Raw genomic sequence first — 109,961 nt, 5'->3', positions numbered from 1 at the left:
CGCTGCGTCCGTCGCCGTACACGTCGGCCGTGTCGAAGAAGGTCACCCCGGACTCGGCCGCCGCCTCCAGCACGCCCTCGGCCTGCCGGTCGTCGACGTCTCCCCAGTCGGCGCCCAGCTGCCAGGTCCCGAGGCCGATGACGGACGCCCGCAGGCCCGCCCTGTCGAATGCACGCTGTTCCATGGCGTCAGTGTGTCATTCAGGATTCAAGTACGCGGAACGGACCCCTCCGAGTACGGCCGGGCGGACCTGGCCTGCACGGTGCGCGCGACCCTCGGCCCGAGCCAGCGCTTGAGCCGGCGCAGCGTCTCCACCTGCCCGGCCGCCCGGTCGATCCGGTAGTACAGCTGCGGCGGCACATGGGGCAGCAGGGGCGAGTGACGCTGCCCCAGCAGGGCGAACATCTGCTGCGGGGGCAGCTGCATGTAGCGGGGCAGGTTCTCGTACCACAGGGCGCTGTAGCGGGCGGCGCTCTGGACGGGGAGCAGGGCCCGCCGGCGCTCGTCCTCGTAGCGGGCGAGGGCGCGCGGGAGAGTGGGCTGCTCGCACAGGGCGGCCGCCAGCGCCATGGCGTCCTCCAGGGCGAGGGTGGTGCCGGCGCCGATGGAGTAGTGGGTGGTGTGGGCGGCGTCGCCGAGCAGGACGAGGTTGCCGCGCTGCCAGGTGCGGTTGGTGAGGGTGCGGAAGTGCAGCCACTGGGCGCCGCCGGTGCCGGACGGGCGGCCGCGCAGGGGGTGCCCGTCGAGGACGTCGGCGAACAGCTTCTCCAGCAGGGCCAGCCCGTCGGCCTCGCTCGCCCGGTGCAGGCCGAGCCCGGTGAAGGTCTCGGGGGAGCACTCGACGACACAGGTGCTGGCCTCGGGTCCGAAGCCGTAGCCGTAGCACCAGATCCAGCCGTGGGCGGTCTCCACGAAGGAGAAGGTGAAGGCGTCGAAGACCTTGCTGGTGCCGAGCCAGACATAGCGGTTGCGGCCCATGCTGATCTGGGTCCCGAAGTGGTCGGCGTACCGCGCGCGCAGGGTGCTGCGCACCCCGTCGCACGCCACCACGAGGTCGGCGTCGGGCAGGGCGTCCGGGGCGATCTCGTGCTCGAAGTCGAGGTGGACGCCGAGCGAGCGGGCCCGGTCGGCCAGGATCTCCAGGAGCCGGTGCCGGCCGATGCCGTGACCCTCGTCGCCGGGCTGGCGGGCCGTCAGGTCCCGTACATGGGCGACGCCCTGGTTCCAGCGGACCGAGCTCGCCTCGATGGCGCGGGCGGTCACGGCGTCCTGTGCGTGGAGCCGGTCGAGCAGACCGCGCCAGTAGGTGACGCCCCAGCCGTAGGTGGTGCCCTCCGGGTTGCGCTCGTGGACGGTGACGTCGTGGGACGGGTCCCGCAGCTTGAGCAGGATCGAGAGATACAGCCCGGCGGGTCCGCCGCCTACGCACGCGACCTTCACAGTCACCCCTATAAATGCATTAATCGGTCATTTCGGACCGCAGGGTAGCAGGCGGTGGGGCGGATTACGCGCTGCCGTGGATCACGCCACTTTTCCGGGGCGGTTCCGCCCACCGATCCCGGCGCGACGGGCGAAGAACCACCACCAAGGCGCCCCGCCGGAGAAGGAATTACCCGTTCCAGGCAGGTCGCGCCCCACACCTGGGCAAGATCATCTCGGTTCAAACCTGCACGACATGTGCGCACTTGTCCGGATCGGGCCCAACCGTTTCTCCCGCTCTCGTCCGGCCCGATAGGCATACGGAGTCACACCACCCGAACGCATCATCGAACGCACCCGGGAGATCCGTATGCCCGAACTCAGCCGGCGTCAGGCGCTCACCACCGTCGCCGCCCTCGCCACCGCGGCCGGTGTCGCCGCCGCCCCCGCCACCGCCGCCCCGGCGGCCACGGGCGGACACCACGATCCGCACTCCCCCGCCCCCTTCGACGAGGTCTACCGCGGCCGCCGGATACAGGGCCGCCCGGCGACGGGCGGCCACGCCCACCACGGCGCCGGCTACGCCGTGCACGTCGACGGCGTCGAGCTGCATCTGATGCGCAACGCCGACGGCACCTGGATCAGCGTCGTCAGCCACTACGACCCGGTGCCCACCCCGCGCGCCGCCGCTCGCGCCGCCGTGGACGAGCTCCAGGGCGCGGCCCTGCTGCCCTTCCCCGCCAACTGAACCGCCGCACCCGCACCTTGGAGCACCAGCCGACATGACCGTCCGCAAGAACCAGGCCGCCCTGACCACCGACGAGAAGCGCCGCTTCGTCGACGCCGTCCTGGAGCTGAAGCGCAGCGGCCGCTACGACGCGTTCGTCACGACCCACAACGCCTTCATCCTCGGCGACACCGACCACGGCGAGCGCACCGGGCACCGCTCACCGTCGTTCCTGCCCTGGCACCGCAGATTCCTGCTCGAGTTCGAACGCGCCCTGCAGGAGGTGGACGCCTCGGTGGCGCTGCCCTACTGGGACTGGACCGCCGACCGCTCGCAGCGCTCCTCGCTGTGGGCACCGGACTTCCTCGGCGGCACCGGGCGCTCTCTGGACGGCCAGGTCATGGACGGGCCGTTCGCCACCCGGGCCGGCAAGTGGCAGATCACGGTCCGTGTGGACGGCCGTACGTTCCTGCGCCGCTCACTGGGGACCGCCGTACGGGAGCTGCCCACCCGGGCCGAGGTGGAGTCGGTGCTGAACATGCCGACGTACGACATGGCCCCGTGGAACAGCGCGTCCGACGGGTTCCGCAACCATCTGGAGGGCTGGCGCGGTGTGAACCTGCACAACAGGGTCCACGTCTGGGTCGGGGGGCACATGGCGACCGGGGCGTCCCCGAACGACCCGGTGTTCTGGCTGCACCACGCCTACGTCGACAAGCTGTGGGCCGAGTGGCAGCGGCGGCACCCCGGTTCCGGCTATCTGCCGGCGGCCGGGACCCCGGACGTGGTCGACCTGGACGAGACGATGAAGCCGTGGAACGACACCCGGCCCGCCGATCTGCTCGACCACACCCCGCACTACACCTTCGACACCGACTGAGCGCCCGGCGCACGGCCGGTCAGGCGTCGGCGGTACGGCACTCCGGGTGGCCCCAGCCCTGGGCGTTCTTCGCGATGGACTCCCCCGCCGCGTAGCCGCGTCCGCAGACGCACCGGCCGGGGAACTTGGCCTTGATGGTGCGCGCGGAGGAGCCGTTGCGCCGGGCGGGCGCGGCCTTGCGGCGCGGTGCCTTGGCGGCCGGCGTGTCCGGGGACGGCGGCGGCTCGGGCGAGCCGAGCGCGCTGCCCGCGGGCTCCTGCACGACGGCGGCCTGGCTGGCGGCGCGGTCGGCGAAGTCGTTGAGCGGGTCGCCGTCGACCTGGTGGGCGGGGACGTAGCGGAACTCCACGTCACGGCCGTCGAGCAGATCGTCGATGCGGACGACGAGGTCCTGGTTGGCGACCGGCTTGCCCGCGGAGGTCTTCCAGCCGTTGCGCTTCCAGCCGGGCAGCCAGGTGGTGACGGCCTTCATGGCGTACTGGGAGTCCATGCGGATCTCCAGCGGTACGTCCCGGTCCGTCGCGCTCAGCAGCCGCTCCAGGGCGGTGAGCTCGGCGACGTTGTTGGTGGCCTTGCCGAGCGGGCCCGCCTCCCAGCGCTCCGGTGCCTCCGCCGGGCCGGCCACGACCCAGGCCCAGGCCGCCGGCCCGGGGTTGCCCTTCGAAGCCCCGTCGCACGCGGCCACCACACGTTCACGCATGCGTCCGATCATGCCATGGGCCGGCGGCGCGCCCGGAATCCGATCGGGGTGGCTCAGGACACCTCGGTCGTCCTCGGCATCTCGCCCTCGGTCGTGGTGACGTCGATCACCGAGAAGTTGGCGCCCTGCGGGTCGGTCAGCGCGGCCATCCTGCCGAACGGCGAGGTCATCGGGCCGAACCGGAGCACGGCGCCCTGCTTGACCGCGCGGGCGACGGCGTCGTCGCAGTTCTCCACGGTGAAGTAGACGTTGATGTAGGAGGGGATCTCCGGCGGGAACTCCTCGGTCATCCGCATCCGGCCGAGGACCATGTCGTCCCCGATCGAGAAGACGCGGAAGTCCATCGCGTCGTCCTCCATCTGCCGGGCGGTGTAGCCGAACACGGCGGACAGGAACGCGTCCGTCTTCTCCGGCTCGCGGGTGAAGACCTCGCCCCAGCAGTACGCCCCCGGTTCCTCCATGGGCGCCTCGAAGCCCACATGGGTGCCGGGCTGCCACAGGCCGAAGACGGCTCCGCTGGGCTCACGGGCGAGGCACATCGTGCCGAAGTCGCCGACCGCCATCGGCTCCATGAGGATCTCCCCGCCGTTCTCCCGGATACGGGCGGCGGTCGCGGCGGCGTCGGAGGCGGCGAAGTACAGACACCACTGCGACTGGCCCTCCTGCCCCGGCATCGGCGGTACGACCGCGGCGGCGGCCTTGTCCTGGGCGTAGGCCTGCGTGTAGTTGCCGTACTCGGACGACGACTCCCCGAACGTCCAGCCGAGGACGTCCCCGTAGAAGTTCTTGGCCCCCTCGAGGTCGCTGAACATCGCGTCGGCCCAGATGGGGGTTCCATCAGGTTTCACGGCCATGGCTGCGGCCCTCTCCCGCTGGGTGGATGGTCCGGTCTCTCACGGTAGTCACGCTGCCGTCCGGCCGCGCGCCGAACGCGAAGTCCGTCACAGACTGGGAAAGGACGGCGACCGAGTCGGCGGACGGGGTCCACGATGGCGGACAGGACGATGCGCGCGTGGTCGGTGACCGAGCCGGGACCGCTCGACGGCGGCCCGCTGCGCCTGACGAGCAGACCGGTGCCGGTGCCGGCCGACGACGAACTGCTGGTCCGGGTCCGGGCGTGCGGGGTGTGCCGTACGGATCTGCATGTCACCGAGGGCGATCTCCCCGTACGGCGGCCCGGCGTCACCCCCGGGCACGAGGTCGTCGGCGAGGTCGCCGGGGCGGGCTCGGCGGTGCGCGGCTTCGAGCCGGGCGAGCGCGTCGGGGTGGCCTGGCTGCGGCGGACCGACGGGACGTGCGCCTACTGCCTGCGGGGCGCGGAGAACCTGTGCCCGGCCTCCTCCTACACCGGCTGGGACGCGGACGGCGGGTACGCCGCGTACACGACCGTGCCGGCGGCGTTCGCCCACCGGCTGCCGGGCGGCCTGGACGACGTGGACCTCGCCCCGCTGCTGTGCGCCGGGATCATCGGCTACCGGGCGCTGCGGCGGTCGGCGCTGCCGCCGGGCGGACGGCTCGGGCTGTACGGCTTCGGGGGCAGCGCCCATCTGTGCGCGCAGCTGGCGCTGGCCGAGGGCGCCACCGTGCACGTCCTCACGCGTGGGGCGGCGGCGCGGCGGCTGGCCCTCGACCTGGGCGCGGCCTCCGCCGGGGACGCGTACGCGATGCCGCCCGAGCCGCTGGACAGCGCGATCCTGTTCGCCCCGGTCGGCGATCTGGTCCCGGTGGCGCTGCGCGCCCTGGACCGGGGCGGCACGCTGGCGATCGCGGGCATCCACCTCACCGACATCCCGCCGCTCGGCTATGAGCGGGACCTCTTCTACGAGCGCCAGGTGCGCAGCGTCACCGCCAACACCCGGGAGGACGCCCGTGAGTTCCTGGCGCTAGCCGCGCAGCACGGGGTCCGGGCGACGACGCACACGTATCCGATGTCCCGGGCGGACGAGGCGCTGCGGGATCTGAAGGAGGGGCGGTTCGACGGGGCGGCGGTGCTCGTGAACGATCCCTGACGGCCCGTCAACTTCCAGCGTGGGGTGGCCGGTCGAGGGCTTCCGTATCGGGCACGGCTGTGCTTGCCTGGGGGCCCATTCGGTGTCCGGGGCGGGAGCCGCCGTATGCGCAGGCCGTGGTGCGTGGGGATCGTGCTCGGTGTCGCGCTGCTCGCCGGCTGCGGCGATCCGGCGTCCCGTCCGGGGCCCGCGCCGCCCGGGACACCGGCCGCGTCCGCCACCACCCACCAGCGGGCGCCCGCCTCACCCCGGGGCGAGGCCCGGCCCGCGCCCGCGAGGCCGCCCACAGTGCTGTACCTCGGCGACTCCCTCGCCATGGAGGCGCAGCGGGTCCTCGGGCAGGAGGTGCGCCGGGAACTGCGGGCGCACTACTCCAGCGCCCCGTACTCCGGCACCACGCTGTGCGACTACCTGGAGGGCACGGGCGCGCGGTCCCTGGTCCCGGCCGCGGACAAGGCGGCGGCGCTGGTGCGGCGGCTGCGGCCGGACTTCGTGGTCCTGCAGTTCTGGGGCAACTCCTGGGGCTACACGCCGTGCATGGGCGGCATCACCCATGACGCCTCGCCACGGAAGTACTACGCGCGCTACGCGGCCGACATGGAGCGGCTCGGCGGCCAGATCGAGGCCGCGCACGACGGGGCCCGGATCGTCTGGGTCCTCCAGGGGCCCGATCCGATCACGCCCGAACGCATCCGGCGCGTCAACGCCCTCTACGAGCGGCGGGCCGCCGCCTCCGGCGACCTCGTGGCCGACGCGGGGGCGGCGGTGAGCGCGGCCGGGGCGCGGCACAGCTGGGTCCGGCACCTGCCGTGCACGTCCTTCGAGCGGGCCCATCCGCCGTACTGCACGGAGCCGGGCCGCGACCGCACGGCGCTGCACCGCGCGGACGACCCTCTGCACTTCTGTCTGGCGCCGACGACCACGAAGCCGAAGCCGTGCCCCGTCCGCTCCCCCGGCATCCTGCGGATCGCCCGGGAGATCACCGCGACCCTCCGCGCGGCCCGGTGAACGGGGGTCACTCTCCGGCGTAGGCCCGCTCCAGGGCGGCGATGTCGAACTTGCCCATCGACATGAACGCCTTGGTGACCCGGGCGGCCTTCTCGGGGTCCGGGTCGGCGATCATGTCCTGCAGCCGGGCCGGGTTGACCTGCCAGGACACCCCGAACCGGTCCTTGAGCCAGCCGCACGGACCGGGCCGGCCGCCGTTCCCGGTGAGCTTGTCCCAGTAGTAGTCGATCTCCTCCTGGGTCTCGCAGGAGATCATGAAGGAGGTCGCCTCGCTGAACGTGAACTCCGGTCCGCCGTTGAGTCCGAGGAACCTCTGCCCGTCGAGGGTGAACTCGACCGTCATCACGCTCCCGGCCGGCTGCATCGCGCCCTCCGGGTAGCGCGTGACACGGCCGACGCTCGAGTTCTCGAAGACGGAGATGTAGAAGTGGGCCGCCTCCTCGGCCTGGCCGTCGAACCAGAGACATGTGGTGAAACCGTCGCCTGCCATGGGTACCTCCCGGGGGTCGTCCGCTGTCACGAGTGTCGACCGGTCGCCGGCCGGAAACTCATCGCTCGGCCCCGCGGATTCCTTCCCGGATTCCTTCCCACAGGTCGGAAGGCACTCAGTTCCCTCACACCTGTGCACTGAGTGCCATATGGGCCGGGTGCGGGTGCTACGTTCGCGTTCATGAGCTCCACGAGCGCCGCGCCGGGCCGCGGCGAGAAGCCCCCGATGCGGGACGCCCTGGTCGCGGCGGCCTTCCGGCTGTTCCTGGAGCGGGGGTACGAACAGACGACCGTCGACGACATCGTGGCGCTGGCCGGCGTCGGCCGGCGGTCGTTCTTCCGGTACTTCCCGTCCAAGGAGGACGTGGTCTTCCCGGACCACGAGCGGTGCCTGGCCGACATGGAGGCGTTCCTCGCCGCGGGCGACGCGACCGATGAGCCGGTGCGCCGGGTGTGCGACGCGGCCCGTCTGGTGCTGGGCATGTACGGGGAGAACCCGACCTTCTCCGTGCAGCGCTACCGGCTCACCAAGCAGGTGCCGGGGCTGCGGGCCTACGAGTTGTCGGTGGTGCGGCGCTACCAGCGGGCGCTGGCCGGGTATCTGCGGGCGCGGTTCGCCGGCCGGCCCGACGGCACGCTGCGGGCGGACGTGATCGCCGCCGCCGTGGTCGCCGCGCACAACAACGCGCTGCGCTCCTGGCTGCGGTCGGACGGGCGGGGCGACGCGGGCGCCGAGGTGGACCGGGCGCTGGCGTATGTGCAGTCGACGTACGCGGAGGTCCCCGAGCCGCCGCGGGCCGCCGCGGCGGAGGCCGACGGCGACGTCGTGGTGGTCGTGTCCCGCCGTGACGCGCCGCTGTGGCGGGTGGTCAAGGAGCTGGAGACCGTACTCGGACACGGCTGACGGGGCCGGCCACGCGGTCCCCGCAATCTTCCCGAAATCCAGGGAACGCAGTGCCTTTACGAGTGGCACTCAGTGCCATACTCTGAGGCCGTGCACGGTGGCACCGCGAGCCGCGCACAGGCGTGCCCGGGTCTCCGCGCACGCGGGATTTCCGGTCGAGCGCAGGGAGTTGAGCAGCGTGTACCACCACTCAGGCAGCGTGGCCGGCCGGATCACCGGCTCCGGGACCGGCGTGCTCGACGCGACGGACGCGGGCACGGACGCCCTCCGCTATCAGCGCTGCACCTGGTGCGGCACCGCGATGTACCACCGGCTGCTGTGCCCGGTGTGCCAGGGCAGCGATCTGCGCACCGAACGCAGCGAGGGCGTCGGCACGGTCCGGCACTCCACCGTGGTGCACCGCAACACCCCCGCCGCGCGCAATGTCTCCCTCGTCGAGATGGCCGAGGGGTTCGTCGTACGCGGCCGGGTCATGGGCCCGCCCATCGGCATCCACAGCGGGGACCGGGTACGGCTGTCCACGGCGAAGGACCCGGTGCGCGGCGAGCCCGTGTTCCAGCTGGTCGACGAGCCCTACCGCGCCTGGACCTGACCGGGCTCCGGCGCCGGACCCGGTGTGATCCGCACCCCGACGGTGCCCTTCACACCCCGGCGCAGCCGGCTGCCGAGCAGGGTGAGGCGGCCCATGATCCCGTACTTGCGGGCGATGAGCCGGCGGTAGCGGGCGCTGGTCGCCTCGTCACAGATCTCGGCGGTCGCCGGGACCTGCTCGCCGGTGGGGCGTCCGCGCAGGTCGCACGGGCCGATCAGGACGTCGGCGCGGGCCCGGATGCGCTTGACCTTCCAGGAGTCGGCGGCCGTCCAGGCGCCGAGTGCGTCCCCGTCCCGTACGACCCAGACCGGCGTGGGCACCCCGGTGCCGTTCTTGCGATAGCTGGTGATGAGCAGGTACTTGCCCGCTCCGAGCCGGTCCAGCGACGAGTCGTCCATGGCCGCAGTCTAAGAGCTCCGAACAAGAGTCGAGCCTGGCTCCACTTTTGTTCGGAGCTCCGAGGAGTGCGGCTCCGGAACGAGATCACCGGCGGGATGAACACGGCGGGGCCCGGGTGCGTATGAGTCGGCGGGTGCTCAACTCCGGGAGGGCCCCGCGGCGTTCGCGCCGCGCTGTACCTGGTTCGGGAGCCATGCATGAGGCACGCACGACGACGTCTCGTCCGGCGGGTGACACGGCTGGCGGCCGTCGGCGGACTCCTCCTCGGGGGGACGATGGTCACACGCGCCGTGGCGAGCGAGTCCGCCGGCCCCTCCGCGGTGCCGCGGACCTTCGCCGAGTCCGCCACGCCGGGCCCCGGCGGTGAGCTGGTCGCCCGTCTGGGCACCTCCCGTACGGCGGGCAGCTGGATCGGCGACGACGGCAGGCCGGTCGTCGCGGTCACCGACCAGGAGGCGGCCGCCGCGGTCAGCGGGGCGGGCATGAAGCCGAAGATGGTCGAGCACAGCATGGACGAGCTGAAGTCGGCGACGGCGACGCTGCGTTCGGCGCCCCGCGTGGCCGGCACCGCCTGGGTCGTGGACTACCGCACCAACCAGGTCGTCGTCCGCGGCGACAGCACCGTCTCCGCCGGCGACTGGTCGCGGATGACGGACATGGCCGAGGACATCGGCGGCTTCGTCCGCATGGAGCGCACCGAGGGCACGTTCACCACCCGGATCAACGGCGCGCAGCCGCTGCTGTCGACGGCCGGGCGCTGCTCGGCCGGGTTCAACGTCACGGACGGGCGGCGCTTCTTCGTCCTGACCGCCGGGCACTGCGGGCCGGACGGCTCGGTGTGGTTCGCGGACAGCTCCGGCACCGACCAGATCGGGCGGACCGAGCGGCAGAACTTCCCCGGCGCCGACTACTCGCTGATCAAGTACTCGGCCGGCGACCCCGGCGCCACACCGGACGTGGTGTCGATCGGCGGCGGCAAGGGCGTGCGCATCACGGGTGCGGCCGATCCGGCCGTAGGCCAACGCGTGTTCCGCAGCGGGAGCACCAGCGGGCTCCGGGAGGGCGAGGTGACGGCGCTGAACGCCACCGTCAACTACCCGGAGGGGACGGTGACCGGGCTCATCGAGACGAACGTGTGCGCCGAACCGGGGGACAGCGGCGGGCCGATGTTCTCCGAGGGGGTGGCGCTCGGGGTGACGTCGGGCGGCAGCGGCGACTGCCGGTCCGGCGGTACGACGTACTTCCAACCGGTGACGAAGGCGCTGGCCGCGCTGGACGTGCAGCTGCTGGTGTCGGACGAGGGCGGGAAGAAGGGCGCGGCGCCCGCGCCGGCACCGTCGCAGGGGGCGGGGGCGCCGGCCGACGCCTCGCCGGGGTCCTCGGTGCCGGTGACCGGTGAGCAGGCCGCGACGCTGCTGGCACGGCTGGCGGACCCGAACAACGTGGGTCCGGGGCTGCTGGTCGTCGCGGGGAGCATGGTCGCCCTGGTGGCGACCCGGTTCATCCGGGCCGAGCAGGACCGCAGGGAGTACCGGCGGTACTACTCGGCGACCTGGGGCTGACGCGGGCCGGGAGGAGAGGCCGCGAGGGCGGCGGGGGCGGGTCGCGCCGAGGAGGGGCGGGGCCCGCCGCGGCCGGCGGTCAGGCCGCCTTGGCCGGCTGGGGGGCCACCGCGGCCCACTCCATGACGAGGCGCTGGTACTCCTCGCGCTGCTCGACGCTCAGTGTCCCGCCCGCCCGGCGCCACAGCGCCCGGATCTCCTCGTTGACCTCGTCAGCCGACCTATCGGAGGCGAATTCAACAGTGGTGGACATGTTGTGAAGCATACGATCCCGCAGGTGAAGGCGCTGTGAGTAAGCGCACCCAAGACAGACATATCGGACCGTGTCGCTGATCACGTCATCATCCGCCCCGGGACGGCGGGTTCAGCGGTCGGCGGTCCCCAACACCTGGACCTGGATGGCGAGTACGGCCGCGCCACGGGCCCAGTCGTGGAAGTCGGACACCTTCGTCTCCAGCGCTACCGGGGCCGCCAGCGGGTGGCGTTGAGCACGCATGGTCCTCGTCACAGTGTCCCCGGCCACATCCATCAGGCCCACGCCCTCGCCCGCGAGCAGGATCTTCTGCGGCAGCACGAAGTTGGCGATCTGCGCGACCAGGGTGCCCAGGGCGCGGGCCGCCTCCTCGATGACCCGGGCGGGCATCGGCTCGCCCTCGGCGGCGGCCCGGAGGATCTCCTCCCAGCCGCAGTCGGTGCCGGTGGCCGCCCGTACCTGGTAGCGGATGTTCGGGATGGTCAGCAGGGAGACCGCGCTGCCGCGCGCCCCATCGGGGGTGAGGGGGCCGTACGGGTCGAGGATCCAGTGCCGGCCGAACCCGCGGTCCTCCTCGGCGTACGGCACCCGCCGGCCGCCCAGCACCAGGCCGTAGCCGATCCCGGCGCCGATGGTCAGGACCACGAACCGGTCGAGGCCGCGTCCCGCGCCGAACCAGGTCTCGGCCTCGACGAGGGCGGCGACGTCGTTCTCCACGACGACCGGCAACCCGGTGCGGTGCGCGACGAGTTCGGCGAGCGGTACGTCGTTCCAGCCGAGGAAGGGCGACTCGCCGACGACGGAGCGGTTCTCGACGAGGCCCCCCACGCCGATGCCGATCCCCGCGATCCGGGGGTGCCGGGCGGCGAGCTCCTCGGTCATCTCCCCCAGCAGCTCCACGACTTCGGCGGGCTCGCGGGTGGTGAGGGGGCGGTCGTGGCGGACGACGATGTCGCTGCGCAGGGTGGTGACGACGCCGTAGACGGTGTCCTCGGTGATCTTGAAGCCGAGGAAGGAGCGGGACTCGGCGACGACGTCCAGCGGCTGGGAGGGGCGGCCCTGACGGGTCTCCAGCACCTCGCCGGCCTCGGGGACCTCGACGAGCAGGCCCGTCTCGATCAGCGGCTTGGTCAGCCGGGTGACGCTGCCCGCGGACAGGTCGAGGCGGCGGGCCAGTTCGGTGCGGGACAGGGGCCCGGCGAGAAGCACCTCGATCGCCACCGCGCGTTCACCGGGGCTCAGCGGACGCCAGCTGTCGACTGCTGCGGTCATGGTCGTCAGACTCCCACATCCGTAATTTCTTTCTTCACAAAACCAACGAGGTCAGTCTATGGCCATCACCCTGACGGAAAGAAGATGTTCACCGACCTCTTGACGGCCTGATTCTTCCGCCACAAAAGTAAGTGCCCGAGGACGAGCCGCAGACGAGGGAGTCTCCCGATGACCATCGCCTCCAGCAGTCCCCCATCGCGTCTGCCCCTGGGCGACGCGAAGGGGGCAGGGACGGACCGGAGAACGGCACGGCGGGCGACGGCCCGCGAGGAACGCGGGGACGGCCGGCTCGCCGCCGTCTTCATCGCCCCGGCACTGCTGGGCTTCCTGGTCTTCCTGCTCTGGCCGACGCTGCGGGGCGTCTACCTGAGCTTCACCCGCTTCAACCTGCTGACGCCGGCGGAGTGGGTGGGCCTGGACAACTACGTGCGGATGGTCCACGACCCCATCTTCTGGGACTCGATGGGGGTGACCGTCGAGTACGTGGTCATCAACATCGGCGTCCAGACGCTCTCCGCGCTCACCATCGCCGTACTGCTGCAGCGGCTGACCCAGTCGGCCGTGCTGCGCGGGATCGTGCTCACCCCGTATCTGATGTCCAACGTCGTCGCGGGCATCGTCTGGCTCTGGATCCTCGACACCCAGCTCGGCATCGGCAACGAGATCGTCGCGGGCCTCGGCTTCGACCGCATCCCGTTCCTCGCCGACGAGACCTGGGCGATCCCCACGATCGCCCTGATCAACGTGTGGCGGCACGTCGGCTACACCGCGCTGCTGCTGTTCGCCGGACTCATGGCCATCCCGAACGACATGTACGAGGCGGCGAAGGTGGACGGCGCGAGCGAGTGGCGGATGTTCTGGCGGATCACGATGCCGCTGCTGCGCCCGGTCCTCGCGGTCGTCCTGATCATGACGGTGATCGGTTCCTTCCAGGTGTTCGACACCGTCGCGGTGACGACCGCGGGCGGACCCGCGAACGCCACCAACGTCCTGCAGTTCTACATCTACGGCGCCGCCTTCGGCCGCTTCCAGTTCGGGTACGCCTCGGCGATGTCCGTGGCCCTGCTGGTCGTGCTGAGCGCCATCACCGTCCTCCAGTACCGGCTCACCCGCGCCGGTCGGAGCGACCTCGGCTGAGGAAGGGAGACACCGACATGGCTGCCGTGGCAGACACCACGACCATCCGGCGCGTACGGCGCCGGATCACTCCCGGACGGGCCGTCGCCTGGGCCGTGATGGCCGCGATCGTGCTCATGACGATGCTGCCGTTCTACTGGATCCTGCGCACCGCGCTGTCCTCGAACGACGCGCTCGCCGCCCACCCCGGCGACATCCTCCCGGTCGGCGCCACGACCGGCGGCTTCGAGCGGGCCCTCGGACTGCAGTCGGCCGAGGAGGCCATCGCCCAGGGCGGCTCGGGCGGCGGACTGAGATTCTGGCGCTATCTGGTCAACTCGGTGGTCGTCTCGACCCTGATCACCGTCTGCCAGATCTTCTTCTCCGCCATGGCCGCCTACGCCTTCGCGCGGCTGCGCTGGCGCGGCCGGGAGGCGGTGTTCGGGCTGTTCCTGGCCGGACTGATGGTGCCGGCGATCTTCACGCTGCTGCCCAACTTCGTGCTCGTCAAGCAGCTCGGCCTGGTGGACAACCTGCTGGGCGTGGCCCTGCCGACGATGTTCATGACGCCGTTCGCGGTGTTCTTCCTGCGCCAGTTCTTCATGAACGTGCCCCGGGAGGTGGAGGAGGCCGCCCTGCTGGACGGGGCGGGGAAGGTGCGGATCTTCTTCCGGCTGATGCTGCCGATGGCGTCCACTCCCCTGCTCACCCTGGGGCTGCTGACGTACATCACCGCCTGGAACGACTACTTCTGGCCGCTGATGGTGTCCTACAGCGACAGCTCGCGCGTGCTGACCGTGGCGCTGGCCATCTTCCGGGCGCAGACGCCGCAGACCGGCTACGACTGGTCCGGCCTGATGGCGGCCACGCTGATCGCCGCCCTTCCGATGCTCGTGCTGTTCGGCTGCTTCGCCCGCCGCATCGTCGGTTCCATCAGCTTCACCGGCATCAAGTAAGGGGACGGGGATGCGAGTTCACATACGGAGGGCCACGGCGCTGACCGGAGCGCTCCTCCTGTCCCTGGCCACCGGCTGCGGCCAGGACGGCGCGGCGGGGTCGGGCGGGAACACCGTGACGTACTGGCTCTGGGACGCCAACCAGCTGCCCGCCTACCAGGCGTGCGCGAAGAGCTTCGAGCAGCAGAACCCGGATCTCAAGGTGAAGATCACCCAGATGGGCTGGGCGGACTACTGGACCAAGCTCACCGCGAGCTTCATCGCCGGCACCGAGCCGGACGTCTTCACCGACCACATCCAGAAGTTCGGCCAGTTCGCCGACCTGAAGGTCCTCGAACCGCTGGACGACCTGGGTCTCGACGACTCCGCCTACCAGCCCGGTCTCGCCGCCAACTGGCGCGGCCAGGACGGGCGTCGCTACGGCGCCCCCAAGGACTGGGACACCGTCGCCCTCTTCTACAACCGGAAGATGGTCAAGGAGGCCGGACTCGGCACCGACCGGCTCAACAGCCTGGACTGGAACCCGGAGGACGGCGGCAGCTTCGAGAAGGCCATCGCCCATCTGACCGTCGACCGCAACGGCGTGCGCGGCGACGAGAAGGGCTTCGACAAGCACCATGTGAAGGTGTACGGCATGGCGACCGGCGGCGCCGGTGACGCCGACGGGCAGACCACCTGGAGCCCGTTCGCCGCCTCCGCCGGCTGGCACTACACGGACAAGGCCCGCTGGGGCACCGAGTACCGGTACGGCGACCGGACGTTCCAGTCGGTGATCGACTGGTACTTCGGACTGGCGGAGAAGGGCTATCTCGCGCCCTTCACCGACTACACCGACGGCGCCAACCCGGCCACCGCCCAGGTCGCCTCGGGCAAGGCGGCGACCGCGTTCGACGGCGCCTGGATGATCTCCAGCTACTACGGCGCCGAGGGCCTCGACGTCGGCACCGCGCCCACCCCGATCGGCCCGACCGGCAAGCGCGCCACCATGATGAACGGCCTCGCCGACTCCATCACGAAGAACGCCCGCAACAAGGAGGGCGCCAGGAAGTGGGTGCGGTACCTGGCCTCGAACGAGTGCCAGAAGACGGTCGGCCGCTACGGCATCGTCTTCCCCGCCACTCCGGACGGCACGGCCGCGGCGGTGGCCGCGTACCGGAAGAAGGGCATCGACGTGTCCGCGTTCACCGAACCGGTCACCGACAAGAAGGACTCCGCGACCTTCTCCTTCCCGATCACCGACTACGCGGCGGACGTGTACGCGCTGATCCGTCCCGCCATGCAGGACGTCTACGCCAACGACGCCCCGGTGACCGGTCTGACCAGGACCAACGACCAGATCAACCTCATCCTCGGCCAGTGAAAGGCACACACTCCATGACGTTCTCCCTCGGCATCGTCGGCGCCGGCCAGTTCTCCGGCCAGTTCGCCACGCTGTTCCAGGCCCACCCCGGTGTCAGCGACGTGTACGTCACCGACCTGCTGCCCGAGCGGGCCGAGCAGCTCGCCGCCGCACAGGGACTGGCCGGGACCTTCCCCTCGTACGAGGCGATGCTGGAGTCGAAGGCCGTCGACGCGGTCGCGATCTTCACCCAGCGCTGGACCCACGGCCCGCTGGTCCTCCAGGGCCTGAACGCCGGCAAGCACGTCTACTCCGCCGTGCCCATGGCGATCACCACGGAGGAGATCGCGGCGATCATCGACGCGGTCAAGGCGACCGGGCTGACGTACATGATGGGCGAGACCAGCCAGTACAACCCGGCGACCGTGCACGCCCGCAACCAGATCGCGGAGGGCGCCTTCGGACGGCTCTTCTACGCCGAGGGCGACTACGTCCACGACATGGACCTCGGCTTCTACGAGGCCTACCAGTACAGCGGCGGCGAGAACTGGAAGGCGACCGCCTCCTATCCCCCGCTGCTGTACCCGACCCACTCGGTCGGCGGGGTCCTCGGCGCCTGGCAGACGCACGCGGTGAGCGTGTCGGCGGTCGGCGTCCTGGACGACCGGGGCGACGGCGTCTTCGACCGGTCGGTCAGCCAGTTCGACAACGACTTCTCGAACGCGACCGCCCTGTTCGAGGTCGCGGGCGGCGGTTCGTTCCGTACGAACGAGTTCCGTCGGGTCGGCTACCCGTCGCACATCAGGGAGTCCCGCTTCCGGTTCTTCGGGACCGAGGCGAGCATGGAGCAGCTGGCCACGGTCGCCCTGTGGCAGGACAAGAAGGGCGTCAAGGACATCAGCGAGCTGCTGGAGCCCAAGCAGACCGTGTCCCCGGACGACCCCTCGCTGCAGCACATCGCGCCGGAGCTGCGGGCCGCGTTCACCTCGGGTTCGGCGCCGGTGCACGACCGCTCCCGGCTGCCCCGGGAGTTCGACCACCTGCACAACGGGCACGAGGGCAGCCACCACTTCCTGGTCGACGACTTCGTGACCGCGGTGAACGCGCGCTCCCTGCCGTCGGTGAACGCGTGGGTGGCCGCCCGCTACACCCTGCCGGGCATCGTCGCGCACGAGTCGGCGCGGCAGGGCGGGGTGCGGCTGGACATCCCGGACTTCGGGGACGCGCCCGAGGCGTGAGCCCCGGGCCTCAGCGGTCCGCGAGCCGGGTGCCTGCCCTGACTCAGGTGCCCGGCTTGCGGCCGTACACGTAGACGTCGTCGCCGTTCTTCAGCAGCGACCAGTACTTCTTCGCGTCGGTCTTCGTCATGTTGACGCAGCCGTGGGAGCCCGGCGGGTTCCACATGCTGACGCCGACCGAGTGGAAGGCCTGGCCGCCGTCGAAGAACTGGGAGTACGGCATCGGCACGTTGTAGATGCTCGACACATGGTCGATGTGCCGCCAGTAGATCTTCTTCAGGCCGGTCCGGGTCTCGTAGCCGTCACGGCCGGTGCGGACCGGGACCGGGCCGTACACGAGCTTCTTGCCGTCCTGGATCCAGCTGAGCTGGAGCGTGAGGTTCACACAGGCGATACGGCCCTTGTTGGTCGGGCACTTGCCGTCCTTGTTCGGGTTCGTCCCGACGGCCTTCTGCTTGTTCATCAGGTTCATCACACCCCAGGTGACCGAACCGGCGTAGCCGGCGTTGGGGGTGATGCCGTGCTTGGTCTGGAAGGCCTGGATGGCCTTGCAGTCGGTGGTGGACTGCTTGCCGTCGACCGGGCGGCCGAGGAACTTCTCCACCTGCTTCTGGTAGGGGCCGGCCGAGGTGGTGCAGCTCGGCGCGGCCTGCGCCGGAGCGGCGCCGAGCGCGAGCGAGAGCGGTGCGACCAGTCCGCCGGTGATGCCGAGTGCGACGGCGCGCCGTCTGCGTGTGTCCCCCATGGCCGGGCCCTTCCCTGACGTGTGTGTTTCGTGGACTACTGCTGCGTAGACACGTCGGGGGCGGGTTCGGTTGTGCCGTCGGCCGGGCTGTGACCGAACGGTGAGGTTACGGTCGGTGCCCGGGCCGTCTCACTCGTCGTCCCAGCCGCCCCGCGCCGCCCGGAACCCGGTGTTCACCGCGGTGAGACCGCCGTCCACGACGAGGGTGGTGCCGGTGATCCAGGCCGCGTCGCGGGACGCCAGGAAGGCGACGGCGGCGGCGATGTCCTCGGGTTCCCCGATCCGGCCCAGCGGGTACAGCGGGCGGATCGCCTCGAGGTCGGCGTCCCGCCCTTCCCAGGCGGAGGTGCGCACTGTGCCGGGCGTCACCAGGTTGACCCGCACCCCGCGGGCGGCGGCGTGCCCGGCGAGGGTGCGGGTGAGCGAGCCCAGGCCGGCCTTGGCGGCGCTGTAGGCGTGGTTGCCGAAGTCCTGGAGGCCGTTGACGGAGCCGATGCTGACGATGGCGCCGCGCCCTGAGACGGCCAGATGCGGCAGGGCGGCGCGGCAGCAGCGGTAGGTGCCGGTGAGGGTGATGTCGAGGTCGCGGTCCCAGGCGTCGTCGGGGTCGTCCTCGAAGAGCGGGGTGTTGGGGGTGCAGGAGGCGGCGCAGTTCACGAGGACGTCGAGCGCGCCGAAGGCGGCCACCGCCTCGGCGACGGCCGCCTCCACGGCCGCGCGGTCGGCCACGTCGCAGGCCAGGGCCCGGGCGGTGTGGCCGAGACCGCGCAGCCGGGCGGCGGTCTCCTCGACCTCCGGCCCGTCGCGGTCGGTCAGCAGGACGCGGGCGCCCTCCTCGGCGAGGCGGCGGGCGACGGCGGCGCCGATGCCGCGCGCGGCGCCGGTGATCAGGACTGCGTGGTCCGTGAAGCGCGTGGTGTCGGTCATGCTCGAAAACGGTAGTGCCGCAACGATCACACGGGCAGATGGCGTACGCGGATGTCCGCGAGCGGCCGCCGGGGCACTCCGATGGGCTCAGCGGTAGCCGGTGGTGTCCGCCGGTTTCCCGGCGTCCTGGACCTCGGGCAGATAGCGCCAGGCGTCGGGGCGGCTGCCGTCGAGGTCGGTGAAGCCGTAGACACGGGCGAGCTGCCCGCTGGACAGGGACTGCCCGTTGAAGCGGGCCACGTCCGGGTCGGCGGCGAGGGCGGCGACGGCCCGGCCGACGTAGCGCGGGGTCTCGGAGATGGCGAAGTGCGGGACGCGGTCGAGGGCGTCGCGCCAGTTGTCCTCGCGGACCTCGAACACGTCCAGCATCATCTCCGAGCGCATCCAGCCGGGGGTGAGGGCGACGGCGGTGGCGCCGCGCCCGCCGAGTTCATGACCGAGGGCGAAGGCCATGCGCAGTACGGCCGTCTTGGCGAGGTCGTAGAAGAAGGAGGTGCGGTAGTTGTCGCGGTTGTACTCGGCGGTGCCGTCGGTCATCTCGACGACGAGGCCGCCGGGCCGGCGCAGCAGCAGGGGCAGCGCGTGATGGCTGGTGATGGCGTGGGTGTCGATGGCGAGGCGGAGGAGCCGCAGGCCGTCGTCGAGGTCGTGCTCCCAGAGGGGGCTGTCCCAGGCGAACAGTTTCTCGCCGCCCCAGATGTCGTTGACGAGGACGTCGAGCCGGCCCTGCTCCCTCTCGATGCGGTCGACGAGGGCGCGGACCTGGGCGGGGTCGAGGTGGTCGGCGGGGACGGCGATGCCGTGGCCGCCGGCTTCGGTGACCAGGTCGGCGGTGTCCTCGATGGTCTCGGGGCGGTCGTACTCGGAGCGCCGGGCGCGGGTGCTGCGTCCGGTGACGTAGACGGTGGCGCCCGCGGCGCCGAGTTCCACGGCGATACCGCGTCCGGCTCCCCGGGTCGCCCCGGCGACCAGTGCGACCTTGCCTTCGAGCGGGTGTGACATGTCCGGCCTCCCATGGCCCCGATGTGCTGTGGGTTCGAGGGTGCCGGGGAAGCCGGACATCTTCTGTCGTGATTCATCGGGCGGTCGGACGGCTCACCCGGTCGAGCGGCTCATCCGGTCGGGCGGCTCACCCGGTCGGGGGCGGTCAGTGGCCCCGGTCGATCCACTCCTGCAGATGCGGTGCCTCGGCGCCGATGGTGGTCGGGTCGCCGTGGCCGGTGAGGACCTTGGTCTCCGGGGGCAGGGTGAGCAGCCGGTCGCGGATCGACTCGATGATCGTCGGGAAGTGGGAGTAGGAGCGGCCGGTGGCGCCGGGGCCGCCCTGGAAGAGGGTGTCGCCGGTGAAGACGGCGCCGAGTCCGGGGTCGTACAGGCAGACGGCGCCCGGTGCGTGGCCCGGGGTGTGCAGGACGGTGAGGTCGGCGCCGGCCACCTCGATGACCTGGCCGTCCTGGAGATGGGCGTCGGGGTCGCGGTCGGGGTGGGTCAGCTTCCACAGCGGAGTGTCGTCGGCGTGCAGCCAGATGGTGGCGCCGGTGCGGTCGGCGAGGGCGGGCGCGGCGTCGATGTGGTCGTTGTGGGCGTGGGTGCAGACGATTCCGGCGAGGCGCCGGTCGCCGACGGCCTCGGCGATGGCGTCGGCGTCGTGCGCGGCGTCGATGACGAGCACCTCGTGGTCGTCGCCGACGAGCCAGACGTTGTTGTCGACGTCCCAGGTGCCGCCGTCGAGGGTGAACTGGCCGGAGGTGACGAGGCGTTCGATGCGGGCGGCCATCAGAACACCACCACCGAGCGCAGCACGTCGCCGTGGTGCATCCGCTCGAAGGCCTTCTCGACGTCGGTGAGCGCGATCGTCTCGGTGACGAAGGCGCCCAGGTCGAGCCGGCCCTGGAGGTGCAGGTCGATCAGCATCGGGAAGTCGCGGGAGGGCAGACAGTCGCCGTACCAGGAGGACTTGAGCGCGCCGCCGCGGCCGAAGACGTCCAGCAGCGGCAGTTCGAGCTTCATCTCGGGGGTGGGCACGCCGACGAGGACGACGGTCCCGGCGAGGTCGCGGGCGTAGAAGGCCTGCTTGTAGGTCTCGGGGTGGCCGACGGCCTCGATGACGACGTCGGCGCCGAAGCCGCCGGTGAGTTCGCGGATCGCCTCGACGGGGTCGGTCTCACGGGAGTTGACGGTGTGGGTGGCGCCCATGTCGCGGGCCTTGGCCAGTTTGCGGTCGTCGATGTCGACGGCGATGATCTTCGACGCCCCGGCGAGCCGCGACCCGGCGATCGCGGCGTCCCCGACGCCTCCGCACCCGATGACGGCGACGCTGTCGCCCCGGCCGACGTTGCCGGTGTTGATGGCGGCGCCGATGCCGGCCATCACGCCGCAGCCCAGCAGCCCGGCGACCTGCGGGCTGACGGCCGGGTCCACCTTGGTGCACTGCCCGGCCGCGACCAGCGTCTTCTCCGCGAAGGCGCCGATACCCAGGGCGGGGGAGAGCTCCTGGCCGGTGGCGGCGAGGGTCATCTTCTGCTGCGCGTTGTGCGTGTCGAAGCAGTACCAGGGGCGTCCGCGCAGACATGCCCGGCAGTGGCCGCACACCGCGCGCCAGTTGAGGATCACGAAGTCGCCGGGCGCGACGTCGGTGACGCCGTCGCCGACCGACTCGACGACGCCGGCGGCCTCGTGGCCGAGCAGGAAGGGGAAGTCGTCGCTGATGCCGCCCTGCTTGTAGTGGAGGTCGGTATGACAGACACCGCAGGCCTGGACCTGGACGACGGCCTCGCCCGGCCCGGGGTCGGGCACGACGATCGTCTCCACCCGCACCGGCTCGTCCTTGCCCGCCGCGATCACGCCGCGTACTTCCTGCGCCATGTGCTCCACCCTTCTCTGGCGGCTGTGCGTCCTGTGCCGACCCTAGTTGTGACTGATCGGTAACGGCACGGAGGCGGGCCCGTTCCCCGGTGTTCCGACTGCTGAAAATACCCCCGGGGGTACCTCTGCTATCGTGGTCATATACCCCCGGGGGTAAACAGCGGAGGATCAGAAGGAGAGGAGTGCCGTCGTGTACTTCGTCGACACCATCGAGACACCGGGACTCGGCAACCGCGGCTATCTGGTGGGCGGCGCGGACGCCGCGGCCGTCGTCGATCCGCCGCGGGACGTCGACCGGGTGATCGCCGCCGCCGCGCGGCGCGGTGTGCGCGTCACACATGTGGTCGAGACACATGTGCACAACGACTATGTGTCCGGGGGCCTGGAGCTGGCCCGCCTCACCGGCGCCCGCTACCTCGTCCCGGCCGCCGCCCATGTGGCGTTCGAGCGGACCCCGGTAGCCGACGGCGACCGCGTCCGCATCGACGCCGGTCTCGCCCTGCGGGCGCTGGCCACCCCCGGCCACACCCCGCACCACACCTCGTACGTCCTGGAGGAGTCCGGTCGCGCGGTCGCCGTGTTCACCGGCGGCTCACTGCTGATCGGCACCGTGGGCCGGCCCGACCTGGTCGAGCCCGCGCTCACCGCCCGGCTGGCGCGCGCCCAGTACGACTCCGCGCACCGGCTCGCCGCCGAACTGCCCGACGAGACGGCGGTCCTGCCCACCCACGGCTTCGGCAGCCTGTGCGCCGCGACCCAGGCGGACGGCGGGACGGACACGACGATCGGGCGTGAACGGAAGATCAACGACGCCCTGCTGAAGGACGTCGAGACCTTCGTCGCCGAGCTGCTCGCGGGCCTGGACGACATCCCCGCGTACTACGCACACATGGCCCCGGCGAACACGCACGGCCCGGTCCCGGTAAACCTGACGCCCCCGCGGCTCGCCGGCGCCGAGGAGATCGCGGCGCGGCTGGCCGCCGGGGAGTGGGTCGTGGACCTGCGCAACCGGGTCGCCTTCGCCGAAGGCCATGTTCCCGGCTCCCTCAACTTCGCCGCCGAGGGGCAGTTCGCGGCCCTGCTGGCCTGGCTGCTGCCGTGGGGCAGGCCCGTCACGCTCCTCGCCGAGACACCGGAGCGGCTCGCCGAGGCGCAGCGCGAGCTGGTCCGGGTCGGCATCGACCGGCCGGTCGCCGCGGCGACCGGCTCCCCGGCCGACTGGACGGCGGGCGATGAGCCGCTGCGCTCCTTCCGCCGGGCCGGCTTCGCCGAGCTGGCCGCCGCGGACGACGCCGTGATCCTCGACGTCCGCCGGGACAGCGAGCGGGCGTCCGGGTACATCAAGGGCTCGGTGCACATCCCGCTGCATCTGCTGCGCGACCGCCTCGCCGGGATACCGGACGGCACCGTGTGGGTGCACTGCGCCGCCGGGGCCCGGGCCGCGATCGCCGCGTCCCTGCTGGACGCCGTGGGGCGCGAGGTCGTCGCGGTCGACGACGCGTTCTCCGCCGCGCGGGAGGCCGGGCTGCCCATGGCCCGCGTCACCCCGGCCGAGGCCCTGGCGCGTACGGACGCCGTCCTGCTCGACGTACGGGAGCCCGAGGCATGGGCCGACGGGCACGCGCCCGGCGCGCTGTCCGTACCGCTCGCCGCCCTGGAGGCGGGCGCGCCCCTGCCGTCCGCCGCCGAGGGCCGTCCCGTCGTCGCGATCTGCCGCTCGGGCCGGCGCTCCCGGGACGCCGCCGCCCTGCTCACGGCACGGGGCGTGGACGTCGTGGACGTGCTCGGCGGTATGCGGGCCTGGGCCGAGGCGGGGCTGCCCGTCGTGGCGGAAGCGGGCGCCGGCCGTGACCGGTAGGCGCCCGCGCGATCCCGTCACGCCCTGTGCGCCGGAACCGCTCCGGTGAGCGCGCTCGTCCTGGGGCTGCTCGCGGGCGGTGTGACCGGGCTCGCGCTCGGGGCGCTGGGTGGCGGCGGCAGCATGCTGGCGGTGCCCGCGCTGATGTATCTGCTCGGTCTGGCCCCGGCGGAGGCCGCCACCGCGAGCCTGGTCGTCGTGGCGGTCACCTCGGCGTCGGCCCTCGCGGCGCACGCCCGCCGGGGCACGGTCCGCTGGCGGGCGGGCGCGCTGTTCGCGGCGGCGGGCCTGGTCCCCGCCGCGCTCGGCGGCGCCCTGTCCGGGCGGCTGCCGTCCCACCTGCTGACCGGTGCTTTCGCGGTGATCGCCGCGCTCGCGGCGCTGCGGATGCTCAAGCCGTCGGCGACCGTACGGCACCCGGAGGTGCCGGTGCGCCGCGCGCGGGTCGTGCGGGCCGGGGCCGGGCTCGGCGCGGTGACGGGGGTGCTCGGGGTCGGCGGCGGTTTCCTCGCCGTACCGGCGCTGGTGGGTGTGGTGGGGCTGCGTATGCGGGCCGCGGTGGGCACCAGTCTGCTGGTCATCACCGTCAACGCGCTGGTCGCGCTGGGCGGCCGGGCCGGCTCGGCGGCGACGGTCGACTGGCCGGCCGTGGGGCCGTTCGCCGCGGCGGCGGTGCTCGGCGCCTGGGACGGCCGACGGCTGGCCGAGAAGGTCTCCGGCGGCACGCTCCAGCGGATCTTCGCGTGCGCCCTGCTGGCGGTGGCCGCCGTCATGCTGGCCGATGCCGTCCTGTGACGGGCCGGCCGATGCGGCGGTCTACGCCAGCGAGAGGAACAGCTTCTCCAGGCGTGCCTTCATCTGCTCCGTCGTCTCGCCGTTCGCGCGGCCCTTCTCCACGTCGGTCAGGCACTGCTGGAGGCCCGTCGCGATGATGGCGAAGCCGGCCCGGTCGAGGGCACGGGAGGCGGCGGCGAGCTGTGTCACGACGTCCTCGCAGTCCCGGCCCTCCTCGATCATCTTGATCACGCCGGAGATCTGTCCCTGTGCCCGGCGCAGCCGGTTCAGCACGGACTTGAGGTCGTCGCCCTCGAACTGAAGCTCCACGCTCACTCCTCCTTATACCCGTAGGGGTATATTACTCCCTTGCCCGAAAGGAACCCCTCCCCCATGAACGCTCCCCTGACCCCCACGGCCCTCGGCGTCGGCGAAGCCCGCGCCCGGCTGTCGGAGCTGACCGTCGTCGACGTCCGCACGCCCGGCGAGTACGCGGCGGGCCATCTGCCCGGCGCCCTGAACGTGCCCCTGGACCGGCTGCCCTCGGCCCTGCCGGCCCTGCGGCGGCTGCCCGCCGGGGAGCTACTGGTGGTGTGCGCCTCGGGCGCCCGCTCGGAGAACGCCTGCCGGCTCCTCGCCGAGCAGGGGGTGACGGCGCTGACGCTGACCGGCGGCACCCAGGGCTGGGCCGCGGACGGGCACGCCTTGCGCCGCCCCGAGTCGGGCGCGCGGGCCGGCTGGGCGATGGAACGTCAGGTCCGCTTCACGGCGGGCACGATCGTCCTGACCGGCATCGCCCTCGGACTGCTGCACCCGGCCTGGCTGTTGCTGTCCGCCGGTGTCGCGGGCGGCCTGGTCTTCTCGGCGCTCACCGACACCTGCGGCATGGCGGCGGTCCTCGCGCGGCTGCCGCACAACCGCCCCCGCGCCGCCGATCTCGACGCCACACTGGCCGAGTTGGACCGGCGCACGGCGGCACCGCGGGACTGAGCCGTGGGCCCGCCGGGCCCGGAAAAACCCCTCGGGCGGGCGTGGCGGCCCGACGTAGCCTGAAGGCTCCGCCCGACGCCGAGGAGCCCCGTGAGCATCGCCGAGACCGAGACCGCGCCGCCCACCTGGCGCCTGCTGCTGGGCTACGTCCGCCCGCACCGCTGGGCCCTGCTCACGGGCGCCGCGCTCTCCCTCCTCACCGGGGCCACCGGGCTGCTGCTTCCGCTGGTGGCACGGGACCTGATCGACGACCTGTCCCACGACCGGGCCATCGCCGGGGCGTTGCTGCTCATGTCCGCCCTGGTAGTGGCCAACGCGGCGGTGGGGGCACTGGGTTCGTACGTGCTGCGCCGCACCGCCGAGTCCGTCGTGCTCGGCGCGCGGCGGGCCCTGTCGTCGTATCTGCTGCGGCTGCGCATCACCGCCGTCGACCGCACCGAGCCCGGCGATCTGATGGCGCGCATCACCTCGGACACCACCCTGCTGCGCGAGGTGACGACGGACTCCCTGGTGGGTCTGGGCACCGGCGGGCTCACGCTGGTGGCGACGCTGGTCCTGATGGGCGTGGTGGACCCCGTGCTGCTCGGGGTCACGCTCGCCGTGATCCTCGTCGCCGGCACGGTCCTCGGGGTCATCGTGCCGCGCATCAACCGGGCCAGCCGGCAGGCGCAGGACGCGGTCGGCGTGATGGGGGCCTCGCTGGAGCGCATCCTGGGCGCGCTGCGCACGGTCAAGGCGTCCGGTGCCGAGGACCGCGAGGAGCGGACGCTGCACACGGCCGCCGAGGAGTCCTGGCGGCAGAGTGTGCGGGCCGCCAAGTGGTCGGCCGCGGCGGGCAACACGGCCGGGCTCGCCCTGCAGCTCGCGTTCATCACCGTGCTCGCGATCGGCGGCGCCCGAGTGGCGACCGGCGCGATCGACGTGGGCACCCTGGTGGCGTTCCTGCTGTACGTCTTCTATCTGATGTCGCCGATCCAGCAGGTCGTCGGCGCTATCACGCAGTACCAGACGGGTTCGGCGGCGCTCGCGCGGATCCAGGAGGCGCTGAGCCTGCCCGCCGAACCGGCCGCCGCCCCCGCCCCGTTGCCCTCCCCCGGCGCCCGTCCGGCCGCGCTGGCCTTCGACGACGTGCGCTTCCGGTACGGCGACGACGCGCCCTACGTCCACCATGGGGTGACGTTCGCCGTGCCCGCGCAAGGCATGACCGCGTTCGTCGGCCCCTCCGGCGCGGGCAAGACGACGGTGTTCTCCCTCATCGAGCGGTTCTACGACCCGGAGTCCGGGACGATCACGCTCGACGGCCGGGACCTGGCGGACTGGGAGCTGCCGGTGCTGCGCTCCGCGATCGGCTACGTCGAGCAGGACGCGCCGGTCCTGTCCGGCTCCCTGCGGGACAATCTGCTGCTGGGCAACCCCGACGCGGACGACGCCGACCTGGCCCGGGTGCTGAAGACGACCCGGCTGGACGGACTGGTGGCGCGGCTGCCGGGCGGTCTGGAGACGCTGGTCGGGCATCGCGGCACCAGGCTGTCGGGCGGTGAGCGGCAGCGGGTGGCCATCGCCCGCGCCCTGCTGCGCCGCCCCCGGCTGCTGCTCCTGGACGAGGCGACCTCGCAGCTGGACGCGGTCAACGAGGCCGCGCTGCGCGACACCGTCGCGGACGTCGCCCGGACGACGACGGTCCTGGTGGTGGCGCACCGTCTGTCGACGGTGACGATGGCGGACCGGATCGTGGTGATGGACGCGGGCCGGGTCCGGGCGGTCGGCACGCACCGTGACCTGGTGACGGCCGACCCGCTGTACGCGGAGCTGGCGGCGACGCAGTTCCTGGCGACGGCGGGCTGACCACACGCGAAGGGCCGCCCCCGGCTGGGGGGCGGCCCTTCGTATCGAACCTGGCCTACAGCGTGGGCAGCATCCTGGTGACCGGGGTGTCGACCGGGCGGAACTCCTGGGGCCGATTGGCCCGGCTCAGGTCCTTGAGCTGGTCGAGCCGGGTCAGCTGCTCGGACGGGCGGGGCATCCGGCCCTGACGGTCCGCGGGGACACCGCTCGCCGCGAGGGAGTCGAGCGTGGTCACCGCGTTCGGCAGGCCGGCGTCCGGGGCGGGCATCGGGGCCGCGTCCGCCAGGGGCGCGGCGAGACCGGTGAGACCGGCGGCCAGGCCGACGGCGGCTGCGATACGTCGTGTCGACTTCATGCCCGGCGCAACGCGGGCGGGCCTCGGCCGGACACGGCCCGCCCGCGCCGCTCACCCGTCAGGCGGAGCGCGCGCGGCCGGGGTTGCCCCGTCCCGCCGGGCGGAGGACGCTCGAAGCAGAGGCCCTGGCGGCCGCGGCCCCCTTCGTCGTGCCGCGGGTCTCGTAGGAGGTCACCATGGGCACCAGCACCACCCCCTCGTTCGACACGGACACCCTGCGCCGGGCCGTGGAGGGGAACACCCCGGACACCCTTCTGTCGCTCTACACCGACGACGCCGAGATCCGGGTGGTCAACCGCAACGCGCAGCCCAGCAGCCCGAAGGTGCTGCGCGGCCGCGACGAGATCGCCGACATGCTCACCGACGTCTACAGCCGGGACATGACGCACAAGCTGGAGGGCTGCGTCGTGCAGGGCGACAACGCCGCCTACAGCGAGTCCTGCGAGTACGCGGACGGCGTACACGTGATGTCCGAGTCCATGATCACGCTGCGGGACGGGAAGATCTCACGGCAGATCATCATCGAGGCGTGGGACGAGTAACCGCTCCGCTTCACCGGGGGGCCCGGGACGCCCGTCCCGGGCCCCGCCCGGTCAGCCGGCCCGCAGGCCCGTGACGAGGTCGCGCGGCAGACCGTACGTGTCGTGCAGGCGGCGGTAGTCGTCGTCGCTCAGCTTGCCGGAGAACTCCGGCCGGTCCAGCACACGGCGGCCCCGCCGCACCAGGTCGCGGAACCGGCGCTCCTCCTCGTCCAGCACCCCGCGTACCTCGTCCGGCCCGGTGGGCAGCCGGAAGTGGTCCAGGGTGTGCCGCAGCGGCTCCTGCGGCAGATCGGAGAGGGTGCGTGAGGGGTCGTCGCGCCACAAGGTGGTGAGGGCCCGGCGGACGAGGCGGCGCAGGACGTAGCCGTGTGAGCCGGCCGACGGCCGGACGCCGTCGCCGATGACGACGGTGGCGGACCGCAGATGGTCGATGACGAGCCGGGTCCCCCGCTCGTCCAGGCTCCACAGCGGCGGCAGGTGCCGGGCCCACGGTTCGAACAGGTCGGTCCCGTACACCGAGTCGCGGCCCTGGAGGAGCATCACCAGCCGCTCCAGCCCCATGCCGGTGTCGACGTTGGGCTGCCGCAGCGGCTGGAGCGTGCCGTCCTCGGCGCGGTGGTGGCGCATCCCGACGTGGTTCCAGACCTCGACCCAGCGGGGGTCGGTGGTGGGGGTGCCCTGGGGCGGGGTGCCGGGACCGCCGGTCCACACGAAGATCTCGGAGTCGGGGCCGCACAGCCCGGCCGGTCCGTGGGACCACCAGTTGTCGTCCCGGACCGTCTCGACGGGCAGCCCCAACTCCCGCCAAGTGGCGAGCGATTCATCGTCGGGGCCGATCTCGTCGTTGCCGCCGAAGACGGTGACGTGCATCCGCTCCGGGGGGATGCCGAAGCCTTCGCGCAGCAGCTCGCAGCCCCAGCGCAGGCTCTGCGGGAGGCCGTAGTCGCCGAGTGACCACGAGCCCAGCATCTGGAACACGGTGAGGTGGGTGCGGTCGCCGACCTCGTCGAGGTCGGTGGTGCGCAAGCAGCGCTGGACGCCGCTGAGGCGCCGCCCGAGCGGGTGCGGGCGGCCCTCCAGATGCGGGATGAGGGGGTGCATGCCCGAGGTGGTGAACAGGACGGGGTCGCCGGGCGGCGGCAGGAGGCTGCCGCCGTCGATCCGGTGGTGGCCGCGCTCCTGGAAGAAGTCGGTGAAGGTGCGCATGAGCTGGTCGGTGTCCATCACGGAGGGTCCTTCGGTCGTGGAGACCGGAAAGAGCCGCGAGGCGCGGTGCGACCGGGAAAGGGCGGCACACACCGGCGGCCGTTTCCGGCCGCCGGGGAGAGTGGGATCAGGCGCGGGCAGCCGGGGAGCCGGTCGCTCGCGCGGCTGCGGTGTGTCGGTGCCCGTTGCCCTTCATGGGCCCGACGTTAACAGTGTGCGATCCGCTGGTCACCGTATTTTCGGAGGGCGGGCGAACCGGGCGATTCCGGTCCGCGGGCGTGCGTGAGCCGGACGGGGCCGGATACCCGGGGTGCATGACGCGACGACTCACATCCAGGCACACGGAGCCCGAGGAACGGTCCGCTGAGCGGCCGGACCCGGGCGAGGGCGGGCGGGGACAGGGGCCGGAGACCGGGGCGGAGACCACGCAGGAGCGGTTCGGCCCGGATCCCCAGGTGGAGGGGCGCGCCCCGGACTCGCCCACCGACATGCCCAAGAGGTCGTGGTTCGCGGCGCTCAAGGGCACCCTGCGGGAGTTCAAGGACGACGAGCTGACCGACCGCGCGGCGGCGCTGACCTACTACGGCGTGCTGTCGCTGTTCCCGGCCCTGCTGGTGCTGGTGTCCCTGCTCGGGCTGGTCGGCAAGTCGGCCACCGACAAGGTGATGGAGAACATCGAGAAGATGGCCCCCGGCTCGGCCCGGGACATCCTCACCGGCGCCGTCGAGCAGCTGCAGGGCAACGGCGGCCTCGGTTCGATCATGGCCGTGGTCGGCATCCTGCTGGCCGTGTGGTCGGCGTCCGGCTATGTCGCCGCCTTCATCCGCACGGCGAACGCCGTCTACGACATGCCGGAGGGCCGCCCGATCTGGAAGGTGCTGCCGGTCCGGCTCGGGGTGACGGTGGCGCTGATGGTGCTGGCCGTGATCAGCGCGCTGATCGTCGTCTTCACCGGGTCGCTGGCCAAGGAGGTCGGCAGCACGCTGGGCATCGGGGACACCGCGCTGACGGTCTGGGCCATCGCCAAGTGGCCGGTCCTGGCGATCCTGGTCACCACCATGATCGCCCTGCTCTACTGGGCGTCCCCCAACGCCAAGGTGCGCGGCTTCCGGTGGGTCACGCCGGGCAGCGCCCTGGCCCTGGTGATCTGGCTGATCGCCTCGGGCGGCTTCGCCGTGTACGTCGCCAACTTCGCGTCGTACAACAAGACGTACGGCACCATGGCCGGCGTGATCGTCTTCCTGGTGTGGCTGTGGATCGGGAACCTGGCGATCCTGCTCGGCCTGGAGTTCGACGCCGAGGCGGTGCGGCAGCGCGCGATCGCCGGCGGGCATCCCCCGGAGGAGGAGCCGTACGCGACGCCGCGCGACACCACCGCGTGGGACGAGCAGGACAAACGCCGGCTGGGCAGCCCCTGATCGCCCCTCGGTCAGCGCATCCAGGCGCTGTACGCCATGACGTCCCCGGGCCTGACCCCGTACCGCGGGTCGGCCCGGGTGAACGTCGTCTCCAGGCCGAGGACGGCGCCGGTGCGCGGGTCCATGATCAGCAGATGGGCGAGACCGCGCTCCTCGTAGCTGTAGGCGAGCCCCTGCCTTCCCAGCCGGTCGGTCACCCGGCCCGCAGGGCGCAGGCCGTCGGTGCCGGCGAGCAGTTCGGCCAGGGCGGCGGACTCCCGGGCGCCCAGCGTCCAGTTGTCGAGCATCAGCTCCACGGCGTCGAGGAGGGTGCCGGTGTCGAGTCCGTCGGGTTCCGATGCCGCCTCCTGGAGCCAGGCCCGCAGCCGGGTCGCGTCACGCGGCGGCGGGGACTGGGGCGGGGCGTCGCTCCAGCTGCGCGGATAGGAGCGGCGGCTGAGGACATGCCCGTCCTCGACGAGCCGGGGTCCGTCCTCGCCGTCGCGCAGGACGGGGCGGCCCGGGTGGGTCGGGTCGGTCGCCACCACGAGCTCGGTGTGGCTGCCGTCGGGCTTCCAGCGCACGATCCGCTCCTCGGGGAGGGTGATCGGCGGCTTGTCCTCGCTCATGGCGAGGCTCCACGACTGCACATGGGTGCCCTTGCGCAGGGCGTCCCCTCCGACGGCCGCGTCCGCGCGGGCCCGCCGCGCCAGCTCGTCCAGGGACACCGGGGTGGCGTCGGCCCGTACGACGAGGGGGCGGGGGGCGGCCACGGCGGGCGAGGTCGCGGTGCCGCCGACGACCAGGCTGAGGGTGACGGCCGCGGCGACGGCGGCCAGGACCGCCCAGGCCGGCCGGGAGCGGACGACGGGGCGCAGACCCGGCCACCGGAGCCGGCGGCGGGCGGGCGGCTCGCGCCGCAGATCGGCGAGGAGGCGTTCGGCCCGCTGGCCCAGGGGTCCGTCGCCGAGGCGCGGATGATCGGCCGGTACCGGGTCGGCGGCGCGCAGGAGGTCGAGTTCGTCAGCCATGGTGCTGCTCCTTCGTGGCTGTCGTACCGGTCGTGAGGGCGGGGCGGAGCCGGTCGATCTCGGCCTTCAGCCGGTGCCGGGCCCGGTGCAGCCGCATCGACGCGGCGCGCCGGCCGCAGCCGAGGACCACGGCGATCTCCTCGACGCCCAGCTCCTCCCAGGCCGCGAGGCGCAGCACCTCCTGATCGGCCGGGGACAGCCGGGCCAGCGCGTCGTGCACCCAGGCGCCGGGCGGCTCGGCGTCGGGGCCGGCCGCGATGTGCCGGCCGTGCGCCGCGTCGTCGTTGCCGAGGCGGTCGACCAGCCGGCGCCGGCGCCCGTAGCCGCGTACCGCGTTGGCGAGGCAGTTGCGTGCCACGCCGTACAGCCAGGGCAGCGGGGCGTCCGGGAGGTCGTCCCGGCGCCGCCAGGCGACGGTGAACACCTCCGCCACCACTTCCTCCACCTCGCTCGTCCGGCCGTCCAGTCGCCGCGCGACATAGCGGCTGACCGCCCAGTAGTGCTCGCGATAGGCAGCGGCGAAGATCTCGTCGTTGCTCATGCTCCGTTCGTGTCCGGCACCCGCCGGATCGTCACACCCTCCCCCGGTGATTCTCGTCGCCCCGGCCGGGTGTGACGCTCGGGCCCCCCGCGGACACAGGCGGGGTGTGAAAAGGATCAGAGACATCAGGGGCGTCCGGGCCGTGCGGTGGCTGACGACGACCGACCACAAGACGATCGGCACGCTGTACCTGGTCACGTCGTTCGTGTTCTTCGTGATCGGTGGCGTGATGGCGCTGGTCATGCGCGCCGAGCTGGCCCGGCCCGGTCTGCAGATCATGTCGAACGAGCAGTTCAACCAGGCGTTCACGATGCACGGCACGATCATGCTGCTGATGTTCGCGACGCCGCTGTTCGCGGGCTTCGCGAACTGGATCATGCCGCTGCAGATCGGCGCGCCCGACGTGGCGTTCCCGCGGCTGAACATGTTCGCCTACTGGCTGTACCTGTTCGGCTCGCTCATCGCGGTGGGCGGGTTCCTCACGCCGGACGGCGCGGCCGACTTCGGTTGGTTCGCCTACAGCCCGCTGTCGGACGCGGTCCGCTCGCCGGGCATCGGCGCCGACATGTGGATCATGGGTCTGGCCTTCTCCGGCTTCGGCACGATCCTCGGCTCGGTCAACTTCATCACCACGATCATCTGCATGCGCGCGCCGGGCATGACCATGTTCCGCATGCCGATCTTCGTGTGGAACGTGCTGCTGACCGCGGTCCTGGTCCTGCTCGCCTTCCCCGTGCTGGCGGCGGCGCTGTTCGCGCTGGAGGCGGACCGCAAGTTCGGCGCCCATGTCTTCGACTCGGCCAACGGCGGAGCGTTGCTGTGGCAGCACCTCTTCTGGTTCTTCGGACACCCGGAGGTGTACATCATCGCGCTGCCGTTCTTCGGCATCATCAGTGAGGTCATCCCGGTCTTCTCCCGCAAGCCGATGTTCGGCTACATGGGCCTGATCGCGGCGACCATCGCCATCGCGGGTCTGTCCGTGACCGTGTGGGCGCACCACATGTACGTCACCGGCGGAGTGCTCCTGCCGTTCTTCTCCTTCATGACGTTCCTCATCGCCGTCCCCACCGGCGTGAAGTTCTTCAACTGGATCGGAACGATGTGGAACGGCTCGTTGTCCTTCGAGACGCCCATGCTGTGGTCCTTCGGGTTCCTGCTGACGTTCGTGTTCGGAGGTCTGACGGGCGTCATGCTGGCCTCTCCCCCGCTGGACTTCCCGACCTCGGACACCTACTTCGTGGTGGCCCACTTCCACTACGTCATCTTCGGCACGGTGGTCTTCGCGATGTTCGCCGGATTCCACTTCTGGTGGCCGAAGTTCACCGGCAAGCTGCTCGACGAACGCCTCGGGAAGATCACCTTCTGGACGCTGTTCATCGGCTTCCACGGCACCTTCCTGGTCCAGCACTGGCTGGGGGTGAACGGGATGCAGCGGCGCATCCCGGACTATCTGGCGGTGGAGGGCCTGACGGCGCTCAACACCCTGTCGACCGTCTTCTCGTTCGTGCTGGGCCTGTCGTTCCTGCCGTTCTTCTACAACGTCTGGAAGACGGCCAAGTACGGCAAGCCGGTCGGCGTCGACGACCCCTGGGGGTACGGCCGTTCGCTGGAGTGGGCGACGTCCTGCCCGCCGCCGCGGCACAACTTCGTCGTCCTGCCCCGGATCCGTTCGGAGTCCCCGGCGTTCGACCTGCACCATCCGGCGCCCGTGCCCGAGCGGGAGGTGGCCGCGCTGTGAGCGTCACGGACCGGTTCCTGAACGACATCGAGGGGCATCTGCTGCTCGCCGCGACACGCGCGGAGGGTCGTACGGCCGCCGAGCGGTTCTGCGAGCCGCTGCACTGGCTGACGCTCGCCCAACGCGAGGAGGTGGAGCGCCGGTTCGAGGAGGAGTATCTGACGCTGGCCCGCGCCTCCTGGCAGCGCACGGCGGACCGGGCCGGCGAGCTGCGCGAGGAGTACCGGACGGCGTACCGCGGGCTGCGGCGCCGGCTGGTCATGGCGTGGCTGGCGGCCTGCGCCCTCGGGGCCGGTGCCCTGGCCGTGTGTCTCGCTCCGGGCACGTTCCCCCGCTAGGCCTTCCCTCCGGGGCCGGCCCTGGTCATGATCCGGTGCATGACCGACGACGGGGCGCCCGTGTACGAGGCGCGCTACGGATGGGACCGCAGGACGGTGGGGATCCTGGCGATCTGCGCCGCGTTCACCGCCGCGCTCCTCCTCCCGGACATGCCGTTGTTCGCCCGGGTGCTGGGCCTGCCGCTGTTCGGCGGGGGCGGGCTGTTCATGGCCTTCGTGGCGCTGAGCCGCAAGGTCGCCTTCCGGGTGGACGAGACCGGTGTGCTCCTCGGCGGGAGTCCCGCCCGGTACCGGGCGACGACGGCCCATGTGCCCTGGAGCGATGTCACGGGGTTCGTGTTCTGGCGCCAGACCGTGGGCGGCGGCACCACCCTGCCCTACGTCGGCGTCACACGGAGAGAGGGTTCTCCGGCGCTGCCGGGCGACGGCCCCACGGCCCGTGCCGTTCTGGGCGCGCTCGTCCCGGTGCCGCCCGAGGTGGCGATGTCGTCCCGCGCGGTGAACGGGTGGCGCCTGGACCGGGACCGGCTCGCCGCGGCCGTCGCCCACTTCGCGCCGGGCGTGCCGGTGTACGACCAGTCCTGAGGACGGAGGTACGTCCGGCTCACGGTCCCACGGGCCGGGGGCCGGCCGGCTGGAGGATGCCGAGCAGGAGGCGGACCAGTTCGTCGACGACCTCGTCGAGGGTCGCCTCCACCCAGCCCGCGCTCCAGTCGTGCAGGAGTCCGTTGACGCTGCCGATGAACGCCGTCACGGCGAGGCGGTAGTCGCGGGGCGCCGCCTCGCCCCGGGCCACGGCGGACGCCACCTCGGCGCACACCAGGTCCACCCAGCGGGCGCGGCGGGCCAGGCGCTGCTCCTCCAGTCGGGGGCTGACGCCGATGATCTCGACGAAGGTGATGCGGATGCGGCGGGGGTCGGCGGTGACGTTGGCCGCGTAGGCGCGGAAGATCGCGGTGGCGCGCTCGGCGAGCGGCAGCGGCCCGGCGTCGGCCACCGCGGCCAGGACGGCCTCCTCCGCCCAGCCGTTGACCTGGAGGTGCAGCGCGGCCAGCACGTCCTCCAACGTGCGGAACTCCTCGTAGAACTGACGGGTCGACAGACCCGCGGCCATGCTGAGCGCGGCGACGGTCGTGCCCCGGTAGCCGGGGCTGTCGCCGAACAGCTGGAGTGCCGCGTCGAGGAAACGGCGCCGGCGCTCGGCCTGACGTTCCGCGGCCGACCTGCCGCCGTAGCGGCCGGTGGGCGCCCTGAGCCTGCCCGCCACGCTGTCCTCCCGCCGCCGCGCCGATCCCGGGCCAATTTTGTCGTGTACGCAGTCTTGTGGAGAAGGGCGCCCCCTCCTTACTTTTCAGTAAGTTGATTCTGAAAGCAAAGGTGTTCAGATTCACGACAGTTCCGGCACGCCCCACTCATGACGCCCCACCTCAGAGGAAGAGAGCAGTCATGCCTGCCATCAGATCCAGGCACCTGTGCTCCGTGGCCGCCGCCCTCGCCCTGACGGTCGCCGCTCCCGCGACCGCCGCCTCCGCCGCCGAACCGTCCGCCGCCGCCCTGCGGGAGGTGCTGTTCGTCGGCAACAACTGGGACGGCACCGCCGAAGTCATCGAGTCCTCCGGTGACTTCGCGAAGATCGGCCGGATCAACGTCATCCCCGACAAGGACGCGCGGATGGCGGAGATCAACGCCAATCCCATCAAGTGGATCTACTTCATGGCGATCCGCAACAGCGTCGGCGAGGGCCACGACCAGTTCGTGGACGACATGTACTCCACCCCGGACGGGAGGTCCGTCGTCGTCTCCCGTCCCAGCTTCGCCGACGTGGTCTCCCTCGACCTCGCCACCGGGGCCGTCAACTGGCGCTTCCCCGTCTCCGGTTACCGGGCCGACCACATGGCCGTCTCCCCCGACGGCAAACGGGTCGCCGTCTCCGCGTCCACGTCGAACACCGTGCACGTACTGGACATCGAGACGGGCCGGGAGCTCGGCAAGTTCGCCACCGGCGACAAGCCGCACGAGAACATCTTCACCAGGGACGGCAAGTACATCTACAACATGGCGATCGGCGACGTGAACACGCAGACCGACGCGCCCTGGCTGGACTGGACGAAGGGCGACCGGCGCATCACCGTCGTCGACGCCACCACGTACAAGCAGGTCAAGGTCCTCGACATGCGGCCCAAACTGGACGACCTGGGCCTGCGGGACCACTCCGACGCGGTGCGGCCCGCCGTGTTCTCGCCGGACGAGTCGAAGCTGTACTTCCAGGTGTCGTTCTTCAACGGCTTCTTCGAGTACGACCTCGCCACGGACCGGATCACCCGGACGAAGACCCTGCCGAAGAACCCGGCGACCAGCGACGACCGCACCACGTTCGTCAACGACTCCCGCCACCACGGCATCTCGATGAGCCCGGACGGCACCAAGCTGTGCGTGGCGGGCACGATGGACGACTACGCCACCGTCGTCGACCGCACCACGCTCACGGAAGGCCCGCTCGTCACCGCGTCGAAGCCCTACTGGGCCACGGTCAGCGGCGACGGGAAGTCCTGCGTGGTCTCCGAGAGCGGCACCGACCAGGTCACCGCCATCGACTTCGCCACCGGACGCAAGCAGGTCTCCGTGCCCGTCGGCGACCACCCCCAGCGGGTCCGGCTGGGCCACGTCCAGTCCGACTGGACCAGCCCCTCGGGCCGCTGACCGGCCCGGAACCCTCGGCACGCGCCCCCCGGGTAGGGGCTCACACCCCTACCCGGCGGGTCAGGTTCAGCAGGTACTCCTTGCGGTTCAGGGGGTTGAGGTCGGTGCGCGGGCGGCGGGGCACCGCGCCGGGCGGGGCGGGGGCGTAGTGGTCGAAGGCGGTCTCCAGCTCGGCCTCGCCACGGGTCAGGCCGGGCAGCCGCTGCTCCAGCGCGTGCACATGGGCCGCCGGGACCGTGCCCTCCAGCTCGCAGACCGTGCCGCGGGTCGTGGTGGTCGCCGGGACCGCGCGCAGCCCGGCGAGGGCGGGCAGCAGCGCCGCCAGGGTGTCGGCCGGGGTCTCCAGCCGGAACCGGTGCACGGGCTCGTGCACCCGGGTGCCCGCGCGGCGCAGCGCCTCCATGAGCACGAGCGGGGTCAGCCCCCGGAAGTCGTACCCGGTGCTGGACATGCTCTTGTCGAAGCCCTGGTGGGCGTGGCTCTGCCGGGGCGAGTAGCCGGAGTGCGTCATCGTGACCACGCAGTCGGGGACCCGCCAGCCGTACAGGCCCTGCCCGAGGGTCTCGCGCACGGTGTCCTCGACGGCCTTGAAGAAGGCGTACGGCATGGAGCCCAGCTCGACCTCCAGGCCGAAGCGCACACCGCTGCCGGGCGGGGCGGGTGCGACGCGCAGGCCGACGGTGGCCAGGAACGGGTTGCCGTCCTTCTGGTTGAACGCGGCCGCCTCGCCCTCGCCCAGCGGCCGTTCGACGCACAGCGGGGTCGTCTCGCGGAACGTGACGCGCAGTCCGGACTCCTCGGCGAGCGTGGCCTCGATGACCTCCTTCTGCACCTCGCCGTACAGGGACACATGGGTCTCCTGCCGCATCTCGTCGTGGCGCAGCCCGATGAGCGGGTCCTGTTCGGCCAGTCGGGTGAGCGCGCGGTGCAGGGCCCGGCGGTCGGTGCCGTCGGCCGGGTCGACGACCGTCTCCAGGGTGGGCGGCGCGAACAGGTGCCCGTGCGTCGTGGGGGGTGCCCCGAGGGCGTCGCCGATGCGGACGTCGGCCAGTCCCCAGAGGCGGGCGATCCTGCCCGCCCGCACCTCGTCGGCCCGGGTGTCGGTGCCCCCGTCGAAGACGCTGACGGCGGTGACACGGGCCTCGGCGCGGGAGCCGTCCTCACCGGCGGGCGGGCCGAACGGGACGCGGTCGCGGACTCGGAGGGTGCCGGAGAACAGGCGCGCGTAGGCGATCTTCTCGCCCGCCGGTCCCCGTTCGACCTTGAAGACGGTGCCGGAGAGCGGCCCGCCGGGGTCGCCGTCCGCCGGGGGCAGGAGGTCCCTGATGCCGGTGATCAGCGCGTCCACGCCGGCGCCGGTGTGGGCGGAGCCGCAGTACACAGGGTGGGCGAGGGCCCGCCGGGTGCCGTCGGCGAGGGCCGCGCGGACGTCGTCCGGGGACACACGGCCCTCGACGTACGCGGTGAGCAGGGAGTCGTCCAGGTCGGCCAGCACGTCCAGCGCGTCCGGGCCGGGTGGAGCGGGGACGAAGCGGGCGGCGCGGGTGCCGAGGCCGTGGGCGGTGCCCATCGGGACGACGGCAGGGGTCAGCCGTTCGCGTACGGCCCTTAGCACCCGGTCGGGGCAGGCGCCGCGCCGGTCGATCTTGTTGACGAACACCAGGGTGGGGATGCGCAGCCGGCGCAGGGTGCGCATCAGCACCCGGGTCTGCGGCTGGACGCCCTCGACGGCGGAGACGACCAGGACCGCGCCGTCGAGCACGCCGAGGACCCGCTCCACCTCGGCGATGAAGTCCGGGTGGCCGGGGGTGTCGATGAGGTTGACGGTCGCGTCGCCGAGAGCGAAGGAGACGACGGCGGACTTGATGGTGATACCGCGCCGGCGCTCCAGCGCGAGGGTGTCGGTCCGGGTGTTCCCGGCGTCGACGCTGCCGAGTTCGTCGATCACTCCCGCGGAGTGCAGGAGGCGCTCGGTCAGGCTGGTCTTACCGGCGTCGACATGGGCGAGGATCCCGAGGTTCAGTACGTGCACGAAGCGTCATGTCCTTATGCGAGGGAGTGGTTCCTGCCTGGGGGGACATGGACGCTCGGCGCATGATCGCTCCTGGTTCCTCTCCGTCGGTCGTTCGTGCCGGATCAGTGCAGCAGAACGGCGCTCGGGGCGGCAACGGATTTTGCGACCGGCGCGCGGCGGCACCCGGTGCGATCGTGGTGGTGCCGAGAACTGCCGAAAGGTGCCCTGCGGGGCGGCGGTGAGAGGAGCGGGCGATGCGGGAGATCCTCCCGGTGACCGCGGGCTGGTACACGGCCGGGCTGCCGTTCGGGCTGGCCACGGTGGTCGCCACCAGCCGCAGCGCCCCGCGCGACCCGGGCGCGGCGATGGCCGTGGGGCCCGGGGACGAGGTCGTGGGCAGCGTGTCCGGCGGCTGTGTGGAGGGGGCGGTCTTCGAGCTGGCCCAGGAGGTCGTGGCGAGCGGCGAGGCCCGCCTGGAGACGTTCGGGTACAGCGACGCGGACGCCTTCGCGGTGGGGCTGACCTGCGGCGGTGAGATCACGCTGCTGGTGCGCCCGGTGACGGCCGCGAGCGATCCGGTGTTCGGCGAGGTGGCGGGGTCGGTGGCGGCGGGCCGCCCGGTGACCGTGGCGACGGTGGCCGACGGGCCCGCGCCGCGCGGAGCCTCGCTCGCGGTGTGGCCGGACCGGGTCGCGGGGACGCTGGGGGCGTCCGGGCTCGACGCGGCGGTCACCGCCGACGCGCGCGGCGAACTCGCCCTGGGGGCCACGGGGACGCGGCACTACGGGCCGCACGGCGAGCGGCGCGAGGACGCGGTCGCCGTCTTCCTGCACTCGTTCGCGCCGCCGCCGCGCATGCTGGTCTTCGGCGCGATCGACTACGCGGCGGCGGTGGCGCGGATCGGGGCCTTCCTCGGCTACCGGGTCACGGTGTGCGACGCCCGCCCGGTCTTCGCGACCCCGGAGCGGTTCCCGGCGGAGGCGGAGGTGGTCGTCGACTGGCCGCACCGCTACCTCGGCCGTACGGACACCGACGGGCGCACGGTGATCTGCGTCCTCACCCACGACCCGAAGTTCGACGTGCCCCTGCTGGAGGTGGCGCTGCGCCGGCCGGCCGCGTACATCGGGGCGATGGGCAGCCGCCGTACGCACGACGACCGGATGCGGCGGCTGGCCGAAGCGGGGCTCGGCGAGGCCGAGTTGGGGCGGCTGCGCTCACCGGTCGGGCTCGACCTGGGCGCCCGTACGCCCGAGGAGGTCGCCGTGTCCGTGGCCGCCGAGATCGTGGCGCTGCGCTGGGGCGGCAGCGGGAGGCCGCTGACCGCGACGGACGGGGCCGTCCATCCACGGCGGGACGGCTCGCCCGGCGCGTGACACGGGAGGTCAGCGGCGCGGCAGCCGGTGCAGCTCCACGTCGGTGAGGGCGCCCGCGTCGACGGTCGCCGTCATGTACGTGCAGTACGGCTGACGGCGCCGGTCGGTGGGGGAACCGGGGTTGAGCAGCCGCAGCCCCGTGGCGGCCGTCGTGTCCCAGGGGATGTGGCTGTGCCCGAAGACGAGGACGTCGAGGTCGGGGAAGCGGGCCGCGCACCGCGCCTCGCGGCCCTGGGCGGCGCCCGTCTCGTGGACGACGCCGAAGCGCAGCCCGCCGAGTTCGGCCCGCGCGATCTCGGGGAGACGGGCGCGCAGCCCGGGCCCGTCGTTGTTGCCGTACACGGCGACGAGCCGTGCGCTGCGGCTCTCCAGCAGGTCCAGCGTGGCCGTGTCCACCCAGTCCCCGGCGTGGAACACCACGTCGGCGCGCGGGAGTTCGGCGAGCAGCGGCTCGGGCAGGGCCTTGGCGCGCTTGGGCAGATGGGTGTCGGACATCAGGAGCAGACGCACGCCGCCAGGCTAACCGGCGCCCAGGGCCGCGCGCGGGGACTCCCCGTGCCACCCGGGTGTCGTCCCGTACCGGACGAATACGGTGCACAGGGCTGGCTTCCGGCCACGAAGGCCGTAATCTGACGCAAACGCCCGGCGACGGGAGGGGGCTCGGAGGCCGATGCCGGTCAAGGTGAGCGTGGTCGTCCCCGTGTACAACCCCGGGGCGCACATCGAGGAGTGCGTGGCGTCCCTGCTGCGGCAGTCCATGCCACCGGACGCGTACGAGGTGATCTTCGTCGACGACGGCTCCACCGACGGCACCGGGGAGCGGCTGGACGAACTGGCCGCCGCGGACCCCCGGGTGAGGGTGTTCCACCAGGAGAACTCCGGCTGGTCGGGCAGACCGCGCAACGTCGGGATCGCCGCCGCGCGCGGCACGTACGTGATGTTCGTCGACAACGACGACCATCTGGGCGACGAGGCCCTGGAGCGGATGTACGCCTACGGTACGGCCCAGGACGCCGATGTGGTCGTCGGCAAGATGGCCGGGCGGGGCCGGGGGGTGCCGGTGGAGCTGTTCCGCCGCAACCACCCGCGGGCGACCGTGGCGAACGCCCCGCTGATCGACAGTCTCACCCCGCACAAGATGTTCCGCCGGGCGTTCCTCGACGCGACCGGCCTGCGCTTCCCGGAGGGCCGACGCCGTCTGGAGGACCACGTCTTCGTCACCGAGGCGTATCTGCGGGCGGGCAACGTCGCGGTGCTCGGCGACTACGTCTGCTACTACCACGTCCGGCGCGACGACTCCTCCAACGCCGGTTTCCAGCGCATCGATCCGGTCGGCTACTTCAAGAACCTCCGTGAGGCCCTGGACGTCGTCGAGCGGTACACCGAGCCCGGTCCGCTGCGGGACCGGCTGTTCCGGCGGTGGCTGCGGGTGGAGATGGTCGAGCGGATGCGCGGGCGCCGGCTGCTGGATCTGCCGCCCGACCACCGGCGGGAGCTGTTCACACAGATGCACGAGGTCGTCGTGGAGCGCTTCGGGCCGGGCGTCGCGGCCGGGCTGCAGCCCACGCAGCAGGTCGTCGCCGCGCTGATCGCCGTCGACCGCTACGACGCCGTGGAGGAGTTCGCCGGCTGGGAGGCCGGCATCGCCCTGACGGCGCTCCCCGGCCGGGTGGAGTGGGAGGACGGCGTGCTGAAGGTCGGGTTCACCGCCGAGTACACCGTCGCGGGGGCGCCGATGACCTTCTCCCCCGGCTCGTCCGCCCCTCCGCTCGACGGGCCGCCGGAGGATCTGGCGGCGGCCGTGGAGTGGGTCGGCGCGGACACCGTGGCCCGGTTCGGGCAGGCCGGCGCCGATCTGCTGCTGCGCGAACGCGCGGGCGGCGCCCAGTACTTCCAGCCGGTGGAGGTCACCCGGGAGCGGGTGCCGGTGGACGACGGGGACCGGTTCCGGCTGGTGCTGCGCGCGCGGGCCACGGTCGATCCGGCCGGGCTCGCCGGTGCCGGGCTGTGGGACGCGGTGGTACGGGTCAAGCTGGGCGGCTGGACGAAGGAGTGCCGGCTGGGCCCCGCGCCCGGCACGGACCGGCCCGCCCCGTTCGCCGCGCTGTCGGGCGGCCGTACGGTCCTGCCGTACTGGACGTCCCCGCACGCGTGTCTCGCCCTGGACGTCGACCGGGCCACCCGGCGCGTCGCGCTCGGCACGCTCACCCCGGACGACGCCGACGTCACGGACGGCCGTTTGCGCGTCCGGCTCCCGCTGCACGTGCCCGGCGACGGCGCCGAGGCGCCCCTGCGCCTGGAAGCGGCCGGCATCCGTCACGACGTACCGGCCGTCCTGAGCCCGCACGGCCCGGGCGCCGTCCTCGTCGCGGACCTGCCGCTCGACGGGCGGCTGCGCGGCGGGAGGTGGCGCCTCGCGCTCGGCGTGCCGGGGCCGCGCTTCCTGCCGTTGCCCGTCGCCCTCCGGGTGCGGGCCGGCGGTGCCCGTGTGGTCCGGGCGCCCGGCCGGGGCCCGCTGCGGCGGCGACTGCGGGCGACGGCGCTGGGCCGGACGGCGGCCCGGCTGCGTGCCCGGGCCCGGGCACGGAGGGGATGACGGATGCGGCCCCTCGGGATCGACGGCGCGTGGGTGCTCGAACCCCAGCTGTTCGAGGACGACCGGGGCACGTTCCACGAGTGGTACCGGGGTGGGGAGTTCCGCGAGGCCACCGGTCACGATCTGACTCTGGCGCAGGCGAACTGCTCGGTCTCCCGGCGGGGCGTGCTGCGCGGCCTGCACTACGCGGACGTACCGCCCGGACAGGCCAAGTACGTGACGTGTGTGCGCGGCGCCGTCCTCGACGTGGTGGCCGACATCCGCGTCGGCTCCCCCACGTTCGGGCAGTGGGAGGCGGTGCGTCTGGACGACGACGGCCGGCGCGCGGTGTTCCTCGCCGAGGGACTCGGGCACGCCTTCATGGCGCTCACCGACGACGCCACCGTGGTCTACCTGTGCTCCACCGGGTACGACCCGCGCCGCGAGCACACCGTCGACGCCCTCGACCCCGCGCTCGGCATCACCTGGCCGGACGGCCTCACGCCGGTCCTCTCGCCCAAGGACGCGCGGGCCCCCTCGCTGGCCGAGGCCCAGGAGGCGGGGCTCCTGCCGTCGTACGAAGCGTGCCGGGCGCGGTACGCGCGGATGCGGGGTGGGGAGCCGGGCTGAGGGCGTCTCAGGACACCGAAGGGCTACCGAGGGGCGACCGCCCGTTCCACCGCCGCGCGCAGCGGCTCCCAGCCCCGGGTGCGCGGCAGGCCCAGGCGCCGGGCGCGGATCAGCGGGTCCCAGAAGCCAGCGTCCAGCAGGGTCCGCGGCGGCACCGCGCCGGTGCGGTCGAGGACGGCCTCGGGGACCTTCTGCGGGTCGGGGACGTCGTAGTCGGCGACGATCTCGTCGTACTTGTCGCGCAGCACCGTGCTGCGGGGGTCGGCGCCGAGGACGACGAGCTGGCCGGTGGGCCGGGTGTCGACGGGGACGGCGAGCAGGTCGGGGCGGTACCGGGCCAGGATGTCGGCGAGTTTGAAGACGTCGCCGGTCCAGGCGTCCGTGTGCCGGTCGCGGGCCGCCTCGTCGGTGGTGCGCGGCAGCATGTCGTCGAAGACGATCACGCTCGTCCATTCGGCGTACCGCTCGACGTTCATGAAGTCCCGCAGCGCGTACTCGAAGAGGTGCATGCCGTCGATGAACGCCAGGTCGATCACGGGGCGGCGCCAATATCCGAGCGGGTGGCGGCCGCGGCGCAGATTGCGCAGCGGGTGGCGGCCGCCCTTGAGGTGGATCAGGGGGTCGGGGCGGGCGAAGAAGTCGTCGCTGGTGGCCCGGACGAGGTGGACGTCGCAGCGGAGTTCGGTGACGACCTTGAAGGCCGGGTCGACGGCGACGCTGGGCACGCGGGACAGGCGCAGGCTGCGGCCGTCGTTGACGCCGATCTCCAGGTAGGTGCGGTTGCCGCTGACCTTGTGCAGTTCCTTCAGGAACTCATGGCGTTTCACGAAGGGTCTCCTCGCGGATCTCGGGCAGGGCTTCGTGCAGGGCGGCGCGCCAGTCGCGCTGCGGCGGCAGGCCGAGCCGCCGCAGCCGGCCGTGCGCGAGGACGCTGTACGCGGGGCGGGGCGCGGGCCGGGGAAAGGCGGCACCGCCGACCGGGCGCACCCGTGCGGGGTCGGCGCCGAGGCCGGCGAACACCTCGCGGGCCAGCTCGTACCAGGTGGATTCACCGGCGTTGGTGGCGTGCAGGACGCCGGTGACGTCGTGGCCCACCCGCGGGCCCAGCCGGACGAGGGTCCGGGCGAGGTCGGCGCTCCAGGTGGGCTGACCGCGCTGGTCGTCGACGACGTCGACGGTGCCACGGTCCGCCTCCAGCCGGATCATGGTGCGGACGAAGCTGGGGCCGTGGACGCCGTACAGCCAGGCGGTGCGTACGACGGCGGCGGCGTGCGGGAGTTCGGCGAGGACGGCCCGTTCCCCGGCGAGTTTGGTGCGCCCGTAGGCGGTGCGGGGGCCGGGCGGGTGGTCCTCGGGGTAGGGGGCGTGGGCGTCCCCGGCGAAGACGTAGTCGGTGGAGACGTGGAGCAGCCGGGCGCCGTGCGCGGCGCAGGCGCGGGCGAGGACGCGGGGGCCGTCGGCGTTGACGCGCAGGGCGCGTTCCTCGTCGTGCTCGGCGTCGTCGACGGCGGTGTAGGCGGCGCAGTTGACGACCAGGGCGGGGTGGCGGGCGGCGAGGGCGCGGTCCACGGCGGCGGGGTCGGTGATGTCGAGGGCGGCGCGGCCGAGCGCGGTCACCGGTTCGCCGTGCGCGCGGAGTGCGGCGGCCGTGTCCCGGCCCAGCAGACCGCCCGCCCCGGTGACCAGCCACCTCATCCCCCTGCCTCCTCCCCCGCGCGCCGGGTCAGCGGCTCCCACCATGCGCGGTTCTCGCGGTACCAGGCGACGGTCTCGGCGAGACCGGTGGTGAAGTCGCGGCGCGGCCGGTAGCCGAGTTCGGTGCGGGCCTTGGTCCAGTCGACGCTGTAGCGCAGGTCGTGGCCCTTGCGGTCCTCGACGTGCTCCACCCGGTCCCAGCCGGCGCCGCAGGCGTCCAGCAGCAGTGCGGTCAGCTCCTTGTTGCTGAGTTCGGTGCCGCCGCCGATGTTGTAGGTCTCGCCGGAGCGGCCCCGGGTGCGGACGAGTTCGACGCCGTGGCAGTGGTCGTCGACGTGCAGCCAGTCGCGGACGTGGCGCCCGTCGCCGTACAGGGGCACGGGGTGCCCGTCGAGGAGGCGGGTGACGAACCGCGGGATCACCTTCTCGGGGAACTGGCGCGGGCCGTAGTTGTTGGAGCAGCGGGTGACGCGTACGTCGAGGCCGTGGGTGCGGTGGTAGGACAGCGCGAGGAGCTCGGCGGAGGCCTTGGAGGCGGAGTACGGCGAGCTGGGGCGCAGGGGGTCGTTCTCGCGGGCGGAGCCGGTGGCGAGGGAGCCGTAGACCTCGTCGGTGGAGATGTGCACGAAGGGGCCGACGCCGTGGCGCAGGGCGGCGTCGAGCAGGACCTGGGTGCCGACGACGTTGGTGAGGACGAAGTCGCCGGCGCCGGTGATCGACCGGTCGACGTGGGACTCGGCGGCGAAGTGCACGACCTGGCCGGCCTCGGCCATCAGCTTGTCGACGAGGGCGGTGTCGCGGATGTCGCCGCGCACGAAGGTCAGCCGGGGGTGGTCGGCGGGCAGGTTGTCCCGGCTGCCGGCGTAGGTGAGCTTGTCCAGCACGGTGACGTGGGGCGCGTCGGCGGAGCGCCGGGCGAGCAGGGCGCGGACGTACGCGGAGCCGATGAAGCCGGCGGCGCCGGTGACGAGGAGGTTCATGTGTGGATCTGCACCTTGCTGTGGTCGCCGAGGACGAGGCGGTGGGCGCTGGGCACACTGGGCGCGGGGGTGACCTCGACATGCCGGCCGATGAGGGAGGACTCGATCCGGCCCACGCCGTGGATGGAGGAGTCCCGCAGCACGATGGAGAACTCCAGTTCGCTGTCGGCGACATGGCAGTTCTCCGCTATGGAGGTGAACGGGCCGACGTAGGAGTCCTCCACGACGGTGCCCGAGCCGACGACGGCCGGGCCCACGATGCGGGAGTTGACGATGCGCGCCCCCTCCTCGACGACGACCCGGCCGACGGTCTGCGACCGCTCGTCGACCTCGCCGTCGATCCGGCGGGTGAGCCCCTCCAGGACGGTCCGGTTGACCTCCAGCATGTCGGCGACGTTCCCGGTGTCCTTCCAGTAGCCCTCGATGACGGTGCTGCGTACGTCGGCGTGCGCGTCGATGAGGTGCTGCAGGGCGTGGGTGATCTCCAGCTCGCCGCGCCAGGACGGGGTGACCTCGCGGACGGCGTCGTGGATGACGGGCGTGAACAGGTAGACGCCGACCAGGGCGAGGTCGCTCTTGGGGTGCCGGGGCTTCTCCTCCAGGCCGACGACCCGTCCGTCGGGGTCGAGTTCGGCGACGCCGAAGGGGCGGGGGTCCTTGACCCGGGTGAGCAGGATCTGGGCGTCGGGGCGGGTGCGCCGGAACGCGTCGACGACGCCGCTGATGCCGCCCACGATGAAGTTGTCGCCGAGGTACATGACGAAGTCGTCGTCGCCCAGCCAGTCACGGGCGACGAGCACGGCGTGCGCGAGGCCCAGCGGGCGTTCCTGCGGGATGTAGGTGACGTTCAGGCCGAACGCGGAGCCGTCGCCGACGGCGTCCTGGATCTCCCGGGCGGTGTCACCGACGATCACACCGACCTCGGTGATGCCGGCCGCGGCGATCGATTCCAGCCCGTAGAACAGCACGGCCTTGTTGGCGACCGGGACCAGCTGTTTGGCCGAGGTGTGCGTGATCGGCCTCAGGCGCGTACCGGCGCCACCGGACAGCACGAGAGCCTTCATCTGCTTCACCATAGCCCCGAATCCGCCGATTTGAGGCTGTCGGGACTGGCTGTTTCTGGACGCCCCGGCGCTTCGTGCCGGTGTCATCCGGAGAGGGCGAGCTCGCACCACACCTGTTTCCCGCCGCTGACGGGCACGGTCCCCCAGGCCGTCGTCATCGCCTCGACCAGCAGGATGCCGCGTCCGCCGGTGGCCTCCCAACTGATGCTCGTGGGGCGGACCGGAGTGCGCGGCGAGGAGTCGGCGACGGCGACCCGCAGCCGCCGGCCGACCAGGGTGAGGTCGAGGCGCACCTGTCCGTCGGTGTGCACGAGGGCGTTGGTGACGAGTTCGGACACGACGAGCAGGGCGGTGTCCCGGTCCTGCGGCGGCACCTGCCAGGCGCGCAGGGTGCGCCGGGTGAACCGGCGCGCGTGGCCGACCGCTTCGGGGACCCGCCACACGGCCCAGGTCTCGCGCAGCGGCCGTACGGCCATGCCGTCGTAGCGCATCAGGAGCAGGGCGATGTCGTCGTCGCGGTGCGCCCCGACGAGCAGCCCGTCGGCGACGAGTCCGAGGTGGGCGGGGTCGGCGGCGGAGAGCGCGGCGGCGAGCCGTTCGATGCCGGTGTCGATGTCGGCGTCCGCGGACTCCACGAGGCCGTCGGTGGTCAGGGCGAGGACGGTGCCGGGGCGCAGCCGCAGCGGGCTCATCGGGAAGACGGCCTCGCGCAGCACGCCGAGGGGCGGGCCGCCGTCGGCCTCGGCGACCTCGGTGCCGCCGTCCGGGTGGCGCAGCACTGGCGGCGGATGTCCGGCCCGTACGCACCAGGCGGAGCCCTCCTCCAGGTTCACCTCCACATAGCAGCAGGTGGCGAAGAGGTCGGTCTCCATGTCCATCAGCAGCCGGTTGGCGTGGTGGACGACGACGTCCGGCGGGTGTCCCTCGGCCGCGTAGGCGCGCAGCGCGGTGCGCATCTGGCCCATGAGGGTGGCGGCGGCCGCGCTGTGGCCCTGGACGTCGCCGATGACGAGGGCGACCCGGTGGTCGGGCAGCGGGATGACGTCGTACCAGTCACCGCCGACCTCGAGCCCCGCGGTGGTCGGCAGATAGCGGGCGACGGCCTCGGCGCCGGGCAGCCGGGGCAGCCGGCGGGGCAGCAGCTGGCGCTGGAGCATGCCGACGAGTTCGTGCTCGGCGTCGAAGGCGCGGGCCCGCAGCAGCGCCTGGCCCGCGAGCCCGGCGGAGGCGGTGAGCAGGGCGCGTTCGTCGGGCCCGAACTGGTGCGGGGTGTCCCAGCCGATCAGGCAGGCGCCGGCCATGGTGCCGCTCGCGGGCAGCGGGAGCACGGCGAGGCCGCCGGGGCCGACGTCGGCGAGGGCGGGCTCCAGCGGGGCCCCGGCCGGCCAGATCTGGGCGCGTCCCTCGCGCAGGGCGGCGGCGAGCGTCGGCATGGCACGCACGGGGGCGTCGGGCCACTCGGTGCGCCACTCCAGGCGCCACAGCGCGGGCCAGGACTCCGGGTCGGGCGGGTCGAGGACGGTGACGACTAGCCGGTCGTGCTCCAGTTCGGCGAGCGCGATGCGGTCGGCGCGCAGGGGTTCGCGCAGGGCGGTGACCACGGCGTGGCTGACGTCGCGGACGGTGCCGGCGGTGGCGAGGGCGGCGGCCAGGCGCTGGACGCGGGCGACGTCGGTGACCTCGGGGCGCAGGGTGGAGGCGTCGGCGACGGTGCCGACGAGCCGGGCGGGCCGGCCCTCGCCGCCGGGCAGCAGACGGCCGCGCAGCCGCAGCCAGCGGGGCGGTCCCGCGGGCTGCTCGACGCGGAACTCCAGCTCCCGGTCGCCGATGGACATGTGGTCGGCCTCGACGACGGACATCAGCGCGGGCAGGTCGTCCGGGACGGTCAGGCCCAGCAGGGTCTCCACCTTGCCGTCGAAGGCGGCGGGGGTCAGCCCGAACAGCCGCAGGAGGTCGGCGCCGACCTCGACATGGCCGCTGTCCACGGCGAGGCTGAACGCGTCGGGCGGCAGTTCGCCGCCGGCCTCGGCGACGAGCGGGGCGGGCAGGGTGACGGCACCGGCGATCAGTTCCAGACACTCGCGTTGCGTGTCGTCGAAGCCGTCGGGGTGCTCGGTGACGGCCAGCAGGCACCCGGTGACACCCTCGCCGCGGACGGGCAGCGCGGCCACGGAGTGGTCACAGGCCGGTATGCGCCGGGCCTCCGCGAAGCCGGCGAGGTCCCGGGGGCCGAGCCAGACGGGGCGGCCGGTGCGGTGGGCGTCGGCGGCCGGGGAGGGCCCGTTGAGGGCGTAGCCGTCCCGCAGGCCGTACAGGGACCGGGGCACGCCCGCGGACTCGTTGACGCAGAGCAGTTCGCCGGCGTCGTCCGGGGTGTAGAGGACGGCCAGGGAGGCGCCGCAGAAGACGAGCGCCTGTTCGAGTACCCGGCGCGAGCGCCCGGCAGGATCGGGCTCGGCGGCGAGTGCCTTCAGGACGTCCTCGACACGCCTGTTCCCCGTCCTGCCCTGCGTAGCGCCCTCTCCGACCACGTTCGCCATTACAGCGCCAATGCGCCACGTGCGCAGCCCCTGTGACGGTTCCGCGCGGCCGGGGCGGCGGGACGGCGAACGGCGGTCCGGCCCTCCCGCCGGAGGGCCGGACCGCCGTCGTGCCCGGGTGGATCACGCGGATCCGTTCAGGGGTGCCCGCGCGTCAGTTCCCGACGCCGTTGCCGACGATCTCGCCGAGGCCGTGGCCACCGCCGTTGGCGTTGCCGTTCGCGGCTCCGTTCCCGGCGTCCTGGCCGGCACCCGCGTCCTGGCCCGCTCCGGCCTCCTCGCCGGCGCCCGCGCCCGCGTCCTGACCGGCTCCGGCCTCCTCGCCCGCACCGGCACCCGCGTCCTGACCGGCTCCGGCGTCGTCACCGGCGCCCGCTCCGCCCGCGGCGTCGCCGTTGAGGGTGGCGCCGACGGCCGCGAGGGCGGTCGTCACCGGCTGGAAGAAGGTCTCGCCACCGACGGTGCAGTCGCCGCTGCCGCCGGAGGTGAGGCCGATCGCCAGTCCGTCCTGGGTGAACAGGGAGCCGCCGCTGTCGCCGGGCTCGGCGCACACGTCGGTCTGGATGAGCCCGGTGACCGTGCCCTCGGGGTAGTTCACGGTGGCGTCGAGGCCGGTGACCTGACCGTCGCTCAGACCGGTCGTGCTGCCCATCCGGAAGACCTGGAGGCCGACCGTGGCGTCCGCGGCCTGACTGATCGGGACCGTCTGCTGACCGAGGTTGACCTCGCTGGGCGCCTGGGTCGCCGGGTCGTCGTACTTCACGAGCGCGAAGTCCCCGGCACCCGGGAACGTCGCCTGGTCGACGGTGGCGATGGGCTGCCCGCCCTGCGCGTCGGACCACTGCTCGGCCGCGACCCCGCAGTGACCGGCGGTCAGGAAGGCCGGGCTGCCGTCGCCCGCGGTGACGTTGAAGCCCGCGGAACAGCGCGCGCCGCCCGCGAAGATGGCGTCGCCGCCGGAGAGGAAGGTCTTGAAGGTGCCGGCCGACTTCTTGACGCTCGCCATGCCGGAGCCGAGGCTCTCGACGGTGGACTCGAGGCGGTCCCAGTTCCGGCCGGTGACCGTGCTGTCGGCGGTGACGACGATCTTGTTCGTTCTGGGGTCGACCGCCCACGCCGTGCCCGGGATGGTCGCCTCGGACTTCAGGGTCTGCGCACCCGTCTTGAGCTCGGCCAGGCTGTTGGCGACCTCGCGGACCTTGGCTCCCGCCTTCTTGGCCTGCACCACCACCTCGTTGTCGTCGCCGTTCACGACGTTCACCACGAGCTGCTTGCTGCCGGCGTCGTAGTACGAGCCGGCGAAGGAGTCGCCGAGCAGTCCCGCGAGGCGCGAGGCGAGATCCGAGGCGTCCGCCGCCTTCAGGGTCTTGGGGGCGGCTGCGGCGTCCGGTGCGGCGTCCTGCGACGCGTTGGCGTTCGGCAGAAGGATCGCCGCCGCTCCGAGCGCCGCCACGCCGCCCGCGGCTATCGCGGCCTTGCGCTTCGGCATTCGCTTGTGACTCAAACTTCTCGACCTCCTGGGGGACGGGGTCTGCTGCCGCCGTTCGTCCGGCGGCTGTTTCTCGGGCGCCTGGTTGGCAGTTGGTACGCGCCGGGCGGCCGGAGTGTTCAACTCCGTTCGCAGAAGCGTCGTTCGGGGTGTTGGAGCGGCCACGCGACGGGCGCGGATCTCGGGGTGCCGAAGCGACCACGCGGGGGGCGCGGATGGGTGTCCGCGAGGCGAGAGGCGGACAGGTGCGAGCAGACACCGTCCGCAGTCGGTCGATCGCGGTCAGTCGCGAATCAGGAGCGGAATCCCAGCTTCAGTGAATCTGCACATTCAATACTCAACCAAGTCACCGTGGCCCGGGGTTCCGCACCGGGCGCTACCGCCGGTCACCCCCTTGGGGCCGGAGTGTCGCTTTCGCCGCCGTCCCCGCCGGCGCCCGCGGGCCCGGCGCGACCGCCGGTACGCGCCGATGCTGTGCGGCGTGTGAAGAAGTCGCCGACAAGACGTGACCGCCCCTGCACGAATTCCCACACCGGGCCCTCAAGTGCCCTGACAGGGCATTCGTTTGATTGGAAGCCCGCACCCGCGCCGTGCTTTGATCCATCGCACCGCGGGGGCCGCCAACGGCTTTCCCGGAAACGGGGCGCCGGGCGCCTGCGGTCGCGGCCGTCATCTGTCCCCAGAGGGGGCCGCTCCCCCTTGTGAAATATCCATTAGGAAGGGAAGTTCCACCATGAACTCCACCCCCCAGGTTGCGACCGTCGAGATCTCCGACGCCGAGCTCGACAACGTCTCCGGCGGCCTGCAGGTCAACGCCGTGAACGGTGCCCTCGACGCGGTCAACGGCATCGCCCCGGTGTCCGGCCTGCTCAACACGGTCGTCGGCACCGTGGAGGGTGTCACCGGCCTGAACACCGCCCCGGTCACGGGCCTGGTCGCCGGTCTCTGATCGCGCCTTTCGTACCACCGAGTCCCGGAGCCGTCACCCGGCTCCGGGACTCTTGGGCGTCACAAAACAGGAAATCCCCTGAACGAAAAGCAGGAACGAAACACCGTGAAGGGATTTCGGCCCCGCCCCGCAGCACGACCGGTATTCACATGCCGGTCTCCACTCATCCGCAGGTGAGGGAAATTCCGTGCAGTTCCGCCAACAGGCCCTCGCCAAGCTTCAGTCGCCGGAGGAGCTCGACCTTCCGGTGCGCTTCGCCCGCCCGCAGGGCTGGCTCGTCCTCTGTGTGACCGTGGTCGTGATGGCCGCCGCGTCCGTGTGGGCGGTGACCGGTTCGGTCGCCTCCACCGTCAGCGCGCCCGCCATCCTCACCCACGGCCAGGGCAGCTACATCCTGCAGAGCCCGGTCGCCGGGCAGGTCACCTCCGTCGTCGCCGAACAGGGCCGCCGGCTCCCGGCGAACGCCCCCGTCCTGAAGGTCCGTACCGCCCGCGGCGAGACCGTCGTGCGCACGGTCGCACCGGGACGGATCACCGCGCTCGCCGCGACCATCGGGCAGATCGTCCAGACCGGCGCGAACGTCGCCGCCGTCGAGAAGGTCGCCCGCGCCGGGGACCCGCTGTACGCGACGGTGTACGTCCCCGCCGAGAACGCCGCCGCCATCCCCGAGCACGCCGCGGTGGACCTCACCGTGCAGTCGGTGCCGACCCAGGAGTACGGCGTGCTGCGCGGCCATGTGAAGTCGGTGGACCGCTCCGTGCAGTCGCCGCAGCAGATCGCCGGATTCCTCGGGGACACCCAGCTCGGCGAGCAGTTCACCAAGGAGGGACGCCCGGTCGCCGTCCTCGTGAAGCTCGACCGCAAGGCCGGCACGAAGAGCGGCTACGCCTGGTCGTCCGCCGACGGACCGCCGTTCACCCTCCCCTCCATGACCCTGGCCGAGGCCTCCATCCGGCTCGCCGACCAGCGTCCCGTCGACTGGCTGCTGCCATGAGCACCGCACAGCAGACGCGCGGCCGACGCCGCGCCGCCGCTCCCCCGAAGCGCCCCGTGCCCAAGGGCCGGGCGAAGACCGTCCGCACCCCCACCGTGCTCCAGATGGAGGCCGTCGAGTGCGGCGCCGCCTCCCTCGCGATGGTGCTAGGCCACTACGGCCGGCACGTCCCGCTGGAGGAACTGCGCATCGCGTGCGGTGTCTCCCGGGACGGCTCGCGCGCCAGCAATCTGCTGAAGGCGGCCCGCGGCTACGGCCTGACCGCCAAGGGCATGCAGATGGACACGGCCGCCCTCGCCGAGGTGAAGGCGCCGGCCATCCTCTTCTGGGAGTTCAACCACTACGTCGTCTTCGACGGCATGGGCCGCCGCTTCGGCCGCCGGGGCGTGTACGTCAACGACCCCGCCAAGGGCCGTCGTTTCGTGCCCATGGAGGACTTCGACGGCAGCTTCACCGGGGTCGTCCTGGTCATGGAGCCCGGCGAGGGCTTCACCCGCGGCGGACGCAAGCCGGGGGTGCTCGGCGCGATGCCCGCCCGGCTGCGCGGCACCGCGGGCACCATGCCCGCGGCCGTCCTCGCGAGCCTGCTGCTGGTGGCGGTCGGCGCGGCGGTGCCCGCCCTGAGCCGCACCTATATCGACATGTTCCTGATCGGGGGCCAGACCTCCCTGCTGGGCACGCTGTTCGCGGCCATGGGGACCTGTGTCGCGCTGACCGTGGTGCTGACCTGGCTGCAGCAGGCGAACCTGCTGCGCGGCCGGATCATCTCCTCCACCCTTTCCAGCGCCCGCTTCCTGCGCCATCTGCTGCGGCTGCCCGTGACGTTCTTCTCCCAGCGCAGCCCCGCCGACCTGGTGCAGCGGCTCCAGTCGAACGACGCGGTCGCCGAGACGCTGGCCCGCGACCTCGCGGCGGCCGGCGTGGACGCGGTCGTCGTCGTCCTCTACGCGGTGCTCCTCTACACCTACGACCCGCAGCTCACGTTCGTCGGCATCGGTGTCGCCCTGCTGAACATCGTCGCGATGCGGGTGGTGATCCGGCTGCGGGCCACCCGTACGGCGAAGCTGCGCGCGGACAGCGCGCGGCTGACCAACACCGCCTACACGGGCCTCCAGCTCATCGAGACCATGAAGGCGACCGGCGGTGAGGACGGCTACTTCCGCAAGTGGGCCGGGCAGCACGCGACCACGCTGGAGGAGCAGCAGCGCCTCGGTGTGCCGAGCGCCTGGCTCGGCGTGGTCGCCCCCACCCTCGCCACGCTCAACAGCGCCCTGATCCTGTGGATCGGCGGCATGCGCGCGATCGAGGGGGGCATCTCCGTCGGTCTGCTGGTCGCCTTCCAGGCGCTGGTGACCCGGTTCACCGCCCCGATCACCCGGCTCAACGGCGTCGCGGGGCGCATCCAGGACTTCGCGGCGGACGTGGCCCGGCTGAAGGACGTGGAGAACTTCGAGGCGGACCCGCTCTACGGCCGCCCCGGCGCGGGCGAGTCCACCCGCCGGCTGCACGGGCATGTGGAGCTGGAGAACATCACCTTCGGCTACAGCCCGCTGGACAAGCCGCTGCTGAGCGGCTTCGACCTGACCGTCGGACCGGGCCGGCAGGTGGCGCTGGTCGGCGGCTCGGGCAGCGGCAAGTCGACCGTGTCCCGGCTGATCTCGGGTCTGTACGCCCCCTGGGAGGGCGTCATCCGGATCGACGGCCGGCGGATCGAGGACATCCCGCGCGGGGCGCTCGCCGCCTCCGTCTCCTTCGTCGACCAGGAGGTGTTCCTGTTCGAGGGCACCGTCCGGGACAACGTGGCCCTGTGGGACCCGTCCGTCCCGGACGAGGCGGTGGAGGAGGCGCTGCGCGACGCGGCCCTGTACGACGTGGTGATGCGCCGCCCCGGCGGTATCCGCAGCCGGGTCGAGCAGGACGGCCGGAACTTCTCCGGCGGGCAGCGCCAGCGCCTTGAGATCGCGCGGGCGCTGGTGCGCCGCCCCAGCATCCTGGTGCTCGACGAGGTGACCAGCGCGCTCGACGCCGAGACCGAGCTGGTCGTGATGGACAATCTGCGCCGGCGCGGCTGCGCCTGTGTGGTGATCGCGCACCGGCTGAGCACGGTCCGCGACAGCGACGAGATCGTGGTGCTCCAGCACGGCACGATCGTCGAACGCGGACGGCACGAGGAGCTGGTGGCGCTCGGCGGCGCCTACGCGGCCCTGGTCAAGGAGCGGTGAGATGACGGCCGTGAACGAGGGGGACCTCGTCCTCGACGCGCTCGGGCAGCTGGGCTCGGCCCTGGACTGCGCGGGCTTCAACCGCCTGGACCTGGAAGGTCCGCAGGTGCTGTGGCTGGTGGCGTCCGGCGCGGTGGACCTGTTCGCGGTGGACGCCGGGGAGCAGGGCCACTGGCACCATCTGGGCCGGCTGGAGGCGGGTTCGCTGCTGCTGGGCCCGGTCGCGGGACCGCAGCACACGCTGGTGGCGCGGCCGCTGCGGGACTGCGTGGTGCACCGCATCGGGCTGCGCGAGCTGTACCAGCCCGCGAACACCCAGACCTGGTCGTACGACGAGTACGGCAACCCGCAGTACGTCCCGCCGCAGACCAGCCCGCTGGAGTACGCGCTCGCGCTCGGCGTCGGCCGCAGCCTGTCCATCCTGTTCCAGGCGCCCATGGCCACCGAGCGGGCGGCCGAGGTGACGGACGACGACGTCTTCTGGATGCAGGTCCCGCCGGGCAGTGTCCAGTACGGCTCGCTGTACGGCGCCGAGGCGGCCGCCGATCTGCTGATGGACCCGGCGGTCTGGCAGTCGATGGTGGACCAGCAGTACCGTCTGCTGACCACGCTGGACCGGTGGATCGAGCAGCTGGAGCGCACGCACGAGACCCGTACGGCCGCCGGGATCAAGGCCGGTGAGGCGGTCCGCGCGCAGGCCGACCAGACGCTGCTGGCGTCGATCGGCAAGCGGGGCGGCAAGCGCACGACGGCCGCCGACGCGGACGCCGGGTACGCGGCCTGCAAGATCGTCGCCGAGGCGGCCGGGATCACCCTGTCCGAGCCGGCGCAGGGCGGCACCGAGAGCGACCGGCTCGACCCGGTCGAACGCGTGGCCCTCGCCTCCCGGGTGCGGACCCGGTCCATCCGTCTGGAGGGGCGGTGGTGGCGGGACGACATCGGTCCGCTGGTCGGCCACCGCGCCCTGTCCGGTGCGCCGGTGGCGCTGCTGTGGCGGCGCGGCGGCTATGTCGCGGTGCATCCGGCGACGGGCCGGGAGACCCCGGTCGAGAAGGCCAACGCGGAGGAGTTCGAGCCGCGCGCGGTGATGTTCTACCGGCCGCTGCCCGACCGTCCGCTCAGCCCGCTGCGGCTGCTGCGGTTCAGCATGCGGGGCACGGGCGGGGATTTGGTACGGCTGCTGCTGAGCGGGCTGGTGACGGTGGCGATCGGCGCGCTGGTGCCGGTGGCGACCGGCAAGGTGCTCGGCGAGTTCGTGCCGAAGGCCCAGGCCGGGCTGATCGTGCAGGTGTGTCTGGCCGTGATGATCAGCGGGGTGGTGGCGGCGGCGTTCATGCTGCTGCAGAACCTGACGATCCTGCGGCTGGAGGGCCGGATCGAGGCGATCCTCCAGCCGGCGCTGTGGGACCGGCTGCTGCGGCTCCCCACGAAGTTCTTCACCGAGCGCTCCACGGGTGAGCTGGCCAGCCAGGCGATGGGGATCAGCGCGATCCGCCGGCTGCTCGCGGGGGTCGGACCGGTCGTGGCGCAGTCGGTGACGGTCGGCGCGATGAATCTGGCGCTGCTGTTCTGGTACAGCGTGCCGATGGCCATGGCCGCGATCGGGATGCTCGTGGTGATCGCGGCCGTGTTCCTGGGGCTCGGGCTGTGGCAGGTGCGCTGGCAGCGCCGGCTCGTGGTGCTGAGCAACAAGCTGAACAACCAGGCGTTCCAGACGCTGCGCGGGCTGCCGAAGCTGCGGGTCGCGGCGGCGGAGAACTACGCGTACGCGGCGTGGGCGGAGGAGTTCGCGCGCAGCCGGGAGCTCCAGCAGCGGGTGGGCCGGATCAAGAACCTGACGGCGGTGCTGGGCGCGGTGTACCTGCCGCTGTGCACGCTGCTGATGTTCATGCTGCTGGCGGGTCCGGCGCGCGGGTCGATGTCGGCGGCGGCGTTCCTGACCTTCAGTACGTCGGTGACGATGCTGCTGACCTCGGTGACCCAGCTGACCGGCGCGTTCGTGTCGGCGGTGTCGGCGCTGCCGCTGTTCCAGGAGATCGAGCCGGTGCTGCGGGCCGCGCCGGAGGTACGGTCGGGCAGCACCCGGCCTGGCCCGCTGACGGGTGCGATCGAGGCGCGCCGGCTGTCCTTCCGGTACTCGGACGACGGCCCGCTGGTCCTGGACGACGTATCGTTCGACATCCGGCCGGGCGAGTTCGTCGCGATCGTCGGCCCCAGCGGCTGCGGCAAGTCGACGCTGCTGAGGCTGCTGATCGGCTTCGACAAGCCGGTGTCGGGCAGTGTGCTGTACGACGGGCAGGACCTGTCGGCGCTCGACCAGTCGGCGGTGCGCCGGCAGTGCGGGGTGGTGCTCCAGCACGCCCAGCCGTTCACCGGGTCCATCCTGGACGTCATCTGCGGCACCGAGCCGTACACGCCGGAGGAGGCGATGGCGGCGGCCGAGATGGCGGGGCTCGCCGACGACATCCGGCGGATGCCGATGGGTCTGCACACCATCGTGTCGGGCAGCGGTGCCGTCTCCGGCGGCCAGCGCCAGCGGCTGATGATCGCTCAGGCGCTGATCCGGCGGCCGCGCATCCTGTTCTTCGACGAGGCGACCAGCGCCCTGGACAACGAGACGCAGCGCACGGTCATCGAGTCGACCCGGGCGCTGAACGCCACGCGGGTCGTCATCGCGCACCGTCTGTCCACGGTGCTGGACGCGGACCGGGTCATCGTGATGGAGGACGGCAAGGTCGCCCAGCAGGGACCGCCGGCCCAGCTCCTCGCGGACACAGGCGGGCGGCTGCACGAACTGGTGCGGCGCCAGATGGCCTGAGGGACGGCGGTGGCGGCGGGGAATCGCCCCCGGACCGGTGACGATCACGGTATGGGGGTACTTGCCGACCCATGCGTATCAGCGTCGTGGATGTGGGATCGAAGACGGTCCGCCTGGTGGTGGCCGACGCCCAGGACGGCGCGCCGCTGCCCGTGCACACCGAGAAGTGGCGGCTGCGGCTTTCGGAGCTGGTCCGGCCGGGCGATCCGGTCCCGGAGGAGGCGGTGGAGCGGCTGGTCCACGCCGTCGACGCCGCGAGCCGCACCGCGGGCAAGTGGGGGGCCGAGGTGCCGCTGGCGTTCGCGACCGCGGTGGTGCGGTCCGCGCCCAACCGCGCCGAGGTGCTGGCCGCCGTGCGCCGGCGGACCGGAGTACGGCTGTGCACGCTGCCGGGCGAGCTGGAGGCGGAGCTGACTTTCCTCGCGGCGCGGCGCTGGATGGGCTGGCGCTCGGGCCCGCTCGCCCTGCTGGACATCGGGGGCGGGTCGCTGGAGGTGGCGTTCGGCCGGGGCCGGCTGCCCGACTTCGTGGCGTCGCTGCCGCTGGGCGCGGCCCGGCTGACCCATGAGTACCTGGTCGGCGAGGGCCTGCCGGATCCGCTCCGGCTGCGGGATCTGCGCCGCTCGGTCCGGCATCAGCTGCGCGACGTCGCCGCCCGGATCCGCTGGGAGGGTCCGCATACGGCCGCCGCGACCTCGCGTACGTTCCAGCAGCTTGGCAGGTTGTGCGGGGCGCCCCCGGGCCGGCACGGCCCGTTCGTGGAGCGGCGGCTGGCGCGCGAGGATCTGCGGGAGGCGGTGCGCCGGCTGTCGACGCTGACCGCCGCCGAACGGGCCCAGCTGCCGGGCATCTCGGCGCCGCGGGCCGACCAGAGCCTGGCGGGCGCGGTGCTCGCGCACACCGCGATGAAGCTGACGGGTCTGGAGTCGGTGACGATCTGCCCCTGGGCGATCCGGGAGGGGATCATGCTGCGCCATATCGAGGACGGCCCGTCCTGGTGGACGGATGTCACCGGCCGGGACCGGGAGCCCGCGGCGGACCGGCCGACGCCGCTGCGCATCGCCGCGGCACGCGCCCCCTAGGGCCTTTCGTTTGGATCAGGCCGGATCAGCCCGCGAGCCCGGCCTGATCCAAACGAAAGGCCCTAGAACGCCCGGGTGCCGGTCGGGCGGCCCCACTCCGCCCGGCCGGCACCCTGTACGAGGTCGCACCGAACCCCTCGGCCGTGCTCGCACTCCCCATCCGCGAGCCCGGACCGCACTGCACGGGGTCCTCGGGTGCTACCCCGGTCTCAGAACGCGAAGAGGCTCGTCCCGAAGGACCCCTTCACGCATTCGTTGGCGAACGTCCGCTCGTAGGAGACGCGCTTGCCCTGCCAGACCCCGTCCACGGTGACGACGACGGGGTCGTACTGCTTGGTGCACATCACCCCTTCGCTCGCCCTCAGGGAGTCGAAGTCCCCGTTGAGGCCCCGCAGTTCGGCACAGGCCGCCGCCGGGGCGGGATGGGTCCCCGAGGCGGTCGGGGCGCAGCTCAGGGTGACCGCGCGTGCCGGGGAGGCGAGGGCGGCGGTGTCTCCGTGAGCGAGCGTCAGCACCAGGGCCGAGGGGGCGTAGAGCGAGGCGGGGGCGGCGTCGGGGGCGGCCAGCGCGGACCCGGTGAGGGGTCCGCAGACGGCGGTGGCCGTCAGAGCGAGGGTCGCTGCCCAGCGCGCGGTGTTCCGCATTGTGTGCATCCTTCCGCTTGGTTCGGGGGTGTGCCGGCTCCGGCGCGATCGGTGCCGGAACGACGAGCGGGAGTCTGCCGAGTCCGCCGCCGAAACTCACATCGACACCACGTGTTTCAGTAACCTTGCGTATTGAATCAGTGGCGCGAAGTAACGGTGTTCGAACGTTCCAATGCCGGAACGTGGCCATTCTTGATCGGTCGAAGTCCCCCGATGGCCGATTACCGGGGGGTCATTAATAGGCCTGAAACATTCCGGTTGGGGGCCTCCGGTGGAGGACCGGAGGGCCCCGTGGACGCGATCCGACCCCGCGCGCCGGTGCGCGCCCCCCGCTCCCCCGCTGGCCTACCGGTCGGTATGGTCTGCCTACAGCGCGGTCTCAGCGACGAGAGGCGGGTCGAAGGCATGGGCGGACACTGGGCCGACTTCCAGTACGAGATCTATCTCAACGGCATGTCAGGGGCGGTGCCCCGGCTGCCCACCGATCTCACCCGGCTGGAGGAGCTGACCGAGCGGCGACTCGGCCCCGGCCCCGTGGGCTACGTGGCGGGCAGCGCCGGCGCCGGCAGCACCGCCCGCGCCAACCGGGCGGCCCTGGACCGCCGCCGGATCGTCCCGCGCATGCTGCGCGACGTGCACGAACGCGACCTGTCCGTCGAGGTGCTGGGCCGGACCCTGCCCGCCCCGCTGGCGCTGGCCCCGATCGGCGTGCTGTCGATCATGCACCCGGACGCCGAGAGCGCCGCCGCCCGGGCCGCCGCCGCGCGGGGCGTGCCCTTCATCCTGTCCTCCGCCTCCAGCACCCCGCTGGAGCAGGTGGCGGAGGCGATGGGCGACGCCGAACGCTGGTTCCAGCTGTACTGGCCGAAGGACCCGGAGGTGGCGCGCAGCTTCCTGAGCCGCGCCAAGGCCGCCGGGTACAGCGCGCTCGTCGTCACCCTGGACACCCCGATGCTCGCCTGGCGGCCCCGCGACCTCGACCAGGCGTATCTGCCGTTCCTGCACGGCGTCGGCACGGCCAATTACTTCTCCGACCCCGCCTTCCAGGCCGGTCTGGCCAAACCCGTGCACGAGGACCCGAACGCCGCCGTCATGCATTTCGTCGGCATGTTCTCCGACCCCGCGAAGACCTGGCCCGACCTGGCGTTCCTGCGGGATAACTGGGACGGCCCGATCATCCTGAAGGGCATCCTGCACCCGGACGACGCCCGCGCGGCCGCCGACGCCGGCATGGACGGGGTCATCGTGTCCAACCACGGCGGACGCCAGGTCGCAGGCTCCATCGGCGCGGCGGACGCCCTGCCCGGCGTCGTCGAGGCGGTCGGTGACCGGCTGACGGTGCTGTTCGACAGCGGCGTGCGCACCGGCGACGACATCTTCAAGGCCCTCGCCCTCGGCGCGCGGGCGGTCCTCGTCGGACGGCCGTACGCGTACGGGCTCGGCCTCGACGGACAGGCGGGCGTCGAGCACGTCATCCGCTGCCTCCTCGCCGAACTCGACCTCACCCTCGCCCTGTCCGGGCACGCCGGCCCCGGCACGGTCGGTCCCGGCGACCTCGTGGAGAGCGCCGTATGAGCGCCGCCCGCGAGGTCCTCGCCGTCGTCCCGCCGCATGTCGGCGGCCGGGGCGTCGGCGCCGGTCTCGCCGCGCTGCTGCCCGGCGACGCGCACGTCACCGTCGTCGAGGCGGCCGACGAGGACCCGGCCGCGCTGCGCCGCGCCCAGGTCGTCATCACCGCGCTGGCCCCGGTGACCGCCGAACACCTCGCGGCAGCACCGGACTTGGAGCTGGTGCAGTGCGCCAGCCACGGCTTCGACTACGTCGACGTGGCGGCGGCCCGGGAGCGCGGCATCCCGGTGTGCACGATCGGCTCCAGCGGCGCCGAGGCGCAGAACGTCGCCGAGCAGACCTTCGCCCTGATGCTGGCCCTGGCCAAGCAGCTGGTCCCCGGCCACCTGGCGCTCGTGGAGGCCGAGTGGGCCCTCCCCCGCCTCCAGGGCTCGCTCACCGAGCTGTCGGGCAAGACCCTCGGCATCGTGGGCCTCGGCCAGATCGGACGTCAGGTCGCCCGGCGCGCCGCCGCGTTCGACATGGACGTGGTGTACGCCGGGCGCAGGCGGGCCGCGCCCGAGGCGGAGGCAGTGGCGGGCGGGGCCCGGCATGTGCCGCTCGACGAGCTGTGCCGGATCTCCGACTACGTCTCCCTGCACGCCCCGCTCACCGAGGAGACCCGGCACCTGCTGGACGCCCGGCGTCTCGCGCTGCTGAAGCAGTCGGCGTTCGTGATCAACACCGCGCGGGGCGGCCTGATCGACCAGGACGCCCTCGCGGAGGCACTGGAGCGGGGCGCCCTCGCCGGGGCGGGCATCGACGTCTTCGACCCCGAACCGCCCACCCCGGCCCTGCGGTTGCTCCGCGCCCCGAACGTGGTGCTCTCCCCGCACGTCGGCGGCGTCACCCGCGAGACGATGGTCCGCATCGCCCTCGCGGCCGTCCGCAATGTGACCGACTTCCTCGCGGGCGCCACCCCACGCGACGCCGTCGACGGGGCACCCTAGGCGTCCCCGTTCCCCCGTCCCACCGACCGGGCCCCCGGCGGCCCCACCGCCGCGCTGGACAGGGTGCCCGGTGTCGGCGAGGCCGGCGGGTCCGTCAGCCAGCGCTGGGCGTTCGAGCGGTCACGGACCTTGACGACGATGTCGGCGCCCGTGTCGGGAGCGGCCGCCGCCAGGGCGAGCCGTTCGTCCCAACGGGGCAGCACCTCTCCGCGCACGGTCAGGTCGTAGCGCACGTCCTCGGCGCGCCCGGAGTCGCCGGGGGCGCAGCGGCCGAGAATCACCACCCCGGCGTCCGCGCGCGAGTCCAGACACAGATCGGGGTCGGCGGCACTGCGCAGCCGTCCGTCCTCGTCGTACGACCACTTCTGGGCGATGTCGTCGGAGCAGGCGGCGAGTTCGGTCCCGGCGCCCGGACCCGGCTCGCCCTGGACGCCGAGGCACAGATCGGCCGCGGCGTTGCGCAGCCGGGTGCGCGCGGGCACGTTCGGGAGCTGGGCGGTACCGGGCGGCGCGGAGGACACTGCGGGCGGGAGCCGGGTGCCGGCGCCTCCCGCGGTGGCGGTGGCCGCGGGGTCGACCCCGTCGTCGTCGGTGAGGAGCCCGGCGACGAGCAGCAGCGCGAACAGCCCGGCGGAGGCGACGCCCACACCCGTGAGCACCGTCCGCGTGGACCGGGGCGGCCCCGCCAGTCTGCGGACCTGCGCGGGGACACGCGGGAGCAGCCGGCGGCGGGCCGCGCCGTGCCGGGCGCCACCACGGGTGCGGGAGGGCGCCCGGCCCGGACGGGTCTCCAGATAGCGGCGCGCGCCCCAGCCGAGGACGGACTCCGCGATGAGCACCCCGAGCCCGCCCTCGAAATGGCTCAGTTGTTCGGCCGCGGTACGGCAGTAGCGGCACTGCGCCAGATGCGCCTCCACATCCGGGAGCAGGGCGCCGCCCCGGCGAATGGGGACGTCGAGCAGGCGGTTGTAGAACCGGCAATCCTTCGTGGGCGCGAGTTCCCGATGGGCATGTACACAACCTTCACGGAATTTGTCTCGCGCCTGTTCGAGTGCGGCCCTCGCGGTAACGGGATCGAGACCGAGCAGTCCTGCGGGGACATTCAGCGGTTCCGCCTCGACCTCGGTGTGCCAGAGCAGACATCGGGCAAGTCCGGGAAGCGCCTGGAATGACCGGTCGGCGAGCCGCCGATTTTCCGGCGTCAGGGACTTCGCGGTCCGCATACCGCGCCCACCCGAGGGTTTGGCCAGTTCCGGCACGACCCCTGTTATTCGTTCGTCCGCGGACCACTGCCGGACCGTGTCCCGGACTGCCACGAGCAGCCGGGGACGCAGGGCGGCGGCCGGTTCGCCCAACGCCAGGCGGTCGAACACCTGGTGGAAGGCGGCGGCGGTGACCATGTGCGAGGCGACGCCCGCCGGGGCGGCCAGACAGATCACGGCGTAGGCGTGGACCGGTTCCCAGTGCCGCGCCATGAGTAGGGCGACGGAGGGCGCGGCCTCACCGTCCGTACGGCCCCGCAGCCGGGCGGCGAGACCTTCGTCGGACTCCTCGGGCACCCCGCCCGGTGGCGGATAGGGAGGTCGAGGGGGGTGGGGGGTGGGCACTGAACGGATTCCTTCCCGCGCGGCAGGACACAGAAGTTCCGATCGCCGAAAAGGGAGCGAGCGACGTGCCGTGGACCTCTTCGGCAGGATCGAGGGAGCGGAAATTCCGCGACGCCCGTCCGCACCGATTCTCCGCGGAACGCATGAGCCCCGGCCTATTCCACTCCCACGGCATTCACCCTTGCACAGCGCACTCAGGCCCAACAAGGCACTTGGGCAACATCAGCCCCGATTGAAATAAAAGTCAGAAGCGTCGATGGCGGACCCCGGAAAAACGGACCTCGCGAAAGGGTCAGATCTGCCAGGACCGCAGCCGGTCGGCCGCGCCGTACACATCGGTCCCACCGGACATCAGATCGCGGGCGAGGTCGACCAGGGCGCCGTAGGGCGGGTCGATGCCGACGCCGCTGACGAACATGTAGGCCACGGCGGAGGCGCAGGCGAAGCGGGCGTTGGCCGAGGGCAGCGGCTTGAGCAGGGCGAGGGTGTGCAGCAGCGCGGCGGCGCGCCAGGCCGGGTCGGAGTCGACGCCGAGCCGGGGCGGGTCGACCCGGTGCCGGGCGACGGCGGCGACGAGCGCGGAGAAGTCGTTGACGGTGGGCTGGTCCGGCAGGACCTCTTCATGTCGCTGAAGGAGCCAGGGCACGTCGATGTGGATGACGGACGCCATCGATCAGGCGGCCCGTCCCGCGCCACCGGCCGGCGGCTCGTCGTCGGGGAAGGCGGCGGCGAACTCCTCGGCGTGCGCGGCGAAGAACGTGCGGAACGCCTCGGCGCCCTCCTGCAGCGCCCGGTGCCGGGCTATGTCCGCCGCCGCGGCCTCCCGTACGAGCGCCTTCATCGATGTGCCGCGTTCCTTGGCGATCTGCCGCAGGTCCTCGAGCTCACGATCGCTGAACTCCACGTTGAGAGCAGGCATGACCTTACGGTAGCGCCAGGGGTACTCGGCCGTAAATCCCCGCAGGTCAGAGCTGGCATATGCCGGTACCGGGCGGGGCGGGCCGGTGCGAGGACCCGCGGTGAGTGCCGGAGCCGGGCGACCGACCCCGGGCAGGCGCGACTCTGCGGACAGGGCCTAGGCTGGGGCGCGAGTGACACGCTTGTTCACCGTGAGTGTGCACGTGGGAGCTGCGACCATGAGCCCGGATCACCCGGTCGACGAGGCCACGACGGCCCGGGCCGTCATCGACGCCGACGGCCTGCTCGTGGAGTGGAACGCGGGGGCGGAACGCCTCCTGGGCCACTCGGCCGCCGAGGTCCTCGGACGCCCGGCGGCAAACCTGCTGGCCGACGCCGGCGCGGACGGCACCGCCGCGCCGGACCGCGACCGGTGGGACGGCGTCGTCACCCTGCGCCGCCGGGACGGCGGCACGCTCCCCGTGTGGGTGCTCGCGCACCGGCTGCGCTGCCCGCAGGAGGGGCCCGACCGGTGGCTGGTCGTCACCCCGCTCGACCCGGACGGCACCCGCAAGCACGACGACCCGCTGGACGACGTCTCCCTTCTCGACTCCCCCTGCGCCATGGTGATCTACGACGAGCGACTGCGGGTGCACAGCGTCAACTCCGTCATGGCCGAGGTGCTCGACCTCCCCGCGGAGAACGTGCGCGGGCTGCGCACCCACGAGATGACGGGCATGGCGCTCGGCAACGACCTCGAGGGCCGGCTGCACCACGTGCTCACCACCGGCCGCGGCACGGCCGTACGGACGTATGTGCCGGTCGGCGGGGACCGCACGCTCAGCTGGCTGGCCCGGATCGCCCCGATCCGGGACACCCTGGGCCGGGTGCGGGGCGTGTCGGTCGCCGCGCACGACTTCACCGAGCAGCACCAGGCGCAGAAGCGGCTCCAGCTGGTGAACGAGGCCAGCGTGCGCATCGGCACCACGCTCGACGTGACGACCACGGCCCAGGAGCTGGCGGACATCTGTGTGCCCGCCCTCGCCGACTTCGTCAGCGTCGACCTGCTGGACCCGGCCGAGCACGGCGAGCTGCCCGAGGGGCGGCCGGTGGCGCCGATCGGCCTGCGGCGGACCGCGCACAAGATCATCGACTCGGACGGCGGCGGAGTCGGCGTGGTCAAGCCGGGGCAGCTGGACCACTACCCCGCCACGTCGCCGCAGGCCGACGCGCTGCTCGCGGGCCACACCATCGTCGCGTCGGACACGACGGGCGACCTCGACCAGTGGCTCTCCTGGGATCCGCAGCGCGCCGACCGCATCAAGGAGTACGGCATCCACACGTCGATGTCCGTGCCCATCCAGGCCCGCGGCACCACCCTCGGCGTGGCGGTGCTGTCCCGGTTCGCGAACAGGCAGGCGTTCAGCCCGGACGACGTGCTCCTCGCGGAGGAGGTCACGGCACGCGCCGCCGTCTGCATCGACAACGCCCGCCGCTACTCCCGGGAACGCGAGACCGCGCTGGCCCTCCAGCGCAGTCTGCTGCCGCGCAGCCTGCCGAGCACCGCCGCGCTCGAGGCGGCCTCCCGCTATCTGCCGGCGGCGCGCTCCGGTGTGGGCGGCGACTGGTTCGACGTGATCCCGCTGTCCGGGATGCGGGTCGCGATGGTCGTCGGGGACGTCGTGGGGCACGGCATCCAGGCGTCGGCGACGATGGGCCGGCTGCGCACCGCCGTACGGACGCTCGCGGACATCGACCTGGCGCCGGACGAGCTTCTCACCCACCTCGACGACCTGGTCGTGCGGCTGTCGGAGGAGGCCGGCACCGACGGGGTCTCCGGCGAGGTCGGCGCGACCTGCCTGTACGCCGTGTACGACCCGGTGTCGCGGCGCTGCACGCTCGCCCGCGCCGGGCATCCCTCGCCCGTCATGGTCCCGCCCGGCGCGGGGCCCGTGGAGATCGACCTGCCCGCCGGCCCCCCGCTGGGCCTGGGCGGGCTGCCGTTCGAGTCCGCCGAGGTCGAACTGCGGGAGGGCACGGTCCTCGCGCTCTACACCGACGGCCTGATCGAGACGCGGGAACGGGACATCGACGCCAGCCACGCGCTGCTCTGCCAGGCCCTCGCGGCGTCCTCCCATTCCCTCGACGAGACCTGCGACCGCGTCCTGCACACCCTGCTTCCGCCGGGCGGGGTCGCCGACGACGTGGCGCTGCTGGTGGCGCGCACCCAGGGGCTGCCGGCGTCCCGCGTGGCGACCTGGGACATCCCCTCCGACCCGGCGCTGGTGGCGCCGATCCGCAAGCAGGTCGTGGAGCAGATCGAACGCTGGAACCTGACCGAGGCCACGTTCACCGCCGAACTGGTGGTGAGCGAACTGGTCACCAACGCGATCCGCTACGGCACGCACCCCATACGGCTCCGCCTGATCCACGACGCCACGACCCTGATCTGCGAGGTGTCCGACACCAGCCACACCGCCCCGCATCTGCGCCGCGCGAAGACGTACGACGAGGGCGGGCGGGGGCTGCTGCTGGTCGCCCAGCTCACCCAGCGCTGGGGCAGCCGGCACACCGCGGACGGCAAGACGATCTGGGCGGAGATCGGGCTCCTCGGCGAGACGTGAGCCCATCCCCAGTATGTGACTCCGCGCCCCCAGGACGTGACTCGGACGTGACTAGGCCCCGGGAAAACGGGGATGCCTCTCTGACATGGGAGCAATGCGACGTGCATCGAAATCCCCCCACCCGACCCGCGGCCGTCCGGGGCGCCGCGCCGCTCTCCCGGTGACCGCCGCCGCGCTGCTGTGCGTGCTCGCCGCGTGCTCGGACGGCGGCGGCCCGTCGGACCCGGGGCCGACCCGGACGCCGTCCGGCACTACCGAGGGCGCGACCACGACCCCGCCGGGCACGGCCGACGGCACGGGCCCGGCGGCCACGGCGGGCACCATCACACCCGGCACCCCCGACACGGAGAGCCCGGTGACCCAGTCGGGCGCCGCCGCGCCCCGCTGTCACACCTCCGACCTGCGGGCCCGCCTGGGCCGCCTCAGCCCGGGGGCCGGGCAGCGCAACTTCCCGATCGTGCTGACCAACCGGGCCGACCGCACCTGCACCGTGCGCGGCTATCCGGGCGCCGCGTTCGTGGACGCCGACGGCAGGCAGCTCGGCCCTGATCCGAGGCGCTCCCCCGACACCCCGGCGCCGGTCACGCTCGCGCCCGGTGCCAGTGCCTGGGCCGGACTGACCTTCGCCAGCCCCGAGATCAGCGGCGCCCGTACGGCGTTGCCGAAGGAACTGCTGGTGACGCCACCGGACGAGCGGGACCCGCTGCGGATCCCGTGGACGGCGGGCGAGGTGCCGGTGGGCGGCAACGAGTCCAGCGTCTTCCTGACGATCCTTCAGCCGGGCACCGGCGGCTGATCGCGGGGTTCAGCGGTGGCCGCCGCCGTGTCCGTGGCCGCCGCCCCGCGCCCCGCCGTTCCCGTTCCCGTTCGCCTTCCTCGCGGACCCCTCGCTGGACGGGGGTGCGGAGGGGGTGGGCGAGGCGGGCGGCGCGGGGGTGGCGCTCCGGCCGGTCTCCGGGGCCCAGGTGACCGTCTCCAGCGCGGAGGTGGTGCGCGCGGTGTCGACGGCCCAGTGCTGGGCGTCGCTGTCGTCGTCGCGGCTCTTGAGGACCAGGGCGCCGGAGCCGTCGGTGGCCGCGGGGCTGAGGGCCAGTTCCTGGTCGAAGCGCGGCACCAGGCTGCCCTGGAGGGTGAAGTCGTAGCGGATGTCGTCGCCGTCCGCCGAGCCGGCGCCCGCGCAGGGGGCGAGCCGGACCGAGTAGCCGAGGTGCGAGTCGAGGCACAGGTCGGGGTCGGCGCCGCTGCGTATCAACCCGTCCGTCTCGTACGTCCACTGCTGGGCGGTACCGGGGGCGCAGGTGGTCAGTTCGGTCTCCGCGCCCTCGACGGCCCGGCCGCCCACGACGCCGACGCAGAGCCCGGAGCCGATGTTGTGGAGCCGGCCCCGCAGATCGCCCTCGGCCGCCTCGGCGGCGCCCGCCCAGGACGGGTTGCGGCTGGGGGTGTTCTTCTCGGGGCTCGGGGTGCCGGAGGGCTGCCGTTGACCGGCGGTGGGCACGGTGGTGTCGTCGGTGCCGCCGTCCGAGCCGGCCGCGGACCAGATCACCAGGGGCAGGACGACCAGGGCGCTGACGGTCGCGACGGCCGCCGACAGATTGCGCCGCCGGGCGGCCCGGCGGGCCACCTTCAGGGCCACGCGGCCGGTGCGGGCGCGGGCGCCGCGGCTCGCGGGCCCTGTGCCCTCGCGGCGCGCGCCGGACCGGCGGGCGGCGCGGCGGCCGGAGCGAGGTCCGGGCGCACCGGCGTGATCCGTCGGCGCCACGGAGGCGAAGGCCGAGGGGTGGGGGCGGGCGGCGGAGGCCGCGGCGCCGGTGTCGGCGAAGAAGGACTCGCCGGCGATCATGCCCGCGTCCGGCATGGACGCGGAGGGCTGCGCGCCCGGGCTCACGCGGGCGATCAGATAGGCCCGCGCGCCCCAGCCGAGCACGGACTCGGCGAGGGCGATGCCCAGTCCGCCGTTGAAGAGGTCCAGTTGGGCGGCGGTGTCGCTGCAGTGCGCGCAGCGGTGCAGATGGGCGCGCAGATCGGGGTCGACGTCGACGCCGCCGCGCCGGTAGGTGACGTCGAGCATCCGCAGGTACTGGCGGCACTCATGCTCGGGGGCGAGTTCGCGGTGGACCTGGAGCAGTTCCTCGCGCAGCCGGTCACGGGCGCGTTCCAGCTCCAGGCGTCCCGTCTCCGGGTCCATGCCTAGGAGCGCGGCGGGTACGGACGCCGGCTCGGCCTCGACCTCGGTGTGCCAGAGGAGGCAGCGGGCCGCCTGGGGCAGCCGCAGGAAGGCCTCGGAGAGCAGACGGCGGTTCACCGGCGGCAGCAGCCGGTCGGCGGCGCCGGTGCCGTCGGCTCCGGTGCGCAGTCCGGGGTGGAGGAGTTCGCGCCGGTGGTCGGCGTCCCATTCGGTGGCGATCCGGCCGACGGTGACGAGGAGTTGGGGGCGCCAGGCGGCCGTCGGCCCGGTCTGCCGCAGGGTCTCGCCGAACAGGCGGGTGAACGCCGCCGTGGTCAGCATGCCCGCGGAACGGGTGTCGGCGGTGCACAGCCGTGCGTAGGCGAAACCCGCCTCCCAGTGCCGGTCGAGGAGTTCACCGACCGGGTGGAGCGCCGGTGCCGCTCCCGTCCACTTCTTGAGTTCGGCGCTCAGTTGAGCGTCCGTCACTTCAAAGAAGCGGGCGGCGCCTGGTGGATTCGACAGGCCTGCGTCATGCACGGGGGCATTCCTCCGGAGGGCACTGCGGCTTGATAGGTCCATACCAATGGGTATGCTCCGGGTGCGGCTCTGGTGAAGCGCGAGGCATAAAGGAGCGAGGCACACCTTTGCACAGGTCAGGGACTGAGAACAAGCCGCTCCACTTATTGTGCACCGGGCCCGTGACCGTCGGTGTTCGACGTATTGTCAATAGACGAGTCATCCGCATTGCGGGCTATCGGCGAAGCAATGGGAAAACGGATTCACACGACACTCCGCCGACTTCATCGCAAACCATTGAACCGCCGCGGCACGGTATTTTCCGCTGGTCATGCGGACGAAGGCGCCTTCACCGGGCCTTCACAACAGGGGTGCCAACCATTGCGAGGCCCGGCTGGGCGACCCGTCCGCGAGCCCTGCTCAGTGCCCGATGACCGGATGGGGCGTGTACGGCTCCCGGAGCGCCGCCAACTCCTTGTCGCTGAGCTCCAGTTCGACGGCGGCGACCGCGTCCTCCAGGTGCCCGGGGCGGGCCGCGCCGACGATGGGCGCCGTCACCGTGTCCTGGTGCAGCAGCCAGGCGAGGGCCACCTGGGCGCGTGGCACACCGCGCTCGTTCGCGACCCGGGTGACGGCCTCGACGACGACCCGGTCGCTGTCGGCGTAGAGCCGGCTGCCGAACTCGTCGTGGGTGCTGCGGTCGGTGGCGGTCCCCCAGTCCCGGGTGAGCCGGCCGCGGGCCAGCGGGCTCCACGGCAGCACACCGACCCCCTGGTCCGCGCAGAGCGGCAGCATCTCGCGCTCCTCCTCGCGGTAGAGGAGGTTGTAGTGGTTCTGCATGGACACGAACTTCGTCCAGCCGTGACGCTCGGCGGTGTACTGCATCTTGGAGAACTGCCAGGCGTACATCGAACTGGCGCCGATGTAGCGGACCTTGCCCGCCTTCACCAGGTCGTGCAGCGCCTCCATCGTCTCCTCGACCGGGGTGTGCGGGTCGAAGCGGTGGATCTGGTAGAGGTCGACGTGGTCCGTGCCGAGGCGGGCGAGGCTGTGGTCGATCTCGGTCATGATCGCCTTGCGGGAGAGCCCGGCGCCGTTCGGCCCGGCGTGCATCCGGCCGTGGACCTTCGTCGCGAGGACGATCTCGTCCCGGCGCGCGAAGTCGCGCAGCGCCTTGCCGACGATCTCCTCGCTGGTGCCGTCGGAGTAGACGTTGGCGGTGTCGAAGAAATTGATCCCGGCGTCCAGCGCCTGACGGATCAGCGGCCGCGACGCCTCCTCGTCGAGGGTCCACTCGTGCGCGCCTCGGTCCGGGATCCCGTAGGTCATGCAGCCCAGACAGATCCGCGACACGTCCAGGCCCGTCGAACCGAGCTTCACGTACTGCATCGTTGCTGCTCCTGCCGTCGGGAAGGGGTTACCCGGCGAGCCTACGGCGCCCCGGGTCCCGTCAGCAGGTCCAGCGCCCGCTCCCATCCGAACTCGGCCCGTACGCCGTCCGGGCCGGGCTCGCCGGTGTACGGCTCCCCGATGCGCACCCCCATGCCGCGCAGCCGCTCCAGGCTGTCCCGGTAGGCCGGATGGGCGGCCAGCGCGTCGGCGACGCAGGGCAGGACGGCGACGGGAACGCCCAGGCCGGACGCCTCGCACAGGGTGCCCAGGGCCAGGGTGTCGGCGATCCCCGCCGCCCACTTGTTGATCGTGTTGAAGGTGGCCGGCGCGACGGCGACGGCGTCCGGCGGCGGGAACGGGCGGGGGTCGGCCGGGGTGCGCCAGGCGGAGCGGATCGGCCGGCCCGTCAGGGTCTCGACGGCGGTGGTGTCGAAGAAGCCGTTCAGGGCGGCCGGGGTCGCGATGACCCCGACCTCCCAGTCCCGCTCCAGCGCGGCACCGACCAGCTTGTCCACCTCGGCCGCGATGCCCGCGGCGCAGACGACGACGTAGAGGAAGGGCTTCCCGGGCTTCCCGGGCTTCCCGGCTTCTCCGGCCGGCGTCCGTCCGGCCTGCGTCCGTTCGGTCATCCGGGCACCCTACTCAACGGCCCGCCGGGCCCGTCCGAGGGGCCGTCAGCCGACCGCCTCCGTCACGGTGATGGCGCTGACCGGGCAGGCGCGGACGGCCTCCCGGACCATCGGGTCGCCGGCACCGTCCTCGCGGCCGGGGATCAGCTCGCTGAAGCCGTCGTCGTCCTGGGTGAAGACGGACGGGGCGACCAGGGCGCACTGCCCGGCGCCGACGCAGAGGTCGTGGTCGATGTCGATACGGGTCCCGGAGGCCGCGCCCGCGGTGGTCTCGTGTGTCTCATGCGTTTCGTTGTGCATGACCGGAGCCTCTTACCAGGTCACGGGGAGTTCCAGCATCCCCTGGATCGTGTCGCCGGGTTTGAACGGGATTTCCTCCGGGGGGACCGCCAGACGCAGTCCGGGCAGGCGGCCGAACAGGGTGCGCAGGGCGATCTCCATCTCGGCGCGGGCCAGGTTCTGCCCGAGGCACTGGTGGATGCCGAACCCGAAGGCGACGTGGTGCCGGGCCGGGCGGTGCAGGTCCAGGGTGTCGGGTTCGGGGTAGACGGCCTCGTCCCGGTTGATGACCGACGTCGAGAAGATGACGCCGTCGCCCGCGCGGATCGTCTCCCCGGCCACCTCGATGTCCTCGACGGCGACGCGCAGCAGGCCGTCCGCGATGGACAGCATGCGCAGCAGCTCCTCGACGGCCGCGGGCACCAGGTCCGGGTCGGCGCGCAGCTCGGCCAGCCGCTCGGGGTGCCCGAGCAGCGTGAAGGTGCCGAGCGAGATCATGTTGGCGGTCGTCTCGTGACCGGCGACGAGCAGGATGATCGCCATGGCGATGAGCCCCTCGCGGTCCAGCTCGCCCTCGGCCAGGCGCTGGTGGACGAGTTCGTCCAGGACGCCGTCACCGGGCGCGTCCTGCCGCTGCTTGCGGTCGATCAGCTCGTCGAAGTAGGCCTCCATACGGGCGCGGGCGTCCATGGAGTCCTCGGCCGTCGGGCCGCGCAGCAGCCGGCGTGACTGCTCCTCGAAGAAGTCGTGGTCCTCGTAGGGCACGCCGAGCAGGGCGCAGATCACCATGGACGGCACCGGCAGCGCGAACGCGGTGACGAGATCGGCGGGCGGGCCGCCGGCGATCATCGCGTCGAGGCGTTCGTCGACGACCCGCTGGATCCGGGGGCGCAGCGCGTTGGCGCGCTGGAGGGTGAAGCTGGGGACCATCATGCGCCGCTGGACGCGGTGTTCGGGGTCGTCGACACCCAGCAGGGCGGTCCGGCGGCGCCGGATCCGGGCGATGCGCTCCGTGGTGGCGGGGAACTCCGGCCGGGTGGGGTCGGTCGAGAGGCGGGGGTCGGCGAGCAGGGTGCGGGCGAGGCCGTGACCGGTGACCGTCCAGACGAGGCGGCCGTCGTAGAGACGGGCGCGGGCCAGCGGGCGGGTGTCGCGCAGCGGGGCGTAGGCGGCGGGCGGGTGGTACGGACAGGTCCGGCTCTGGGGAAAGGCGACGGTGGGGGTTTCCGTCATGTCCGTCATGAAAAGACCTCGCAGACGAAGGGTGCGGCGTGCGGATCTTCATTAGATGCCCGGGGCACCTAAAGGACGACGTGAAGTTCGGCCAGAACAGGCGGCACCGCAAAACTGGCCGGGGACGATCGCACAAGGCTTCGCCCAAAAGGCACGGGGAACGCCGCGCGCACGGGCCCCGGGGAAATTGGCTTGTCGCCGGCCGGGCGGCGCCAGCAGAATCCGGCCATGCCGAAGAACACCGCCTTCCTGCCGCTGACGTCCGCCGCCGTCCTTCCGGTGCGGTCCCAGCAGCAGCCCGGCCGACCGTGGGGACCGACGCCTCCCACGTCGTGACCGCCGCGCTCGTCGCGGGCCTGCTGGCCGGCTACGGCATCGCCGTACCCGTCGGCGCGGTCGCGACCTATCTCGTCTCCCTGACGGCCCGTACGTCCCTGCGCACCGGTGTCTGCGCCGCCCTCGGCGTCGCCACGGCGGACGGGCTCTACGCCCTGCTGGCCACCGTCGGCGGCTCCGCGCTCGCGGACGCCCTGCGGCCGTTCGCGGTGCCGCTGCGCTGGGCCTCGGCCGTGGTGCTGGCGGTGCTCGCCGTGTGGGGCGCCGTCACCGCCGTACGCCACTACCGGGCTCAGCGGCTCGCCACCCGGTCCGCTCCCCCGCCGCCCGGTCCGGGCCGCGCCTATCTGGCGCTCCTGGGCATCACCCTGCTGAACCCGGCCACGGTCGTCTACTTCACGGCCCTGGTGCTCGGCACCCGGACGGCGGACACCGTGCCGGTGACCGCCCAGGGCGTGTTCGTGCTGGCCGCGTTCGCCGCGTCGGCGAGCTGGCAGGTCCTGCTCGCCGGGGGCGGCGCCCTGCTCGGCCGGGTGCTGACCGGGCACCGGGGGCGGCTGGTGACCGCGCTGCTGTCGAGCGCGGTGATCCTGGCGCTGGCCGTGCGGATGGCGGTGTAGACGGCGGGTCCGGGGCCGGATGACCGGTGGCTGTGCGACTGTTGCAGGGAGTGTTCAGTTCCACGTATCCGACGATGGGATGGATGTCATGCCTCTCGAGGGCGAATACGAGCCCAGCCCCAGCAAGTGGGTTCGCGACCAGGTGGAGTTGTACGAGCGTTCCGGCGGTACCGAGGGCACCACGCTCATGGACACCGGGCTGCCCGTCATCGTGCTCACGACCCGTGGCGCCAAGAGCGGCAAGATCCGCAAGACGCCCCTGATGCGCGTCGAGCACGAGGGCCGCTACGCCGTGGTCGCCTCGCAGGGCGGGGCGCCGACGCACCCGGTCTGGTACCACAACGTGAAGGCCGAGCCGCATGTCGAGCTCCAGGACGGCCCGGTGAAGCAGGACATGAGGGCCCGTGAGGTCACGGGCGCCGAGAGGGCCGAGTGGTGGGAGCGGGCCGTCGCCGCCTACCCGCCGTACGCGGACTACCAGAAGAAGACGGACCGGGAGATCCCGGTGTTCGTCCTGGAGCCGTTCGACGGGAAGTGAGCACGGCCCGGAGATTTTCTCCGGGCCGGGCGTATGAACCGGCGCGGGCCGGGCACACGGTCGTCAGGCCCCGCCGCGTTCCCCCGTCGCGGCGGGGCTTCCTTGTGCCTCGCGCGCCGACCGCTCGGTGATGTCGAGGAAGATCTGGTCCGCCTCGGCGATCGTGTGGCCGATGGACCGCTTGATCCGTACGGCGACCTCCTCGACCCGTTCGCTGTCCAGGCCCGGCACGAGGTCGATCCGCGCCGCCACCAGCGCGCTCTCCAGCCCCGTCTTCATCGTGAACAGCGCCTCGACGCTGTCGATCTCGGGCTGTGCCTCCAGCAGGGCGCAGATCCGGGCGGCCGCCTCCGGGTCGGCCGCCTCGCCGATCAGCTGGTCGCGGGCCTCGCGCCCCAGCCGGTAGGCGACGAAGACGAGCAGCGCGCCGATCGCCATCGAGGCGGAGGCCTCCCACACCACCTGCCCGGTGGCCATATGCAGCGCCATGCCGGCGAAGGCGAGGGTCACGCCGACCACGGCCGTGCCGTCCTCGGCGACGACCGTGCGCAGCGCCGGGTCGCGCATCCCGTCGGCGAGGCCGCCCTGCTTGCGCACCTGGTGCAGCGCCCGTACCAGCGACACGCCCTCGGCGAGGAAGGCGACACCGAGGACGATCATGCCCGCCACATAGCCGCCGAACGACTCCTCGGAGCCGCCGCGCAGCGCCTCCACGCCCTGGTAGACCGAGAAGCAGCCGCCCATCACGAAGATCCCGACGGCCGCGAGCAGCGACCAGAAGAACCGCTCCTTGCCGTAGCCGAAGGGGTGCCGGGCGTCCGCGGGGCGCCGGCTGCGGCGCAGCGCGGCGAGCAGGAACACCTCGTTGAGGCTGTCCGCCACGGAGTGCGCCGCCTCCGACAGCAGGGCGGGCGAGTGGGCGAGGAGCCCGCCGACGGCCTTGGCGACGGCGATGACGAGGTTGGCGACCAGGGCCACGATGACCGTGATCCTGGTCCTTCGGTCGGATTTCCGGGTGTCCGTATTGCTGCTCACCTATCGGCGACTGCCCCGGCCCGACCCGTCCACACCGTGCAGTCGGCCGAATACGGGGGACTCGGTGGGAGCCCGGGCGTTCGGGCGGCCCGCCGCATGGCGGACGTGAACGGAGGAACCCGGCCTCGGACCGGGCGGCCTGCGGAAGGGAGCGATCATGAGCGGCGGGGGAAACACCGCCTACGGCCGGAAGGCGTTCCAGCGGTCCAGGGCGCACTTCACGGACCGGATCACGAGGGACGGCCGGGACGGATGGCCGGTCGAGGCGGGCCGGTACCGGCTGGTCGTCAGCCGCGCCTGCCCCTGGGCGAGCAGGGCGCTGGTCTCGCGGCGGCTGCTGGGACTGGAGAAGGCCCTGCCGCTGGCGGTCGCCGACCCGGTCCAGGACGACCGGAGCTGGCGGTTCACGCTGGACCCCGACGGCCGCGACCCGGTGCTCGGCATACGCTTCCTCAGCGAGGCGTACGACCGCCGGGAGACCGACTACCCGGGCGGTGTCAGCGTCCCCGCGATCGTGGACGTGCCCAGCGGCGAGCTGGTGACCAACGACTACCAGCGGATCACGCTCGACCTGGCGACGGAGTGGACGGACCTGCACCGCGAGGGCGCGCCCGACCTGTACCCGGAGCCGCTGCGCGACGAGATCGACCAGGTGACGGCCGAGGTGTACGAGGACGTCAACAACGGCGTCTACCGGGCGGGCTTCGCCACCGGGCAGGAGGAGTACGAGCGGGCGTACCACCGGCTCTTCCGGCGGCTGGACCTGCTGACGGAGCGGCTGTCGGGGCAGCGGTACCTGGTCGGGGACACGATCACGGAGGCGGACATCCGGCTCTTCACCACACTGGTCCGTTTCGACGCCGTCTATCACGGTCACTTCAAGTGCAACCGCTGGAAGCTGACGGAGAACCAGGTGCTGTGGGCGTACGTCCGTGATCTCTACCAGACCCCGGGGTTCGGCGACACCGTCGACTTCGACCACATCAAACGGCACTACTACCAGGTCCACACCGGGATCAACCCGACCGGCATCGTCCCCGTGGGGCCGGACCTGTCGGGCTGGCTGACCGAGCACCACCGCGCGGAACTGGGCGGGAGGCCGTTCGGCGACGGGACACCGCCCGGACCGGTTCCCGAGGCCGAGCGGGTACCGGCGCACGCGCGTCCCTGAACGACGAAGGAGGCACAGGCACATGGGCAAGAAGAAGAAGGCGAAGCTCCCCCTCGCCTACAAACCGCTGGGGTTCGCACTGGGCTGGGGCACCGGCTGGATGGCGGGCCTCGCCTTCCGCAAGACGTGGATGGCGCTCCGGCACGAGGAGGATGCGCCGGACGCCCTGGACCAGGACCGCGGCTGGGGGGAGATCCTGCTCGCCGCTGCGGTCCAGGGTGCCCTGTTCGCGATGGCCCGCAGCCTCGCGGACCGCGCCGGCGCCAAGGCCGTCGAACGCTCCACCGGCGTCTGGCCGTCCGGCGAGAAGGGCGGACGCGACTGACGGCCGACGGGGTCGCGCCCCCGGGGGTCCGACCGGGGGGCCCTCGACCCTGTCGGGGGCCTCAGCCCTGCTTGGGCGCCGTGCCCGGCGTGCGGCGCAGGGTGAAGGAGTGGCCGGCCGGGTCGGAGAAGCCGCGCTCCTCGTACGGTCCCGGCGCGTCCTTCGCCTCCACGGGCCGGCCCCCGAGGCCGACGATCCGGCGCTCCGCCTCGTCCAGGTCCTCCACCACGAAGTCCAGGTGCGCCTGGAGGGAGTTCTCGGGGCGGGGCCAGCTCGGCGGGGTGGCGTTCATGTCGCGGCGGAACGCCAGCCGGGTGCCGTCGGCACCCTGGATCTCCACCCGGTTGGCGGTGGCGTCGGTCTGCTCGCCCTCCAGCAACTCCTTGTAGAACACGGCGAGTTTCTCCGGCTCGGCGCAGTCGAGCACGACGTAGCCGGCTTTCACCAGCGGCATGGCTCCTCCGAAGGATCCGGGGCGCGGTCTGCCCGCCGCCCTCTGTCCTACGTCTGACCCGCCGGGGCGGTTTCAGTCCGTGCCGGCACGTCAGCGGAGGGTGGCCGTCTGGAAGGTACGTCGGTACGCCTGCGGGGAGACCCCGATGGCGGCGTGCAGATGCTGGCGCAGCGAGGCGCCGGTGGCGAAGCCGACCCGCGCGGCGATCTGGTCGACCGCGAGGTCGGTGGACTCCAGGAGGTGGCGGGCGCGCGCCACGCGCTGCTGGATCAGCCAGCGGCCGGGGCTGAGGCCCACCTCGTCGCCGAAGCGGCGGGCGAAGGTGCGCCGGCTCATCCGGGCGTGCCGGGCGAGGTCGGTCAGGGTGAGCGGCTCGTCCAGGCGCTCCAGGGCCCAGGCGCGGGTCGCGGCGGTGCTCGCGGCCCCGCTCTCGGGGACCGGCTGCTCGATGTACTGGGCCTGTCCGCCGTCGCGGAAGGGCGGTACGACACAGCGCCGGGCGACCGCGTTGGCCAGTTCGCTGCCGTGGTCGGTGCGCACGATGTGCAGGCAGACGTCGACGCCGGAGGCGGCGCCGGCCGAGGTGAGGACGCGGCCGTCGTCGACGAACAGCACGTCCGGGTCGACCTCGACCCGCGGGTACATCCGGCGGAACGGCTCGGTGACCTGCCAGTGGGTGGTGGCCCTGCGTCCGTCGAGGAGTCCGGCGGCGGCCAGGACGAAGGCGGCCGTGCAGATCGAGACGATGCGCGCGTCCGGGCGAATCAGGGCGAGCGCGCCGGCGAGCTCGGCGGACAGTTCGGTGGGGATGTACTGCGTGGCCATGGAGGCGACGACCACGGTGTCGGCCGTGGCGAGGATCTCCGGGCCGTGCTCCACCCCGATGGTGAAGTCGGCGTTGCTGCGCACAGGGCGGCCGTCGACGCTGCAGGTCAGCACCTCGTAGCGGCCGTCGGCGGCGCCGAAGATCCGGCTGGGGATGCCCAGCTCGAAGGGGTAGACGCCGTCCAGCGCCAGGACCACCACCCGCTCGACCCCGGAAGGGGCCCGTCGCACAGTCATGGCACGATCATATCGAAGGTTGGCAATCGTGCCATTTTCCGGAGCGCCCGGTCCGGGCAGGCTGAGGGACCATGAGCACAGAGCACACGATGCGAGCCATCAGCCAGAACGTCCTCGGCGGCCCCGAGGCCCTTGAGGAGGTACGCCTTGAGCGGCCGGCGCCGGGTCCCAACCAGGTCCTGGTCCGGGTGCGCGCCGCCGGCGTCAACCCGACCGACTGGAAGCACCGGGCGACCGGGGGCTTCCTCGGCGACCCGCCCTTCGTCCTGGGCTGGGACGTCTCCGGCGTGGTGGAGGCGACCGGGATCGGCGTCGCCGCGTTCCGGCCGGGCGACGAGGTCTTCGGGATGCTGCCGTATCCGTACGGGCACGGCTCGCACGCCGAGTATGTGATCGCGCCGGTCCGGGCGCTGACGCACAAGCCGTCCGTGATCGACCACACGCAGGCGGGCGCGCTGCCGCTGGTCTCCCTCACCGCCTGGCAGGCGCTGGTCGAGCACGCGGAGCTGCGCCCCGGTCAGCGTGTGCTGATCCACGCGGCGGCCGGCGGGGTCGGCCATGCGGCCGTGCAGATCGCCAAGGCCCGCGGCGCGTACGTGATCGGCACGGCGAGCGCCGGCAAGCACGGCTTTCTGCGGGAGATCGGCGCCGACGAGGTGATCGACTACCGGGAGACCGACTTCGCCGAGGCCGTGAAGGACGTCGACGTCGTCCTGGACACCCTCGGCGGCGAGACCGCCGTGCGCTCGCTGCGCGTGCTGCGGCCGGGCGGCGTCGTCGTCTCGATCATCCCGGTCGGGTCGGACGAGTTCCCCCAGGAGGCCGAGCGACTCGGGGTGCGGGCCGTCCGGATGCTCGTCGACGCGGACCGCGCCGACCTGCGCTCCCTCGTGGAACTGATCGAGCAGGGCCGGCTGCGGGCCACGATCGAGCGGACGTTCCCGCTCTCCGCCGCCGCCGAGGCGCACGCGCTCGGAGAGAAGGGCCGCACGACGGGCAAGCTGGTCCTGACCGTCGACTGACCCGCCCGGCCCCAGCACCGACCGCCCGACCGGCGCCCGTGAACCGACGGGTGCCGGACGGGCGGTGCGCTGTGCACGGGCCCCGTGCCGGGTCGGTCATCCGGCGCAACTTGTGTCGCAAATCAAAGACATATGTCAATCGAACATGCTCAGATTCGCTCGATCGAGGGTAACTTGCAGTGCGGAGGCCGGACTTGGGCACCCGCGGCAGGGGATCGGGTTGGAGGCGATGTGGTCGTGCGGCAGGAACCTGCGCCGTTCAGCCGGTATCTGCGCGCCCACCGCCACCGGGACCATCTGGTCCTGGAGCTGCTCGGCGAGATCGACATCGCCGCGGCCGAGGAGATCGGCCCCTACCTGGACCGGGTGACGTCGGACCCGGACATGCGCCTCGTGATCGACCTGCGGAGCGTGGACTTCTTCGACTGCTCCGGGCTGCGCCTGCTCTACCGGGCCCGCAGCCGGGTGCTCGACCACGGCGGCCGGCTGCACCTGGTGTGCACCCAGCCGCTGATCCTGCGTGTCCTGCGGATCACCGGCCTGTCCAAGCTGCTGCCTCCGCATCCGACACCGGACGCCGCCCTCGACACCGCGGGGACCACGTCCGGCACCGGCTGACCGGCTCCGTCAGTCCTCCGGCGCGTCGAACAGGGCGCTGACGGACTCGCCGTTGTGGATCCGGCGTACGGCCTCCGCGAGCGCGGGGGCGATCGAGAGGATGCGCAGCTTGTCCGTGCGCTCCTCCTCGGGGACCGGCACGGTGTTGGTGCAGACGATCTCCAGGACGTCCGGCTGCTCGCCGATGCGCTTGAGCGCGCCGGCCGCGAACAGCCCGTGCGTACACGCCACCCGGATCGAGCGCGGGTTCATTTCCCGCAGCCGGTCGAGCAGTTCGAGGACCGTGCTGCCCTTGGCGATCTCGTCGTCCAGGACGATGACGTCCCGCCCGCTCACCTCGCCGATCACCGAGGAGATGCTGACCCGGTCGTCCGCGAACCGCTGCTTGGCGCCGGCGGCCACCCCGGCACCGATCATCCGGGCGAACGCGGCGGCCTCCTTGGCGTTGCCGAGGTCCGGCGAGACGACGGTGGTCCGGCTCAGGTCGTACTGCCGGAAGTGCGCGGCGAGTTCCCGCAGCGCGTGCAGATGGTCGACGGGCACCGAGAAGAAGCCGTGCACCTGGGGCGCGTGCAGGGTCATGGCGAGGACACGGCTCGCGCCGGCCGCCACCATCAGATCGGCGACGAGCCGCCCGCCGAGAGAGATGCGGGGCGCGTCCTTCTTGTCGGAGCGCGCGTAGGAGTAGTGCGGCATGACGACGGTGATCCGGCCCGCGGACGCGCCGCGCGCCGCGTCGCACATGAGCAGCAGCTCGACCAGGTTCTCCTGGACGGGCCGCACCAGGGGCTGGATCAGGAAGACGTCCCGTTCCCGGCAGTTGGCCTGGAGCTGCACCTCCAGGCAGTCGTTGGCGAACCGGCTGACCCGGGTGGGGCTGAGGGGCACCCCCAGCTGGGCGCAGACCTCCGCCGCCAGTTCGGGATGGGCACTGCCGCTGAACACGGCGATCTCTCGCACGATCTGCTCCTCGCATGATCATTACGGGTGGCGGGCCACATGCTACTGAGATTGCAGAAACGTTGATTCGGTGTCCGGGCGCCGGCCGTGCCCCGGCGTGCCCCGGTCCGCGCCCAACAGGCCGGTCCAGCAACGGAATCGGGGGTATCCGCTGTGCAGGAAGGAGGGACGTCGACATGACGACTCCCATCAAGCGCATCAACCGGCGCACCCCTGGCTGGGCCAAGGCGACCGGTGCCGTGGTCCTGGTGCTGGCCGTGTTCTTCGCCGGGATCCGGCTGAGCGTGCTCCCGGGGCTGAAGGACCTGTTCGGCACCGAGACCCGGGACCGGTCCGGTCCCGCGCTGCTCCAGTCCATCCAGGACATGAGCCGCTACGACGCCGCCTCCGGCAACTTCCAGATCGTCGTGGACCTGGAGAAGGACGCCAAGTTCCTGCCCGACGCCGTGCGCGGCACCCGCACCCTGTACGTCGGCGCGGGCACCGTGGACGCCTATGTCGACCTCGGCAAGGTCGGCGAGGACGACGTCACGGTCGACGAGGACCGTACGACCGCCACACTACGTCTGCCGCACGCCGTGCTCGGCAGGCCGGCCCTCGACCCCGACCGCTCCTACGCCGTCTCCAAGCAGCGGGGCCTGCTCGACCGCCTCGGCGACCTGTTCTCGGACAACCCGAACGGTGAACAGGCCGTGCAGAAGCTGGCGGTGCGGCACATCGGGGACGCCGCGAAGAAGAGCGGACTGACCGCGCGGGCCGAGAAGAACACCACCGACATGCTGCGGGGGCTGCTGCGCTCCCTGGGCTTCGAGGAGGTGAAGGTGACGTACGGGCGATGAGGGACGGACCCGGGCACCCGGCAGCGGCGGCCGAAAGCGACCGCATCCCGGGGCGGTCCGGGGGTAAGCGGGGGACCACATACGGACCTTGACGAGTGGAGGACATGATGGCCGGTGGGACCCTGCGTTCGCGTGTCGCGTCGCGCATCGGCACCCCCAGGACGCCGGGCGCCGCCGGCCCGGGACGCGAGTCCTCCGGCGAGGAGCGGAGCGATGCCGGGCGCGGTCCGCTGCGGCTGCTCGCCCGCTGCCTGGCGATGGTGCTCGCCTTCGCGTTCATGGTGGCGTTCGCCGTGGTGCTGGCGAAGCTCACCCTGCAGCCCTCCCCCGCGTCGGAGAGCCTGACGCACACCAATCTGCACCCCGGCCGGTCGCTGCGCGCCTATCTCGACCAGCCCGAACTCCGCGACGCCGTACGGCAGATCGGCGGCAATCTGCTGCTGGGCGTGCCGTTCGGCGTACTGGTGCCCATCGTCGCCCCGCGCACCCGGGGCGTGCTGCGGGTGCTGCTGCTGACGGCGACGGTCATGCTGCTGGTGGAGTTCGCCCAGGGCGCCCTGGTGACGGGCCGCGCCTTCGACGTGGACGACGTCATCCTCAACACCTCGGGCGCGCTGATCGGTTACCTGCTGCTGGGCCGGCGCATGAGCCGCGCCGTGCACGCGCGGCGGGCCCGCGCCTGAGCCGCCCCCCACCGCCCCGCCCCCGGTCCCGCCGGGCGCGGGGCGCACTCCTGTCCACTGGTCCGTACCAAAGTATTGACGCCCCCTTAACTCACTTCTTAAATCAAGTGGCGACACCTTCACCCCCCACCACGGTCGACGCACCCGTCCAGCGGGGCGTCGCACGGAAGGGAGCACGATGGCCTCCCCACGGCTGATCCGCTCTGCCCTGCTCGCCGCCCTCTCGGCGGTCCTGGTCGCGGCCGCCGCGATCGCGCCCGCCCAGGCGGAACCACCCCGTGCCGCGGCCGCCGCGGTCGTCTTCTCCGACACCTTCGACGGTCCCGCGGGCGCCGCCGTCGACGGGTCGAAGTGGCAGATCGAGACCGGCGACAACGTCAACAACCACGAACGGCAGTACTACACCTCCGGCAACAAGAACGCGGCGCTGGACGGACAGGGCCATCTCGTGATCACGGCCCGGCGCGAGAACCCCGCCAACTACCAGTGCTGGTACGGCACCTGTCAGTACACCTCGGCCCGGCTGAACACCTCCGGCAAGTTCACCGCGCAGTACGGGCACGTCGAGGCCCGGATGAAGGTGCCGCGGGGGCAGGGCATGTGGCCCGCGTTCTGGATGCTCGGCACCCCGGTCAACTGGCCGGACTCGGGTGAGATCGACATCATGGAGAACGTCGGTTTCGAGCCGTCCACCGTGCACGGCACGATCCACGGGCCCGGCTACTTCGGGTCGGGCGGCATCGGCGCCGGCTACACCCTGCCGAACGGGCAGGCCTTCGCGGACGCCTTCCACACCTTCGCCGTCGACTGGGCGCCGGACTCCATCACCTGGTCGGTGGACGGCAACGTCTACCAGCGGCGCACCCCGGCCGACCTCAACGGCAAGCAGTGGGTGTTCAACCGGCCGTACTTCCTGATCCTCAACCTCGCGGTCGGCGGCTACTGGCCCGGCGACCCGGACGGCTCCACCGTCTTCCCGCAGCAGCTGGTCGTGGACCATGTCTCGGTGACCACGGGCGACACCCCGACCGGCGGCAACACCGTGCGCGGGCTCGCCGGCAAGTGCATGGACGTGGCGGGCGCGAACACCGCCAACGGCACCCCGGTCCAGCTCTACGACTGCAACGGCACCGCCGCCCAGCGCTGGACGTCCGGCTCGGACGGCACGCTGCGCGCGCTCGGCAAGTGCCTGGACGCCACCGGCAACGGCACCGCGGACGGCACCCCGCTGCAACTGTGGGACTGCACGGGAGGCGCCAACCAGAAGTGGACCGTCTCCGCGGCGCGCGACATCGTCAATCCGCAGGCCGACAAGTGCGTGGACGCCACCGGGAACAGCTCGGCCAACGGCACACGGCTGCAGCTGTGGACCTGCACCGGCGGAGCCAACCAGAAGTGGACGGTCGGCTGAGCGCGAGCGGGACCCTCAGCGGCGGTGCCAGGTGAACTTGTCGCCACCCACCCAGCGGACCACGTCCGGGTCGTCGAGGTCGTGGACCGTGATGCCGTAGAGGGCGGCGGTGGTGAGGACGTCGGTGATGGTCCTGGCCTCACAGACGATCTCACCGTCGATCTCCATGATGCGGAACGGGGGCTTGCCCGGCTGAACCCCGAGCACCATGATCCGCGGCTGTGCGATGTGCGGGCTCGCGCTTTCGGTCATGCATAGAGCGTAGGACGCGAGGCGCGTCGGCGAATCCCCCGGACGCCCGGGAGGCGGAACCCGGGCGTCCCTGGTACCTCCCTCCGCCGTCGTCGCCGTGCGGCGACGGCGGTGCCGGGGAACCCTGGAGGAGGAGGTGCCGATGGATCCCGTGGAGGCGCTGAACCGGATCGCCTTCCTGCTGGAGCGGTCCCTGGAGCCGACGTACCGGGTCCGGGCGTTCCGTACGGCCGCCCGGGTACTGGGTGAGCTGCCCCCGGAGGAGGTCCGGGCGCGGGCGGAGGCCGGGACGCTGGAGTCCCTGAAGGGCGTCGGCCCGAAGACGGCCGGCGTGGTGCGCGAGGCCCTGGCAGGACAGGTGCCCGCCTATCTCACCGACCTGGAGAACCGGCCCGCCGCGGGGCCGCCCGAGGGGGGCCGGGAGCTGTGGGAGGCGCTGCGCGGCGACTGCCATCTGCACTCCGACTGGTCGGACGGCGGCAGCCCCATCGAGGAGATGGGGCGCACGGCGGCGGAGCTCGGGCACGAGTGGGCGGCGCTGACCGACCACTCGCCCCGGCTGACCGTCGCCCGGGGGCTGTCGGCCGGGCGGCTGCGCGAGCAGCTGGACGTGGTGGCGGAGCTGAACACCCGCTGGGCGCCGTTCCGGCTGCTCACCGGCATCGAGTGCGACATCCTCGACGACGGCTCGCTGGACCAGGAACCGGAGCTCCTGGAGCGCCTCGACGTGGTCGTGGTGTCGGTGCACTCCAAGCTGCGCATGGACGCCCGCTCGATGACCCGCCGCATGATCACGGCGGTGCGCGATCCGCACGCGGACATCCTCGGGCACTGCACCGGCCGCCTGATCACCGGGCGGGGCCGCCCGGAGTCGGAGTTCGACGCGGACGCGGTGTTCGCCGCCTGTGCCGAGTCCGGGACGGCGGTGGAGATCAACAGCCGGCCCGAGCGGCTGGACCCGCCCCGCCGGCTGCTGCGCCGGGCGGTGGCCGCGGGCACGCTGTTCTCGATCGACACCGACGCGCACGCCCCGGGCCAGCTCGACTGGCAGCGGTACGGCTGCGCGCGGGCCGAGGAGTGCGGGGTGCCCGCCGAGCGGGTGGTGACCACCTGGACGGCCGACGAGCTGCTGGCGTGGACGCACGGCAAGGAGCGCTCCCGGGCGTGACGCACCTCACCGCCGCCGGCGGCACGACCAGGAACATCCACCCATGGTTCACCGTTGAACAGGCCGTGGGTGCGGATGGGACAGTGTCCCCGGGCCTCACCATTCGCCCACAGGGAAGATCGTTCGGCTGAAGCCCTGTGGAGCCATTCGCCGAGAGGCGACCGCCATGCGCACCCACCCTCGATCGCCCCGACCGGATTCCCCCGTCCGGCCGGGGCTTTTTCCTGCCCGGAACCGCCGCCCCGGACTCGCCGGGCGCCACGGACTCGCCGTGACGGCGAGCGCTTGACTTCGAGAGCACTCCAATTCGTAGCGTTCCGGATATGAGCACTGCACAGCACAAGATCGGCTCCGGCTTCGGGGCGACCAGCACCGCCGACGAGGTGCTCGCGGGCATCGACCTCACCGGGAAGCTCGCGCTCGTCACGGGCGGCTACTCCGGGATCGGCCTGGAGACCACCCGGGCCCTCACCCGGGCGGGCGCCCACGTCGTCGTCCCCGCCCGCCGCCGGTCCACCGCCGAGGAGGCGCTGACCGGGGTCACCGGCGTGGAGGTGGACGAGCTCGACCTGGCGGACCTGGACAGCGTCCGCGGCTTCGCCGAGCGGTTCCTGGCCGGCGGCCGGACCATCGACATCATGATCGACAGCGCCGGGATCATGGCCTGCCCGGAGACCCGGGTCGGACCGGGCTGGGAGGCGCAGTTCGCCACCAACCACCTCGGCCACTTCGCGCTGGTCAACCGGCTGTGGCCGGCGATCGAGCCGGGGGGCGCCCGGGTGGTGTCGGTGTCCTCGCGCGCCCACCACTACTCCGGGATCCGCTGGGACGACGTCCACTGGCGCGAGGGGTACGACAAGTGGCAGGCCTACGGCCAGGCCAAGACCGCGAACGTGCTGTTCGCCGTCCAGCTCGACCGCCTCGCGGCGGACCGCGGCGTCCGGGCCTTCGCACTGCACCCCGGCGGCATCCTCACGCCCCTCCAGCGGCACCTCCCCCGCGAGGAGATGATCGCCAACGGCTGGATCGACGAGGAGGGCAACGAAATCCCCCAGCCCGGCTTCAAGACGCCCGAGCAGGGCGCCGCCACCCAGGTGTGGGCCGCGACCTCGCCCCAGTTGGCGGGCCTGGGCGGCGTGTACCTGGAGGACTGCGACATCGCCGAGCCCGCTCCGGCCGACGGCGAGCGCGTCGGCGTGAAGGACTGGGCGACCGACCCCGGGCAGGCGGCCCGGCTGTGGGCCCTGTCCGCGGAGCTGACCGGGGTGGACGCCTTCGCCGGGTGAGCCGGGGGAGCCGGGTGACGGCGTGCGCGCGGGCGCACGGGGTACTCGGGCGCCCCCGTCCCCACCCTCCGGGAGGAGTCGCAGGTGAGCAGCGGACCGGAACGCAGGATCGTCGTCACCGGAGCCACCGGCAATGTCGGCACCAGCGTGGTGCGGCTCCTCTCGGAGGACCCGGAGGTCGGGTCCGTCGTGGGGCTGGCCCGCCGCAAACCCGACGTCGGACCGGCGAAGACCGAGTGGGCGGCGGCCGACCTGGCGTCACGGCACACGGATCTCGCGGGCGTCTTCGCCGGTGCCGACGCCGTCGTCCATCTGGCCTGGGCCTTCCAGCCGACGCACGACCCGGCGACGACCTGGCGCACCAACGTCCTGGGCAGTCTGCGCGTGTACGAGGCCGTGGCCGAGGCGAAGGTGCCCGCGCTGATCCACGCCTCGTCCGTCGGCGCGTACTCGCCGGGGCCCAAGGACCACCCCGTCGACGAGTCGTGGCCGACGCACGGCTGGCCGGACGCCGCGTACTGCCGTGAGAAGGCGTATCTGGAGCGGACGCTGGACACGTTCGAGCGGGAGCATCCCGAGGTCCGGGTCGTCCGGATGCGCCCTGCGTTCCTTTTCAAGCGGGCCTCCGCGAGCGAGCAGCGCCGTATCTTCGGCGGCCGCTTCCTGCCGGGGCCACTGCTCCGTCCCGATCTGCTGCCGTTCCTGCCCGATGTGCCGGGGCTGCGCGTCCAGGCCCTGCACACCGACGACGCGGCCCACGCCTACCGGCTCGCCGCGCTGTCGGACGTGCGCGGCGCCTTCAATCTGGCGGCCGACCCGCCGGTCGACGCGGAACTGCTCGGCGAGATGCTCGGCGCCCGCCCGGTCCGCCTCCCCCGGACGGCGGCCCGCTCGGCGATCGCCGCCGCCTGGGGGCTACGGCTGCTCCCGGCGTCCCCGCACCTGTTCGACGCGGTCCTCCGGGTGCCGCTGATGGACTGCTCCCGGGCCCGTTCGGAACTGGGCTGGGAGCCGACCCGTACGGCGCCGGAGGTGCTGGAGGAGTTCCTGCGGGGCCTGCGCGAGGGCGCGGGCGCGGACACGGCCAATCTGCGGGGCCGGAAGGTCGGCTGAGCATGACGGCGCCAGGGCCCCGGTCGAAGCCGACCGGGGCCCTGGCGCCATTGGCCTCGATCTCTAGCCCGCCGACTCCTCCGGAGCCGGATGCTCGGGGTGCACCGCGCCCGTCTGGGTCTCGCCCTGCCGGCCGGTGCCGGCCTCGTCCGTCTCGGGGACATCGTCCGACTCGGACTCGGAGGCGTCGCGGGTGGGCCCGACGGGCACCTCCCACGGGTCCTCCCCGTCGCGCGCCTGCTGGTCCGGCAGGTCCCGGGGGATCGGGTCCGGGCTCTCGCCGGGTGCCTCTCGGCGGTGGTCGTCCATGGTGCGCCTCCCGCGTGTCGAACGCTGCGAGTACCGTCCCCCGGCCGGGGCAAACGTCAGCGCGGCACGGACTGCGCCCGGGCGCCGGGCTCCGGTGCGGGGCCGGGGCGGCGGCCGCCGTGCGCGAAGAAGTCGGCGAGCGGCAGGATCGCGGCGCCCACGGTCACCGCGTCCGGGCCGAGTCGGCCCAGCTCGATGCCGACCTTCTCGGCCGGGTGCCGCAGCGAGTAGGAGGCGGCGTGCCGGCGGACGGCGGGCAGGAAGCGGGTGCCGAGCTGGAGGCCGGCCCAGCCGCCGATCAGGATGCGCTCCGGCTGGAAGAGGTTGATCAGGTCGGACAGGCCCGCGCCCACGTACTCGGCGGTCTCCTCCAGCAGGGCGAGCGCCACGGGGTCGGCGGTGCTGCCGTCGGCCGGGTAGGCGCCGGAGAGCATCACGGACAGCGCGGTCTCCTCGTCGGCGCCCTCCGGGGCCGTACCGCCCGCCTCGAACCAGCGGGCGAGCAGCGACTCGGCGCCCGCGTACGCCTCCAGGCAGCCCAGGGCGCCGCAGCGGCAGCGGCGGCCCCGGACCCGTACCGTCAGATGGCCCCATTCGACGGCCCGGCCGTGCTCCACCTCGGGGGTGACCAGGCAGGCGCCGACGCCGGAGCCGAAGAGGACGACGAGCGCGTTTCCGGCGCCGCGCCCGGCGCCGAACCACATCTCGGCCTGGCCGAGGGTCCGGGCGCCGTTGTCGATGAAGTAGGGGACGCTGTCGGGCAGTTCCGAGCCGTCGCGGAGCAGTCGCTCCAGCGGGACGGCGTCCCAGCCGATGGTCTGGCCGTGCACCACGGCGCCGAGGGCTGGGGTGCGCTCGACGATGCCGGGGACCCCTATGCCGACGCCGAGGAGCCGCTCGGGTGCGATGGCGGCGTCCGCGAGGACCTCGGCGATGCCGTCGCGCACATGGCGGACGATGCCGTCGACCTCGTAGCGCTGCTGCTCCAGCGGGCGTTCGGCGCGGGCGAGTTCGGTGAGGGTGAGGTCGAACAGGCCGATCCGCACCCGGGTCTCGCCGACGTCGACGCCGATCATGTGGCCGCTGCCGGGGGCGACCCGCAGCAGGATGCGGGGCCGGCCGCCGTCGGAGTCGACGCTGCCGGCCTCCTCGACCAGGCCGTCCCCGATCAGCTCGGCGACGACGTTGCTCACGGAGCCGGAGCTGAGTCCGGTCGCCGGGCCGAGCTCGAACCGGCTGAGGGGGCCGTCGAAGTAGAGGCGCTGCAGTACGGCCGTACGGTTGCCGCGTCTGAGGTCCCGTACCGTGCGCCCGTTCCGCCCCGCCATGCGGCTCCCTTCCGACCTGCCGTGCCCCGCCCCGATGGATCCGCCTCCATTGTGAACCACGACGTCAGCTGCTCGGCCCGGCCCCGGTCCTCGGCCCGGCTGCGGGAAATTCGCTGGCCCCGGTCCGCGGCCCTGCCTAGCCTAGGCCTGAACCTAGAGCCACTAGGTTTTTCGTTCCGAGCACCCCTGGAGGCTCCCATGAGGTCACTCACCGAGCAGGACATCCGCGACTCCTTCGTCAACTGCTCCAAAGGCGAGGCGAAGCGTCTGTCCGTGCCGCGCGACCTGGACGAACGTCCCTGGGACGACCTCGACTTCCTCGGCTGGCGCGAGCCGGGCGCGCCCGACCGCAGCTATCTGGTGGCCGAGCGCGGCGGCCGGCCGGTGGGCATCTCGCTGCGCTTTCCGTCGCAGCAGCGCGGCTTCACGCACCGCAGTCTGTGCTCGCTGTGCCTGACGACGCACCCGGGCGGCGGCGTGTCGCTGATGACGGCCCGCAAGGCCGGTCCCGCCGGGCGCGAGGGCAACTCGGTCGGTCTGTACATGTGCACCGATCTGGCCTGTTCGCTCTATCTGCGGGGCAAGAAGGTGCCCGCGTCGGGCGGGCGGTTCGAGGAGAGCCTGACCCTGGAGGAGCAGATCGCCCGCACCACCGGGAATCTGCACGCCTTCCTCGACAAGCTGGGCGCCTGAGGCCCCGCCCGTCCCCCACCGTGAACCCGCCGTGAACCCGTTCGGCCGACCGCCGGGGCGGGTGTCGGCGATCACCGGCCCCGCCTCTTGCTGTGGCGCGGCGGCTGTGACCACCCTGGGGTTTCTTGCGGATCATCATGTTCCGCAAGCGGTGTGCGGGGACGGTGGAAGGGGAACAGCCCAAGGATGCGTGAGGCACGTGAGGGGCGGTGGTCCCGCGAGCGACTGGCCAAGGTGCTCCGGGACCCGGTGGTGGTGCAGACGCTGCGGTCGGCGGCCGCGGCGACGATCGCGTACGTCATCGCGCTGCGCCTGAGCCCCGAGGTGGCGCCGCTGACCGCCCCGCTGACGGCGCTGCTGGTCGTGCAGGTCACCTTCTACGCCACGCTCACCAACGGCATCCGGCGGGTGAACTCCGTCGTGGCCGGCGTGCTGGTGGCCATCGCGTTCAGTCTTCTGGTCGGTCTGACCTGGTGGAGCCTGGGCCTGCTGATCGTGGCGGCGCTGGGCGTCGGGCATCTGGTGCGGGTCCACGAGTACGTCCCCGAGGTGGCGATCAGCGCGATGCTGGTCCTCGGCGTCACCTCCGTCGGCGACGTGGCCTGGGCCCGGGTCCTGGAGACCCTGATCGGCGCCGTAGTCGGCCTCGGCTTCAATCTGCTGCTCGCGCCGCCCGTCTGGGTGGACGAGGCCGGCGAGTCGCTGGGGGATCTGGCCCGGCGGCTGCGGCAGTTGATGCTGCGCATCGGCGAGGAGGCGGCCGGGCGGCAGCCGTACGAGCAGGCGGCGGCCCGGCTGCACGAGGCGCGCCGGCTCGACCACGACATCATCGAGGTGGACGCGGCGCTCCGGCAGGCCGAGGACAGTCTGCGCCTGAACCCGCGGGTCCGCGAGGGACTGCTGCACCGGGTGGTGCTGCGCACGGGTCTCGACACCCTGGAGATCTGCACGGTGGTGCTGCGGGTGCTCGCGCGCAGCCTGACCGACCTCGCCAAGGACCGTGAGCCCGACTCGCTGTTCGACAAGGAGACGGGCGCCGTCCTCGACCAGTTGCTCTCCGAGATCGCCGACGCGGTGGTCAGCTTCTCGGTCCTGGTCACCACCCATGTGAGCAGCAACGCCGACGCGGCCGAGTCCCGGCTGTCGACGGAGCTGCGCACGGCGGCCGGCACCCGCGACCGGCTCGCCCCGCTGCTGCACGAGGAGGCGCAGCGCCGCCCGGAGCACTGGCAGCTGTACGGCGCCGTCCTGACCGAGGTGAACCGGATCATCGACGAGATGAACACCGAGCACCGCTCGCGCCGCCTGCTGGAGGAGCTGGACCGGGTGTCGCAGGAGCAGCGCGCCAGGATGCCGCGGCTGACCCGGATCCGTGAACGCATGGGCATCCAGGAGAAGCTGTGGAGCCGTACCGGGGTCAGCGGGCGCTCGCGTTAGCCGTGGGGTTTCCGTGACGCGCGCGACGGCCGGTACCGTCCTTGCGCCGGGCGGGTACCGACCGCCAAGGTGGTCTGGACCACGACGACCGACGGACCTGAGGTGGACATGGGCACGGGTGGGCTGAGCAGGCGCGGGTTCGTGGGGGTGCTCGCGGGGACGGCCGCCGGCGCGGCCCTTCCGGCGATGACGGGCTGCGACGGTACGCCCGCTCCCGCGGACACTCCGGCCGGGCGGGCGTCCACGCCCGGGGCGCGCCCCAGTGCCCAGGGCGAGAGCCGGGCGCCCTCCGGGCCGCGCCCCCTGTACCTCGGCACCTACACCTCGGCCGACGGCGGCGGGCAGGGCATCGGCGTCGCCACCTACGACCCGGTCTCGGGCCGGGTGACGGGCGACGGGACGATCACGGGTGTCCCCGATCCGTCGTATCTGGCCGTCCATCCGGACGGGCGGACGCTGTACGCGGTGAACGAGCGCGACGACGGTGCCGTGACCGCCGTCCGGCCGGCCGACCGGAAGGTGCTGGGGAGCAGGAGCACCGGCGGTTCGGCGCCGTGTCATCTGTCGGTGCACCCGAGCGGGCGCTGGCTGCTCAGCGCCAACTACGGCACGGGCAGCGTGGCCGTGCACCCGATCGAGGCGTCCGGCGCGCTCGGGGAGCGCAGCGATCTCGTGACGCACTCCGCTCCGCCGCCCGGCCCGGACCAGGACGGCCCGCACGCCCACCAGATCGTCACCAGCCCCGACGGCCGCCATGTGCTCGCCGTCGACCTGGGCACGGACACGGTGTACACGTATCGCCTCGACACGAAGGCCGGGAAGCTCACCGAGGTCTCCCGGGCGCGGGCCGCGTCCGGTGCGGGGCCGCGCCATCTGACGTTCCACCCGGACGGGCGGTACGCCTATCTGGCGAACGAGATCGACAACACGGTGGCTGTGTGTGCGTACGACCCGGAGACGGGGCGCCTGACGATCGGCCCGGGACAGGACACGGGCTCGGGGTCGGGCACCAACTACCCGGCGCAGCTCGCCGTCGCGCCGGACGGACGGCACGCGTGGCTGGCCAACCGGGGGCACGACAGCCTCGCGCGCTACGCGGTGGAGGAGGACGGCGCCCGGCTGCGTCTGCTCGGCACGGTGCCGGTCGCCGGGGACTTCCCGCGGCAGATCGCGCTGTCCCCGGACGGCGACCTGCTGTTCGCGGCGAACCAGAAGTCGGGTGCCGTCGCCGTCTTCCATGTCGACGCGGCGGACGGCGGTCTGCGGCTCGCGGGTGAGCCGTTCGCGTCACCCGTCGCCGTGTGCGCGCTGCCGCTGTAGCGTCCGCGGGCAGCCGCCGGCGGCCTGGGCGAGCAGGGCGTGGACCCGTTCGGTGAGCTGGGCGAGGTCGTCGGCGGGCCGGTGGAAGGTCAGCCGTACGTCGCCGTGGGTACGGGCGCGTTCGATCCGCAGGGTGAGGCCGTGCCGGTCGACGGCCAGGGGCTGCACCCGGACGGCGCCGTGCAGGCTGCCGGGGTCGACGAGCCGGGTGAGGCGCTCGACGGCGTCCGGGTGGCAGTCGGCGAGATGGGTGAGCAGCCGGGCCTCCGCCTCGGCCAGCGGGTCGGGCCGGGCCTCGGCGAACTCGGCGAGGTCGACGACCACGGGTCCGGAGGGCCGGCGCAGCACCACCCGGGCGGGCCGGAAGGCGAGTTCGTCCCCCTCGGGCGTGAACCAGCCGGACAGCCAGAGCCGGGCGCGGATCCGGCCGCGTACGGGCACGGGGGCGACGTCGGCGAACTCCAGGACGGCGGAGGGCTCTCCGCGCGGCGCGCAGAGCGCGGCCGTGCGCAGGGAACTGTCCTCCGGCACGGCCAGCAGCAGCCGGCCGTCGTCGGTCACCCGGTGCGCGCCGACGAACTCCTCCCGGCAGGCCTCCGCGGTCACCGCGCAGGACCACGCGGCGGCGAGCACCGAGCGGGCCTGTCGCGCCGCGGACGGTGCGGCCGTCCAGGTCTGGCTGTCACCCATCCCCAACCTCCTCTTAGGTAAGCCTTGCCTAACCTAGCGGAGATCGGGCCGCACGCCAACCGGCCCCGCCCGGCCAGGTGTCCGGTTTCCGGCGAGGTCAGGAGGTGAGAACCCCCAGCAGGGCGCGGACGCACAGGTCCCGCACCTGCTCCCGGGTCAGATCGTCGCGCCGGAGCCACTCCAGGCAGACGGCCGTGGTGAACGCCAGCCAGCCGCGCACGGCGAGGCGGACCTCCGGGCGTTCCCCTGCGGGGCCGAACTCGGGGTCGGCCGCCAGCGCCTGAAGGATCTGCCTCTCCTGCGCGGCCAGCGCCCGCCGGTAGACGGTGCGCACGGCCTGGTCGCCGGCCGCGTCGGCGCGGTGGAAGGCGCGGTAGCCGTGGGCGTGGGCCTCGACATAGCCGAGGAACGTGTCGAGGCTGGCCGCCAGTTGCTCACGCACCGGGACACCGGGCTCGGCCGCCGTCATCCGCAGCATGCGCTCGCTCTCCCGCTCGACGACGGCCGCGAAGAAGTCACGCTTCGTCGGGAAGTAGTGGTAGAGCAGCCCGCGCGAGACACCGGCGATCTCGGCGACCTGCTCGATCCACACCTCGTCGTACGGGTGCTCCGAGAACAGCCGGGCGCCGACCGCGAGGAGCTGGGCCCGCCGCTCCTCGGTGCCGAGCCGGCGGCGTGCGCGCTCCCCCTGGTTCCCGGCCATGCGCGCACCTTACTTGACGGGCCTTCCGCGGCGGACCCAGACTGAGGCGCGCTATTGAACTCACGTACAACGAGCCCAACTGCCGCCCCACCGAGGGAGATCGCGTCATGGCGGACACGACGACCGGCACCGGTCTGCCGAAGGGGTTCCGCAGCGCCGAGCAGGGCTGGCCGGAGCTGGAGCGCATACCCCACCCGCCGTACCGGGTCCCGCTGCTCGGCGACGTGGTGGGCGCGAGCCGGCACACCCCGCTGCAGGACTCGCTGCGCCTCGCCCACCGGCTCGGGCCGATCTTCCGGCGCCGGGCGCTGGGCAAGGAGTTCGTGTTCGTCGCGGGCGCGGCGCTCGCCGCCGACCTCGCGGACGAGTCCCGATTCGCCAAGCACGTCGGCCTGGGCATCGCCAATCTGCGGCCGGTCGCCGGGGACGGGCTGTTCACGGCGTACAACCACGAGTCGAACTGGCAGTTGGCGCACGACGTCCTGGCACCGGGGTTCAGCCGGGAGGCCATGGCGGGCTACCACCCGATGATGCTCGACGTGGCCGCCCGGCTCATGGAGCACTGGGACCGGGCGCGGGAGGCCGGACGGCCCGTGGACGTGCCCGGCGACATGACCAAGCTGACCCTGGAGACGATCGCCCGCACCGGGTTCGGCCATGACTTCGGCTCCTTCGAGCGGACCCGGCCGCACCCCTTCGTGACCGCGATGGTCGGCACCCTCACCCACGCCCAGCGTCTGAACGCCGTACCGGTGCCGTTCCTCATGCGGCGGGCCGCGCGGCGCAACGACGCCGACATCGCGTATCTGAACCGCACGGTCGACGATCTGATCCGCGCGCGCCGCGAGAGCGGGCCGGGCGACGGGGACCTGCTGGACCGGATGCTCGCGACCGCCCATCCCGAGACCGGCGAGCGGCTCTCCGCGCTCAACGTCCGCCGCCAGGTGATCACCTTCCTCGTGGCCGGTCACGAGACCACCTCGGGCGCGCTCTCCTTCGCCCTGCACTATCTGGCCCAGCACCCGGAGATCGCCGCGCGCGCCCGCGCCGAGGTGGACCGCGTCTGGGGCGGCGAGGAGGCGCCCGGGTACGACCAGGTGGCCCGGCTGCGTCTGGTGCGCCGGGTGCTGGACGAGGCGCTGCGGCTGTGGCCGACGGCGCCCGCGTTCGCCCGGGAGGCCCGCGAGGACACCGTGCTCGGCGGGACGCATCCGATGCGGCGGGGGGCCTGGGCGCTGGTGCTGACACCGATGGTGCACCGCGACCCCGAGGTGTGGGGCGTGGACGCGGAGCGGTTCGACCCGGACCGGTTCGCCCCGCAGGCGGTGCGGTCGCGGGCGCCGCACACCTTCAAGCCGTTCGGGACGGGCGCGCGGGCGTGCATCGGACGGCAGTTCGCGCTGCACGAGGCGACGCTGGTGCTGGGTCTGCTGCTGCGCCGGTACGACTTCCACGGCGAGCCCGGGTACCGGCTGCGGGTCACGGAGCGGCTGACGCTGATGCCGGAGGGGCTGCGGCTGCGCCTGGAACGGCGGACGGCCGCACCGACTCCCTCACCCGCCGACGCGGGGGCCGTCGAGGAGCCGGGGTCAGCCCTGCGCTGTCCAGTGCGCGGGGCGGGTGACTGAGCCGGGCAGCCGGGTCCCGGCACTCCCCCGGGCCGCGTTCACCTGCGGCTGGGTCAGGAAGAAGGCGTCCGTCAGATCGGCGTCGGTGAGGTCGGTGTCGCGCAGGTCGGCGCCGATGAGGTCCGCGCCCCGCAGATCGGCGCCGGTCAGGTCGGCCGCGATGAGGTAGGCGCCGCGCAGATCGGCACCGCGCAGATCGGCGCCCCTGAGGCGGGCGCCCATCAGGTCGGCGCCCCGGCGGTTCCTCCCGCGTCCGCGCACGCCCGCGCGGGCCAGCTCGCTGGTGCGCAGCAGCAGGACGTTGACCTGCTGCCGGTGGGCCGCGACATCGAGCGCGGCCAGCTCGTCCGGGGTGCCGCGGGTGAGCGTCTCGGTCGTCTCCAGGAGCGCCCGCAGGTCGGTGCGCAGCGGGCGGGCGGCGGGCAGGGACAGCGCCTCGGTGAGGTACCAGAGCAGTTCGTGCAGTTGGCGGACGACGGGGAACACCTCGGACATCCGCCGGACGCGGCCGGCCCGGCCCGTGCGCCAGTCCTCCCCGCCGAAGGTGACCTGGGAGACCTTCTGTCCGGCGCCGAAGCAGTCGTAGACCGTGCACCCGGTGAAGCCCGTGTCCCGCAGCCGGGCGTGGATGCCGCAGCGGTGGTCGTCGCGGAGGTTGCGGCAGGGCGTCCCGGCGGCCTTGTCCACGGCGAAGTCCGCGGAGGCGGAGAAGGGCAGCGCGACACAGCACAGCCCGAAGCAGTTGGCGCAGTCGCCGCGCAGGTCGGCGAGGGCACCGGAGGGTTCTTGCATGCCGCCCAGCCTAATCGCCGCGCCGAAACGGCCGGTGCGTCGCTGGGTCGTACTCACCGATGCCCCTCCAACTCGGCACCGCCCGGCTGACGTTGCCCCCGTGGACCGGGCCCGGCATCGCCGCCCAGCGCGTCAACTGGTGTGGTGCGCGCGGTCCCTGCCCTGGGACGGTGTCAGCCGCGGGGGAAGAGTTCGAACGCCACCGCCGGGCGGCCGCCGAAGCGCTCCCCCGTCGCGGTGGCGTTCCCGGTGAGGAAGCGGCGGGCGTAGGTCTCCGGGTCCTCGTCCGTCAGCGCCTCGATATAGGCGCGGTGCTCGAGCAGGGAGCGCACCGCGCGGTCGAGCCCGGCGGAGGCGTCCACCGCGTGCGTCGGGGAGCTGGAGCCCGCGACGGCGACCCAGCGGACGCCGTCCCAGGGGTCGAGGCCCTGCGCGGTGAGCTCGGGGAAGATCCAGCGGTTGCCCGCGTCGCCCGCCGCGTCCAGGGTGGCCCGGCCGACCGCCACATGGTCCGGGGTGTTCCAGGCGACGCCGCCCCAGGTGTCCCGGTGGTTGAGGGTGATGACCAGCTCGGGCCGGTGGCGGCGGATCGCGGCGGCGATGTCGCGGCGCAGCGCGGTCCCGTACTCGATCACGCCGTCCTTGTGGTCCAGGAACTCGACCGACGGGACGCCGACGACCGCCGCGCTCGCCCGCTGCTCGCGCTCGCGCAGCGGGCCGCACTTCTCCGGCTCCAGGGTGTCGATGCCGGCCTCGCCGCGGGTCGCGAGGACGTAGGCGACCTCGCGGCCCGCGTCGGTCCAGGCGGCGACGGCCGCGGAGCAGCCGTACTCCAGGTCGTCGGGGTGGGCGACGACGGCGAGGGCCCGCTGCCAGTCCTCCGGCATCGGCTCCAGCTGAGGGGGCGTCGGCTCGGTCATGCCCGCACCCTAACGCGTGGTCGGCGCGTCACGCCTCGTCACGGGTGAGGGCGAGCAGCCGGTCCAGGACCCGGGGGCCGCCGGCCCGGACGCCGTCGTGCTCGAACTCGTCGGTGACCCAGGTGCGCAGTCCGCGGACGGCGCGGGCGGTGGCCAGGGAGTGCGCGGTGTCGACGTACATGTCGTCGTGGTAGACGGCGGCCGCGACCGGGACCTCGTTGGCGGCGAGGCGCGCCGGGTCGTACAGGGGTGTCCAGTCGGTGCGGGCGGCGAGGATCTCGGCGGTCTCGCGCAGCGGGCGCAGCGCGGGGTCGCAGTCGAACATCCAGGGGTGGATCGTTTCGCCGGTGAAGAGCAGCGGCCCGTCACCGGCAAGCGTCTTCGCCGCGTCGAACTGCGGGAACTCGGCGCGCACCCGCTCGGCGGCCCAGGCGGTGGGCCGGGTGTCCTGGCCGTAGATCGCCTCGTGGACCAGCGCGTACAGCGGATGCCCGGCGTACGACAGCAGGCCCTGGACCTCCTCCTGGAACGCGTCGGAGAGGGCCGTCCCGCCGGGGGTGCGGACGAAGGCGTCCTCCAGGAGGTAGTGCAGCCGGTGGCTGCCCTCGCTGCCGCCGAGGAGGATGCCGAGCGACTGGAAGGCCTCGGCGGTCAGCCGGTAGCCGTTGGGCAGGACGACGTCGTGGGCGAGGAGGTGGTCGGCGATGCGGCGGGCGCGCTCGACGTCCTGCGGGTAGCGGGCGTAGTGCGCGGCGACCTTGCGCTCGATGCGCGGGTAGGCGGCCCGGTAGACGTCGTCGGCGTGCGCGTCGAGGGACGGCAGCCCGCCGGTGATGACGGCGGCGGTCAGCCCCTCGGGGGCGGTGGACAGATAGTTGACCGTGCAGAAGCCGCCGAAGCTCTGGCCGAGGACGGTCCAGGGGGCGCCGCCGGTGACCTCCCGGCGGATCAGCTCGCAGTCGCGGACGATCGCGTCGGAGCGGAAGTGCGTGAGGTAGTCGGCCTGTTCGGCGGGGCCGCCACGCAGCGGGAGCGTCTGGCGGTTGGCGGGCGTGGAGTGCCCGGTGCCGCGCTGGTCCAGCAGCAGGACCCGGAACTCCTTGAGCGCGCGGCCGAGCCAGGCGCTCTTGCCGACGAAACGGTTCGCGCCGAAGCCGGGGCCGCCCTGGAGGTAGACCAGCCAGGGAAGGTCCTGGTGCGCCTTGTCTCCGGCGACGACCTCCCGGGCGAAGAGCTCGATCGTCTCCCCCGTGGGGTGCGCGTGGTCGAGCGGCACGGTGAAGCGTCGGTCGGTGAGGACGACGCCGGGCTGGCGGTAGCTGACGGACAACGGTGCTCCCGGTACGGAGGTTTTTTCGGGCCGCGTCCCAGTTCAGCACATGTTCGTCCGGCGACCGAGCCCTGGGATCATGAAATCGTACTGAACGACGGATCAGCGGGCGGCGAGCGAGGACCGGCGGACGACGAGTTCCGGCTGGAGGACGACCCGGCGGTGCTCGTGCGTCCGGGCGCCGGTCTGTGCCTCGGTCTCCTCCAGCAGCATCTCCGCCGCCAGCGTGCCCATGGTGACCGCGGGCTGCCGTACGGAGGTCAGCGGGACGGCCGCGGCGGCGGCGAACTCGATGTCGTCGTAGCCGACGATCGCGAGGTCGTCGGGGACGCCGACGCCCGCCGCGTACATCGCCTGGAGCACGCCGAGGGCGAGCAGGTCGTTGGCGCAGAACACGGCGGTGGGCCGTTCGGCGAGGCCGAGCAGACGGGCTCCCGCGTCCCGGCCGGCCGCGACGTCGAGCCGTTCGGTGGGCAGCTCGCGCAGGTGCTCGGGGCCGAGGCCGGCCTCCTCCAGTGCGTTCAGGGCGCCGGTGCGGCGGTCGCGGACCTGGGTGAGGCCGGGCGGACCGCTGACGTAGGCGATGGAGCGGTGCCCGGCGTCCACGAGATGGCGGACGGCGAGCGCGCCGCCGGCGACGTCGTCCACGGAGACCGAGCACTCGGTGGTGCCCTCGGCGACCCGGTCGACGAGGACGAACGGGATGTTGTGCCGCCGGAACGCCTCGATGTTGCGGCCGGTGGCGTCGGCCGGGGTGAGCAGCACGCCCCGCACCCGCTGCTCGGCGAAGAGGGACAGGTAGTCGGCCTCCTCGCTGGCGCTCTGCGCGCTGTTGCAGACCATCACGCCGAGCCCGGCGTCGCGTGCCGTCCGCTCGGCGCCGCGCGCCACGTCGACGAAGAAGGGGTTGCCCATGTCGAGGACGAGCAGGCCCATGATCCGGCTGCGGCCCGCGCGGAGCTGGCGGGCGGACTCGCTGCGGACGTAGCCGAGGCGGTCTATCGCGGACTGCACCCGCGCCCGGGTCTCGGTCGCGACCGACTCCGGGCGGTTGATCACGTTGGAGACCGTGCCGACGGACACTCCGGCGGCGCGGGCGACGTCCTTGATACCCACCGACTGGGCCATCGGGCAGGGACCTCCAGGGAGACGGGACACGACAGGGGCGGCGGGAAGGGTCCTCACATTACCGTCATGCCGCCCACGGCGACGGTGGTCGCGCGGGCGGCCGGAAACCGGTCAGGCTCAGGCCAGATGGAAGACCTCGGTGAGCGGTCTCATGGCCTCGTCGGGCCGGGCGCCGTCCAGCGACTCGAAGAACGGCGCCATCTCCGCCTGCCAGCGGGCGTTGACGTCGGTGGCCTCCATTCCGGCCACGGCCGCCGCGAAGTCCTCGGTCTCCAGATAGCCGACGAGCAGGCCGTCGTCCCGCAGGAAGAGCGAGTAGTTGCGCCAGCCGGTGGCCGAGAGGGCGGCGCGCATCTCCGGCCACACCGAGGCGTGCCGCTCGCGGTACTCGTCGAGACGGTCCGCCCGGACCTTGAGCAGGAAACACACGCGCTGCATCGACGCCCCCGGTCTCAGAAGTCGTACTGGTCGATGTTCTCGGCGTCGAACACGGTCGGCTTGCCGAGGCTGATCACGCCGTCCTTGCCGATCGTGTACTCGCCCATGCCGCCGGCGGTGAAGGTCTCGTCCTCCTTGCCGGTGATCTGCCCGGAGGCCAGGGCGACGGCGGTGCGCGCGGCCAGTTCGCCGAGCTTCGCCGGGTCCCAGAGCTCGAACGCGTCGACGGTGCCGTTCTTGACGTACTTGCGCATGTCGTTGGGGGTGCCGAGGCCGGTCAGCTTGACCTTGCCCTTGTACTTGGAGCCCGACAGGTACTGGGCGGCGGCCTTGATGCCGACGGTGGTCGGGGAGATGATCCCCTTGAGGTTCGGGTACTCCTGGAGCAGGCCCTGGGTCTGCTGGAAGGACTTCTGCGCGTCGTCGTCGCCGTAGGCGACCTTGACCAGCTTGACGTCCTTGTACTTGGGGTCCTTCAGCTCCTCCTTCATGAAGTCGATCCAGACGTTCTGGTTCGTCGCGGTCTGCGCGGCGGACAGGATCGCGATCTCGCCCTTGTAGCCGATCTGTTCGGCGAGCAGCTGCACCTCGGTGCGGCCCAGGTCCTCGGCGGACGCCTGGGAGACGAAGGCGTTGCGGCAGTCGGGCTTGGTGTCGGAGTCGTAGGTGACGACCTCGATGCCGTTCTTCATGGCCTGCTTGAGCGCGGTGCACAGGGCGCCCGGGTCCTGCGCGGAGACGGCCATCGCGTCGACCTGCTGCTGGGTGAGGGTGTTGACGTAACTCACCTGCCCGGCGGTGTCGGTGGCGCTGGACGGGCCGACCTCCTTGTAGCTGGAGCCCAGTTCCTTCAGGGCCGCCTCGCCGCCCTTGTCGGCGGACGTGAAGTACGGGTTGTTGACCTGCTTGGGCAGGAAGCCGACGGTCAGGCCCTTCTTCAGCTCGGCGTTCGGATCGGCCTTGCCGGCGGAGGCGTTGGAGCCTCCCTCGTTCTTGACGTCCTCCTTGGTGGTGCCGCCGCAGGCGGTGGCGGCCAGGGCGAGCGAGGTGACGGCGGCGAGGGCCGCGCAGGTGCGGCTCAGGGACGACTTGCGCATGGCGGTGGGTCCTTTGCGGGAAGAGGCTGGACGTTACGAGGTCGGAGTCGAGGCGGCTCTACGGCCCGCCCTCGCCACGGAGATCTGGCGCGCGACCCGGGGGCCGAGCACGGACAGCACGAGCAGAACGCCGGTGACGACGATCTGCGACTGGGCGGAGACGTCCTTCAGGCTCATGACGTTCTGCAGCGCGCCGAGCAGGAACACCCCGGCGATCGCGCCGCCGAGCGTCCCCTTGCCGCCGTCGAAGTCGATCCCGCCGAGCAATACGGCGGCGACGACGGACAGTTCGAGCCCGGTCGCGTTGTCGTACCGGGCGGACGCGTAGTGCAGCGCCCAGAAGATCCCGGTGAGCGAGGCCATCAGGCCCGTCACCGTGAACAGGATCAGCTTGTGCCGCTTGACCCGGATACCGGCGAACCGCGCCGCCTCCTCGTTCGCGCCGATCGCGAACAGCGACCGTCCGAACGGCGTGGCGTGCAGCGCGACGACGGCGATCGCGAGCAGTACGAGGAAGGGCAGGAAGGCGTACGGGACGAACGTGTCGCCGATCCGGCCGGCCGCGAAGTCCAGGTACTGGGTGGGGAAGTCGGTCACCGCGTCCGAGCCGAGCACGATCTGCGCGATGCCCCGGTAGGCGGCGAGGGTGCCGATGGTGACGGCGAGGGAGGGCAGGCCCAGCCGGGTCACGAGCAGGCCGTTGACCAGGCCGCAGACCACCCCGAGCAGCAGACAGACAGGGATGATCGTCTCGATGGCCATGCCCTGGTTCCACAGGGCGCCCATGACGGCCCCGGACAGGCCGGCGGTCGAGGCGACCGAGAGGTCGATCTCCCCGGAGACGACCAGCAGGGTCATCGGCAGCGCGATGAGGGCGATGGGGAGCGTGTTGCCGATCAGGAACGACAGGTTGAGCGCGTTGCCGAAGCCGTCGACGGTGCCGAAGGACAGCAGGAGCACCACGACGAGGAGGGCTCCGACCACCGTGTCCCAGCGGACGGCGCGCGCGAGGGGGAAGTCAGCCATGGCGGGCGTTCCTCTTCTTCAGGGCGGTGGCCACCCGCAGCGCGACGATCCGGTCGACCGCGATGGCGAGGATGAGCAGGATGCCGTTGATGGCGAGCACCCAGACGGAGCTGACGCCGAGGGCGGGCAGCACGCTGTTGATCGAGGTGAGCAGCAGCGCCCCGAGTGCGGCGCCGTACACACTGCCGGAGCCGCCGGTGAAGACGACGCCGCCGACCACGACCGCGCTGACGACGGTGAGTTCGTAGCCGCTTCCGGTGCCGGAGTCGACGTTGCCGAACCGGGCCAGGTAGAGGGCGCCGGCGAGTCCGGCGAGCGCGCCGCAGACGGTGTAGGCGGCGAGGATCCGGCGGCGCACCGGGATGCCGGCGAGGCGGGCGGCCTCCGGGTTGGAGCCGAGGGCGTACAGCTCGCGCCCGCCGCGGAAGTGCTTGAGGTAGTACGCGGTGGCGACGAGGACGGCGAGGGCGATCAGGGCCAGCCAGGGCACGGCCGACACCCCGCCGGAACCGAAGTCGACGAAGCCGTCGGGGAGGGCGGAGGCGACGATCTGGCGGGAGCCGACCCAGATGGAGTCGACGCCGCGGATGATGTAGAGGGTGCCGAGCGTGACGACGAGGGCGGGGACCTGGCCGAGGCTGACGAGCAGGCCGTTCAGCAGGCCCAGGCCGACGCCCATGAGGACCGCGAGCAGCACGGCGACGACCGCATTCCCGCCGTCCTGGAGGTAGAGGCCGGCGGCGAAGGCGCTGATGCCGAGGGTGGAGCCGACGGACAGGTCGACGTTGCGGGTGATCACCACCAGGGACTGGCCGGTGGCGACCAGGACGAGGATGGTGGCGTTCAGCAGCAGGTCCTTGATGCCCTGCTCGGTGAGGAACTCGCTGTTGCCGAGCTGGGTGACGGCGATCATCACCAGGAAGACGGCCAGGATGGCGAACTCGCGCATCTTGAACACGCGGTCGACCAGGCGGGTGCCGCTGGAGGTGGGGACGTCGGTCACGGGGGCCTTGTCGGGGGTGGTCACCGTCATGCGGCGGCCCTCCCGGTGGCTGCGGCCATCACGGTCTCCTCGGTGGCTTCGGAGCGCGGGAGTTCGGCGGTGAGGCGTCCCTCGTGCATCACGAGCACGCGGTCGGCCATGCCGAGGATCTCCGGCAGGTCGGAGGAGATCATCAGGACGGCGACGCCGTCGGCGGCGAGTTCGCCGAGCAGCCGGTGCACCTCGGCCTTGGTGCCGACGTCGATGCCCCGGGTGGGTTCGTCGACGATCAGCACCTTGGGGCCGGTGGCGAGCCACTTGGCGAGGACGACCTTCTGCTGGTTGCCGCCGGACAGGGTGGCGACGCTGTCGGCGATCCGGGCGTACTTGACCTGGAGCTTGACGGCCCAGTCGAGGGAGCGGCTGCGTTCGGCGCCGCGGTCCATCAGACCGGCCCGGACGGTCGAACGAAGGCCCGTGAGGCCGATGTTGCGCTCGATGGACAGGTCCATCACCAGGCCCTGGGCGCGCCGGTCCTCGGGGACGAGGGCGAGCCCGTTGGCCATGGCGGTGGAGGGGGCGCCGCTGGTCAGGGGCCTGCCGCCGACGTGGACCTCGCCGGCGTCCCAGCGGTCGACGCCGAAGACGGCCCGGGCGACCTCGGTGCGTCCGGCGCCGACGAGCCCGGCGAGGCCGACGATCTCGCCGCGCCGTACGTCGAAGGAGACGTCGGTGAAGACGCCCTCGCGGGTCAGCCTGCGCACGCTGAGGGCGACTTCGCCCGGGGTGACGTCCTGCTTGGGGTAGAGCTCGTCGAGGTCGCGGCCGACCATCCGGCGTACCAGGTCGTCCTCGGTCATGCCGTCGACGGGCTCGCTGGCGACGAAGGCTCCGTCGCGCAGGGTCGTGACCCGCCGGCAGATCTCGAAGATCTCCTCCAGCCGGTGGGAGATGAACAGGACGGCGGCGCCCTGGTCGCGCAGGGCGCGGACCACACCGAAGAGCCGGGCGACCTCGCTGCCGGTGAGGGCGGCGGTCGGCTCGTCCATGATCAGCACACGGGCGTCGAAGGAGAGGGCCTTGGCGATCTCGACGATCTGCTGGTCGGCGATGGACAGGCCGCGCGCGGGCCGGTCGGGGTCGAGCGCGACGCCGAGCCGGGCCATCAGGGCCGCCGTCGCCTCGCGGGTGGCCCGGTGGTCGATGCGGCCGAGGGTGCGCCGCGGCTGGCGGCCCATGAAGATGTTCTCGGCGATCGACAGGTCCGGGAAGAGGGTCGGCTCCTGGTAGATCACGGCGATGCCGGCGTCGCGGGCGTCGCCGGGTCCGTGGAAGACGACGGGCGTGCCGTCGAGCAGCACCTGGCCGCTGTCGGGCCGGTGCACCCCGGCGAGCGTCTTGATCAGGGTGGACTTGCCGGCGCCGTTCTCGCCTGCGAGGGCGTGCACCTCCCCGGGGAACAGCTCCAGGGAGACGTCCCGCAGGGCGCGGACCGCGCCGAAGGACTTGGAGACGTCCCTGAGCGCCAGAACCGGGGCCGGACCCGTGGTGGACGGGTGGGTCATTGGGGGCTCCTCGACGACACCGGCGGAACGGGCCGCCCGGGTCGTGAAAGGTTTCAACTCGGTTGCCGGGACGTTAGGCACGGACCCCATGTCACGTCAATGGGTGCGGGGCGAAATATTGCGGGGCGGGTTGATCGCGACCACGTCGCAGGGAAGCCGCGGCGGCCGGGGGGTTGACACCCCTGCGGCAGGCTCATACGTTCCCGTTCTGAATCGTTTCACAGCGCAGCCACGGTGAAACGGTCCGCCGCTCCCCCCATCGATCCAGGTCCCGACGTCACAGGAGCCCTCAGTGACCGAGCTCGCCGCGGTGAAGGCCGCACTCAAGTCCCAGGCCGTCGAGACGCCGTCGTGGGCGTACGGGAACTCGGGGACGCGCTTCAAGGTCTTCGCCCAGCAGGGCGTGCCGCGCTCGCCGTGGGAGAAGCTGGACGACGCCGCCCAGGTGCACGCGTTCACCGGGGTGGCGCCCACCGTCGCCCTGCACATCCCGTGGGACCGGGTCGACGACTACGCCGCGCTGGCCCGGCACGCCGAGGACCGCGGACTGCGGCTCGGCACGATCAACTCCAACACCTTCCAGGACGACGCCTACCGGCTGGGCAGCGTCTGCCACCCCGACGCGGCGGTGCGCCGCAAGGCCGTGGACCATCTGCTGGAGTGCGTCGACATCATGGACGCCACCGGGTCCCGGGATCTGAAGCTGTGGTTCGCCGACGGCACCAACTACCCCGGCCAGGACGACATCCGCGCCCGTCAGGACCGGCTGGCGGAGGCACTGGCAGAGGTGTACGGGCGGCTCGGCGAGGAGCAGCGGATGCTGCTGGAGTACAAGCTCTTCGAGCCCGCCTTCTACACGACCGACGTCCCGGACTGGGGGACGGCGTACGCGCACTGCCTGAAGCTCGGCCCGAAGGCCCAGGTCGTCGTGGACACCGGGCATCACGCCCCGGGCACCAACATCGAGTTCATCGTCGCGACACTGCTGCGCGAAGGCCGGCTCGGCGGGTTCGACTTCAACTCGCGGTTCTACGCCGACGACGACCTGATGGTGGGCGCCGCCGACCCCTTCCAGCTGTTCCGCATCCTGCACGAGGTGGTGCGCGGGGACGGGTTCGGCTCGGGCGTCGCCTTCATGCTCGACCAGTGCCACAACATCGAGGCCAAGATCCCGGCGATCATCCGGTCGGTGATGAACGTCCAGGAGGCCACCGCGAAGGCGCTGCTCGTGGACCGCGCCGCCCTGGCCGACGCACAGGCCGCCGGTGACGTCCTCGGGGCGAACGCCGTGCTGATGGACGCGTACAACACCGATGTACGGCCGCTGCTGCGCGAGGTGCGCGAGGAGATGGGGCTGGACCCCGATCCCCTCGCCGCGTACGCCCGTTCGGGGTGGGCCGAGAAGATCGTGGCCGAGCGGGTGGGGGGCGAGCAGGCCGGCTGGGGGGCGTAGGCGTCTGCCGGGTTTCTGTTCCCCGCGCCCCTGGAGGCGCGTTCCGCTCACCCTCTTCTTCAAGGACTGGTTGTCATGGTTCACCGTGAAGTCGCTGCTCTGCTCGCTCGGTCCCGTCGGCTGGGGGCCGATCCCCGGAACACCAACTACGCCGGGGGGAACGCCTCCGCCAAGGGGCGGGAGGTCGATCCCGTCACCGGCGGTGACGTGGAGCTGATGTGGGTCAAGGGGTCCGGGGGCGACCTCGGGACACTGACCGAGGACGGGCTCGCCGTGCTGCGCCTGGACCGGCTGCGGGCACTGAAGGACGTCTACCCCGGTGTGGAGCGCGAGGACGAGATGGTCGCCGCGTTCGACTACTGCCTGCACGGCAAGGGGGGCGCCGCGCCATCCATCGACACCGCCATGCACGGGCTGGTCGACGCCGCGCACGTGGACCATCTGCACCCGGACTCCGGGATCGCGCTGGCCTGCGCGGCCGACGGGGAGAAGCTGACCGCCGAGTGCTTCGGGGACACCGTGGTGTGGGTGCCGTGGCGGCGGCCCGGGTTCCAGCTCGGCCTGGACATCGCCGCCGTGAAGGAGGCCCACCCGCACGCGATCGGCTGTGTGCTCGGCGGGCACGGCATCACCGCGTGGGGCGACACCTCCGAGGAGTGCGAGCGCAACTCCCTGCACATCATCCGCACCGCTGAGGCCTTTCTCGCCGAGCGGGGCAGGGCCGAGCCCTTCGGGCCCGTCCTGGAGGGGTACGAGGCATTGCCGGAGGCCGAGCGGCGGGAGCGGGCGGCGGCGCTGGCGCCGTATGTGCGGGCCGTCGCCTCCCAGGACCGGCCGCAGGTCGGGCACTTCGACGACTCGCCGGCCGTGCTGGACTTCCTGGCCCGCGCCGAGCATCCGCGGCTCGCCGCGCTGGGCACCTCCTGCCCCGACCACTTCCTGCGCACCAAGGTGCGGCCGCTCGTCCTGGACCTGCCGCCCACCGCGCCGCTGGAAGAGGCCCTGGCCCGCCTGTCGGAGCTGCACGGCGCGTACCGCGAGGAGTACGCCGCCTACTACCGGCGGCACGCCCGGCCGGACTCCCCCGCGATGCGCGGGGCGGACCCGGCGATCGTGCTGGTCCCCGGGGTCGGCATGTTCAGCTTCGGCAAGGACAAGCAGACCGCACGGGTGGCGGGCGAGTTCTACCTGAACGCCATCGACGTGATGCGCGGCGCGGAGGCCGTCTCCCGGTACGCGCCGATCGAGGAGGCGGAGAAGTTCCGTATCGAGTACTGGGCGCTGGAGGAGGCCAAGCTCCGGCGGATGCCGCCGCCCAAGGCGCTGGCGACCCGGATCGCGCTGGTGACCGGCGCCGGCAGCGGCATCGGGAAGGCCATCGCGCACCGGCTGGCCGCCGAGGGCGCGTGTGTGGTCGTCGCGGACCTGGACGGCGAGAATGCCGCCGCCGTCGCCGAGGAGCTGGGCGGCCCCGACCGGGCCGTCGCCGTGACGGTGGACGTCACCGAGGAGGAGCAGATCGCCGCCGCTTTCCGGGCTGCCGTCCTCGCGTTCGGCGGGGTCGACCTGGTCGTCAACAACGCGGGCATCTCCATCTCCAAGCCGCTGCTCGAGACCTCGGCGCGGGACTGGGACCTGCAGCACGCCATCATGGCGCGCGGCTCCTTCCTCGTGTCCCGGGAGGCGGCCCGGGTGATGACCGCGCAGGGACTCGGCGGTGACGTCGTCTACATCGCCTCCAAGAACGGCGTGTTCGCCGGCCCGAACAACATCGCGTACGGCGCCACCAAGGCCGACCAGGCCCATCAGGTGCGGCTGCTGGCCGCCGAGCTCGGTGAGCACGGCATCCGCGTCAACGGCGTCAACCCGGACGGCGTGGTGCGCGGTTCGGGCATCTTCGCGGGCGGCTGGGGCGCCCAGCGGGCCGCGGTGTACGGCGTGGAGGAGGCGAAGCTCGGCGAGTTCTACGCGCAGCGGACCCTGCTCAAGCGGGAGGTGCTGCCCGAGCACGTCGCCAACGCCGTCTTCGCGCTCACCGGCGGCGAGCTGACCCACACCACCGGCCTGCATATCCCGGTCGACGCCGGTGTCGCGGCCGCCTTCCTGCGATGAGCGCGGACGTGCGGGCGTACGCGGCGGTCGACCTCGGCGCCTCCAGCGGGCGGATCATGGTCGGCCGTGTCGGCCCCGGGAGCCTGGAGCTGACGGAGGCGCACCGCTTCCCGAACCGGCCGGTGCGGGTGCCCGAGGGCCTGCGCTGGGACGTCCTGGGCCTGTACGCGGGGGTGCTGGACGGGCTGCGGGCGGCAGGGCCGGTCGACTCCGTCGGCATCGACAGCTGGGCCGTGGACTACGGGCTGCTGGACGCGGACGGGGCGCTGCTGGGCAACCCCGTGCACTACCGGGACGCCCGGACGGACGGGGTCGCCCGGACGGTGTGGAAGACCGTGCCGACGGACGAGCTGTACGCGGCCACAGGGCTGCAGTACGCGCCGTTCAACACGCTGTACCAGCTGGCGGCCGCCCGGAACTCCGCCCAA

The 109,961-nt window shown here is 72.7% G+C and carries 106 protein-coding genes (2 of these 106 running past the window's edge); 52 read left to right on the top strand and 54 right to left on the bottom strand.

Annotated features, from left to right (window positions below; translation table 11 throughout):
• Positions 1 to 184: the 5' end (the start) of an aldo/keto reductase gene (locus tag KBY32_RS03510; RefSeq protein WP_055624420.1), read on the bottom strand. It extends 800 nt beyond the left edge of the window; only the first 184 of its 984 coding nucleotides appear in the window; its start codon is at positions 182 to 184; its stop codon lies off the left edge, out of view.
• A gap of 23 nt (positions 185 to 207) precedes the next feature.
• Positions 208 to 1,446, bottom strand: a complete 1,239-nt coding sequence (locus KBY32_RS03505) for an FAD-dependent monooxygenase (protein WP_210978809.1) — start codon at positions 1,444 to 1,446, stop codon at positions 208 to 210.
• A gap of 343 nt (positions 1,447 to 1,789) precedes the next feature.
• Here KBY32_RS03505 and KBY32_RS03500 point away from each other — a divergent pair, with 343 nt between their 5' ends.
• Entirely contained in the window at positions 1,790 to 2,167 is a 378-nt protein-coding gene (locus KBY32_RS03500) for a tyrosinase cofactor (protein ID WP_210978808.1), read from the top strand.
• Positions 2,168 to 2,201: 34 nt separating this feature from the next.
• Complete coding sequence (locus tag KBY32_RS03495; RefSeq protein WP_115507002.1) at positions 2,202 to 3,026, top strand: tyrosinase family protein; 825 nt, start codon at positions 2,202 to 2,204, stop codon at positions 3,024 to 3,026.
• Positions 3,027 to 3,045: 19 nt separating this feature from the next.
• On the opposite strand, the gene KBY32_RS03490 is transcribed toward KBY32_RS03495, so the two are convergent.
• Both KBY32_RS03490 and KBY32_RS03485 read right to left on the bottom strand, forming a co-directional pair.
• The gene (locus tag KBY32_RS03490) at positions 3,046 to 3,738 is read right to left on the bottom strand and encodes a ribonuclease H (RefSeq protein ID WP_210978807.1); all 693 of its coding nucleotides are present in this window, start codon (positions 3,736 to 3,738) and stop codon (positions 3,046 to 3,048) included.
• 41 nt (positions 3,739 to 3,779) lie between these two features.
• Positions 3,780 to 4,580: a VOC family protein gene (locus tag KBY32_RS03485; RefSeq protein ID WP_210978806.1), complete on the bottom strand. Its 801-nt coding sequence runs from the start codon at positions 4,578 to 4,580 to the stop codon at positions 3,780 to 3,782.
• Positions 4,581 to 4,730: 150 nt separating this feature from the next.
• Between KBY32_RS03485 and KBY32_RS03480 the strand changes: the two genes are divergently transcribed.
• The gene (locus tag KBY32_RS03480; protein WP_210978883.1) at positions 4,731 to 5,735 is read left to right on the top strand and encodes a zinc-binding alcohol dehydrogenase family protein; all 1,005 of its coding nucleotides are present in this window, start codon (positions 4,731 to 4,733) and stop codon (positions 5,733 to 5,735) included.
• Positions 5,736 to 5,840: 105 nt separating this feature from the next.
• Complete coding sequence (locus KBY32_RS03475; RefSeq protein ID WP_210978805.1) at positions 5,841 to 6,743, top strand: SGNH/GDSL hydrolase family protein; 903 nt, start codon at positions 5,841 to 5,843, stop codon at positions 6,741 to 6,743.
• Positions 6,744 to 6,750: 7 nt separating this feature from the next.
• On the opposite strand, the gene KBY32_RS03470 is transcribed toward KBY32_RS03475, so the two are convergent.
• Entirely contained in the window at positions 6,751 to 7,233 is a 483-nt protein-coding gene (locus KBY32_RS03470; RefSeq protein ID WP_210978804.1) for a VOC family protein, read from the bottom strand.
• 180 nt (positions 7,234 to 7,413) lie between these two features.
• On the opposite strand from KBY32_RS03470, the gene KBY32_RS03465 reads away from it, so the two are divergent.
• Complete coding sequence (locus KBY32_RS03465) at positions 7,414 to 8,136, top strand: TetR family transcriptional regulator (protein WP_210978803.1); 723 nt, start codon at positions 7,414 to 7,416, stop codon at positions 8,134 to 8,136.
• 178 nt (positions 8,137 to 8,314) lie between these two features.
• Positions 8,315 to 8,728 (top strand): Zn-ribbon domain-containing OB-fold protein, encoded by a 414-nt coding sequence (locus tag KBY32_RS03460; protein ID WP_210978802.1) that lies wholly within the window; start codon positions 8,315 to 8,317, stop codon positions 8,726 to 8,728.
• On the opposite strand, the gene KBY32_RS03455 is transcribed toward KBY32_RS03460, so the two are convergent.
• Positions 8,710 to 9,126, bottom strand: a complete 417-nt coding sequence (locus KBY32_RS03455) for a PPOX class F420-dependent oxidoreductase (RefSeq protein WP_210978801.1) — start codon at positions 9,124 to 9,126, stop codon at positions 8,710 to 8,712. The genes KBY32_RS03460 and KBY32_RS03455 overlap by 19 nt on opposite strands.
• A gap of 198 nt (positions 9,127 to 9,324) precedes the next feature.
• Between KBY32_RS03455 and KBY32_RS03450 the strand changes: the two genes are divergently transcribed.
• A complete protein-coding gene (locus tag KBY32_RS03450) occupies positions 9,325 to 10,689 on the top strand; it encodes a S1 family peptidase (protein ID WP_210978800.1) in 1,365 nt (454 codons plus the stop codon).
• Positions 10,690 to 10,768: 79 nt separating this feature from the next.
• Here KBY32_RS03450 and KBY32_RS03445 read toward each other — a convergent pair whose 3' ends face one another.
• A complete protein-coding gene (locus KBY32_RS03445) occupies positions 10,769 to 10,954 on the bottom strand; it encodes a hypothetical protein (protein WP_055624433.1) in 186 nt (61 codons plus the stop codon).
• Positions 10,955 to 11,053: 99 nt separating this feature from the next.
• The gene (locus KBY32_RS03440; protein WP_210978799.1) at positions 11,054 to 12,214 is read right to left on the bottom strand and encodes an ROK family transcriptional regulator; all 1,161 of its coding nucleotides are present in this window, start codon (positions 12,212 to 12,214) and stop codon (positions 11,054 to 11,056) included.
• A 168-nt stretch (positions 12,215 to 12,382) separates the two neighbouring features.
• On the opposite strand from KBY32_RS03440, the gene KBY32_RS03435 reads away from it, so the two are divergent.
• The 4 genes from KBY32_RS03435 to KBY32_RS03420 are packed head-to-tail and all read left to right on the top strand — an operon-like array spanning position 12,383 to position 16,863.
• On the top strand, positions 12,383 to 13,351 hold the full coding sequence (locus KBY32_RS03435; protein WP_210978798.1) for a carbohydrate ABC transporter permease: 969 nt from the start codon (positions 12,383 to 12,385) through the stop codon (positions 13,349 to 13,351).
• 17 nt (positions 13,352 to 13,368) lie between these two features.
• A complete protein-coding gene (locus KBY32_RS03430) occupies positions 13,369 to 14,286 on the top strand; it encodes a carbohydrate ABC transporter permease (protein WP_210978797.1) in 918 nt (305 codons plus the stop codon).
• A 10-nt stretch (positions 14,287 to 14,296) separates the two neighbouring features.
• On the top strand, positions 14,297 to 15,646 hold the full coding sequence (locus tag KBY32_RS03425; protein WP_210978796.1) for a sugar ABC transporter substrate-binding protein: 1,350 nt from the start codon (positions 14,297 to 14,299) through the stop codon (positions 15,644 to 15,646).
• Positions 15,647 to 15,660: 14 nt separating this feature from the next.
• The gene (locus KBY32_RS03420; protein WP_055624438.1) at positions 15,661 to 16,863 is read left to right on the top strand and encodes a Gfo/Idh/MocA family protein; all 1,203 of its coding nucleotides are present in this window, start codon (positions 15,661 to 15,663) and stop codon (positions 16,861 to 16,863) included.
• Positions 16,864 to 16,906: 43 nt separating this feature from the next.
• Here KBY32_RS03420 and KBY32_RS03415 read toward each other — a convergent pair whose 3' ends face one another.
• From KBY32_RS03415 to KBY32_RS03395, 5 genes are all read right to left on the bottom strand, one after another.
• Entirely contained in the window at positions 16,907 to 17,608 is a 702-nt protein-coding gene (locus KBY32_RS03415) for a L,D-transpeptidase (RefSeq protein ID WP_210978795.1), read from the bottom strand.
• 129 nt (positions 17,609 to 17,737) lie between these two features.
• Positions 17,738 to 18,535, bottom strand: a complete 798-nt coding sequence (locus KBY32_RS03410) for an SDR family NAD(P)-dependent oxidoreductase (protein WP_210978794.1) — start codon at positions 18,533 to 18,535, stop codon at positions 17,738 to 17,740.
• Positions 18,536 to 18,622: 87 nt separating this feature from the next.
• Entirely contained in the window at positions 18,623 to 19,537 is a 915-nt protein-coding gene (locus KBY32_RS03405) for an SDR family oxidoreductase (protein WP_055624441.1), read from the bottom strand.
• Between the two features lie 145 nt (positions 19,538 to 19,682).
• Positions 19,683 to 20,312 (bottom strand): MBL fold metallo-hydrolase, encoded by a 630-nt coding sequence (locus KBY32_RS03400; RefSeq protein WP_055624442.1) that lies wholly within the window; start codon positions 20,310 to 20,312, stop codon positions 19,683 to 19,685.
• Entirely contained in the window at positions 20,312 to 21,400 is a 1,089-nt protein-coding gene (locus KBY32_RS03395; RefSeq protein WP_210978793.1) for an S-(hydroxymethyl)mycothiol dehydrogenase, read from the bottom strand. Before KBY32_RS03395 ends, KBY32_RS03400 begins: the two co-directional genes overlap by 1 nt.
• A 190-nt stretch (positions 21,401 to 21,590) precedes the next feature.
• Here KBY32_RS03395 and KBY32_RS03390 point away from each other — a divergent pair, with 190 nt between their 5' ends.
• Positions 21,591 to 23,258 (top strand): rhodanese-like domain-containing protein, encoded by a 1,668-nt coding sequence (locus KBY32_RS03390; RefSeq protein WP_210978792.1) that lies wholly within the window; start codon positions 21,591 to 21,593, stop codon positions 23,256 to 23,258.
• A gap of 45 nt (positions 23,259 to 23,303) precedes the next feature.
• Positions 23,304 to 24,053: a sulfite exporter TauE/SafE family protein gene (locus tag KBY32_RS03385; RefSeq protein WP_210978791.1), complete on the top strand. Its 750-nt coding sequence runs from the start codon at positions 23,304 to 23,306 to the stop codon at positions 24,051 to 24,053.
• Positions 24,054 to 24,074: 21 nt separating this feature from the next.
• Here the strand turns inward: KBY32_RS03385 and KBY32_RS03380 are convergent, their stop codons facing one another.
• Positions 24,075 to 24,362 (bottom strand): metal-sensitive transcriptional regulator, encoded by a 288-nt coding sequence (locus KBY32_RS03380; RefSeq protein ID WP_055624445.1) that lies wholly within the window; start codon positions 24,360 to 24,362, stop codon positions 24,075 to 24,077.
• A gap of 63 nt (positions 24,363 to 24,425) precedes the next feature.
• Here KBY32_RS03380 and KBY32_RS03375 point away from each other — a divergent pair, with 63 nt between their 5' ends.
• Both KBY32_RS03375 and KBY32_RS03370 read left to right on the top strand, forming a co-directional pair.
• A complete protein-coding gene (locus KBY32_RS03375; protein ID WP_210978790.1) occupies positions 24,426 to 25,022 on the top strand; it encodes a rhodanese-like domain-containing protein in 597 nt (198 codons plus the stop codon).
• A gap of 90 nt (positions 25,023 to 25,112) precedes the next feature.
• Positions 25,113 to 26,867 (top strand): ABC transporter ATP-binding protein, encoded by a 1,755-nt coding sequence (locus KBY32_RS03370; RefSeq protein WP_210978789.1) that lies wholly within the window; start codon positions 25,113 to 25,115, stop codon positions 26,865 to 26,867.
• 55 nt (positions 26,868 to 26,922) lie between these two features.
• On the opposite strand, the gene KBY32_RS03365 is transcribed toward KBY32_RS03370, so the two are convergent.
• The gene (locus KBY32_RS03365) at positions 26,923 to 27,222 is read right to left on the bottom strand and encodes a hypothetical protein (RefSeq protein WP_055624448.1); all 300 of its coding nucleotides are present in this window, start codon (positions 27,220 to 27,222) and stop codon (positions 26,923 to 26,925) included.
• Positions 27,223 to 27,398: 176 nt separating this feature from the next.
• On the opposite strand from KBY32_RS03365, the gene KBY32_RS03360 reads away from it, so the two are divergent.
• The gene (locus tag KBY32_RS03360; RefSeq protein WP_055624449.1) at positions 27,399 to 27,764 is read left to right on the top strand and encodes a nuclear transport factor 2 family protein; all 366 of its coding nucleotides are present in this window, start codon (positions 27,399 to 27,401) and stop codon (positions 27,762 to 27,764) included.
• A gap of 51 nt (positions 27,765 to 27,815) precedes the next feature.
• Here the strand turns inward: KBY32_RS03360 and KBY32_RS03355 are convergent, their stop codons facing one another.
• Positions 27,816 to 28,988: an alanine--tRNA ligase-related protein gene (locus tag KBY32_RS03355; RefSeq protein ID WP_210978788.1), complete on the bottom strand. Its 1,173-nt coding sequence runs from the start codon at positions 28,986 to 28,988 to the stop codon at positions 27,816 to 27,818.
• Positions 28,989 to 29,284: 296 nt separating this feature from the next.
• Between KBY32_RS03355 and KBY32_RS03350 the strand changes: the two genes are divergently transcribed.
• Positions 29,285 to 30,388, top strand: coding sequence for a YihY/virulence factor BrkB family protein (locus KBY32_RS03350; protein WP_079033840.1), 1,104 nt, complete (start codon positions 29,285 to 29,287; stop codon positions 30,386 to 30,388).
• 11 nt (positions 30,389 to 30,399) lie between these two features.
• On the opposite strand, the gene KBY32_RS03345 is transcribed toward KBY32_RS03350, so the two are convergent.
• Entirely contained in the window at positions 30,400 to 31,398 is a 999-nt protein-coding gene (locus KBY32_RS03345; RefSeq protein ID WP_210978787.1) for a CU044_5270 family protein, read from the bottom strand.
• On the bottom strand, positions 31,391 to 31,939 hold the full coding sequence (locus tag KBY32_RS03340) for an RNA polymerase sigma factor (RefSeq protein WP_210978786.1): 549 nt from the start codon (positions 31,937 to 31,939) through the stop codon (positions 31,391 to 31,393). The genes KBY32_RS03345 and KBY32_RS03340 overlap by 8 nt, the downstream gene beginning before the upstream one ends.
• Between KBY32_RS03340 and ctaD the strand changes: the two genes are divergently transcribed.
• Genes ctaD through KBY32_RS03325 form a run of 3 tightly spaced genes read left to right on the top strand, consistent with a single transcriptional unit; the run spans position 31,938 to position 34,600 of the window.
• On the top strand, positions 31,938 to 33,677 hold the full coding sequence (ctaD, locus tag KBY32_RS03335; RefSeq protein ID WP_374224895.1) for a cytochrome c oxidase subunit I: 1,740 nt from the start codon (positions 31,938 to 31,940) through the stop codon (positions 33,675 to 33,677). The two genes, KBY32_RS03340 and ctaD, sit on opposite strands and share 2 nt — an antisense overlap.
• Positions 33,674 to 34,015 carry a hypothetical protein gene (locus tag KBY32_RS03330; RefSeq protein ID WP_210978784.1) on the top strand — a complete coding sequence of 114 codons (342 nt, stop codon included), beginning with the start codon at positions 33,674 to 33,676 and terminating at the stop codon, positions 34,013 to 34,015. The genes ctaD and KBY32_RS03330 overlap by 4 nt, the downstream gene beginning before the upstream one ends.
• 39 nt (positions 34,016 to 34,054) lie before the next feature.
• Positions 34,055 to 34,600 carry a hypothetical protein gene (locus KBY32_RS03325; RefSeq protein WP_210978783.1) on the top strand — a complete coding sequence of 182 codons (546 nt, stop codon included), beginning with the start codon at positions 34,055 to 34,057 and terminating at the stop codon, positions 34,598 to 34,600.
• A gap of 19 nt (positions 34,601 to 34,619) precedes the next feature.
• Here KBY32_RS03325 and KBY32_RS03320 read toward each other — a convergent pair whose 3' ends face one another.
• Complete coding sequence (locus KBY32_RS03320; protein ID WP_210978782.1) at positions 34,620 to 35,282, bottom strand: TetR/AcrR family transcriptional regulator; 663 nt, start codon at positions 35,280 to 35,282, stop codon at positions 34,620 to 34,622.
• Positions 35,283 to 35,461: 179 nt separating this feature from the next.
• Here KBY32_RS03320 and KBY32_RS03315 point away from each other — a divergent pair, with 179 nt between their 5' ends.
• Positions 35,462 to 36,715: a YncE family protein gene (locus KBY32_RS03315; protein ID WP_210978781.1), complete on the top strand. Its 1,254-nt coding sequence runs from the start codon at positions 35,462 to 35,464 to the stop codon at positions 36,713 to 36,715.
• Positions 36,716 to 36,755: 40 nt separating this feature from the next.
• Here the strand turns inward: KBY32_RS03315 and KBY32_RS03310 are convergent, their stop codons facing one another.
• Positions 36,756 to 38,747: a translation factor GTPase family protein gene (locus KBY32_RS03310; protein ID WP_210978780.1), complete on the bottom strand. Its 1,992-nt coding sequence runs from the start codon at positions 38,745 to 38,747 to the stop codon at positions 36,756 to 36,758.
• A 236-nt stretch (positions 38,748 to 38,983) separates the two neighbouring features.
• Between KBY32_RS03310 and KBY32_RS03305 the strand changes: the two genes are divergently transcribed.
• Entirely contained in the window at positions 38,984 to 40,102 is a 1,119-nt protein-coding gene (locus tag KBY32_RS03305) for an XdhC/CoxI family protein (RefSeq protein WP_210978779.1), read from the top strand.
• A 9-nt stretch (positions 40,103 to 40,111) separates the two neighbouring features.
• Here the strand turns inward: KBY32_RS03305 and KBY32_RS03300 are convergent, their stop codons facing one another.
• On the bottom strand, positions 40,112 to 40,612 hold the full coding sequence (locus KBY32_RS03300; protein WP_210978778.1) for a metallophosphoesterase: 501 nt from the start codon (positions 40,610 to 40,612) through the stop codon (positions 40,112 to 40,114).
• 160 nt (positions 40,613 to 40,772) lie between these two features.
• Between KBY32_RS03300 and KBY32_RS03295 the strand changes: the two genes are divergently transcribed.
• Together KBY32_RS03295 and rfbC are read left to right on the top strand one after the other, a co-directional pair.
• Positions 40,773 to 42,698 carry a glycosyltransferase gene (locus tag KBY32_RS03295; RefSeq protein ID WP_210978777.1) on the top strand — a complete coding sequence of 642 codons (1,926 nt, stop codon included), beginning with the start codon at positions 40,773 to 40,775 and terminating at the stop codon, positions 42,696 to 42,698.
• 3 nt (positions 42,699 to 42,701) lie between these two features.
• A complete protein-coding gene (rfbC, locus tag KBY32_RS03290; protein WP_210978776.1) occupies positions 42,702 to 43,307 on the top strand; it encodes a dTDP-4-dehydrorhamnose 3,5-epimerase in 606 nt (201 codons plus the stop codon).
• Positions 43,308 to 43,330: 23 nt separating this feature from the next.
• Here the strand turns inward: rfbC and KBY32_RS03285 are convergent, their stop codons facing one another.
• From KBY32_RS03285 to KBY32_RS03260, 6 genes are all read right to left on the bottom strand, one after another.
• Positions 43,331 to 44,134 (bottom strand): class I SAM-dependent methyltransferase, encoded by an 804-nt coding sequence (locus KBY32_RS03285; protein WP_210978775.1) that lies wholly within the window; start codon positions 44,132 to 44,134, stop codon positions 43,331 to 43,333.
• A complete protein-coding gene (rfbD, locus tag KBY32_RS03280) occupies positions 44,121 to 45,002 on the bottom strand; it encodes a dTDP-4-dehydrorhamnose reductase (RefSeq protein WP_210978774.1) in 882 nt (293 codons plus the stop codon). The genes KBY32_RS03285 and rfbD overlap by 14 nt, the downstream gene beginning before the upstream one ends.
• Positions 44,999 to 45,982, bottom strand: coding sequence for a dTDP-glucose 4,6-dehydratase (rfbB, locus tag KBY32_RS03275; RefSeq protein ID WP_210978773.1), 984 nt, complete (start codon positions 45,980 to 45,982; stop codon positions 44,999 to 45,001). The genes rfbD and rfbB overlap by 4 nt, the downstream gene beginning before the upstream one ends.
• A complete protein-coding gene (locus tag KBY32_RS03270; RefSeq protein ID WP_055624489.1) occupies positions 45,979 to 47,046 on the bottom strand; it encodes a glucose-1-phosphate thymidylyltransferase in 1,068 nt (355 codons plus the stop codon). The genes rfbB and KBY32_RS03270 overlap by 4 nt, the downstream gene beginning before the upstream one ends.
• An 83-nt stretch (positions 47,047 to 47,129) precedes the next feature.
• Entirely contained in the window at positions 47,130 to 49,586 is a 2,457-nt protein-coding gene (locus tag KBY32_RS03265) for a SpoIIE family protein phosphatase (protein ID WP_210978772.1), read from the bottom strand.
• A gap of 154 nt (positions 49,587 to 49,740) precedes the next feature.
• Positions 49,741 to 51,090, bottom strand: coding sequence for a S1 family peptidase (locus tag KBY32_RS03260; RefSeq protein ID WP_210978771.1), 1,350 nt, complete (start codon positions 51,088 to 51,090; stop codon positions 49,741 to 49,743).
• A gap of 718 nt (positions 51,091 to 51,808) precedes the next feature.
• On the opposite strand from KBY32_RS03260, the gene KBY32_RS03255 reads away from it, so the two are divergent.
• The 5 genes from KBY32_RS03255 to KBY32_RS03235 all read left to right on the top strand — a co-directional run bounded on the left by KBY32_RS03255 (position 51,809) and on the right by KBY32_RS03235 (position 59,140).
• On the top strand, positions 51,809 to 52,024 hold the full coding sequence (locus KBY32_RS03255) for a hypothetical protein (RefSeq protein WP_055624467.1): 216 nt from the start codon (positions 51,809 to 51,811) through the stop codon (positions 52,022 to 52,024).
• 187 nt (positions 52,025 to 52,211) lie between these two features.
• Positions 52,212 to 53,018, top strand: coding sequence for an HlyD family efflux transporter periplasmic adaptor subunit (locus KBY32_RS03250; RefSeq protein ID WP_055624468.1), 807 nt, complete (start codon positions 52,212 to 52,214; stop codon positions 53,016 to 53,018).
• Positions 53,015 to 55,240, top strand: coding sequence for an NHLP family bacteriocin export ABC transporter peptidase/permease/ATPase subunit (locus KBY32_RS03245; protein ID WP_115507041.1), 2,226 nt, complete (start codon positions 53,015 to 53,017; stop codon positions 55,238 to 55,240). The genes KBY32_RS03250 and KBY32_RS03245 overlap by 4 nt, the downstream gene beginning before the upstream one ends.
• A gap of 1 nt (position 55,241) precedes the next feature.
• Complete coding sequence (locus tag KBY32_RS03240; RefSeq protein WP_210978770.1) at positions 55,242 to 58,058, top strand: NHLP bacteriocin export ABC transporter permease/ATPase subunit; 2,817 nt, start codon at positions 55,242 to 55,244, stop codon at positions 58,056 to 58,058.
• A 71-nt stretch (positions 58,059 to 58,129) separates the two neighbouring features.
• Positions 58,130 to 59,140: a Ppx/GppA family phosphatase gene (locus tag KBY32_RS03235; protein WP_115507043.1), complete on the top strand. Its 1,011-nt coding sequence runs from the start codon at positions 58,130 to 58,132 to the stop codon at positions 59,138 to 59,140.
• Positions 59,141 to 59,349: 209 nt separating this feature from the next.
• On the opposite strand, the gene KBY32_RS03230 is transcribed toward KBY32_RS03235, so the two are convergent.
• Positions 59,350 to 59,784: a protease inhibitor gene (locus tag KBY32_RS03230; protein ID WP_055624472.1), complete on the bottom strand. Its 435-nt coding sequence runs from the start codon at positions 59,782 to 59,784 to the stop codon at positions 59,350 to 59,352.
• Positions 59,785 to 60,189: 405 nt separating this feature from the next.
• Here KBY32_RS03230 and KBY32_RS03225 point away from each other — a divergent pair, with 405 nt between their 5' ends.
• Positions 60,190 to 61,359, top strand: a complete 1,170-nt coding sequence (locus KBY32_RS03225; protein ID WP_210978769.1) for a lactate 2-monooxygenase — start codon at positions 60,190 to 60,192, stop codon at positions 61,357 to 61,359.
• Positions 61,356 to 62,342: a 2-hydroxyacid dehydrogenase gene (locus tag KBY32_RS03220; RefSeq protein WP_210978768.1), complete on the top strand. Its 987-nt coding sequence runs from the start codon at positions 61,356 to 61,358 to the stop codon at positions 62,340 to 62,342. The genes KBY32_RS03225 and KBY32_RS03220 overlap by 4 nt, the downstream gene beginning before the upstream one ends.
• Here KBY32_RS03220 and KBY32_RS03215 read toward each other — a convergent pair.
• The 3 genes from KBY32_RS03215 to KBY32_RS03205 form a co-directional block, all read right to left on the bottom strand.
• Positions 62,339 to 63,949 carry an RICIN domain-containing protein gene (locus tag KBY32_RS03215; protein ID WP_210978767.1) on the bottom strand — a complete coding sequence of 537 codons (1,611 nt, stop codon included), beginning with the start codon at positions 63,947 to 63,949 and terminating at the stop codon, positions 62,339 to 62,341. The genes KBY32_RS03220 and KBY32_RS03215 overlap by 4 nt on opposite strands.
• Before the next feature lie 292 nt (positions 63,950 to 64,241).
• A complete protein-coding gene (locus tag KBY32_RS03210) occupies positions 64,242 to 64,619 on the bottom strand; it encodes a toxin Doc (RefSeq protein ID WP_210978766.1) in 378 nt (125 codons plus the stop codon).
• A 3-nt stretch (positions 64,620 to 64,622) separates the two neighbouring features.
• The gene (locus KBY32_RS03205; RefSeq protein WP_055624477.1) at positions 64,623 to 64,868 is read right to left on the bottom strand and encodes a hypothetical protein; all 246 of its coding nucleotides are present in this window, start codon (positions 64,866 to 64,868) and stop codon (positions 64,623 to 64,625) included.
• Between the two features lie 217 nt (positions 64,869 to 65,085).
• Between KBY32_RS03205 and KBY32_RS03200 the strand changes: the two genes are divergently transcribed.
• Both KBY32_RS03200 and KBY32_RS03195 read left to right on the top strand, forming a co-directional pair.
• Entirely contained in the window at positions 65,086 to 67,470 is a 2,385-nt protein-coding gene (locus KBY32_RS03200; protein ID WP_210978765.1) for a SpoIIE family protein phosphatase, read from the top strand.
• A 94-nt stretch (positions 67,471 to 67,564) separates the two neighbouring features.
• Positions 67,565 to 68,266 (top strand): DUF4232 domain-containing protein, encoded by a 702-nt coding sequence (locus KBY32_RS03195; RefSeq protein ID WP_210978764.1) that lies wholly within the window; start codon positions 67,565 to 67,567, stop codon positions 68,264 to 68,266.
• 9 nt (positions 68,267 to 68,275) lie between these two features.
• On the opposite strand, the gene KBY32_RS03190 is transcribed toward KBY32_RS03195, so the two are convergent.
• The 5 genes from KBY32_RS03190 to KBY32_RS03170 form a co-directional block, all read right to left on the bottom strand.
• Positions 68,276 to 70,219, bottom strand: a complete 1,944-nt coding sequence (locus KBY32_RS03190; protein ID WP_210978763.1) for an RICIN domain-containing protein — start codon at positions 70,217 to 70,219, stop codon at positions 68,276 to 68,278.
• Positions 70,220 to 70,576: 357 nt separating this feature from the next.
• Positions 70,577 to 71,545 carry an aldo/keto reductase gene (locus KBY32_RS03185; RefSeq protein WP_210978762.1) on the bottom strand — a complete coding sequence of 323 codons (969 nt, stop codon included), beginning with the start codon at positions 71,543 to 71,545 and terminating at the stop codon, positions 70,577 to 70,579.
• A gap of 41 nt (positions 71,546 to 71,586) precedes the next feature.
• Positions 71,587 to 72,177: a flavoprotein gene (locus KBY32_RS03180; RefSeq protein WP_210978761.1), complete on the bottom strand. Its 591-nt coding sequence runs from the start codon at positions 72,175 to 72,177 to the stop codon at positions 71,587 to 71,589.
• A gap of 45 nt (positions 72,178 to 72,222) precedes the next feature.
• Complete coding sequence (locus KBY32_RS03175; protein ID WP_210978760.1) at positions 72,223 to 72,477, bottom strand: ferredoxin; 255 nt, start codon at positions 72,475 to 72,477, stop codon at positions 72,223 to 72,225.
• Between the two features lie 12 nt (positions 72,478 to 72,489).
• Entirely contained in the window at positions 72,490 to 73,698 is a 1,209-nt protein-coding gene (locus KBY32_RS03170; protein WP_210978759.1) for a cytochrome P450, read from the bottom strand.
• 323 nt (positions 73,699 to 74,021) lie between these two features.
• Here KBY32_RS03170 and KBY32_RS03165 point away from each other — a divergent pair, with 323 nt between their 5' ends.
• Together KBY32_RS03165 and KBY32_RS03160 are read left to right on the top strand one after the other, a co-directional pair.
• Complete coding sequence (locus KBY32_RS03165) at positions 74,022 to 74,645, top strand: LysE family transporter (protein ID WP_210978882.1); 624 nt, start codon at positions 74,022 to 74,024, stop codon at positions 74,643 to 74,645.
• A gap of 88 nt (positions 74,646 to 74,733) precedes the next feature.
• On the top strand, positions 74,734 to 75,183 hold the full coding sequence (locus KBY32_RS03160; RefSeq protein WP_115507297.1) for a nitroreductase family deazaflavin-dependent oxidoreductase: 450 nt from the start codon (positions 74,734 to 74,736) through the stop codon (positions 75,181 to 75,183).
• A 63-nt stretch (positions 75,184 to 75,246) separates the two neighbouring features.
• Here KBY32_RS03160 and KBY32_RS03155 read toward each other — a convergent pair whose 3' ends face one another.
• Positions 75,247 to 76,218: a cation diffusion facilitator family transporter gene (locus KBY32_RS03155; RefSeq protein WP_210978758.1), complete on the bottom strand. Its 972-nt coding sequence runs from the start codon at positions 76,216 to 76,218 to the stop codon at positions 75,247 to 75,249.
• A gap of 157 nt (positions 76,219 to 76,375) precedes the next feature.
• Here KBY32_RS03155 and KBY32_RS03150 point away from each other — a divergent pair, with 157 nt between their 5' ends.
• Complete coding sequence (locus KBY32_RS03150; protein WP_210978757.1) at positions 76,376 to 77,389, top strand: glutathione S-transferase family protein; 1,014 nt, start codon at positions 76,376 to 76,378, stop codon at positions 77,387 to 77,389.
• 22 nt (positions 77,390 to 77,411) lie between these two features.
• Positions 77,412 to 77,714: a DUF4235 domain-containing protein gene (locus tag KBY32_RS03145; protein WP_055618843.1), complete on the top strand. Its 303-nt coding sequence runs from the start codon at positions 77,412 to 77,414 to the stop codon at positions 77,712 to 77,714.
• Between the two features lie 61 nt (positions 77,715 to 77,775).
• Here the strand turns inward: KBY32_RS03145 and KBY32_RS03140 are convergent, their stop codons facing one another.
• Together KBY32_RS03140 and KBY32_RS03135 are read right to left on the bottom strand one after the other, a co-directional pair.
• Entirely contained in the window at positions 77,776 to 78,168 is a 393-nt protein-coding gene (locus tag KBY32_RS03140) for a VOC family protein (RefSeq protein ID WP_055618844.1), read from the bottom strand.
• A 90-nt stretch (positions 78,169 to 78,258) separates the two neighbouring features.
• Positions 78,259 to 79,230: a GlxA family transcriptional regulator gene (locus KBY32_RS03135; RefSeq protein WP_210978756.1), complete on the bottom strand. Its 972-nt coding sequence runs from the start codon at positions 79,228 to 79,230 to the stop codon at positions 78,259 to 78,261.
• Between the two features lie 71 nt (positions 79,231 to 79,301).
• Here KBY32_RS03135 and KBY32_RS03130 point away from each other — a divergent pair, with 71 nt between their 5' ends.
• Together KBY32_RS03130 and KBY32_RS03125 are read left to right on the top strand one after the other, a co-directional pair.
• A complete protein-coding gene (locus KBY32_RS03130; RefSeq protein WP_210978755.1) occupies positions 79,302 to 80,252 on the top strand; it encodes an NADP-dependent oxidoreductase in 951 nt (316 codons plus the stop codon).
• Positions 80,253 to 80,489: 237 nt separating this feature from the next.
• A complete protein-coding gene (locus KBY32_RS03125; RefSeq protein ID WP_234350705.1) occupies positions 80,490 to 80,870 on the top strand; it encodes an anti-sigma factor antagonist in 381 nt (126 codons plus the stop codon).
• Positions 80,871 to 80,879: 9 nt separating this feature from the next.
• On the opposite strand, the gene KBY32_RS03120 is transcribed toward KBY32_RS03125, so the two are convergent.
• Positions 80,880 to 81,830: a ribose-phosphate pyrophosphokinase gene (locus KBY32_RS03120; RefSeq protein WP_055618847.1), complete on the bottom strand. Its 951-nt coding sequence runs from the start codon at positions 81,828 to 81,830 to the stop codon at positions 80,880 to 80,882.
• 176 nt (positions 81,831 to 82,006) lie between these two features.
• Between KBY32_RS03120 and KBY32_RS03115 the strand changes: the two genes are divergently transcribed.
• From KBY32_RS03115 to KBY32_RS03105, 3 genes are all read left to right on the top strand, one after another.
• Entirely contained in the window at positions 82,007 to 82,669 is a 663-nt protein-coding gene (locus KBY32_RS03115; protein ID WP_210978754.1) for a DUF4230 domain-containing protein, read from the top strand.
• A gap of 107 nt (positions 82,670 to 82,776) precedes the next feature.
• Positions 82,777 to 83,352 carry a VanZ family protein gene (locus KBY32_RS03110; protein ID WP_079033418.1) on the top strand — a complete coding sequence of 192 codons (576 nt, stop codon included), beginning with the start codon at positions 82,777 to 82,779 and terminating at the stop codon, positions 83,350 to 83,352.
• A 178-nt stretch (positions 83,353 to 83,530) separates the two neighbouring features.
• Positions 83,531 to 84,763 (top strand): ricin-type beta-trefoil lectin domain protein, encoded by a 1,233-nt coding sequence (locus KBY32_RS03105; protein ID WP_210978753.1) that lies wholly within the window; start codon positions 83,531 to 83,533, stop codon positions 84,761 to 84,763.
• A 15-nt stretch (positions 84,764 to 84,778) separates the two neighbouring features.
• On the opposite strand, the gene KBY32_RS03100 is transcribed toward KBY32_RS03105, so the two are convergent.
• Positions 84,779 to 85,015 carry a hypothetical protein gene (locus tag KBY32_RS03100; RefSeq protein ID WP_055618850.1) on the bottom strand — a complete coding sequence of 79 codons (237 nt, stop codon included), beginning with the start codon at positions 85,013 to 85,015 and terminating at the stop codon, positions 84,779 to 84,781.
• Positions 85,016 to 85,157: 142 nt separating this feature from the next.
• Between KBY32_RS03100 and KBY32_RS03095 the strand changes: the two genes are divergently transcribed.
• The 3 genes from KBY32_RS03095 (at position 85,158) to KBY32_RS03085 (ending at position 88,582) form a co-directional block, all read left to right on the top strand.
• A complete protein-coding gene (locus KBY32_RS03095) occupies positions 85,158 to 86,183 on the top strand; it encodes a PHP domain-containing protein (protein WP_210978752.1) in 1,026 nt (341 codons plus the stop codon).
• A 323-nt stretch (positions 86,184 to 86,506) separates the two neighbouring features.
• Complete coding sequence (locus KBY32_RS03090) at positions 86,507 to 87,469, top strand: SDR family NAD(P)-dependent oxidoreductase (RefSeq protein WP_210978751.1); 963 nt, start codon at positions 86,507 to 86,509, stop codon at positions 87,467 to 87,469.
• A gap of 84 nt (positions 87,470 to 87,553) precedes the next feature.
• Positions 87,554 to 88,582 (top strand): SDR family oxidoreductase, encoded by a 1,029-nt coding sequence (locus tag KBY32_RS03085; RefSeq protein ID WP_115507061.1) that lies wholly within the window; start codon positions 87,554 to 87,556, stop codon positions 88,580 to 88,582.
• Between the two features lie 63 nt (positions 88,583 to 88,645).
• Here KBY32_RS03085 and KBY32_RS03080 read toward each other — a convergent pair whose 3' ends face one another.
• Positions 88,646 to 88,891: a hypothetical protein gene (locus KBY32_RS03080; protein ID WP_055618853.1), complete on the bottom strand. Its 246-nt coding sequence runs from the start codon at positions 88,889 to 88,891 to the stop codon at positions 88,646 to 88,648.
• Between the two features lie 56 nt (positions 88,892 to 88,947).
• The gene (locus KBY32_RS03075; RefSeq protein ID WP_210978750.1) at positions 88,948 to 90,219 is read right to left on the bottom strand and encodes an ROK family transcriptional regulator; all 1,272 of its coding nucleotides are present in this window, start codon (positions 90,217 to 90,219) and stop codon (positions 88,948 to 88,950) included.
• A 198-nt stretch (positions 90,220 to 90,417) separates the two neighbouring features.
• Between KBY32_RS03075 and KBY32_RS03070 the strand changes: the two genes are divergently transcribed.
• The 3 genes from KBY32_RS03070 to KBY32_RS03060 all read left to right on the top strand — a co-directional run bounded on the left by KBY32_RS03070 (position 90,418) and on the right by KBY32_RS03060 (position 93,669).
• A complete protein-coding gene (locus KBY32_RS03070) occupies positions 90,418 to 90,912 on the top strand; it encodes an FBP domain-containing protein (RefSeq protein ID WP_055618855.1) in 495 nt (164 codons plus the stop codon).
• Positions 90,913 to 91,098: 186 nt separating this feature from the next.
• Positions 91,099 to 92,349: an aromatic acid exporter family protein gene (locus KBY32_RS03065; protein WP_210978749.1), complete on the top strand. Its 1,251-nt coding sequence runs from the start codon at positions 91,099 to 91,101 to the stop codon at positions 92,347 to 92,349.
• Positions 92,350 to 92,457: 108 nt separating this feature from the next.
• Positions 92,458 to 93,669 carry a lactonase family protein gene (locus tag KBY32_RS03060; protein WP_210978881.1) on the top strand — a complete coding sequence of 404 codons (1,212 nt, stop codon included), beginning with the start codon at positions 92,458 to 92,460 and terminating at the stop codon, positions 93,667 to 93,669.
• On the opposite strand, the gene KBY32_RS03055 is transcribed toward KBY32_RS03060, so the two are convergent.
• Together KBY32_RS03055 and KBY32_RS03050 are read right to left on the bottom strand one after the other, a co-directional pair.
• Entirely contained in the window at positions 93,637 to 94,359 is a 723-nt protein-coding gene (locus KBY32_RS03055) for a DUF2470 domain-containing protein (RefSeq protein ID WP_055618856.1), read from the bottom strand. The genes KBY32_RS03060 and KBY32_RS03055 overlap by 33 nt on opposite strands.
• 97 nt (positions 94,360 to 94,456) lie before the next feature.
• Positions 94,457 to 95,062 (bottom strand): TetR/AcrR family transcriptional regulator, encoded by a 606-nt coding sequence (locus KBY32_RS03050; protein WP_055618857.1) that lies wholly within the window; start codon positions 95,060 to 95,062, stop codon positions 94,457 to 94,459.
• Between the two features lie 107 nt (positions 95,063 to 95,169).
• On the opposite strand from KBY32_RS03050, the gene KBY32_RS03045 reads away from it, so the two are divergent.
• Positions 95,170 to 96,690: a cytochrome P450 gene (locus KBY32_RS03045; RefSeq protein WP_210978748.1), complete on the top strand. Its 1,521-nt coding sequence runs from the start codon at positions 95,170 to 95,172 to the stop codon at positions 96,688 to 96,690.
• Here the strand turns inward: KBY32_RS03045 and KBY32_RS03040 are convergent.
• The 9 genes from KBY32_RS03040 to KBY32_RS03000 form a co-directional block, all read right to left on the bottom strand.
• Complete coding sequence (locus KBY32_RS03040) at positions 96,652 to 97,482, bottom strand: pentapeptide repeat-containing protein (RefSeq protein ID WP_210978747.1); 831 nt, start codon at positions 97,480 to 97,482, stop codon at positions 96,652 to 96,654. The genes KBY32_RS03045 and KBY32_RS03040 overlap by 39 nt on opposite strands.
• 173 nt (positions 97,483 to 97,655) lie before the next feature.
• Positions 97,656 to 98,402, bottom strand: coding sequence for a PIG-L deacetylase family protein (locus KBY32_RS03035; protein WP_210978746.1), 747 nt, complete (start codon positions 98,400 to 98,402; stop codon positions 97,656 to 97,658).
• 28 nt (positions 98,403 to 98,430) lie between these two features.
• A complete protein-coding gene (locus KBY32_RS03030; RefSeq protein ID WP_210978745.1) occupies positions 98,431 to 99,732 on the bottom strand; it encodes an alpha/beta fold hydrolase in 1,302 nt (433 codons plus the stop codon).
• A gap of 102 nt (positions 99,733 to 99,834) precedes the next feature.
• Entirely contained in the window at positions 99,835 to 100,860 is a 1,026-nt protein-coding gene (locus tag KBY32_RS03025; protein ID WP_055618861.1) for a LacI family DNA-binding transcriptional regulator, read from the bottom strand.
• Between the two features lie 117 nt (positions 100,861 to 100,977).
• Positions 100,978 to 101,298 (bottom strand): L-rhamnose mutarotase, encoded by a 321-nt coding sequence (locus KBY32_RS03020; RefSeq protein WP_055618862.1) that lies wholly within the window; start codon positions 101,296 to 101,298, stop codon positions 100,978 to 100,980.
• 14 nt (positions 101,299 to 101,312) lie between these two features.
• Positions 101,313 to 102,395 carry a rhamnose ABC transporter substrate-binding protein gene (gene rhaS / locus KBY32_RS03015; protein WP_210978744.1) on the bottom strand — a complete coding sequence of 361 codons (1,083 nt, stop codon included), beginning with the start codon at positions 102,393 to 102,395 and terminating at the stop codon, positions 101,313 to 101,315.
• 33 nt (positions 102,396 to 102,428) lie between these two features.
• Entirely contained in the window at positions 102,429 to 103,421 is a 993-nt protein-coding gene (locus tag KBY32_RS03010; RefSeq protein WP_055618864.1) for an ABC transporter permease, read from the bottom strand.
• On the bottom strand, positions 103,414 to 104,454 hold the full coding sequence (locus KBY32_RS03005) for an ABC transporter permease (RefSeq protein WP_210978743.1): 1,041 nt from the start codon (positions 104,452 to 104,454) through the stop codon (positions 103,414 to 103,416). The genes KBY32_RS03010 and KBY32_RS03005 overlap by 8 nt, the downstream gene beginning before the upstream one ends.
• Positions 104,451 to 105,968 (bottom strand): sugar ABC transporter ATP-binding protein, encoded by a 1,518-nt coding sequence (locus KBY32_RS03000; RefSeq protein WP_210978742.1) that lies wholly within the window; start codon positions 105,966 to 105,968, stop codon positions 104,451 to 104,453. Before KBY32_RS03000 ends, KBY32_RS03005 begins: the two co-directional genes overlap by 4 nt.
• 292 nt (positions 105,969 to 106,260) lie before the next feature.
• Here KBY32_RS03000 and rhaI point away from each other — a divergent pair, with 292 nt between their 5' ends.
• The 3 genes from rhaI to KBY32_RS02985 form a co-directional block, all read left to right on the top strand.
• On the top strand, positions 106,261 to 107,421 hold the full coding sequence (rhaI, locus tag KBY32_RS02995) for an L-rhamnose isomerase (protein ID WP_210978741.1): 1,161 nt from the start codon (positions 106,261 to 106,263) through the stop codon (positions 107,419 to 107,421).
• 75 nt (positions 107,422 to 107,496) lie between these two features.
• Positions 107,497 to 109,533, top strand: coding sequence for a bifunctional aldolase/short-chain dehydrogenase (locus KBY32_RS02990; RefSeq protein WP_210978740.1), 2,037 nt, complete (start codon positions 107,497 to 107,499; stop codon positions 109,531 to 109,533).
• Positions 109,530 to 109,961, top strand: partial view of a rhamnulokinase family protein gene (locus KBY32_RS02985; RefSeq protein WP_210978739.1) — the 5' portion only. It continues 1,017 nt past the right edge of the window; the window shows 432 of its 1,449 coding nt (coding positions 1–432); its start codon is at positions 109,530 to 109,532; its stop codon lies beyond the right edge, outside the window. Before KBY32_RS02990 ends, KBY32_RS02985 begins: the two co-directional genes overlap by 4 nt.

Origin of the sequence: Streptomyces sp. RK62, from assembly GCF_018070255.1 — a bacterium.
GTDB classification, from domain to species: Bacteria; Actinomycetota; Actinomycetes; order Streptomycetales; family Streptomycetaceae; genus Streptomyces; species Streptomyces nigra.
Note: the sequence above shows the minus strand (reverse complement) of the source record. Positions and strands in the feature narration are given on the sequence as shown.

What these genes read in the sequence shown, in the direction of transcription:
- KBY32_RS03500 (WP_210978808.1), top strand. Translation starts at nt 1,790, where the DNA reads ATGCCCGAACTCAGCCGGCGTCAGGCGCTCACCACCGTCGCCGCCCTC.
- KBY32_RS03495 (WP_115507002.1), top strand. Translation starts at nt 2,202, where the DNA reads ATGACCGTCCGCAAGAACCAGGCCGCCCTGACCACCGACGAGAAGCGC.
- KBY32_RS03490 (WP_210978807.1), bottom strand. Translation starts at nt 3,738, where the DNA reads ATGATCGGACGCATGCGTGAACGTGTGGTGGCCGCGTGCGACGGGGCT.
- KBY32_RS03485 (WP_210978806.1), bottom strand. Translation starts at nt 4,580, where the DNA reads ATGGCCGTGAAACCTGATGGAACCCCCATCTGGGCCGACGCGATGTTC.
- KBY32_RS03480 (WP_210978883.1), top strand. Translation starts at nt 4,731, where the DNA reads ATGCGCGCGTGGTCGGTGACCGAGCCGGGACCGCTCGACGGCGGCCCG.
- KBY32_RS03475 (WP_210978805.1), top strand. Translation starts at nt 5,841, where the DNA reads ATGCGCAGGCCGTGGTGCGTGGGGATCGTGCTCGGTGTCGCGCTGCTC.
- KBY32_RS03470 (WP_210978804.1), bottom strand. Translation starts at nt 7,233, where the DNA reads ATGGCAGGCGACGGTTTCACCACATGTCTCTGGTTCGACGGCCAGGCC.
- KBY32_RS03465 (WP_210978803.1), top strand. Translation starts at nt 7,414, where the DNA reads ATGAGCTCCACGAGCGCCGCGCCGGGCCGCGGCGAGAAGCCCCCGATG.
- KBY32_RS03455 (WP_210978801.1), bottom strand. Translation starts at nt 9,126, where the DNA reads ATGGACGACTCGTCGCTGGACCGGCTCGGAGCGGGCAAGTACCTGCTC.
- KBY32_RS03450 (WP_210978800.1), top strand. Translation starts at nt 9,325, where the DNA reads ATGAGGCACGCACGACGACGTCTCGTCCGGCGGGTGACACGGCTGGCG.
- KBY32_RS03445 (WP_055624433.1), bottom strand. Translation starts at nt 10,954, where the DNA reads ATGCTTCACAACATGTCCACCACTGTTGAATTCGCCTCCGATAGGTCG.
- KBY32_RS03440 (WP_210978799.1), bottom strand. Translation starts at nt 12,214, where the DNA reads ATGACCGCAGCAGTCGACAGCTGGCGTCCGCTGAGCCCCGGTGAACGC.
- KBY32_RS03435 (WP_210978798.1), top strand. Translation starts at nt 12,383, where the DNA reads ATGACCATCGCCTCCAGCAGTCCCCCATCGCGTCTGCCCCTGGGCGAC.
- KBY32_RS03430 (WP_210978797.1), top strand. Translation starts at nt 13,369, where the DNA reads ATGGCTGCCGTGGCAGACACCACGACCATCCGGCGCGTACGGCGCCGG.
- KBY32_RS03425 (WP_210978796.1), top strand. Translation starts at nt 14,297, where the DNA reads ATGCGAGTTCACATACGGAGGGCCACGGCGCTGACCGGAGCGCTCCTC.
- KBY32_RS03420 (WP_055624438.1), top strand. Translation starts at nt 15,661, where the DNA reads ATGACGTTCTCCCTCGGCATCGTCGGCGCCGGCCAGTTCTCCGGCCAG.
- KBY32_RS03415 (WP_210978795.1), bottom strand. Translation starts at nt 17,608, where the DNA reads ATGGGGGACACACGCAGACGGCGCGCCGTCGCACTCGGCATCACCGGC.
- KBY32_RS03410 (WP_210978794.1), bottom strand. Translation starts at nt 18,535, where the DNA reads ATGACCGACACCACGCGCTTCACGGACCACGCAGTCCTGATCACCGGC.
- KBY32_RS03405 (WP_055624441.1), bottom strand. Translation starts at nt 19,537, where the DNA reads ATGTCACACCCGCTCGAAGGCAAGGTCGCACTGGTCGCCGGGGCGACC.
- KBY32_RS03400 (WP_055624442.1), bottom strand. Translation starts at nt 20,312, where the DNA reads ATGGCCGCCCGCATCGAACGCCTCGTCACCTCCGGCCAGTTCACCCTC.
- KBY32_RS03395 (WP_210978793.1), bottom strand. Translation starts at nt 21,400, where the DNA reads ATGGCGCAGGAAGTACGCGGCGTGATCGCGGCGGGCAAGGACGAGCCG.
- KBY32_RS03375 (WP_210978790.1), top strand. Translation starts at nt 24,426, where the DNA reads ATGAACGCTCCCCTGACCCCCACGGCCCTCGGCGTCGGCGAAGCCCGC.
- KBY32_RS03365 (WP_055624448.1), bottom strand. Translation starts at nt 27,222, where the DNA reads ATGAAGTCGACACGACGTATCGCAGCCGCCGTCGGCCTGGCCGCCGGT.
- KBY32_RS03360 (WP_055624449.1), top strand. Translation starts at nt 27,399, where the DNA reads ATGGGCACCAGCACCACCCCCTCGTTCGACACGGACACCCTGCGCCGG.
- KBY32_RS03355 (WP_210978788.1), bottom strand. Translation starts at nt 28,988, where the DNA reads ATGGACACCGACCAGCTCATGCGCACCTTCACCGACTTCTTCCAGGAG.
- KBY32_RS03350 (WP_079033840.1), top strand. Translation starts at nt 29,285, where the DNA reads ATGACGCGACGACTCACATCCAGGCACACGGAGCCCGAGGAACGGTCC.
- KBY32_RS03345 (WP_210978787.1), bottom strand. Translation starts at nt 31,398, where the DNA reads ATGGCTGACGAACTCGACCTCCTGCGCGCCGCCGACCCGGTACCGGCC.
- ctaD (WP_374224895.1), top strand. Translation starts at nt 31,938, where the DNA reads ATGCTCCGTTCGTGTCCGGCACCCGCCGGATCGTCACACCCTCCCCCG.
- KBY32_RS03340 (WP_210978786.1), bottom strand. Translation starts at nt 31,939, where the DNA reads ATGAGCAACGACGAGATCTTCGCCGCTGCCTATCGCGAGCACTACTGG.
- KBY32_RS03325 (WP_210978783.1), top strand. Translation starts at nt 34,055, where the DNA reads ATGACCGACGACGGGGCGCCCGTGTACGAGGCGCGCTACGGATGGGAC.
- KBY32_RS03315 (WP_210978781.1), top strand. Translation starts at nt 35,462, where the DNA reads ATGCCTGCCATCAGATCCAGGCACCTGTGCTCCGTGGCCGCCGCCCTC.
- KBY32_RS03305 (WP_210978779.1), top strand. Translation starts at nt 38,984, where the DNA reads ATGCGGGAGATCCTCCCGGTGACCGCGGGCTGGTACACGGCCGGGCTG.
- KBY32_RS03295 (WP_210978777.1), top strand. Translation starts at nt 40,773, where the DNA reads ATGCCGGTCAAGGTGAGCGTGGTCGTCCCCGTGTACAACCCCGGGGCG.
- rfbC (WP_210978776.1), top strand. Translation starts at nt 42,702, where the DNA reads ATGCGGCCCCTCGGGATCGACGGCGCGTGGGTGCTCGAACCCCAGCTG.
- rfbD (WP_210978774.1), bottom strand. Translation starts at nt 45,002, where the DNA reads ATGAGGTGGCTGGTCACCGGGGCGGGCGGTCTGCTGGGCCGGGACACG.
- rfbB (WP_210978773.1), bottom strand. Translation starts at nt 45,982, where the DNA reads ATGAACCTCCTCGTCACCGGCGCCGCCGGCTTCATCGGCTCCGCGTAC.
- KBY32_RS03270 (WP_055624489.1), bottom strand. Translation starts at nt 47,046, where the DNA reads ATGAAGGCTCTCGTGCTGTCCGGTGGCGCCGGTACGCGCCTGAGGCCG.
- KBY32_RS03265 (WP_210978772.1), bottom strand. Translation starts at nt 49,586, where the DNA reads ATGGCGAACGTGGTCGGAGAGGGCGCTACGCAGGGCAGGACGGGGAAC.
- KBY32_RS03255 (WP_055624467.1), top strand. Translation starts at nt 51,809, where the DNA reads ATGAACTCCACCCCCCAGGTTGCGACCGTCGAGATCTCCGACGCCGAG.
- KBY32_RS03245 (WP_115507041.1), top strand. Translation starts at nt 53,015, where the DNA reads ATGAGCACCGCACAGCAGACGCGCGGCCGACGCCGCGCCGCCGCTCCC.
- KBY32_RS03240 (WP_210978770.1), top strand. Translation starts at nt 55,242, where the DNA reads ATGACGGCCGTGAACGAGGGGGACCTCGTCCTCGACGCGCTCGGGCAG.
- KBY32_RS03235 (WP_115507043.1), top strand. Translation starts at nt 58,130, where the DNA reads ATGCGTATCAGCGTCGTGGATGTGGGATCGAAGACGGTCCGCCTGGTG.
- KBY32_RS03230 (WP_055624472.1), bottom strand. Translation starts at nt 59,784, where the DNA reads ATGCGGAACACCGCGCGCTGGGCAGCGACCCTCGCTCTGACGGCCACC.
- KBY32_RS03225 (WP_210978769.1), top strand. Translation starts at nt 60,190, where the DNA reads ATGGGCGGACACTGGGCCGACTTCCAGTACGAGATCTATCTCAACGGC.
- KBY32_RS03220 (WP_210978768.1), top strand. Translation starts at nt 61,356, where the DNA reads ATGAGCGCCGCCCGCGAGGTCCTCGCCGTCGTCCCGCCGCATGTCGGC.
- KBY32_RS03210 (WP_210978766.1), bottom strand. Translation starts at nt 64,619, where the DNA reads ATGGCGTCCGTCATCCACATCGACGTGCCCTGGCTCCTTCAGCGACAT.
- KBY32_RS03205 (WP_055624477.1), bottom strand. Translation starts at nt 64,868, where the DNA reads ATGCCTGCTCTCAACGTGGAGTTCAGCGATCGTGAGCTCGAGGACCTG.
- KBY32_RS03200 (WP_210978765.1), top strand. Translation starts at nt 65,086, where the DNA reads ATGAGCCCGGATCACCCGGTCGACGAGGCCACGACGGCCCGGGCCGTC.
- KBY32_RS03195 (WP_210978764.1), top strand. Translation starts at nt 67,565, where the DNA reads ATGCGACGTGCATCGAAATCCCCCCACCCGACCCGCGGCCGTCCGGGG.
- KBY32_RS03190 (WP_210978763.1), bottom strand. Translation starts at nt 70,219, where the DNA reads ATGGACCTATCAAGCCGCAGTGCCCTCCGGAGGAATGCCCCCGTGCAT.
- KBY32_RS03185 (WP_210978762.1), bottom strand. Translation starts at nt 71,545, where the DNA reads ATGCAGTACGTGAAGCTCGGTTCGACGGGCCTGGACGTGTCGCGGATC.
- KBY32_RS03180 (WP_210978761.1), bottom strand. Translation starts at nt 72,177, where the DNA reads ATGACCGAACGGACGCAGGCCGGACGGACGCCGGCCGGAGAAGCCGGG.
- KBY32_RS03175 (WP_210978760.1), bottom strand. Translation starts at nt 72,477, where the DNA reads ATGCACAACGAAACGCATGAGACACACGAGACCACCGCGGGCGCGGCC.
- KBY32_RS03170 (WP_210978759.1), bottom strand. Translation starts at nt 73,698, where the DNA reads ATGACGGACATGACGGAAACCCCCACCGTCGCCTTTCCCCAGAGCCGG.
- KBY32_RS03160 (WP_115507297.1), top strand. Translation starts at nt 74,734, where the DNA reads ATGCCTCTCGAGGGCGAATACGAGCCCAGCCCCAGCAAGTGGGTTCGC.
- KBY32_RS03150 (WP_210978757.1), top strand. Translation starts at nt 76,376, where the DNA reads ATGAGCGGCGGGGGAAACACCGCCTACGGCCGGAAGGCGTTCCAGCGG.
- KBY32_RS03145 (WP_055618843.1), top strand. Translation starts at nt 77,412, where the DNA reads ATGGGCAAGAAGAAGAAGGCGAAGCTCCCCCTCGCCTACAAACCGCTG.
- KBY32_RS03140 (WP_055618844.1), bottom strand. Translation starts at nt 78,168, where the DNA reads ATGCCGCTGGTGAAAGCCGGCTACGTCGTGCTCGACTGCGCCGAGCCG.
- KBY32_RS03135 (WP_210978756.1), bottom strand. Translation starts at nt 79,230, where the DNA reads ATGACTGTGCGACGGGCCCCTTCCGGGGTCGAGCGGGTGGTGGTCCTG.
- KBY32_RS03130 (WP_210978755.1), top strand. Translation starts at nt 79,302, where the DNA reads ATGAGCACAGAGCACACGATGCGAGCCATCAGCCAGAACGTCCTCGGC.
- KBY32_RS03115 (WP_210978754.1), top strand. Translation starts at nt 82,007, where the DNA reads ATGACGACTCCCATCAAGCGCATCAACCGGCGCACCCCTGGCTGGGCC.
- KBY32_RS03110 (WP_079033418.1), top strand. Translation starts at nt 82,777, where the DNA reads ATGGCCGGTGGGACCCTGCGTTCGCGTGTCGCGTCGCGCATCGGCACC.
- KBY32_RS03105 (WP_210978753.1), top strand. Translation starts at nt 83,531, where the DNA reads ATGGCCTCCCCACGGCTGATCCGCTCTGCCCTGCTCGCCGCCCTCTCG.
- KBY32_RS03100 (WP_055618850.1), bottom strand. Translation starts at nt 85,015, where the DNA reads ATGACCGAAAGCGCGAGCCCGCACATCGCACAGCCGCGGATCATGGTG.
- KBY32_RS03095 (WP_210978752.1), top strand. Translation starts at nt 85,158, where the DNA reads ATGGATCCCGTGGAGGCGCTGAACCGGATCGCCTTCCTGCTGGAGCGG.
- KBY32_RS03090 (WP_210978751.1), top strand. Translation starts at nt 86,507, where the DNA reads ATGAGCACTGCACAGCACAAGATCGGCTCCGGCTTCGGGGCGACCAGC.
- KBY32_RS03080 (WP_055618853.1), bottom strand. Translation starts at nt 88,891, where the DNA reads ATGGACGACCACCGCCGAGAGGCACCCGGCGAGAGCCCGGACCCGATC.
- KBY32_RS03075 (WP_210978750.1), bottom strand. Translation starts at nt 90,219, where the DNA reads ATGGCGGGGCGGAACGGGCGCACGGTACGGGACCTCAGACGCGGCAAC.
- KBY32_RS03070 (WP_055618855.1), top strand. Translation starts at nt 90,418, where the DNA reads ATGAGGTCACTCACCGAGCAGGACATCCGCGACTCCTTCGTCAACTGC.
- KBY32_RS03065 (WP_210978749.1), top strand. Translation starts at nt 91,099, where the DNA reads ATGCGTGAGGCACGTGAGGGGCGGTGGTCCCGCGAGCGACTGGCCAAG.
- KBY32_RS03060 (WP_210978881.1), top strand. Translation starts at nt 92,458, where the DNA reads ATGGGCACGGGTGGGCTGAGCAGGCGCGGGTTCGTGGGGGTGCTCGCG.
- KBY32_RS03055 (WP_055618856.1), bottom strand. Translation starts at nt 94,359, where the DNA reads ATGGGTGACAGCCAGACCTGGACGGCCGCACCGTCCGCGGCGCGACAG.
- KBY32_RS03050 (WP_055618857.1), bottom strand. Translation starts at nt 95,062, where the DNA reads ATGGCCGGGAACCAGGGGGAGCGCGCACGCCGCCGGCTCGGCACCGAG.
- KBY32_RS03045 (WP_210978748.1), top strand. Translation starts at nt 95,170, where the DNA reads ATGGCGGACACGACGACCGGCACCGGTCTGCCGAAGGGGTTCCGCAGC.
- KBY32_RS03040 (WP_210978747.1), bottom strand. Translation starts at nt 97,482, where the DNA reads ATGCAAGAACCCTCCGGTGCCCTCGCCGACCTGCGCGGCGACTGCGCC.
- KBY32_RS03035 (WP_210978746.1), bottom strand. Translation starts at nt 98,402, where the DNA reads ATGACCGAGCCGACGCCCCCTCAGCTGGAGCCGATGCCGGAGGACTGG.
- KBY32_RS03025 (WP_055618861.1), bottom strand. Translation starts at nt 100,860, where the DNA reads ATGGCCCAGTCGGTGGGTATCAAGGACGTCGCCCGCGCCGCCGGAGTG.
- KBY32_RS03020 (WP_055618862.1), bottom strand. Translation starts at nt 101,298, where the DNA reads ATGCAGCGCGTGTGTTTCCTGCTCAAGGTCCGGGCGGACCGTCTCGAC.
- rhaS (WP_210978744.1), bottom strand. Translation starts at nt 102,395, where the DNA reads ATGCGCAAGTCGTCCCTGAGCCGCACCTGCGCGGCCCTCGCCGCCGTC.
- KBY32_RS03010 (WP_055618864.1), bottom strand. Translation starts at nt 103,421, where the DNA reads ATGGCTGACTTCCCCCTCGCGCGCGCCGTCCGCTGGGACACGGTGGTC.
- KBY32_RS03005 (WP_210978743.1), bottom strand. Translation starts at nt 104,454, where the DNA reads ATGACGGTGACCACCCCCGACAAGGCCCCCGTGACCGACGTCCCCACC.
- KBY32_RS03000 (WP_210978742.1), bottom strand. Translation starts at nt 105,968, where the DNA reads ATGACCCACCCGTCCACCACGGGTCCGGCCCCGGTTCTGGCGCTCAGG.
- KBY32_RS02990 (WP_210978740.1), top strand. Translation starts at nt 107,497, where the DNA reads ATGGTTCACCGTGAAGTCGCTGCTCTGCTCGCTCGGTCCCGTCGGCTG.